Below are 96,212 nucleotides of genomic sequence, written 5' to 3'. Positions count from 1 at the left end.
GGCGACCACCGAGATCTACACCTCTCTATTCGTCGGCAGCGTCAGATGTGTATAAGAGACAGAGCCAGAGGCTCGCCGCCTGCACCAGCAGGTAGAGGCCCGCGATGACCGCGAGCTGGATGCGTGCGGGTTTCGAGATGCGCAGCTCACCCTGGCCGATGCGCACCGAGCCGTACAGGTACGACACGAGGGCGGTGACCAGGAGCGAGAGCAGCAGAACGGCCGAGATGAAGGCGAGCAGGATCGTGTAGAACGGCATCGCGAACATGTAGAAGCCGGTGTCGATGCCGAACTGCGGGTCGACGTCGGACGTCGCCACACCGTTGGCCCAGAGCCAGACGGTCTTCCACTGCCCCGCGGCCGCGAAGCCGGCGAACAGTCCGAAGAAGATGGGCATGCCCCACATCGCCAGGCGACGCAGCGGTTCGATGACCTCCTGGTACCGATCCAGCTGCGAGCTGAGTCGCACGTACACCGGACGCAGGCGATACGCGAGTTGGATGACGACGAACAGCGGAACGGCCATCCCGAGGAAGCCGACCACGAACATCACCGCCGTGGCGATCCACTGCGTCGTGAGGACGCCGGTGAAGCCCACCTGGTCGAACCAGAGGAACTCGGTGTACAGGGAGGCGAACACGAAGAACACCGCGATCAAGGCGGCGATGATCACCAGGGAGATGCCGAGAATGCGTCGTGAGGTTCGAGGCGTGGCCGGGTTCGGAGCTGAAGGCGAGGAGGTCACCCCACCATCCTAGGCATCGCTCACTGTGGGCAGGCTGTCATCCCGGTCACGGCGAGGTCACGGCCGCACATGTGTGTTCAGCTCCCGGCGCGTTCGCAGGTCGGAAGAGCGGCGACGTCTCCGTCGTCCGCGATGACCTCGAGCGCGGCGAGAGACTCGTCGAGCGTCGCGGTGCGGATGACCTGGAGCCCGTCCGGCACATGCCCGACGACCTCGTCGCAGTTGGCCTCGGGAGCGAGGAAGTACTCGGCCCCCGCGTCCCTGGCACCGTAGAGCTTCTGCCGGATGCCGCCGATAGGCCCGACGGTGCCGGCCGCGTCGATCGTGCCGGTACCGGCCACGTCCTTCCCGCCGTTGAGCTCGCCCTCGGTCAGCGTGTCGATGATGCCCAGCGCGAACATCATCCCGGCGCTGGGGCCGCCCACGTTGTCGAGCTGGATCGTGACGTCGATCTCGAAGTCGTAGTCGGTGCGGAGCGTGATGCCGATGAGCCACAGGGTCGCGTCGCCCTCGGTGTGCTTCTCCGGAGTGATCTCGACGGTCTGCTCGGCTCCGGCGCGCAGCACGGTGAGCTGCACGGGGGCTCCCTCGGCAGCCTGGATCGCCTCGCGCAGCTGCGTCGCAGAGGTGACCGGCGTGCCGTCGATCGCGGTGATCACATCGTCGGCTTCGAGGATGCCGGCGGCCGGGGAGTCGGCGACGGCGTCGACGACGACGACCTGAGCACCGGTGTCGTACCCGAGCTCGTTCAGCGCCGCGGCCGTCGCCTCGTGCTGCGAGTCCACCATCAGCGTGGCGTTGCGCTCGTCGCGCTGCTCACTCGTCACCCCCTGCGGGAACACCGTGTCGAGCGGGACGACCGCCTTGGACGAGTCCATCCACGCCAGTGCCAGCTCGAACCAGCTCGGTGTGCGCTCGCGGTTGCCGACGACCTGGACCGTCGTGAGGTCCAGAGTGCCCGCGGTCTCGAAGGTCTCGGCGCCCTCGACGCTGATCAGCGGAACCTGCTCGCCGTCCGCTCCCTCCGCAGTGCCGAGGGTGTCGTACACCGGGCCCGGCCGCTGGATCACGTAGGGCGACGGCAGGAACGTCAGCACGACCAGGGCGATGAGCGCGACGATCAGCGCCCAGACTCCGAGTCCGAGCTTCCCAGACCGCGTTCGATCCACTGCATTCCTCCGTCGTTCGCGAGCGGCGTACACCGATCTGCCCGCATCGGGTTCGCGCGCAGAAACCTGTGACTAGCGTAGAGGCCACGGCAACAGAAGTGCTGAGAGGGCGAGCGACATGGCAGACAACGACCCGACACCCGAAGACTTCCAGGAGTTCCTGCGGAAGATGCTCTCGAATCAGGGCGGCGGGGACATCGACCCCGAAGCGCTCCGGGGCGCCTTCGAGGGGATGGACGGCTTCACACTCGATCCCGCGATGATGCAGACGATCATGTCGCAGCTGCAGGGCGCCTTCGGTGGCGATCCCTGGGAGAACGCGCTGCGCCAGGCCCTGTTCATCGCCAACCGCGACGGGCAGGGTGTGACCGACGGTTCACGCACCTCGCTCGCCGATTCCTTCGCGCTGGCGAATCTGTGGCTCGGCGAGGCGACGACGATCTCGGAGCTCTCCGAGACACCGACAGCGATGACCCGCGGCGAGTGGGTCGAGAAGACGCTGCCGGTGTGGAAGGAGATCGCCGACCCGGTGTCGACGAGCATCGCGGACGCGCTGACCTCCGCGCTGGACACGCAGGTGCCGGAGGAGATGCGCGACGTCGTCCAGGGGGCAGGCAAGCTGATGCGAGGCCTGGGCGGCTCGGTGTTCGCCGCGCAGTTCGGTCAGGTGCTCGGCAACCTCTCGCTCGAGGTGGTCTCCGGAGGCGATGTCGGCATCCCCGTGCTCCCCGCGGGGACGGCGGCCGTCATCCCGCAGAACCTCACCGCGTTCGGCGAAGGTCTCGAGATCCCCGAAGACCAGATCGCGCTCTACCTCGCCACCCGCGAGCTCGCGTACGCGCGGCTCTACCGGCACGCGAAGTGGCTCCACTTGCACGTGATGGCGCAGATCACCGACTTCGCGCGCGGAGTCACCGTCGATGTGGACGCGCTGGAAGACGTGGCCAGCCGCCTCGACCCCTCCGACCCCGAGGAACTGCGCGCGGCGATCGAGGGCGGCGCTCTCCTCCCCGTGCAGAGCGAGGCGCAGCGCGAGGCGCTCACCCGACTCGAGAACCTCATCGCGACGATCGACGGCTGGGTGGACGTGGTGACAGCCGAGGCGACCTCGCGGCTGCCCGACGGTGCCCGCATCGCGGAAGCCGCTCGACGCCGACGCGCCGTCGGCGGTCCTGCGGAAGACGCACTCGGCGCACTGGTCGGGCTCAAGCTGCGCCCCCGACGCATACGCGAAGCCTCCGCGATGTGGCAGGCGGTGACCGACGCCGTCGGCATCAGCGGACGCGACTCGCTGTGGGACTACCCCGACCTGATGCCGACGGCCGAGGACATCGACGACCCGAGCGGACTCGTCGCCCGGCTGCAGGCGGCTGAGCGTGGCGAACAGCCGGTGGCCGACGAGTTCGATGAAGCACTGGCCCGCCTGCTCGACGGCGACGACTTCTCGGCCGACGAGCCCGCAGCGGGAACCACGGATGAAGCGGACGGAGACGGCGACGCGGCCCCGGAGGGCGACCGACCGGTCTGAGGCAGGGTGCGGGCGTCCGAGGATGCCCGCACCTCTCCTCCCCCGCTCGACGAACGTCGGCGAGTTGTCCACGGATGCCCGGTTGCGGCCCCGCGATGCCGCCATCCTCCCCACAATCGGAGAGATGCCGCTCATCCCTCCGCTCCTCACACGTCTGCACCCGAGCTCTCCCCTGCTGTGGCGCGACGAGCACACCCTTCAGCTCGGAGATGACGGCGGCCTGCGCATCGATGCGGAGGACCCCTGGGTGGAACCGCTTCTCAGCCGGTTGCGCTCCGGTTTCCGGCGGGGTTCCTTCGACGTGATCGCGCACGCGGCCGGCGCTCCGCGGGAGGCGGCACGCACACTCCTCGCGCGTCTCGACGACGTGCTCCTCGACGATGTCGCTGCGGCACGCCCTGCCTGGGTCGAGAACATCGGGATCGCCGACGGCCGGAGCGAGTACCGGATGCGCGAGGCGCTCTCCGACGAAGGCATCGAACTCGTGGACATCGGTCACCGGCCCGGCGTGGCCATCGTGCTCGTGAACGGCGTGTCCGCGGCACTGCAGTTCGCCCGCTACCTGCGCGAGGACGTCGCGCACCTACCGGTCGCGTTCGAGCCCGGCCGCGTGACCGTCGGGCCGCTCGTGGTCCCCGGTGTGTCCGCCTGTCTCGCGTGTCGCGACGCCCATGCCCGAGACCTCGACCCGGCCTGGCCACTGCTGCACACGCAGATGATCGGTCGTGATCCGGGCCCGATCCGCGCCGCGCAGGTCGCTGAAGCCGGGCGGCTCGCCGCGCTGCTCCTCGCCGACGACGAAGGTGCGTCCGGGAGGATGGTGCGGATCAGCGCGGACGGTTCCCGCGAGTGGCGTCCGGTGTCGTTTCACGAAGAATGCCGGTGCCGCGGCCCGTGGTCCCCATCTCAGCGAGGAACCGCGACGGAGAGCGCTCCCCCCGACCCGCTGATCTCGACCACGACAGCGCCAGCGTACGGGCGGCGCGCGTGACGCCCACGTAGGCCAGTCGCCGCTCCTCGTCGATCGCCTCGAACGTCGTCGCATACGAGATCGGCAGCGATCCCTCCGCCCATCCGGCGAGGTACACGTGCGGCCACTCCAGCCCCTTGGCGGCATGCAGGGTCGACAGCGTGACGGTGCGCATGGTCGGCTCGTGCTGGTCCTTCGCCCGCGCCATCAGCGCGTCGCTGAAGCTTCGCAGATCCGCCTCGGGCCCCGCCTCCTCCGCGAGCCGGAGGATGGCACGTCGCGCCTCCCATCCGCTGCGCTGCGCTCCCCCTGCCGCCGGCGGCTCCTCTGTGAGACCGAGCTCGCGAAGCACCCGCTCCACCCCGGGGAGGAAGCCCTGCTCGCTGGGAGCCACGGCGGCGGCCCGGAGCGCGAGGATCGCCTGACGAACCTCCGGCATGGCGAAGAAGCGTGTGCCGCCCAGCACCGACGTCGCGATGCCCTCGGCCGCGAGCGCCTGCTGCAGAACCGCGGACTGCGCGTGCGCCCGGTAGAGGACTGCGATCTCCGAGGGGGAGGCACCCGCCTCGATGCGGGCGGAGATGGCCGCAGCGATCCCCGCGGCTTCCTCCCCCTCGGTGTCGTAGGCGGTGATGGTCGGCGCATCCGCGGTGAACTGCTCCCGGGCCGGCACGAGCTCCAACGCGCCGGGGCGGCCGTGCATCAGGGCGTTGGCTGCGGTGAGGATCGGCGGTTGCGAGCGGTAGTTCGTCTCCAGCCTCACAACCGTCGCGTCCGGGTGGCGGCGCTCGAAATCGAGCAGGAACCGCTGCTCGGCCCCCGCGAACGAATAGATGGTCTGGCTGGCATCGCCGACCACGCAGATGTCATGGCGATCGCCCAGCCAGAGCTCGAGCAGCCGGTTCTGCAACGGCGAGACGTCTTGGAACTCGTCGACCGTGAAGTGCCGGTACTGCTCGTGGACGGATGCGGCGACCCGGGGCTCCGCCTCCAGCATGCCCGCGCAGGCGAGGAGCACGTCTTCGAAGTCGAGCTGACGACGATCGTCCTTCAGTGCTTCGTATCCCCGCATCAGTTCGATCAGCTGGCCCGCATCGACACCGCTGATCGGACGCCCGAGTGCCGCGTACTGGTCGATCGACAGCATCGAGACCTTGCGCCACTCGATCTCGGAGGCGATGTCGCGCAGTGTGGCCGTGCTGGGACGGAGGCGTATCGCGTCGGCGGCCTGCCCCAGCATCCGCACCTTGTTGTCGATGATCGAGGGCGCCGGGGAACCGGCCAGCGTGGGCCAGAAGAAGTTCAGCTGAGCGAGTGCTGTCGCGTGGAAGGTGCGGGCAGCCACACCCTCGACTCCGAGAGCACGCAGGCGACCGCGGAGCTCGCCCGCGGCCTTGGCGGTGAACGTGACGGCCATGACACGCGAAGGCGAATAGGCGCCGGTGTCGACGCCGTGCGCGATGCGATGCGTGATCACCCGTGTCTTTCCGGTCCCGGCACCGGCGAGCACGGCGACGGGTCCCCGCAGCACGGATGCCGCTGCCCGCTGCCGCTCATCGAGGGCATCGAGTGCGCTCACGCGTGGTCCTCGTACCATTCGACGATCAGGGCACGGGCGATGGATGCCGGGCCCGGAAGGCCCACAGGCCCGTCTCCGGCGAGTGCGGAGCCGATCTCCGCGCGCGTGAACCAGCGCACCTCGATGATCTCTTCCCCGTCGGGGCGTGCAGCGGACTCGTCGTCGACCACGGCGCGGAAGCCCACCATGAGCGAGCGCGGGAACGGCCAGGCCTGGGACGAGACGTACCGCAGAGCGGACAGTCGCACGCCCGACTCCTCCTCGATCTCGCGATATGCGGTCGATTCGAGGGACTCCCCGGCCTCGGTGAAGCCCGCGAAGCACGAGAACATCCGTCCGCCCCAGTTCGCGTTGGCGCCGAGCAGGAGGCGCTCGCCGTCCCGGCTCTCGACGGCGACGATCACCGCTGGATCCGTGCGCGGGAAATGCTGGCGCCCGCACACGAGGCAGCGCCGCGACCATCCGCCTTGCTGAAGTCGCGTCGCTCCACCGCACGCAGGGCAGAACGGGGCATCGCGCAGCCATCCCGCGAGGGCGATCGCGCCGATCAGGAGCTCGGACTCCTGCCCGTCGAGACGTCCGCCGAGGTCACCGAGGCCGAGCCAGATCTCGTCCGGGGCCGTGTCGAGTGCGTCGTTCTCCGGCGGGGCGGCGGCGAGGAGCAGCACGGTGCCGTCGACATCGCGGCCGAGGAGAGCCCAGGTCGCCTCGACGACCGCATCCGGTGCGACGCGCAGCAGCGCGGAATCGACGACCCGGACACGTCCCTCACGCACGACGATGACGCGGGTCGCCGGGTCGGCGCGCAGACGATCGAGCACATCCGGCTCCTCGCGGAGTTCGGCTGCACGGTCGAGGGACGGGCGCTGAATGGTCATCGACTCCCTCTTTCACGGGCGTGGCGGAGGCGGGACCGCCCCTGAGCCGACCTACCCTGGGGGCATGGGACGCTCTCCTTTCACTCTAGCCGCGGCAGTGACCGCCGCACTGCCCGGGGCGGAGGTCACGGGTGCCCGCGGTCTGAGCGCGGACGGCGACGGTCGATTCGACTCCGCCATCGCCTCGCTGGCGGACGGCCGTGAACTCGCGATCCGCGTCGCGGACGACGACGAGACGGCGCGCGAACTCGCCGCCGAAGCCCTCGCTCTTCGAGCGCTCACCGACGGCGCCCGCGCCATGCTGCCGTTCCGCGTGCCCGCCTACATCGGGGAGACGCGCATCGGCGAGGGTCGCGCGCTCGTCACCGAGCTCCTCCCCGGCTTCCAGATCGAGGCGGCCCTGGTGCCCGCGGGGCGCGGTGCCGCGCCGTCGATGGGAGCCGCGATCGCCGCCGTGCACGGCCTTCCCACCTCGGTCGTCCGGGGCGCAGGACTCGGAACCCGCACCGCCGAAGAGAGCCGCGCCGAGTTGGAGCGCCTGATCGACACCGCGGCGGCCACCGGGCGCGTGCCGGCACGTCTCACGGTGCGTTGGCGCGATGCCGTCGCCGACGACGACCTCTGGCGCTTCGAGTCCACCGTGGTCCTCGGAGGCGTGCAGTCGACCTCGTTCCTGTTCGACGACGATCCGGAGCGCGGGCCCGAAGTGGTCGGCCTCGTCGGTTGGCATGGGCTCGCGGTGGGAGACCCGGCGGTCGACCTCTCCTGGCTCTCCGCAGCTCCCGATGCGTCAGACGACGTCCACGCCGCGTATGCCCGCGCCGTCGACCGTGCCCCCGATCCCGGCCTCGAGGTGCGAGCCCGCCTGCTCGCCGAACTCGAGTTCGCACGCTGGCTCGTGCACGGCGACTCCATGCATCGGCCGGACATCGTCGACGATGCCGCCGCACTGCTCGATGCTCTCGCCGAGGGCCTGCGAACGGACGACCTCAGCATCATCGATGCCCGCGCTGCCGGCGTCGACTCCGCCATGGACGCGCTCGACCGCGTGCCCCGGGATGCCGTCGCCGAGGTCGACACCTCCATGCACACCGATGCCTACAACCCCGAAGAACTGTGGATCGAAGTCCCGGAGGAGGCGGAGTCGTCGCCGCAGGACACGGAGTCACTGGAACCGGTGCGCACCATCGACACCGGACGCACGACCGACCGGGACCAGGACGACAGCGCTCACCGCACCGAGATGCTCAATGTCGAGACCGAGGATCTCTCCGAGGCGCGGAGCATCTTCGCGGGTACCCGTGGTTTCGAGCCCCGCGAACAGACACGTCCTTCCGCATCGGACGCTGCGGCCGAGTACGACGAGTCCGACTCGGACGAAGCTCAGCGTGCGGCGCGGGCGGCGCTCCAGCGCTGGAAGAGCTCTTCCTCCGAGTAGACACGGTCGCCACGGATGATCAGGTCGTCCGCGACGTAGTACAGCGCGACGTCGATGTCCTCCAGAGGCACGTCGAAGCGCCGATGGTACGCCAGACGGTAGAGCGCCAGCTGCAGCATCCGCTCCTCGCGCTCGTCTGCCGTTCGCGGAGCCTTCCCGGTCTTCCAATCCACGATCTCGATGCGTCCACCACGGTCGGCACGTCGGTAGACGGCGTCGAGCTTGCAGATGACGATGTGCGATCCTGCCACCTCCGACGAGGGAAGTCCGGCGCCGAGGGCGAAGTCGATCTCGATCTCGACGGCGATCGGCTGCAGTCCTCCCCATTCGCTGCGCTCGAAGGTCGCCTGCAGAGCGGCGAGATCGGCGGCATCTGCGGTCGCTGCCGCCCCCTCCCGCGTCTCCACCGTCGCCTGCGCGGGTTCCGACGCGATCTCATCCTCGTCGAGCTCCCAGAGGGCCTCATCCGGGCGGCTGCCGACACCGACCAGCTCCGAACGCTGTTCCACCCAGGCGTGGAACAGCGTGCCGAGCCGGGTCTGCCGGTACGGTCGCTCGGGCATGGGTCTGACGATCGAGGAGAGCGTGCCGGAGAAGTCGGTGACGTAGTCCTTGAATCGCGATGCCGGGACGCGCGTCGGGGCGTCCGCGTCGGTTCCGCGCTGCCTCGCCGCACGCTCGGCCAGCAGGCGGGCGAGCTCCACCGACGGTTCCGCCGTCCCTCTGCGGGCGGCGTCATCCACGGCCGCAGCCGCCGCGGACACGACCTCTCGTCGTGCCCCCAACGGGTCGAGGGGCCACCGCAACGTCGAACCGGGGCCGTCATAGGGGTTGTCGTCGGGGTCGACCGCCTCGACCTCGTCGAGCCCCTGCACCTCGATGGCCTCGACCAGATAGGGGCTCGGGGTGCGCGGAGACTTCTGTCCTGCCCAATGCGCACCGCTGAGAAGCAGATCGGTGCGCGCGCGGGTGACCGCGACGTACGCCAGACGCCGCTCCTCCTGCTGCTGATAGGTCCGGTAGGCATCCTTGAAGCGTTTGATCGCGCCGCCCCGGGGATTCGCCTTCGTCGCACCACCGGACAGTGAGGCCTGCGCGAGCTTCTGGCGCTTGACGGGGTCGGCCTCGTCACCCATCGCCTCGACCGGATCCCACTCGAATCGGGGCAGCGCGTCGCGGTCACCGCGCAGAGCAAACGGAACGACTCCGAGGCCGAACCAGCCGGAGGTGTCGGAGACCCGGCTGGGAAGTTCGTCGATCACGAGCCGCACCACGGCGACCGCGTCCCATTCCAGCCCCTTCGACCCATGGATCGTCAGCAGTTGCACGACTCCGGCCTCCGGCGGCTCGGGCCGGGGCATGAGCTCGTCGGTGCTCTCGGCCTTGTCGAGCCACGCGAGCAGACTGCCGATGCTCCCCCGCTCGTCCGCCGCGAGGAAGGCTCGTACCTCATCGGCGAAGGCCCGCAGCTGGGTCGCGGCGACACGGGCCGGGCCTCTGGTCTCGTTGGCCGCCAACTCGATGTCCAGCCGCAGTTCGAGCTCGACCAGCCGGATCAGCTCGGGGATCGGCTGGGAGGACGCTCGGCGCAGTCGCTCGAGCATCTCCCCCGCCGCACGCACCCTCGCCCTGCCGTCGGGCGTGATGGACTCGAGGAGCCGATAGTCGTCGCGCACCGCACGCACCACGTCGACCGCGTCGATGATCGAGACCGCCTCGTCGGCCCCCCGCGAGGAACGCAGCCGCGCGCGCACCTCCTCGGGCAACGGAGCCATGGCGGGGTCGCGCTCGGAGAGTGTGCGCCCGAGGTCGTAGAGCGCCGCCATGTCGGCAACGCCGACACCGAAACGAGGACCCGTGAGAAGGCGGATGAGCGCCGACCCCGCGGTGGGGTCGTGCACCACGCGCAGCGTCGACACGACGTCGACCACCTCCGGCGTCGCCAGCAGACCGCCGAGGCCGAGGATGCGGTGCGGGATGCCACGCGCCGCGAGCGCGGCGGCGAACGTCTGCATGTGGCGTTTCGAACGGAACAGGATGGCACCGGTGTGCGGCTTCGCGCCCGGGGACTCACCGGCGCTGCGGGCGTCGTGCGCGGCACGGCGCTCGGCGAACCATTCCGCCACGGCGGATGCCTCTTCGTCGACCGTGAACGGGTACTCGATGGTCACGGTGCCTTCCCCGGCGCCGGGGCGCGGTTCGAGCGGCGGCACGTCGAGCCCCGGGCGTTGCAGGGGTTCGAGCACGCGGTTCGCGATCCCGAGGATGCCTCGATCATTGCGCCAGCTGGTCATGAGGCTGTAGGTCTGCGCCGCTGCGGTGCTCGAGAACGTGCGGGAGAAGGCGTAGAGGTTGTCGGCGCTCGCACCTCGCCAACCGTAGATCGACTGATGCGGGTCGCCCACGGCCATCACCGCGGAGTCGCGGAACAGCTCGGCGAGGAAGCGGGTCTGGATGACCGACGTGTCTTGGTACTCGTCGAGCAGCACGACACGGTGCTGCTCGCGCAGTTCGGCCCGTACGTCGGGAGCCGATTCGACGATGTCGTAGGCCCCGCCCACCTGGTCGGCGAAGTCGAGCACGCCTCGGCGCTGTTTCTCGGCGATGTAGTCGCGCACGAGGCGGGTCAGCGTCGGCAGACTGAGCAGGTTCACCGCCGCCTTCTCGACGTCGGCGTTGCCCCGATAGGGCTCGAACGCGAGTGCCTGATCGCGGGCGATGTGCTCGGCACGGTCGAGGTCGACGCGGTGGTCGAGGGCATCGCCGGCGAGCCTCTGCACAGCGTCGATGACCGTGCCGAGCGCGAAATCGATGTTCTCCAGCTCGGGGAGGTCGCTGCGGAGCACCACTTCGCGTGCCAGCATCCAGGAGGCGGCCTGGCTGAGCATCGCCACGTCGGGGTCCCGTCCGATGCGCGCCGCGTGCTCACGGACGATGCCGTCGGCGAAGGCGTTGTAGGTCGAGACGCGCGGCCGGATCATCAGGTCTTCCGCAGCACGAGGGGTCACCGGATCCCATCCCGTTCCGCGGTGCGCAGCGAGTTCGTCGAGCACGTGCGCGCGCACCAGCTCACGCTGTCGGCCCGGCACGGCCTCGTCGACCCTCCGAAGTGACCCGTCCGCCACGATCTCGGGCAGATGCGGGAGGAGCCCCCGGCGTCCGTACTCGTCGATGACCGCGAGCCGATGGGCGATCCGTTCCGCGAGCTCTCCTGCGGCTTTGCGCGTGAAGGTGAGGCCGAGGATCTCGTCGCGGCGGACGTGCCCGTTGGCCACGAGCCAGACCACCCGCCCCGACATCGTCTCGGTCTTACCGCTTCCTGCTCCGGCGACGACGAGGGCAGGCTCCGGCGGCGCTTCGATCACCCGCTGCTGTGCGGGTGTCGGCGACGGTTGCCCCAGCGCAGCCGCGATGTCTGTGGCGGAGATGCCCGCACCGCCGCTCCACCCTGCTCCGCTCCGCTCCGGCCCGCTCACGCCCGTCATGAGCTCACCGCCGGCACAGTATGGATGCGGCAGGGGTGCACCCGGCGCTGCGTGTCCGCACAGTGCGACTCGACCTGCGCGGTGAAGCTCGATGCCGACATACCGCGAGCCGCATCCGACACGCGCTTCAGGAACGCCGTTCGCGACTCATCGTCGAGCGTGTGCTGATGGGCGATGCGGTAGTCGCTCTTGGCGAGTGTCTTGGAGACGATCACGAGTCGAGCGCCGGCCAGCGACGACGACGGCGCCCCCTCGATCAGTCCCTGCTGGACCGCCACCTGATAGGCGGCCAGCTGCGCGTGCTCGATCACACCGGAGTCGGATTCGGGATCATTCTTCCCCGTCTTCAGATCGACCACGACCGTCGGGCCGTCAGGACCCCCCGACATCGGCTCCCAGCCGCGGCCTCGAGCTGCCGGATGCTCGCCGGCGCCCGGCGGGTAGGCTTCCACACGGTCGATGTAGCCGTGGATGATCGCCTTATTCGCCTGGTCCTCCCCCACCGCGTGCACCGTCGGCGCGATCTCCTCGTCGGTCGCGGGAGCCACGTCGACGGCGAAGCGGAACTCGACCTCACTGCCGATGACGCGCCCTCCCTCCCGGCGCACGTCGCCCAGGTAGGTGTGCAGCCGATCGACGAGCAGATCGGCACGACGTCGTTCCTTGCGCCCGATCCACTCGGTCTCGAAATCGAGCTCCGGCCAGTGCTCGGCCACGATCTCCCGCATCCGCTCGAGATCTCCTTCGGGTACCCTCTCCATCGCCTCGTGCACGATCGTGCCGATGCCGGCGGTCGGCGGCATCACGGTGTCGCCGCCGAGCGCCGAGACGACCCAGTTGAGGCCGCATTCCTCGTAGGACTCCATCTTCGAGGGCGATACCCGGGCTCCGGTGACGGCGAGATCGCGCAGCGGCGCCTGCGTCGATGGCGGGGTGATCCCGTACCACTCCGCCGGGTCGGCTCCAGGGACGCCTTCGCGAGCGAGGACGGCGAGCTGTGCCGCGGCGGCACGGCGCACGGGCTCGGAGACCGTCGTCGTGAGCATGCGTCGGTGCCGCGCGACGAGTCCGCGCAGGGTGAGCGGGTGCTCCGCCGAGGCATGCCGCTCGGGTGGTTCCGGCGCAGGCAGGAAGCCGAAGAACGGGCTGGGCGTGAGGTCGTCGTCGTCCACCGCCGTGATCAGGAGACGACCGCGTGCACGCGACACAGCGCGCACGAAGAGCCGGAGCTCATCGTGCAGTGCCGCACGTCGGCGGTCGAGGACCCCTGGAGCCTCGATGGAGATCCCCGTGCGGGCGGCCTGGATCGCATCCGGCAGACGCCAGGTCTGCAGCAGACCGCCACGCAGCCGCACGTTGGGCCAGATGCCGTCCTGCACGCCGGCGACCACGACCGCGTCGAACTCCGTGCCGAGGGCGGTGGCGGGGGTCAGCAGCGTGACCTTTCCCGGCCGGTCGGGAGTCGACAGCGAATCCTCCGGAACCTCGCTGTCGAGGATGTCGCGCACGAAGACCTCGGGCCTCTCGTTCGGCGTACGCTCGACGAAGCGCTTCGCGGAGTCGAACAGAGAGACCAGCGCATCGAGCGAACGAGCCGTCTCCGCTCCCGTCGGCAGCAGCGAGATCTCGCGCCAGGCGACCTGCAGCCGCCGGCCGTCGACGGCCCGAGCCTGATCCCAGACCCGCCACAGCAGGTCGTGGATCGTCTCCCCCGCCGCCGCGCCGCGGGAGAGCGCTTCGATCGTCTCGGCGAACCGTTCGGCCGTGCGCGATTCCGGAGCGTCGATCAGCGTGAGGTGCGCAGGATTCGCCATCGCCCGGCGCAGCAGTTCGCGTGCAGGCGTCGATCCTCCCTGCTCGAGTTCGACGTGTCGGAGGCGCGCACGCAGTCGCCGCAGCCCGATCGCGTCCATCCCTCCGAAGGGGGTGCGCAGCGCCTCCTCGAGTGCGGGCGACGTGCGCTCTTCGACCGGGGTGAGTGCCAGACGCACGATGCCGACGATGTCGCGTACGATCCCCTCGCTGCCGAGCGGGCGCTGCACACCGGCCGCTCGTGTCGGGATCTCCCTGGCGGCGAGTTCGGTCTCGAGTGCGGTGACCTGCCGGGTGTCGTGGGCGATGACCGCCATCCGGTCCCAGCGGATGCCGTCGGAGAGGTGCCACTCGCGCATGACGCCGGCGATGCGATCGAGCTCCTCATAGGGGGAAGGAGCAACGAACGTCGCGACTCCGGCTTCGACCTCTTCGGCGGTCACCGGCACCGGAGCGCGCCGGTGCTCGACCCGTCCGGACACGCCGATCGCCTGCGTCACGGTGCGGGTGAGCGCCGTGAGCGCCGGACGCTGGCGGTGCGGCCCGTCGAGTACGTGCACGTCTCCCAGCACGCCGGCGAGCTGGGCGAACAGCTCGGGGCTGGCTCCACGGAACGACCCGGATGAGATGTCGGGATCGCCGAAGGCGTGCACGGCGATCCCGCGGCTGCGCAAGGCCGTCACGACGGCGATCCCACCGCGGGTGAGCTCCTGCGCGTCATCGATGAGCACCACGCGCAAGGGAGCGAGCGGGCCGAGGGTGTTCGCGTCTGCCGTATCCAGGATGGTGCTCGCCTCGCTGAGCAGATCAGCGGCGTCGCGGTGCGCCGAGCGGAGCGCGTCGAGGACCATGCGGTACTCGACGAGGAACTCCGCCGTCGCCACCCACACCTCGTTTCCCGAGGCCCGGAGTTCCGCGGCGTCGACGCCGATCTCGGTGCACTCGGCGAGGAAGGCACGCAGCTCGGAGCGGAACCCCTTCGAGGCGCGCACGGAAGTGCTCAGCGCGTCGGGCCACCGGATGCGCCCGTCTTCCGCATCTCCGGCGAGCAGTTCGGCGATGATGCGGTCCTGATCGGCACCGGTCAGCAGCGCCGGCGGTTCGGCTCCTTCTCGCACCATCGCTCCACGGACGAGCTGGAAGGCGAAGGAACCGAGCGATCTGGCCAACGGTCCCGGCGTCGCCTGACCGATGCGCACGCCGATCCGATCGCGCAGAGCCGTCGCCGCCTGGCGGTTCGGGGTGAGGGCGAGAACCTGTTCGGGGCGCAGCCCCTCGACGTCGAGCAGGTGCACGACACGCTCGATGAGGGTGCGCGTCTTGCCCGTTCCCGGCGCGCCGATGACGACGCCGGATGCCGACGGCTCTGCGGCGATCACAGCGCGCTGAGCGGTATCGGGTGTCATGACCTCCACGCTATCCGGACGTGCGGACATCGCAGCCCGCACCCGCCAGGCACGTCCGGGGTCGCAGTCGTCCGCGCTGTGCGCTCACGGCGAAACCGGTCCCCGCGGCCGATCCTGCCCGGTGCCCGCGGGGTAGAGTTGGCGCAGTCCCCGAACTTCAAGGAGCACGCGTGGAAATCCGCATCGGCATCATCAACACCGGCCGTGAACTGAGCTTCGACACCGGCGCCAGCGCTGAAGAGGTCCGCACCCAGGTCGCCGCGGCGCTCGAGCAGAGCGCGTCGCACGTGAGCTTCGCCGACGTGAAGGGCAACTCCTACATCGTCCCGACCGCGAACCTCGCCTACATCGAGCTGGGCACCGAGGAATCGCGCCGCGTCGGCTTCGTCGCCTGACCGCGCGATGTACATCCTCCTCGCACTCATCGGCGCGTGCGCTCTGGGAATCGCCGCGCACTTCCTGATCCGCGATCGCGAGCTGCGCGGCGTCGCCCTGACCCCGGCGATCGCCACCGCCGTATCGGCGCTCACCTACACGGGCCTGCAGTGGGCCGGTGTGGGCGAGGACAGTATCTGGCTGTGGCTCGCGAGCGTCCTCGGCGCTCCCGTCGTCGCCGCACTGGCGACCGTGGCCATCACCGGGATGCGCAAGCGCTCCGACGCCCAGAGCAGGGCGGCGCTGGGCATCTGACCCGTCGAACTGCGTCGCCTAGGACGCCAGTCCCATCGCGTCCATGCGACGAGCGTGCGCACCCATGAGCTCGGTGTAGACCGGTTCGATGCGCTCCTCGTCGATCTCGAGACGCTCGGGCCGCAGCGCAGAGCGGCAGACGAGGATCGTGTCGCCGACCAGGCGGCGCGCCCACATCGACAGCAGCGAACGCCACTCCTCGTCGCTCTCGATCGTCTCCTGGATGATGGCGACGATCTCGTGTCGAGCGTCGTCCTCGCGGAGGATCTCCGCCACGCGCCGCCCGGTGTCTCCGTAGCTGGACGCCAGCGCGAGATAGAAGTCGTCGAGCATTCCGGCGGTGATGTACACGGCGAGAAGCGTCTCCCGTGGGCGCGCGCCGATGGTCTTTCGACGGAACGCGTCGAGGTTCTCCCGGAACGGGAGCATCAGCTGCGTGGGGTCGTCCCCGTGCTCGGCGATGAGCTCCACGATCCCCCGGTGCTTGGTCAAGGCGGCCCCTGCCGCACGAGACAGCGACTCCTTCTCGGAGAGCGCGGTCGTGGCGCGGATGAGACGCGTCAGCGTCTCGAAGTAGCCCAGTTGCAGATAGGCGGCCTGCCCGAGGAACCGATTGAGTTCGGGGGCGAGTTCGGCGAAGTCGATGCGCGTCGCATCTCCCTGCTCGCCTCTGCCGCGCAGCGCGAGGGTGCGTCGCGGCGCGTCGTCGCGCTGCCAGAACCACTTAACCACGAGGTCGTCCTCCCGAGTCCACCACGACGTTCACAATACTCGTGCCGAACGCTCCTTCCTGGCCGGAGGCGCCCCTCGGGGTAGGCTGGGCGTGTCCCCGCCGTCGGAGCGGGGCCCCGCGCCTGTGGCACAAGAGACGGCGTGGATCCGTTAACGTGGCGATCCCGCAGGCTCGCCGGACAGGCAATCTGAATAAAGTGACAACTTTCGCCGATCTCGGCATCGATCAGGACATCGTCGACGCACTCGCCGCCAAGGGCATCGTCGACGCGTTCCCCATCCAGGAGCAGACCATCCCCCTCGGCCTTCCCGGCCAGGACATCATCGGTCAGGCCAAGACGGGAACAGGCAAGACCTTCGGCTTCGGCATCCCCGTCGTCCAGCGCCTCGGCAAGGACCCGGAGCACGGCGTCAAGGCACTCATCGTGGTGCCGACGCGCGAGCTCGCGGTGCAGGTGTACGAAGACATCGACCTGCTCACCAGCAACCGCTCGACCAGCGTCGTCGCCATCTACGGCGGCAAGGCCTACGAGGGCCAGATCGACCAGCTCAAGGCCGGCGCGCAGATCGTGGTCGGCACACCCGGTCGACTGATCGACCTCGCCGGTCAGCGCCTGCTCGACCTCTCGCACGCCACCGAGGTCGTGCTCGACGAGGCCGACAAGATGCTCGACCTCGGCTTCCTCGCCGACATCGAGAAGATCTTCCAGAAAGTCCCGGCCGTCCGTCACACGCAGCTGTTCTCCGCGACGATGCCCGGCCCGATCGTCGCCCTCGCACGTCGCTTCATGTCGAACCCGATCCACATCCGTGCGAACGACCCCGACGAGGGCCTCACGCAGGCGAACATCAAGCACCTCGTCTACCGTGCGCATTCGATGGACAAGGACGAGGTCATCGCCCGCATCCTGCAGGCCGAGGGTCGCGGAAAGACCGTGATCTTCACCCGCACCAAGCGTGCGGCGCAGCGCCTCGTCGACGAGCTGAGCGACCGCGGCTTCAATGTGGGCGGCGTGCACGGTGACATGGGTCAGGATCAGCGCGAGCGCTCGATGGCCGCCTTCAAGGCGGGCAAGCGCGACGTCCTGGTCGCGACCGACGTGGCCGCCCGAGGCATCGACGTCGATGACGTGACGCACGTCATCAACCACACGATCCCGGATGAGGACAAGACGTACCTGCACCGCGCAGGCCGTACGGGCCGCGCGGGCAAGACCGGCATCGCGGTCACCTTCGTCGACTGGGAAGACCTGCACAAGTGGGCCCTGATCAACCGCGCCCTCGAGTTCGGCCAGCCCGAGCCCATCGAGACCTACTCGTCCAGCCCGCATCTGTACGAGGACCTCAACATCCCCCAGGGCACGAAGGGCCGCCTGGTGTCGGCGCCCAAGACGGAGTCCGTGAAGACCGAGCGCACCCGTCGACCCGAGCGCGCGGCCGACGCCGCCGCCGAGGGGACCGATGAGGGCGGCACCCGCCGCCGTCGTCGCCGTCGCAACAGCACGACTCCGGTCGGTTCGACCTTCACCGAAGGCGCGGCAGAGTCGACGTCCGGCGAGGGGCAGTCCGCACCGGCCGCCGATCGCGGTGCCGAGGGCGCGGGCACGCATGACGGTGCGGGCAAGGAGCACCACGACGGCAAGCCGGCTCCGGCACGTCGTCGCCGTCGTCGTCGTGGCGGTTCCGGCGCCGGCGCGGCTCCCGTCACCGGGGCCTGAGCACGTCACCGAGAGGGCGCATCCACCGGGTTCACTCCGGCGTATGCGCCCTCTCGCATGTGCGGACGCGGAAGCCGAGAGCCGGTTGCGGCGGGTTCACCGTCGGTCGCCGACATCCGGCTCCTGTGCGCGTGCCTCGTCGGCCGTGCGCAGCACGGCTGCCGGTACCTGCGGCGGATACACCCAGGCGACCAGCACGACCGAGATGATCATCAGCAGGAACCACGAGCTCAGCTTGCTCAACGAGACCGGCTGCCAGCCTCCGGCCTGATCCGGGTAGGCCCATGCGCCCGCCCACGTGCCGATGTTTTCCGCGAGATAGATGAACACCGCGACCCCGCCGAAGACGGCCAGGAGCGGCAGACGGATCGTGCGCCGCCACACCCGCGCGTGCATCACTGTGGGCAGCCAGAGCGCCACGACTCCCGCCAGGAGCACCCAGCGGGCATCCCACCACCAGTGGTGGGTGAAGAAGTTGAGGTAGATCGCCGCTGCGAGGACGGCCGTCATCCATCGCCGCGGATACCGCGTGAACCCGAGGTCGAACAGCCGATAGACGCGCACCATGTACGACCCGACCGCCGCATACATGAAACCGCTGAACAGCGGGACACCGCCGATGCGGAGGATCCCGTCCGCGGCATACGCCCACGACCCCACGTCGGTCTTGAAGAGCTCCATGGCGGTGCCGGTGATGTGGAACAGGACGATGACCCACAGCTCACGCCCGCTCTCCAGTCGGAAGACGAGCATCGCCACCTGGATGAGCACAGCGGCGATGGTGAGTGCGTCGTTGCGGGCGAGCACCGCATCGTCGGGGTACCACAGACGCGCGGCGACGATCAGGACCAGCAGCGCCGCCCCGAAGATGCACGCCCACGCCTGCTTGACGACGAACACCGCGAACTCGATCAGGCCGGCGCGGATGCCGTTCGACGGGGCATCGCGGAGGAGGCGATGAGCCCACGCGTCGACGCGTCGCTCGAGGGAAGTCGCTCGCTGCATGCCTCGGACGGTATCGGTCCCGCTCGACAGCTCGCCGGGAGATGACCGCCAGAATGCCGAGGATCAGGGAAAACGCGGGGCGGTGCCCGTGCCGCGTGCTATGAGCCTGGCCACCATCTCGTCAGAGGTGGTGTTCTCGCCGGGACGGTTGGGCTTGCCGTCGCCGTGATAGTCGCTCGAGCCCGTGATGATGAGGTCGTGCTTCGCGGCGATCTCTCGCAGCAGCCGCTTGCCTGCCTCCGTGTTCTCGCGATGCTCGATCTCGAACCCGCCGAGGCCTGCATCGACGAGGCGCTCGATGAACGCCACGGGCATCATGCGGTCGCGCCCCGCCGTCACGGGGTGGGCGATGATCGCCACTCCCCCCGCCTCGGTGATCAGACGCACAGCGGTCAGCGGATCGGGTGCGTAATGCGGCTCGTAGTACCCCTCCCGTGGATGCAGGATGCCGTCGAACGCCTCGCTCCGATCCCGCACGATGCCGCGGGCGACGAGGGCGTCGGCGATGTGCGGACGCCCCACCGTCGCGTCGAGTGCCGTCTGCGCCACCACGTCGTCCCACTGCAGGTCGTAGTCTCGCCCGATGTTGCGGACGATCCGCTCGGCACGGCCGATCCGATCACCGCGGATGCGATCGGTCTCGGCCCGCAGTGCGTCATCCTCCGGATCGAAGAGGTAGCCGAGAACATGCACGCTGCGCCACTCGTGCTTCGCGGAGAGCTCCATCCCCGGGATGAAGGTCATCCCCCGTGCGACGGCGGCGTCTCCCGCCTCGCCCCAACCGGTCGAGCGGTCGTGATCGGTCAGCGCGAGCGTGCGCACCCCGTGCGCGTGCGCCTGCCGGACGACCTCGGCCGGCGACTCCGTGCCATCGGAATGGTTGGAGTGCAGGTGCAGGTCGGCGGGACCGGCGAATCCGTGGGACGAAGAGGCCATCCTCCGAGCGTACCGAGCGGCGACCCGCGCGGACGCGGAGGCGCACGGAAGCGGATGTCGAGGCAGGGACTTCACAGGCGACGCTCCTAGGCTGGTGGGGATGTTTCGTCTCCTGGGGATCCTCTTCACCGTGCTGCTCGCGATCGCGACGGCGGTCGTGGTGTGGCCGCAGTTCTTCCGTCTCGAGCAGACCTACCCGTTCGCGCAGCTCGTGTCCGCGCGCGGCATCGTGCTCGGCGGATTCCTCGTCGTCGCGGTGCTCGCGCTCCTGCTCCTGTTCGCCCGTCCGCTCCGCGGATTCGCCGCCTCTGTCCTGATCGTTGCGCTGCTCGGCGCCGGCGCGACCGCGGCGATCGGTGCCGTTCGCGGTTTCGGGGGATCACCGCTCCCGGAGAAGACCGAGGACAGTGTCCGCGTGCTCACCTGGAACACGGCGGGAGAAGCGGTGTCTGCCGAGGTGATCGCCCAGCAGATCCTCGATCAGGGGGCCGACATCGTCGCCCTTCCCGAGACGACCGAGGCCGTCGGCGAGCGCATCGCTATCATGCTCCGCGAGCAGGGACACCCGATGTGGGTGCACCACGTGCAGTTCCGCCCGGATGTGCAGGACGGGCCGCAGTCGTGGCAGACGACCGTGCTGGTCGCCCCGGACCTCGGGGAGTACTCCGTGATCGAGTCGGCGAAGGATGGCACCAGCAACACCGGCTCGGTGCCCAGCGTCGTGCTCATGCCGATCGACGGCTCCGGCCCCACCATCGTCGCCGTGCACGCGGTCGCGCCGCGCATGGAGGAGATGCAGCAGTGGCGCAGCGACCTGCAGTGGATCGCGGATCAGTGCCCCCAGGGCGACTTCATCCTGGCCGGTGACTTCAACGCGACGATCGACCACATGGCCCCTCTCGGAGTCGAGGGCGGAGATATCGGCTACTGCCGCGATGTCGCGTCCCGCACCGGCAACGGCCTCACGGGTACCTGGCCGAGCTCTCTCCCTGCCCTCGCCGGCGCCCCGATCGATCATGTGATGGCGTCGCAGAACTGGTCTCCGACGGGGTCGGTCGTGCTGGATGATGCCGGTGGCAGCGACCACCGCGCTCTGGTCGTGCAGCTCGAGCCCGCCGGCTGACTCCCGCACCCGCCCGCCAGGTGACAGACTGGAGGGATGAGCACAGGAGAGCGCGACACGATCGCAGAACCCACCGTCGAAGCGTCTGTCGACAACGGCACCACCAACCGCAAGCAGCCCTTCCCCCAGGGCTTCCTCGACACGATCTCGACCGGTTGGGCCGAACGCCCGGAGACGCTTCCCGCGCCGCGCGCCCAGGCGTCGTACGCGGCCACGCGTCGTGCCGCCGTCTCCGCGGCCTTCCCCGGCAAGCACCTCGTGATCCCTGCCGGCTCTCTCAAGCAGCGCAGCAACGACACCGACTACGTCTTCCGCGCGCATTCCGCCTTCGCACACCTCACCGGGTGGGCATCGGATGCCGAGCCCGACTCGGTCCTCGTCTTCGCACCGACCGAGACCGGCCACGACATCACCCTCTTCTTCCGCGAGCGCGCCGACCGCACGACGACGGAGTTCTACGCCGACGCCACGGTCGGAGAGTTCTGGATCGGTCCGCGACCGTCCCTCGCCGGGGTCGCCGCCGATCTCGACATCGCCACCGCCCATCTGGACGACCGGGAAGCCGTCGAGGGCGAGCTGGTGCTCGACGAGGACGAGAACCTCACGCGCTTCGTCTCGGAGCTGCGCCTCATCAAGGACGAGTTCGAGATCGCCGAGATGCGCCGCGCCGTCGAGATCACGGCGAACGGCTTCGACGACATCATCCGCGAGCTTCCGGCCGCGACGGCTCATGCACGCGGCGAGCGCGTCGTGGAAGGCGTCTTCCACCGCCGCGCACGCGAGGACGGCAACGGCGAGGGCTACGACACGATCGCCGCCTCCGGCCCGCACGCCTGCTACCTGCACTGGACGCGCAACGACGGAACCGTGGTTCCCGGTGACCTGATCCTGGTGGATGCGGGTGTGGAGGCCGACAGCCTGTACACCGCCGACATCACGCGCACGCTGCCCGTCTCCGGCACGTTCACCGACGTGCAGCGGCGCGTCTACGAGACGGTGCGCGAGGCCGCCGACGCGGCATTCGCCGCCGCTCGGGTCGGTGTACGCTTCCGCGACGTGCACGGAGCCGCCATGAAGGTCATCGCCGAGCGGACGGCCGAGTGGGGTCTGCTGCCCGTCACCGCCGAAGAGGCTCTGGATGCCGACAAGGGCGGCCAGCACCGTCGGTACATGGTGCACGGCACCTCGCACCACCTCGGCATCGACGTGCACGACTGCGCCCAGGCCCGTCGCGAGATGTACTACGACGGCATCCTCGCCCCGGGCATGGTGTTCACGATCGAACCCGGACTCTACTTCCAGATCGACGACCTCACCGTGCCGGCCGAGCTCCGTGGCATCGGCGTGCGCATCGAGGACGACATCGTGATGACCGACGACGGCCCCGTGAACCTCTCGGCCGGCATCCCCCGCACGGCCGACGAGGTCGAGGCGTGGATGGCGCGACTGCAGAGCTGACACCGACGGATGCATGAGGGCGAGCTCGCACTCGAGACCGAGGTCGCGGCGCACCTGATCGCGCGCCGCTTCCCCGAGCTCGGTGGCGAGACCCTGCGACCGGTCCCCATGACGGGCACGGTGAACAGGATCATCCGGGTGGGCGACGGACTCGTCGCCCGCTTCCCCCTCCTCGGTGCAGCGGCGCACGAGCTCGTCCGCGAGGCCGCAGCACTCGAGGAGTTCGCGGCGTCGAGCCCGTTCCCCGCGCCGCGCTCCTACGGCACGGCCTCCGCGTCGGAGGAGTTCGACTCGGCCTGGGCTGTGCAGACGTGGGTCGAGGGTGACCCGGCGGATCCTGTGCTCTCCTCCACGTCCGAGACGCTCGCGCACGACCTGGTCGCCCTCATCCGGGCGCTGCGCGCCGTCGACGTGCGCGACCGTGTGTTCGACGGCAGGGGCCGGGGCGGAGACCTCGGAGACCACGACGAATGGGTCGCGACGTGCCTGAGGCGGAGTGCGCATCTCTTCGATGCGGCCCGCGCAGGGCGGCTCTGGTCGGTGCTGCGCGAGCTCCCGTCCGCCAGCGCTCCGGTGATGAGCCACCGGGACCTCACGCCGTTCAATCTCCTCGTCGCGGAGCACGAGGGCGATACCCGTCTGGCCGGTGTGCTCGACGGCGGTGACTTCGGTCCCGCGGATCCCGCACTCGACCTGGTCGCCGCCTGGCACCTCTTCGACGCGCCGGGACGACACCTGCTCCGCGAAGGCCTGGCTGTCGACGACCTTGAGTGGCGGCGCGGCGCGGGATGGGCGCTGCAGCAGGCGCTCGGGCTCGGATGGTATTACGCGGAATCGAACCCGCGGATGAGCGCACTGGGCATCTCGACCGTGGGGCGCGTGCTCGCGGATGAGGGGCTGTCGAGGCTCATCGACTGAGGGGGCGTCCGACCGAGGCCCTCACTCCTCCGCGCCGCCGAGGGCGAACTCCGCCACGATCGGGGCGAGTGCGGCCCCGATCTCCGCGGCGGGGCGTTTGCGGCCCTTCACCTCGAAGGTGTGTCCTCCTCCGTCGATCCAGACGACGCGCGCATCCCGACAGGTCGCGATCGCCTCCTCGAACTGCGAGATCGGCTGGATGAAGGGATCGTTCGTCCCCTCCACGAACAGCTGCGGGACCGTGATCCCCGGCAGATGCTCGACCCGTGGCTTCTCCGGACGTCCGGGCGGATGCAACGGGTACCCGAGGTAGACGAGACCGTCGACACGCATGCCCTCGGCGACCGCCATCGACGCCATGCGTCCGCCGTACGATTTGCCCGTCGCCCACAGGGTCGCCGAGGGATCGGACTCGCGTGCGAAGGCCGCGACGGCGTTCCATGTGGCGATCGCATGCGCGGCGGGTCCCGGCATCCGTCGCCCCTGCTCCACATACGGGAAGTTGAAACGGAGGGTCGAGAAGCCCATCGCGCTCAGCGCATCGACGTAGCCGGTGAGGAACGGATGGTCCTTGCCGGTCCCTGCACCGTGGGCCACGATCACCGTCACCCCGTTGTCACCGACTGTCCAGTCGGCGGACACGGCGGTGAGTCCCGTCGGGAGCGCGACCTGGATCTCGACCATCAGACGGAGAGCGGGGAGGCCGCCGTCATGCCCGTTCGCCCTGGATGCCGTCAGTGCCGGGAGCGGCGTCCGGCTCGACCGGGGCCACGGTCGACGGAGCAGCGGTCCCCGCCGATGCGGACCCGGGCTCGGGCGTCGTCTCGGGTTCGGGGTCGGCGACCGGGTCGGCGACCGGCGGTGCGACGGGGTCGGCCGGGCGCGGCGGGATCACGGGATCCCCGGGTGCCGGGGCGGGCTCAGGCGAGGTCGCGCCGGGCGTGATCCGCTCGCCGTAGCGCGGCGGCTCGTCGAGGTTGACCGGCGGTCGCACGGGCGCCACTTTGTTCGCGCCGAGGACCTGCCGGGCCTTGCCCAGCGACGAGGACAGCACGGTGACCTCGTAGTGATCGGCCGCGAACTGCGTGACGCTGGCGAAGTCGCGCCGGCGACGGACGATCGCGTAGGTGACCAGGCTGAGGATCATCCCGACCGCGACACCGATGAGGACGAAGCCGAGGAAGAGCTGGATCGGCACCTCCGGGTTGCCGAGCACGAGGATGGCGGCGAGGAAGAGCCCGATCAACACACCGTTGATCGCCCCGGAGCGCGCGGCGGCGGCGTAGCCGAGCTTGCCGGTCACGCGTTCGACCGTGCGCACGCTCTGACCGACGATGGCGATGTCGCGCGCCGGCACCTCCCCCGCGATCAGCTTCGAGACCGTCTTCTGCGCGCTCTCGTAGTCGCGCATCGACGCGACGATCTCGCCGGTGTCTGTGCCGCTCGCGGGCCGGTTCAGCATGCTCATCCGGCTATTCTTCCACGCGTGCCGTCGGACGGCCCGAGGCACGGCCGACCCGCCGGAGACGCGAGCCGCCGACTACGCTGGAGAAGTGAGCACACAACGGGTTTTCGCCGCGCGCCTTGCCGGGTGCGCCGTCTTCGATCCCGTCGGCGACCGGCTCGGCAAGGTCCGAGATGTCGTCGTCGTGTATCGAAGTACCGCGGCGCCCCGCGTCATCGGTCTGGTCGTGGAGATCCCGGGACGACGCCACGTGTTCCTCTCGATCGGACGCGTCACCTCGATCCGTTCCGGCCAGGTCATCACCACGGGCCTGATCAACGTGCGGCGGTTCTCCCCGCGCGCCGGCGAGGTGCGCGTGCTCGCCGAGATGCTGGGACGACGCGTGAGCTTCGTCGATGGCAGCGGTACCGCGGTCATCGAGGACATCGCGATCGAACCGAACCGCCTCGGCGAATGGGCGATCAGCCAGCTCTTCCTCCGCCGACCGAAGACCAGTGCCTCCCCGTTCGCGAAGGGTCCGACGACGTTCGCGGCATGGAGCGAGGTCGCCGAGCAACGCGCTCCCGGTGAGTCGCAGTCGGCTGAGCAGCTCGTCGCCTCGTACTCCGAGCTGCACGCCGCCGATCTCGCCAACACGCTTCTCGACCTTCCGCAGCAGCGCATGATCGAGGTGGCCGAAGAGCTGTCGGACGACCGCCTTGCCGATGCCCTCGAGGAGATGCCCGAAGACGAACAGGTGCACATCCTCGACCGTCTGGGAGACGAACGCGCCGCCGACATCCTCGACCAGATGGAACCGGACGACGCGGCCGACCTGCTCGCCCAGCTGGCGCCTGACCGCCTGGAGCAGCTCCTGGAGCTCATGGAGCCGGAAGAAGCCGAAGACGTCAGGATGCTGCTGCGCTACGGCCCGGACACCGCAGGCGGTCTGATGACGCCTGAGCCGATCATCCTCTCGGCCGACGCCACAGTCGCCGAGGCGCTCGCGCTGATCCGCCGCCACGAACTGCACCCCGCGCTGGCCGCCGCGGTGTTCGTCACCCTCCCGCCGTTCGAGACTCCGACCGGGCGCCTGCTCGGGCTCGTGCACTTCCAGCGGATGCTGCGCTACCCGCCGCATGAGCGGCTCGGCGCGATCCTCGACGACAGCCTCGAGCCCGTGCCCGTGACCGCTTCCGCCGCCGAGGTGGCACGGCTGCTGGCGAGCTACGACCTCGTCTCGCTCCCCGTGATCGATGCGGCGCATCGCCTCGTCGGAGCGATCAGCATCGACGACGTCCTCGACTACCTCCTTCCGGACGACTGGCGTTCGCATGACAGCGAGGACACCTCCCCCGCTGCGAGCACCGTCCCTGGGTCCACCCCCGCCGCCCCGACGAAGGAGACGCGCTGATGCCCCGCTCTCCGCGCCTCGATGCGCCGGGCCGCACCACGACACGGCCGCGGGCGACGTCTCGCGACCGCTTCGGACGCTTCACGGAGTGGGTGGCTCGCGCGATGGGGACGCCCGCGTTCCTGCTGATCCTCAGCCTGTTCTGTGTGGTCTGGATCGTCTGGAACACGCTGATGCCCGACGAGCTGCGCTTCGACGACGCCGCCCTCGGCTTCACGGCACTGACCCTGATGCTCTCCCTGCAGGCCTCATACGCCGCACCGCTCATCCTGCTCGCGCAGAATCGTCAGGACGACCGCGACCGGGTTCAGATCGAGCAGGACCGCCAGCGTGCGGAGCGCAACCTGGCCGACACCGAGTACCTGGCCCGCGAGATCGTGGCTCTGCGCATGTCGCTCGAAGAGCGCAATTCGCAGGTCGTCACGCGCGACGTGCTGCGCCAGGAGCTCAAAGCCCTTCTCGCCGAGCTCGAAGACGTGCCGGAGAAGCCCCGATCCGGCGCCGCGTCGTGACCGCGGCGGAGCGTGTCCGCGCGGCTGTCGCCGCGGTGACGGATCCCGAGCTCCGTCGACCCATCGGGGATCTCGACATGGTCCGGGACATCTCCGTCGACGGCGGTCGAGCCCGCGTCGGCATCGTCCTCACGATCGTCGGCTGTCCAGCGGCGGCGCGGATCGAGTCGGACGTCCGCGATGCCGCGGCGTCCGTTCCGGGCATCGCGGAGGTGGACGTCGAGGTCGGCGTGATGACGCCGGCAGAACGCAAGGCTCTCACCGAGAAACTCCGCGCCGGGAGGCCCGCACGCCACATGCCGTTCGGGCCCGATTCCCTCACCCGTGTGATCCTCGTCTCCAGCGGCAAGGGGGGTGTGGGCAAGTCCACCGTCACCGCGAACCTTGCCGTCGCACTCGCCGCGCAGGGTCTGTCCATCGGTCTCGTCGACGCCGACGTGCACGGGTTCTCGATCCCCGGGCTCCTCGGCATCCCTGCGGGCACGCAGCCGACACGCATCGACGACCTGATGCTCCCCCCGGTCGCGCACGGCGTGAAGACGATCTCGATCGGAATGTTCCTCCGCGACGGCGAATCGGTGGTGGCGTGGCGTGGGCCGATGCTGCACCGCACGGTCTCGCAGTTCCTCACCGACGTCTTCTTCGGCGACCTCGACGTCCTCCTCATCGACATGCCGCCGGGGACGGGCGACATCGCGATCTCGATCGGCCAGCTCCTCCCCCATGCGGAAGTTCTCGTCGTGACCACCCCGCAGACCGCTGCCGCCGAGGTGGCGATCCGCAGCGGTCTCGTCGCGCGTCAGACGGGTCAGCGCGTGATCGGCGTCATCGAGAACATGGCGGCGTACACACTGCCCGATGGAACGGTCATCGACATGTTCGGCTCGGGCGGAGGCGCCGCCGTATCGGAGGCTCTCTCCGAACCGGGAGTCCCTGTGCCACTGTTGGCCTCGATCCCCCTGAGCCCCGCTCTGCGCGAGGGCGGAGACGCAGGCGAGCCGATCGTCTCCACCGAGAGCGACGATGTCGCGGCGACGACCATCCGCGACCTCGCGAGCACCCTGGCGCGGCGGGGCAGGGGCCTCTCCGGTCGATCGCTGCCGATGTCGCTCACCTGAACGCGTGGGAAGATGGACCGATGCCTCCCCGCTCTCTGACCGTCGATGAGGGTCTGCTGCGACGAATGGCTCGGGACGCAGCGATCTACTCGCTGACCCGACCCGCCGCCCTCGTCATGTGGGTCGCCCTCGCCGCAGCCCTCGTGCTCAGCATCCTCAACCTCGGCACGCCCGTCCGTCCGGGGGAACAGGGCCCTTTCGGAGCAGGATGGATGCCGGTCATCATCGTCGCGCTCGCGGGTTTCGCCGTCGTGATGACCGTATCGGGCGCGCGAACCGCCGTCCGGATCGCGATGCCCGTCGGAACCGTCGTGTGGGTATCGCTGGAAGAGGACAGCCTGCAGATGGGCAGCGGCCGTCGTCGCTCCGACATCGCCTACCGCACCTTCCAGAGGATGCGAGTGGGCAAGGACGCCGTGCTGTTGAAGCTGCGAGACACTTCGGCCGCGACCGCGATCCCTCGTGGCCTGCTCACGGACGACGACATCGCCACCCTCCGCTCGAAGATCTCCTAGGCGCCGAGCGCGCAGAGCCCTGCGCGCTCGATCGGCGAGCGTTCCCGTCAGGTGGCTTCGGCGTCGAAGGGAGGGCGGTTCGACGCACTGAACTCCTGCGGAACGGCTCGGGTCGCGGGAGCCGTGGTCGCCGCGGCCGCAGCTCCGGCGATCGGCTCCGCGATGGTCTGGGCCGCCTGCAGCGGGGTCGCCGGCTGGGGCTCTTCCATGAGCGCATCGCGGATGATCCGGCGCGGGTCGTACTGGCGCGGGTCGAGCTTGCGCCAGTCGACGTCGTCGATCTCCGGCCCCATCTCCTCGCGCACCCTCGACTTGGTCGCGCGCAGATACTCGCCGGCCTTGCGGACCATGCGCGAGAAGCTCTCCGCGGCTCGCGGGAGACGTTCGGGGCCGATGATCAGAACCGCGATGAGGCCGATCAGCAACAGCTTCTCGAAGGTGAGCCCGAACGTCATCTCTACAGGCTACCGCCGCGCCTGCGGTCCCCGCACTCGCCGACCGAATACTCTGGAGAGGATCACAGTCAGGCAGGGAGAAACAGGCCATGAGCGAGCATGACGCGAACGCGCGTTTCCTGCGCGAGTCCATCGTGGAACCCGACGCCATCAGCCGCGCACGCGCGCATGCGGTCGAACTGGGAGCGATGCCGATCAGCGCCGCCGTGGGTTCGCAGATCGCCGTGCTCGCGGCCGCGACCTCGGCACGCTCCATCGTCGAGATCGGCACCGGCGCCGGAGTCTCCGGTCTCTGGCTCCTGCGCGGCGCACCCCAGGCGGTCCTCACCTCGATCGACAACGAACCGGAGCACCTCGCCGCGGCGCGACAGGCCTTCTCCGATGCCAAGGTGCCGTCCACCCGAGCCCGCTTCATCACGGGCCGCGCGATCGACGTTCTCCCCCGCATGAACGAGAACTCCTACGACATCGTGCTGGTCGACGCCGACCCCGAGCATGTCATCGAGTACGTCGAACACGGTCTGCGTCTCGCACGCACCGGCGGACTCGTGCTCGTGCCCCGCGTGCTGGCCGGCGGTCGCGTCGCCGATCCGGTCCAGCGCGACGAGATCACTTCCGCCTACCGGTCCCTCGTGCAGGAGACGCAGGAATCCTCGGCGGTCCTCGCCACGGTCTCCCCCGCCGGCGAAGGTCTGCTGCAGCTGATCAGTCTCGCCGAACGCGGCTGACCGCGCGGCTCGAGACCGTGCGAAAAGGGCGATGGATCCGAGGATCCATCGCCCTTTCGGATCCGCCGACGCGGACCCCAGGTCGATCAGGCCGGTGCCACGACGGCGGCAAGCACGTCGTGAAGCTCCTTGGCCTCGGCGTCGTTCACGGAGACGACCAGGCGGCCGCCGCCTTCGAGTGGAACGCGCACGATGATGAGTCGTCCTTCTTTCACGGCTTCCATAGGTCCGTCTCCGGTCCTCGGCTTCATCGCTGCCATCGTGGCTCCCTTTCCTCCGGTGGTATGGGATGAGTTTATCGGGTGTCACCGGGACCTGGAGGTCACGGAGCAACAATTGGGTCGAGCTTCACCCTCACGGCACCTGCCAGAACGTGCTTCCGAGCGCATACACGTGGTAGATCCAGAACCATTGCCCGAGGAGACATGCGGCCAGCACGCCGACACGCCAGAGCCGCGATCGCGGCACCGCGACCGCTCCCCAGAGCGGGCTCAGGGGGAGAAGCAGGCGGAACGTGCTCGATTGCGGAAAGAACACCGCGAGCAGATACAGCAGGTAGCTCGCACTCCACAGACGGATGTCGGCGCCCAGAGCGCGCACCTGCGGAGAGAAGAGGAGTGCGGCAGCAGCGCCGACGACCGACAGCACCAGCACGATCGGCCCCCACCACTGCGGCATCCCCCAGAGGGCGAACCAGAACTGCGATGCCTGGATCCACCCTTCGAACGGGATGAAACCCTCGACTCCGCCGGTGATCCAGTGCTGGCGCCACGCGAGCTCGGTCGCGAGATACGCACCGGGATCCCCCGTCGCGATGCCGGCGATCACCTGCCAGGCGAAACCGGACAGAGTCGCGAGCGCGCCGAGCGCGAGGATGTGTGCGATCTCGCGCCCGGTGAGCGGATCCTGCCGACGTCGGATCCACCGCAGCAGTCCGTGCAGCCCGAGGAACAGGGCGAAGGCCAGGACACCGGGTCGTGTGAAGGCCATCACGGGGATGAGGATGTACAGCCAGGCATAGGTGCGCCGCGTCGTCGCATCGAGGGCGAGGAACAGCAGCAGCAGGAACAGCGTCTCGGCGTACCCCACCTGGAACATCGCCGCGATCGGTCCCGCCGCGAAGAACACGACGGCCCACGTCGCCGCGGAGTTGCCGATGCGATCACGAAGCAGGCGGTGAAGCGCGAGACAGGCCAGGTAGCCGGCGACGAGCGAGAGCAGGAGCGCACCGGCACCCCAGGACCCGAGCAGTACGCCGATCCCCTTGGCCGCATATGCGAACACCGGCATGAACGCCCAGGCGTTCTCGGCGACGTCACCCGAGTCGGTGAGCGGAAGATCCGTCGGGTAGCCGTTCTCGGCGACCAACCAGTACCATTGCGCGTCCCAGCCGAGGACGAAATCGATGATCCCCGCCTCCGCGCCGAACCGCGAGGACGAGGTCGACAGTGAGGCGGCGATGACCAGGAACACCGTCGTGACGACCCGGGCTCCGAGGTAGACGACGGCCACGCGCAGGGCGACCGGCGCCTTCGCCCAGCGGCGCCTTGCGCTCAGTGCGAGGTGAGCCATGCGCGCAGGCCCCGCTCCACGGCGTCGATCTGCGCGAGGGGTACACGCTCCTCATCGTGGTGGGCGAGGTGCGGGTCGCCGGGCCCGTAGTTCACAGCCGGGATCCCGAGCGCGGAGAATCGTGCGACGTCGGTCCACCCGTACTTCGGGCGCGGCTCGGCGCCGACCGCCGCCACGAACTGCTTCGCGATCTCGGCGTCGAGCCCGGGACGCGCCCCCTCGGCGGCATCCGTGATCTCGACGTCGAAGCCGGCGAGGACTGCGCGGAGGTGAGCCTCGGCATCGGCCGCAGACTTGCTCGGCGCGAACCGGTAGTTGACCTCCACCTCGCAGGCGTCGGGGATGACGTTCCCCGCGACGCCGCCCGCGATGCGCACGGCGCTCAAGCTCTCGCGGTACAGCAGCCCCTCGACCAGCACCTCCTTGGCGCGGTACTCCGCCAGACGCGTGAGGACGGGCGCCGCGCGGTGGATCGCGTTCTCGCCGATCCAGGCACGCGCGCTGTGAGCACGCACGCCGGTGGTGCGCACGATCGCACGGAGCGTTCCGTTGCAACCGCCTTCCACCTCACCGTTGGACGGCTCGCCGAGGATCGCGAAGTCCGCCTCGAACAGGTCGGGACGCACGGCGGCGAGCAGACCGAGACCGTTCTTCGACGCCTCGATCTCCTCGTTGTCGTACCACATCCACGTGATGTCGATCGCGGGGTCGGTCAGCTCGGCCGCGAGCTTCAGCTGCACGGCGGTGCCCGCTTTCATGTCGACGGTGCCGCGACCCCAGAGATGGGGGACTCCGTCGATCTCGATGTCGCGCGTGGGCAGGTTCGCATTGATCGGCACGGTGTCGATGTGACCGGCGATGGCGACGCGCTGTGCCCGGCCGCGGTCGGTGCGGGCGACGATCGTGTTCCCGTGGCGGAAGACCTCCAGATGGTCGAGCGGGGACACTGCGGCCTCGATCGCATCGGCGAGTGTCTTCTCGTCGCCGGAGACGCTCGGGATGTCGCAGATCGCACGGGTGAGGTCGACGGAGGACGCGGTCAGATCGAGCACCATGGGTCCAGCCTACTTACCCCGTCATGAGTGCGGTCGTCGCCCCGGGAGCGCGATAGCGTGGAGGGATGAGCGACGCACGCACCGTATGGGGTATCGGCCTGACCACCATCGCCGGGGACGGCACGGTTCTCGACGCCTGGTACCCCGAGGTGCACACCGGTGCGGTCACGACCGACGAGGTGGCTGTCGCTGCGCTCGAACCCCTCGCGGGGAGCGACGAACGACGCGACGTCACGATCGAGGTGGTGCAGCTGCAGATCGACCTCGACACGGCACCGGCCTCCACCGCCGACGCCTATCTGCGCCTGCATGCCCTGTCGCATCTCGTCGTGCGCCCGAACGAGCTGAACCTCGACGGCGTCTTCGGACACCTTCCGAATGTCGCCTGGACCAACGCCGGGCCCGTCCTCCCCGCTGACGCCGCCCGCCTGCGCCCGCAGCTCCAGCGCGCGGGCATCCAGGTGCAGGGGCTCGACAAGTTCCCCCGCCTGACCGACTATGTGCAGCCGGCGGGCGTCCGCATCGCCGATGCCTCCCGCGTGCGCCTGGGGGCGTACCTCTCCCCCGGCACGACCGTCATGCACGAGGGATTCGTCAACTTCAATGCCGGCACACTGGGCGCATCGATGGTCGAGGGCCGCATCTCGCAGGGTGTGGTCGTCGGAGACGGCAGCGACATCGGCGGAGGGTCCTCCATCATGGGCACCCTCTCGGGTGGCGGAACGCATCGGGTGTCGATCGGCGCCCGCACCCTGCTCGGCGCGAATGCGGGCATCGGCATCTCGCTCGGTGACGACTGTGTCGTCGAAGCGGGGCTCTACGTCACCGCAGGCACCAAGATCGTCCTCGTCGACGGACCCGTGACCGCCGACGGCGGGCGCAAGACCGTCAAGGGTGCGGAGCTCTCCGGTCAGGACGGCCTGCTCTTCCGCCGCAACTCGCTCAGCGGTGCGGTGGAAGCCGTCCGTCGCGCCGGTGTCGGAGTGACCCTGAACGAGGCTCTGCACGCCTGAGAGCAGTCTTCCGGCCCGTCTCCGCGGAGCCGACGACCCGCGCGGGAGGCGACATGCAGCCGACGGCATGCGCGCACTGGTAGACTGACATCGTTGCGCGTACCGCCGGTCCCGCAACATCGTCGTCGTCACGGGGTCTCCGAGGACCGAAGCGAGCGGAACTGCTCCCACCACCAGCATGAGCTGGCCTTTCGAACGGCGAACCGATGCGCAATTCCTGCGCCGTCGCCCACCTCACCCCCTATCTCGCGCCGTTCACTCGTGCGCTGACGGAGTTTCTGCATGTCTACTTTCCTTGAACTCGGCGTTCCTGCCGAGCTCGCCGCCGTTCTCGCCGATTCCGGCAAGACCGAGGCATTCGCCATCCAGCGCGATACCCTTCCCGACTCCCTCGCCGGACGCGACCTCCTGGGCCGTGGACGCACGGGAAGCGGCAAGACCATCGCCTTCGCTCTGCCGCTCGTCGCACGCCTCGCCGCCTCGGGCGGTCAGCGTCGCGCCGGCCTTCCGCGCGGACTCGTCCTCGCGCCCACCCGTGAACTCGCGACCCAGATCGCCGCGACCATCGCGCCGCTCGCGGAGGCCGCAGGCCTGCGCGTCACGACCGTCTTCGGCGGGGTCAGCCAGCGCCCGCAGGAGCAGGCGCTTCGCGGCGGCGTCGACATCGTCGTGGCCTGCCCCGGTCGACTCGAAGACCTCATGAAGCAGCAGGTCGTGCGCCTGAGTGCGATCGAGGTCACCGTGCTCGACGAGGCCGACCACATGGCCGACCTCGGCTTCCTCCCCGGCGTCACCCGCATCCTCACGGCCACGCCGGCCGGTGGGCAGCGCCTGCTGTTCAGCGCCACGCTGGACCGCGGCATCGACACCCTCGCCCGCCGCTTCCTCTCGAACGCGGTCAGCCATGAGGTCGACGAGGAGAGCGTGCCCGTCGGCGAGATGACGCACCGCGTCCTGGTCGTCGACTCGGCCGACAACAAGACGGCCCTCGTGCGTGAGCTCGCCTCGGGCACCGGTCGTCGCATCCTCTTCACCCGCACCAAGCACCAGGCGAAGAAGCTCGCGAAGCAGCTCACCGCCGCGGGGATCCCCGCGGTCGACCTGCACGGCAACCTCTCGCAGAACGCCCGCGAACGCAACCTCGGTGCCTTCTCCGCGGCCCCGGAAGACGGTGGAGTGCGCGTGCTCGTCGCCACCGATGTCGCCGCCCGTGGCGTGCACGTCGACAACGTCGATCTCGTCGTCCACGTCGACCCGCCCGTCGAGCACAAGGCGTACCTGCACCGTTCCGGCCGCACGGCCCGCGCCGGGGCCGCAGGCACCGTCGTCACGGTCGTGCTCCCCGAGCAGCGCCGTGACGTCAAGGACCTCCTGCGCAAGGCCGCCATCTCGGCCCCGCTGGAAGATGTCACGGCCGCTGCCGTCACCGCGCTGGTTCCCGAGCGCGCACCTCACGTGCGTCCGGCGCCCGTGCAGGCTCCGCAGCAGCAGCGACAGTCGTCGAAGCAGCGCCCCGCGGGCGGCGAGAGAAACGGTGCGGCGAACCCGCCGTCGCGTCGCCGTCGTCGTCCCCGCTCCGGCGCATCCGGCAATGGTCAGGGCGGCGGGTACTCCACGCAGAGCAACCAGTCCCGCCAGGGCGGCCGCAGTTCACAGGGCCGCTGACACCGGCCGGCAGCACTCACGCAGAAAAGCGCCCCCTCCGTCTCGACGGAGGGGGCGCTTTCTGGTCCGGAGCTCAGCGCGTCGGGAAGGACCGCTCGGGCGACCCCGTGTACAGCTGCTGGGGGCGGCCGATCTTGGTCTGGGGGTCGAGCTGCAGCTCACGCCACTGCGCGAGCCAACCGGGCAGGCGCCCGATGGCGAACAGCACCGTGAACATACGGGTCGGGAAGCCCATGGCCTTGTAGATGACACCGGTGTAGAAGTCGACGTTCGGGTACAGGCGACGCTCGCGGAAGTAGTCGTCGGCCAGCGCGAGCTCTTCGAGCTCCTTCGCGAGGTCGAGCAGCGGGTCGGTGACACCCAGCGACGAGAGCACCTCGTCGGCCGCGTCCTTGACGAGCTTGGCGCGCGGGTCGTAGTTCTTGTACACCCGGTGCCCGAAGCCCATCAGCTTCACGCCCTCTTCCTTGTTCTTCACCCGCTCGACGAAACGCGAGACACTCTGGCCGGAGTCGCGGATCTGCCCGAGCATCGTCAGCACGGCCTCGTTCGCACCGCCGTGCAGCGGGCCGGAGAGCGCCTGGATGCCGGCCGAGACCGAGGCGAACTGGTTCGCACCGGTGGAACCGACCAGGCGGACGGTCGACGTCGAGGCATTCTGCTCGTGGTCTTCGTGCAGGATGAGGAGCAGCTCGAGAGCCTTCGACATCACCGGGTTGACCTCGTACTCCTCGCTGTGCACACCGAAGTTCAACTTCAGGAAGTTGTCGACGAAGCTCAGCGAGTTGTCCGGGTAGAGGAAGGCCTGGCCCACGCTCTTCTTGTGCGCGTACGCCGCGATCACGGGGAGCTTGGCGAGCATGCGCACCATGTTCAGCTCGACGTGCTCCGGGTTGTGCGGGTCGGTCTGACCTTCGTAGTACGTCGACAGCGCGGCGACCGCCGAAGACAGCACGGACATCGGGTGCGCCGTGTGCGGCAGCGCCGAGAAGAAGCGCTTGAGGTCTTCGTGCAGCAGAGTGTGGCGACGGATCTTCTCGTCGAACTCCGCGAGTTCGGAGGCGGACGGCAGCTCGCCGTAGATGAGCAGCCAGGCCACCTCGAGGTAGCTGGTGGAGCCCGCGAGCTGCTCGATCGGATACCCGCGATACCGCAGGATGCCCTTGTCGCCGTCGATGAACGTGATCTCGGACTTCGTGGAGGCCGTGTTCACGAACCCGTAGTCCAGGCCCGTGTACCCCGTCTGCCGCGTCAGCGTGGAGAAATCGATGCTGTCGTGCCCCGCCGTGCCGCGCAGCACCGGGAATTCGGCGGTCGTGTCGCCGATCGTCAGCTTCGCCGTCTGGTCTGCCGCTGCACTCACGCGGACCTCCTCGTAGTGTCCGAGCCCGCTCGTCGCGGTGCTGTCGGACAAGATCTTGATCAAGCCTGAACTGGCGATCTCACGGCGCTGAAGCGCCAGGTCGGGTCACGACCGAATCGCCTTTACAGCCTAGTAGTCGCGCAGGCCTACTGTGACATCCGCCAAAGGGAAGCCCATTTCAGGGAGAGAACCTATATATCGCCGTCAGAGAGTCGGCGCGCCGCCTCTCTGACGTGCGCGGTCGGCGCCGTGAGCGCCAGCCGGACGTGCTCCCCGGAGTCGGCACCGTAGAAGGGCCCGGGACCGGCGAGGATGCCGAGAGCGGCGAGTCGCTCCATCGACTCCCAGGCATCGCGCCCCTCCGTCACCCAGAGATAGAGTCCTGCCTCGGAGCCGTCGATGCGGAAGCCCGCGGCCTCCAGAGCAGGACGCAGGGCGTCGCGCCTGACGCGGTAGAGCTCCTTCTGCTCCGCCACGTGCTCGTCGTCGCCGAGGGCGACCGCCATCGCGTGCTGCACCGGCGCCGGCGGCATGAGACCGAGGTGCTTGCGCGCCGTGAGAAGCTCGCCGACGATGCGTGCGCATCCGGCCACGAAGGCTGCGCGGTACCCGGCGAGGTTCGATTGCTTGCTCAAGGAGTACACGCTGAGCAGGTTCGCTCGACTCCCGTCCGTCACCCGCGGGTCGAGGATGGAGGGGATCGGCTCGGTCGCCCACTCGCCGTCCCAGCCGAGTTCCGCGTAGCATTCATCGCTCGCGAGCACGGCACCGAGTTCACGGGCACGACGGACGGCGGCGGCGAGTTCGCTCACGGTCCAGGTGCGCCCGTCCGGATTGCCCGGGGTGTTGATCCAGATGAGCTTCGTACCCTCCGGCCACTCCTCCGGATCATCCGCGGGCAGCGGCGTCGCCCCCACGACGCGGGCGCCCACCTCATAGGTCGGGTAGGCCACGCGGGGGTGGACGACGATGTCGCCGTCGCCGAGACCGAGCAGGGTCGGCAGCAGTGCGACGAGCTCCTTCGAGCCGATCGTGGGAAGAACGTTGTCGACACGGAGGTCGGGCACCCCCCGGCGTCGCGCGTACCACTCGACGATGGCTTCGCGCAGGCTCGGCGTTCCGACCGTCTGCGGGTAGGCATGGGCGTCCGTGGCTTCCGCCAGTGCGCGCCGGATGATCTCGGGAGTCGGGTCGACGGGAGAACCGACCGAGAGGTCGATCAGACCGTCCGGATGCCGCGCGGCACGCTCACGGAACGGGATGACGGCATCCCACGGGTAGTCGGCGAGGTCGCGGACGCTCACGGAATGCGCCTACTCGCCCTGCGGCGGGAGAGCGGCGATGATCGGGTGGTCGAACGCGTACACGCCGACCTTGGCTGCGCCTCCGGGCGACCCGATCTCGTCGAAGAACTCGACGTTGGCCTTGTAGTAGTCCTGCCACTCGTCGGGAAGGTCGTCTTCGTAGTAGATGGCTTCGACCGGGCACACCGGCTCGCACGCACCGCAGTCGACGCACTCGTCAGGGTGGATGTAGAGCGAGCGTTCGCCCTCGTAGATGCAGTCAACGGGGCACTCGTCGATGCAGGCGCGATCCTTGACATCGACGCACGGGAGGGCGATCACATACGTCACCCCCTCAGTCTACGACTCGCGGGGCTCGGGTTCCTGCGCGGCTGGCCCCTCGGTGCGAACGGGAAGACGCCGAACGGACGGCCACGCGACGACCAGCAGCACGATTCCGGCGACCAGATAGGTCCAGATCTGTCCGGCGAACGAGGCCGGAACCACGACGGATCCTCCGGGCCCTTCGCCGGAGATCAGCACCAGCATGCCGATCATCCCGAGACCGGCGGCCACGGCCGCGCCCCTGTCGTGGGTCAGAGCGCGGACGGCGATGAGGATGGCCGCGCAGGCGATGGCTGCCACGATCATGCCGATCGGGATCGGGCCCCACATCACACTGTGGCTGATGGTGCCGGCGATGCCGTAGACACCGCCCACCAGGGCGGCAGCGATCCATGACAACACTCTCGACATCCAGCTCACGCGCACCTGTCGATCTTACCGACGAGGCCCCGACGAACAGGCGGAGGGGCGCAGCATCAGCCGGCGAGGCCGAACAGGCGCAGCAGGGCGGCGACCAGCGCGGCCGCCACGACGACCACTAGGAACGACTGCCGCAACCACAGGAGCCCACCGGCGACCAGCAGTGCGGGCACACGTGCATCCACGATGATCGCCTGCCCATCGCCGAGGGTCTGGACGGCCACGAGGGCGGCCAGCAGCGCGACCGTCAGAAGATCCGAGATGCGGGCCGTGCGTGGCGCCTCGAGCACCCGGGGAGGAACGAGGTAGCCGGCGGCCTTCAGCGCCAGACAGATCAACGCTGCGAGGAGGATCGCGCTCCACAGGCTCATGAGCTCACCTCCGACCCCGCACCCGACGATGGGCGGCCCGGCGCGGTCGGACGCCCCATCCAGTTGAACCAGCCGACCGCGATAGCGACGACCGCGGCGACGAGCACGGGCAGGCCGGGCATCAGGAACGGAGTGAGGGCCGCGGCGACGACCGCCGCGGCGATGCCGACCGCGATGGCCTGGCGCTGCTGGAGACGAGGCCAGAGCAGAGCCAGAAAGGCGGCGGCTGCCGCCGCATCCAGCCCCCATGTCCGAGGATCTCCGAGCACATCCCCCACCAGCGCTCCGATGAGGGTGGTGATGTTCCAGCCGACGAAGATGCCGATCCCGGTCACCCAGAAGCCGACCTGTCGCAGCCGTGGGTCGCCCTGCGATATCGCCACCGCCGTCGACTCGTCGATCGTGAAATGGGCGGCCGCCGCCTTACGGACGGGACCTCCCCCGACGATCGGCGACATCCGCATGCCGTAGGCGACGTTGCGGACGCCGAGGAGTGCCGCCGAAGCGACCGCCGATGGCAGGGCCGCAAGCCCCCCGGCCGTGAAGACGCCCACGAAGGCGAACTGCGATCCGCCCGTGAACATCAGCAGACTCAGCACACAGGTCTGCCAGACGTCCAGGCCCGATGCCACGGCGAGCGCACCGAACGAGACACCGTACGCACTGGTCGCGATGACGACCCCGAGCGCTTCGCGCCAGACCTCACGCTCCGCGGTCATCAGGCATCCCGCGCATTGTCGTTCGCTCTACTGAACACATGATCATAATTCTGAACAGTCGAGATCGGATAGTCAAGCGAACGAACGTTTGACATGATGAACACATGGAGGAACTCCGCACACGTATCGCCCGCACCCTGCGCCGGGAGCGAGAGACCGCAGGCCTGTCGGTCTCCGAGCTCGCTCGACGCGCCGGCATCTCCAAGGCGACCGTCTCCCAGCTCGAGAGCGGCGCCGGGAACCCCAGCGTCGAGACGCTGTGGGCTCTCGGCGTCGCGCTGGGCGTGCCCTTCGCCGTGCTGGTCGATCAGCAGGCGAACGCACCGACGCTCATCCGCGCCGACGATCTCGCCGGCGTCCCCTCCTCCGCCGCGGCGTACAGTGCGACACTGCTGTCGGCGAGCCCGCCGGGAGCCCGCCGTGACATCTACCTGATCCAGGCCGAGCCCGGCGATGCCCGCCGTTCCGATCCTCATCACCCCGGGACGATCGAGCACGTGATCCTGATGGCCGGGCAGGCGCGGATCGGCCCGGCGGGTGAACCGGTGCTGCTGAACCCCGGCGACTATCTCACGTACCCCGGCGATGCCCCGCACATCTTCGAGGCGACCGCATCGGGAACCAGCGCCGTGCTCATCTCCGAGCTGCGCTGACCGTCATTCCGGACCGGCGGCCGGAGACGGGTCGGGGATCTCGTGCGGCCGGTATTGCGGCAGCCGCGAGGCCGGGAGGATCGCCAGCGCGCTGACCCCCGCCAGCAGCAGCAGGCCGAGCTTGAGCGTGCCGAGCCGCGATTCCTCGTTCACCACCACCGCCGCGTCGATCTGCGCGGGCGTCGCGTCGGTCGCTTCGAGCGCGACGCGCAGGTCGTCGTTGCTGATGAAGTTGAGATTGTCCATGTCGACCTGGGCGACGAGCGACGGGGGCAGCTCGGGGTGCTCGACCACGGCACGACCGACACTGAGTCCGAGGAGCGACACCAGAAGTGCGCCCGCCAGCGCGGTGCCGACCGCCGATGCGAGGTTCTGGGTGGTGCCGCGCAGCGACCCGACGTCACCGGCGAGCTCGGCGGGGGCTGCGGTCACGAGCACGTTGAACACCAGCGTGACGAGCGCGCCCTGACCGATGCCGAACACGATGAGCCCGACGATGGTCGGGATCGTCTCCCAGTTGTTGTTCACGACGAACGACAACCACACCAGGGCGACCGTGGTGAGGATGAACCCCACGACACCGATCGTGCGTGGAGGGAAGCGCCGGTACAGTCGCACCACCAGGGTGGCCGTCACGAAGACGGTGAGGTTGAACGGCATCATGGCCATGGAGGTGTCGAACGGCGTACGGCCCTGCACGATCTGGATGTAGAGCGGGATCGTGAAGTTCACGCACGCCTCCAGCGCGACCACGATGAACATGGCGTACACGGCGGCCCGCTCCCGCGAAGAGCCGAGGACGCTCAGGTCGATCAGGGGCACCTTCCCCTCCGCCATCCGCTTCCTCGTCCACAGGAAGAACGCCTGGCCGAGCACGAGGCCGACGACGATGAACACGGGAGCGGGCGAGAGGCCGAGGATGTTGAAGGGAGCGTCGGTCGTCGCCGCCACGGCACCCCAGGAGTTCAGGTTGTTGAAACCCAGCGTCAGCAGCACGATCGCCGCTCCGATCAGCAGCGACGCCACGAGGTCGATGCGGATCGAGGCGTCACCGCGATCACCGCGCAGGGTGAAGCTCAGCGCGAAGACCACCACGGCGATCCCCAGAACGATGAAGAACATCGGGCGCCAGCCGACCAGCGTTCCCAGGGTGCCGCCGATGAGGAAGGCACTCACCCCCGAGATCGCGCGGGCCGAACCGATCGCGCCGATGGCGGTCGCCTGCTGCGGTCCGCGGTAGTTCTCGGCGATGAGTGCGACGATCGACGGCACGATGATCGCCGCGGCTGCTCCCGCGACCGCCTGGCCGGCGATCGCCCACCACACGGTGGGAGCGAGGATCATCATGACCGAGGAGCCTGCGAACAGCGCGATCACGATCCGGAAGATGACGACCCAGCCGATCCGCTGGCCGAGTTTCGCTCCGGTCATCACGAGGGCGGCCACCGCGAGGCCGTACATGACGATGGTGGTGCTCGCGACCGTGGGCGGAACACCGAATTCGCTCACCATGCCGCCGAGCGAGATCGGCAGCGCCGCCACGTTGAACGACATCAGCACCTGAGCGAGGAACAGGCTGACCATCGGCAGCCACGAGGTCTTGGTCGGGCTCTGCACCGGCTGGATCATGAGTGCTCCTGCGGTGCGGTCGAGAAAGCGGGTGGGTCTCTGCGCGCCGGGGCGGAGGCGAACAGGTTCAGCCCCAGGACGCGCGACAGATAGCCGATCGCCATCTGCGATCGGATCGAGTTTCCGGCCTCGTCGAGCCGTGGCGAGAAGCCGGCCACCGCGCCCTTCCCGGGGGCGACCGCGACGACGCCTCCGGAGACGCCGGACTTCGCCGGGAGCCCGATCTCGAACAGCCAGTCGCCGGAGCGTTCGTACAGCCCTGTCGACGCGACCACGGCCAGGGTGTCTCGGCACACCTCTTCCGAGACGACCCGCTCACCGCTGACGGGGTTGACTCCCCCGTCGGCGAGCGTCGCCCCCATCACCGCCAGATCGTGAGCCGTCACGGCCAGAGCACACTGACGCGTGTAGACGTCGACCACCTCATCGGGATCCCCCTCGAGCCGACCGTAGCTGCGCAGCAGACGCCCCAGCGCACGATTGCGGTCGTTCGTCTCCGCCTCCGAGGCATAGACGACGCCGTCGAGGCTCAGCGGCCGCCCGGCGAAGGCCGAGAGTCCTTCCCGCACGCGCTCCCACTGCTCGACGGCGGTGCCGCCCGGCATGAGCGCGGTCGTCGCGATGGCACCCGCGTTGACCATCGGGTTCATCGGGTGCCCATCGTTGAGCTCGACCGCCATCACGGAGTTGAACGCGAGTCCGGTGTTGTTCACGCCGACGATGTCGCGCACACGTTCGTGGCCGTGCTCCTGGATCGCCAGTGCGTAGACGAACATCTTCGAGATCGACTGGATGGAGAACGGGTGCAGGGCATCGCCGGCGTCGTGCAGCCCGCCGCCGACCTCGATCACCACCAGCCCGAACAGTTCCGGATCCACCTCCGCAAGCACGGGGATGTAGTCGGCGACGCCGCCCGAGTGCTCGCACGCGTAGCGGGAGTGCGCCTCGCGTACGAGCTCCTCGACGCGATCCCATCCCGGCAGGGTGCCGGTGGACACCTCCTGCGGAACACCGCGCCACGCCGTCGGGTCGAGCACATCTCCTCCTCGGATCCGTGACGCCCCCAGCCGTCAGAGTCACCGTAGCGCTCGACGGCCGCCTTCGGCTAGAGAATCCTCGGCGGGATGACCCGGGGTCAGTACCAGTTCATGGCCTGGGAATGCGACCACGCACTGCACGGCGTTCCGTACACCGATGAGATGTATCCGAGACCCCAGGCGACCTGGGTGGCCGCGTTCGTCTGCCAGTCGGAGCCCGCGGACGACATCTTGCTGCCGGGAAGGGCCTGCGGGATGCCGGTGGCGCCGCTCGGGTTGTACGCCTGGTAGTTCCAACCGGACTCCTTGTTCCACAGCGAGTTCAGGCAGGAGAACTGATCGCCGCCCCATCCGTAGGTGCTCGACATGATCTGCTGCGCGGCTGCCTTGGCGCCCTCCGGGGTGTTGGCTGCGGCCAGAGCAGCTGCGGCCTGCTGTTCCGCCGCGGCCTGCGCAGCGGCCTGCTCCGCCGCGACCCTGGCTGCCTCCTCCTCGGCCTGCTTCTGCTGCGCAGCGGTGAGCGCGCTCCGAAGCTCGTCGGTATCGGAGACGACGTTCGCCGTCTCCTCTTCGACCTCGTCGGCGAGGACCCCCACCAGGAGCACCGGCGTCACGTCGATGTCGTCGAGTTTGTCGATGTCCTTCTGCAGGTCGGTGGTGTCGACGGACGTCACCGCGCCGACGTCGAGCCCGGACGCGACGACCTCGGATTCCAGCGTGGATGCCGCCGTCGCGGCATCCTTCGCCTTCGCCAGCGTGGCGGCCGCATCCTCGGTGATCTGCGCGAGGGGTTCTGCACCGGCCAGCGCGGGGGCGGTGACGGCCACCGCGGGGTTGATGGCTCCGACCGCCGGCGCGGACGCGAGGCCGACGCTGAGGGTGATGCCGACCAGGGTGGCGGAGGCGAGGCCGAGGAGGGTCATGGGGCGGTGGGCGGCGGAACGGGCGGACGCCGCCGCGGAGGCGCGCCGAAGCGCACGGGTTTTCTGAAGCATGGGTTCGACTTTCGGGTGGTCGTACGCCCTTGCAGGAGACTCATCGGGAGCTCGTCCCAGGCGCAAGTCAACCACTCTGAACCACGAACCTGAGCGAAAACCATCCCTCACCTGGGATTTACATGAGAAGAGGGCCTCGTGCACGCCTTCCGGCGGCACGAGGCCCTCTCACTCGGAGCTTCGCCGAGTGTGGTCTCAGACGTTCGCGTCCTGACGCTTCAGACGAGCGGTCTCCCGCGCGCGGGTGTTCGCGTCGAGGTTCACCTTGCGGATGCGGACGACCTCGGGGGTCACCTCGACGCACTCGTCGTCGCGGGCGAACTCGAGGCTCTCCTCCAGCGTCAGCTGGCGCGGAGGCGTCATCGACTCGAAGGTGTCGGAGCTCGCCGCACGCATGTTGGTGAGCTTCTTCTCCTTGGTGATGTTCACGTCCATGTCGTCGGCGCGGGAGTTCTCGCCGATCACCATGCCCTCGTAGACCTCCTGCGTGGGCTGCACGAAGAACGACATGCGCTCCTGCAGGGCGATCATCGCGAACGGGGTGACGACGCCCTGGCGGTCGGCGACGATGGAGCCGTTCTGACGCGTCGTGATGGAACCGGCCCACGGCTCGTACCCGTGCGAGATCGCGTTCGCGATTCCGGTACCACGCGTGGTGGTGAGGAACTCGCTACGGAAGCCGATGAGGCCGCGCGACGGGACGATGAACTCCATGCGCACCCAGCCGGTGCCGTGGTTGGTCATGTTCTCCATGCGACCCTTGCGGTTCGCGAGCAGCTGGGTGATCGCCCCGAGGTGCTCCTCCGGAGTGTCGATCGTGAGGTGCTCGAACGGCTCGTAGGTCTTGCCGTCGATCTTCTTCGTGACCACCTGCGGCTTGCCGACGGTGAGCTCGAAACCTTCGCGACGCATGTTCTCGACGAGGATGGCGAGGGCCAGCTCTCCACGGCCCTGCACCTCCCACGCATCCGGACGCCCGATGTCGACGACCTTGAGCGAGACGTTTCCGATGAGCTCCTTGTCGAGACGGTCCTTGACCATGCGAGCAGTGAGCTTGTGCCCCTTGACCTTGCCCATGAGGGGCGAGGTGTTGGTGCCGATCGTCATCGAGATGGCGGGGTCGTCGACCGTGATGGCCGGCAGCGGGCGCACGTCCTCGGGGTCGGCGATGGTCTCGCCGATCGTGATGTTCTCGAAGCCGGCGATGGCGACGATGTCGCCGGGACCGGCGGACTCGGCGGGGTAGCGCTCGAGCGCGCGGGTCTTCAGGAGCTCGGTGATACGCGCGTTCTGGTGCGTGCCGTCGGAACGGACCCAGGCCACGGTCTGGCCCTTCTTCAGCGTGCCGTTGAAGACGCGCAGCAGCGCCAGACGGCCGAGGAAGGGGCTGGAGTCGAGGTTCGTGACCCAGGCCTGCAGCGGGTGCTCGTCGTCGTACTCCGGAGCGGGAACGTGCTCGAGGATCGCCTCGAACAGCGGCTCGAGGTCGTCGTTGTCCGGCAGCGAACCGTCGGCGGGACGGTTCTGCGATGCCGCACCGGCACGACCGGAGGCGTAGACCACCGGAACGTCGAGGAGCGCGTCGACATCGAGGTCGGGCACATCGTCGACCAGGTCGGAGGCGAGACCCAGCAGCAGGTCGTGCGCCTCTTCCTCTACCTCCGCGATGCGGGCGTCAGGACGGTCGGTCTTGTTGACCAGGAGGATGACGGGGAGCTTCGCCTCGAGCGCCTTGCGCAGCACGAAGCGGGTCTGCGGCAGCGGACCCTCGCTCGCGTCGACCAGCAGCACGACACCGTCGACCATGGACAGGCCGCGCTCGACCTCGCCACCGAAGTCTGCGTGACCGGGGGTGTCGATCACGTTGATCGTGATCTCCTTGCCCTGGGCGTGCTTGCCCTTGTATGTGATCGCCGTGTTCTTGGCGAGGATCGTGATGCCCTTCTCACGTTCCAGGTCGTTCGAATCCATGGCGCGCTCATCGACGTGGGCGTGTTCGCCGAAGGAGCCCGTCTGACGCAGCATGGCGTCGACGAGAGTGGTCTTGCCGTGGTCGACGTGCGCGACGATCGCGACGTTGCGGAGGTCAGAACGGAGGGCGTGCGCCATGCAGGTGTCCTAAAAGATGTGGGGTTTCGCCGGGAAGCCGACGTTCCAGGATAACGCAAGCTCAGGGCTTGTTCCTGAAAAGCAGGTCGTAGCATCGAGATCGTGACCCGACCGCAGGCTCCGTGGGACCTCCCCGACCTCTCCCCCGCTCCCTCCCGCGCACGACTGTGGTGGGAGATCGCCATCGTCCTCGCGCTGGGCCTCGGCCAGTCGGCGGTATACGCGATCGTGCAGCTCGCCTACCGGCTCACCGACGAGACCCCCATCGCCGACCAGGTGGCCGCGCTCAACCCCTCGCGAAGCGACCGGGAGATCTTCGACCTCATCTACCAGGTGCTCGCCATCGGCTTCTCCCTCGTCCCCGTCCTGCTGGTGTGCTTCCTGCTGTGGCATTCGCGTCGCCCGCACCTGGCGCGGCTGGGGCTGGACGGCACGGGGATCGCGAAGGATGTCGGACGTGGGGTGCTCCTCGTCCTGGCCATCGGAATCCCCGGACTCGGCCTCTACCTCGCCGGCCGCGCCCTCGGGCTCACGGTCGCGATCGACCCCGCAGGGGTGGGCGCTTTCTGGTGGACCGTTCCCGTCTTGCTGCTGGCCGCCGCCCGAGCCTCCCTGCAGGAGGAGTTCGTCGTGCTCGGCTATCTCTTCACCCGGCTCCGGCAGCTCGGGTGGAGTCCGTGGGCGATCATCATCTCCACGTCGATCCTCCGCGCGAGCTATCACCTCTACCAGGGATACCCCGCCTTCATCGGGAATCTGGTGATGGGGCTGCTCTTCGGCTGGCTGTACCAGCGCACGGGCCGACTGATGCCGTTCCTCGTGGCGCACTTCGTGATCGACGCCGCCGCGTTCGTCGGGTATCCGTGGGCGGCGGCCACCTGGCCCGAGCTGTTCGGGTTGCCCGGCTGAGTGTTGGACCCCGGGCACGTTCTCCTCCCCTCGGCGGGTATGTCCTAGCCTGGGTGCTTCCAGTGACGGAACACGGAGGGATGTCCTATGAAGATGAATCGGATGACCAAGGCGGGGGCCGCGATCGCGATAGCGGCAGGGCTCACGTTGCTGAGCGTGGCGCCCGCGTCGGCCAGCGTTTTCGGGCCGTACTCGTCGGCAGCGCAGTGCAACGCCGATCGCACCGACTACGTCCGAGGTGGCGGGAAGGCAGCGCCCTGCATCCCGGGAACCGGCGGCTGGTATTTCCAGTCCTACTGAGCGCCATCGCACGGGAGGGCGGGCGCACAGCCCGTCCTCCGTGCGTTGACAGGCTGTGACGCCCACCCTAGGCTCGGGGCACCCACGACGACGTGGGCACGACAATCCGGGGGGATTCGATGAAGAAGAAATTGTCCGCAACAGCCGCAGGTATCGTCCTGGTCGCAGGCATGGTGTTCGGTGGGGCTGCCGGCGCGCAGGCCGCCACGTGGTTCGGCCCGTTCACGGACCTGTCCTACTGCCAGGCCGAACGACGGGTCTTCATGCAAGAGGGCTACAGCGTCGGATCGTGCGTGCATCGCGCCGGTCAGCCGGGCTACTGGTTCTCCTACTCCTGAAAAGGGCTCGACCTCTGGAAGGGGCTCGACGCACATGAAGATGCGCCCCCTGCCCTCACGGAGAGGGCAGGGGGCGCATGTGTCGAGGGGCAGAACTCGTTCAGCCCGCGGCGACGATCAGTACGGCGACAACCGCCCAAAGGACGATCACGCCGAGCGCGAGCAGCGCGCTGGTGTCCCAGGAACGGCGGATCGGCGCGCTCGCACCATGCCCCGCCGCCGCCTGCCAGCGGTCTCGGATGTCGGTGAAGCTGCGCAGCGAGGTCGAGACGCTGGTCTCCTCGTCGCGCATCTTGCTGCGTCTCGGCCGGGCATGCGCCGGTCCGCCCCAGCAGGTGAGCTCCGTGTCGTCGTCGAAGGAGAACTTCAACTGCCACTCGAGATCGATGTCTCGAACCCGGTGCCAGCCGAAATCCGTCCGTCGCAGCATGTTCTGCACCTGCGCCCCGTCATCGCGGATGCGGACCATCGACACGTAGCTGATCTCGTAGACGATCCACAGGCCGAGAAGCACCCAGGGAGCCAGCAGCAGTGTCTGCGTCCATCCGCCCCGCACGACGGCGTCCCCGAGGAGGAAGACCGCGAGCGCGAGGCTCACGACCATGACGACCGTGCCCGAGGACGAGCGGAAAGTCCGCTCGTCCTCGGGAGAGTTCAGCCTCGCCACGATCAGAGGCCGCCCAGAGGGATCGACGCACCGGGGATGGCCTCGAGCAGGCGGCTCGTGTACTCCTGCTTCGGGTTCGCGAAGGTCTCATCGACCGTGCCCTGCTCGACGATCCGGCCGCGCTCCATGACGCAGACCAGGTCGCTCGAGACACGCACGACCGCGAGGTCGTGCGTGATGAACAGGTAGGTGAGCCCGAGCTCGGTCTGCAGATCGGCCAGCAGCTTGAGGATCTGGGCCTGGACGAGCACGTCCAGAGCCGAGACGGCCTCGTCCAGCACCACGATGTCCGGCTTGAGTGCCAGCGCGCGCGCGATCGCGACGCGCTGACGCTGTCCGCCCGACAGCTCACTGGGATAGCGCGTCGCCAGATCCTGCGGCAACGACACCTGATCGAGCAGCTCGCGCACGCGCTCGCGCCTCGACGCACGATCGCCGACACCGTGGATCTCGAGCGGCTCCGCGATCGTGTTCTCGAGGTTGCGCAGCGGATCCAGAGACCCATACGGATCCTGGAACACCGGCTGCATGCGACGACGAAGACCGAACGACTGCGCCCGGGAGAATCCGGACACGTCCATGCCGTCGATCTCGATGGTTCCCGAGGTGGGTTCCTCGAGCTTGAGGACCATCTTCGCGACGGTCGACTTGCCCGAGCCCGACTCGCCGACCAGCGCCAGCGTCTTTCCCCGCGGGATCTCGAACGACACGTCGTCCACAGCACGGAACATCTCACTGCGGAAACCACCCTGGCGGATGCGGTAGTCCTTCGTGAGAGCAGCGACGCGAACGGTCGGCGGGATATCGGCGAGGTCGTCGAGCGTTTCCACGCCGCGGTCCTCGACCACGGCCTGGATGCGCTGCGATGCCACGCTCGGCGCTGCGGCGACCAGGCGCTTCGTGTACGGATGCTGCGGGTTCTGCAGGATCTCCTTGCTCGGACCCGACTCCACGATCGAGCCGTTCTGCATCACGATCAGCCGCTCCGCGCGCTCGGCTGCGAGACCGAGGTCGTGGGTGATCAGCAGCATCGAGGTGCCGCGGTCGCGCGTCAGGCTCGCCATGTGGTCGAGGATCACGCGCTGCACGGTGACATCGAGCGCCGACGTGGGCTCGTCCGCGATCAGGAGCCGCGGGTCCGCAGCCAGTCCGATTCCGATGAGCGCACGCTGGCGCATTCCGCCGGAGAACTGGTGGGGGAACTGACGCAGCCGCTTGGCCGCGTCGGCGAGCCCCGCCTGCTGGAGCACCTCGATCGCGCGGGCGCGCACCGCAGCACGGCCCTGAGCGAGGCCGTTCGCACGAACCGCCTCCTCCACCTGGAAGCCGATGCTCCAGACGGGGTTGAGGTTCGACATCGGGTCCTGCGGCACGTAGCCGATCGCCTTGCCGCGAACCCGCTCCATCTCCCGCTCGGAGAGGGTGGTGAGCTCCTGCCCCTCCAGCGTGATGCTGCCGGAGGTGATCCGCCCCGTGCCCGCGAGGAGCTTGATGATCGATGTCGCGGCCGTCGACTTGCCCGAACCGGACTCGCCGACGATCGCGACCGTCTCTCCCGCCATGACATCGAAGCTGATGCCGTGCAGGACCTGTCGTGTGCCGTTCTGCGTGTCGAACGCGACCGTGAGATCGCGAACGCTCAGCAGCGGAGCTGTCGATTCGTTCATCGGCGTGCCCTCGCCCTCGGGTCGAGGGCGTCTCGGATGAGCTCGCCCAGGAGGATGAACGCGAGCACCGTGATGGTGAGCGCGATCGACGGATAGATCAGGGCCATCGGCGCGACGCGCAGGGAGCGCTGCGCCTGGCTGATGTCGTTGCCCCAGGACATGACGTCGCTGCCGAGCCCGACACCGAGGAAGCTCAGTGTCGCTTCGGCGACGATTCCACCGGCCAGAGCCAGCGTCGCCAGGACGAGCAGCGGCGCGAAGGCGTTCGGGATCACATGCGACATCAGGGTGCCGAAGCGCCCCTTGCCGAGCGCGGCCGATGCCATCACGAAGTCCGCCTGTTTCACTCTGAGCACTTCCGCTCTGACGACGCGCGCGGTCGCAGCCCACGCGAATCCACCGATCGCGAGAGCGAGGGTGAAGACGTTGCGGTACTGCGCGAACACCGTCATCACGACAACCGCCGCGAGGATGTAGGGGATCGAGAAGAAGATGTCGCCGACGCGGGAGAGCACCGCGTCGAGCCATCCACCGTAGTAGCCGGCGAGCGCACCCATGATCAGTCCGAGAGTCGAGCTGATGATGGTCGCCAGAAGACCGACACTGATCGACGTGCGCGAGCCCCACACGATGCGCGACCAGATGTCGCAGCCCTGGAACGTGTACCCGAGAGGGTGGCCCGCAGCCGGTCCGGCATTGGAGTTCGCGAGCTCGCACTGGTTGTTCGGCGGCGTCTGCGTGAAGAGCGTCGGCCACAGAGCCATCAGCAGGATGAGCGCGACGATTCCGAGGGAGATCCAGAATGACGGCCTGCGACGCAGATCCGTCCAGGCGTCCCGCCAGAGGCTCGCGGGCTTGCCTTTGACGTTGATGGCATCCGTCGGCGGCTGTTCGGCCACCACCGGTGCGACGTAGTGGGTGGGACGGTCACTTGACATAGCGGATCCTCGGGTCGAGCAGCCCGTAGAGCAGGTCCACGAGCAGGTTGACGAGAACGTAGATGATGACGAACACCGTCACGAACGACACGATGGTCGGTCCTTCGTGCCTCAACGTCGCCTGGAACAGGGTCTGTCCCACGCCGGGAATGTTGAAGATGTACTCCGTCACGGTCGCTCCGACGAGGAGCACACCGAAGTTCGTCGCCGAGTTGGTGATCACCGGGATCAGGGAGTTGCGCAGCACGTGCACGGGGATCACGCGGTTGCGTGACAGCCCCTTGCCATAGGCGGTGCGGACCCAGTCCTGGTTGAGGGTGTCGAGGACAGATCCACGCATCAGCCGCATGCTCGTCGCATACAGGCTCAGACCCAGCACGATGGCGGGCAGCCACAGGTCGCCCCAATCGTTCTGACCGCCCACCGTCGGACGGAACCAGCCCAGCTTGATCGCGAGGAAGTACTGCGCGAGGAAGGCGACGACGAAGATCGGCATCGAGAGGAACACGAGCGAGATGATCAGCGACACATGGTCGAAGAACTTGCCCTTGCGGAGCGCCGAGAGCGTTCCGATGATGATGGCGAGCGTGAACTCGATCGCGATCGCCATGATGGCCAGGCGTCCGGTGATGGGAAGCGTGCGCGCGAGGACGGTGCTCACGGACTCACCGGAGAACGTCGTTCCCATGTCGCCCTTGAAGACGCCGGTGATGTAGTAGAAGTACTGGACGAGGAACGGGTCGTCCAGGTGGTACTGCGCTCGGATCGTGGCGAGCAGCTGCGGGCTCGGCGGTTTGTCACCGAAGAGCGCCGCGATCGGGTCACCCGGCATCAGGAAGACGAGCGCGTAGATGAGAAGCGTCGCACCGAAGAAGACCGGGATCAGCTGGAGAAGTCGCCGCAGGGTATAGGCGAGCATCCTTGCTCCTTTCGTGGAGTCGGAGTCAGCCGGAGTGCACGACGCGAGGCGGTGACGTCGCCGCCACCGCCTCGCTGCCGTTCACTCCAAGGACCTACTCGGCCTTGGTGATCTCGTAGTAGAGCGGAACAGAGTTCCAGCCGACGGTGACGTTGTCGACGTTGTCGCCGAAACCGCCGATGGAGTTCTGGTACCAGAGCGGGATGACGGGAAGGTCGTTGAACAGGATCTCCTGGACCTTCTCGTACGCCGCGTTGGCGTCGTCAGCGCTCGTCGCCGCTGCACCCTCTGCGAGCAGTGCATCGACCTCCGGGTTCGAGTAGTCACCGTCGTTGGACGATGCGCCCGTGCCGTACAGCGGCTGCAGGAAGTTGTAGACGGCGGGGTAGTCGCCCTGCCATCCGGAACGGTTCGCCGTCTGGATCGTGCGCTTGCCGGCGTCGTCACGAGCGTTGACTGCAGCACGGAGCGTCGCGAGGTCGACGTACGGTGCACCCGACGCCTCGATGCCGAGAGTGTTCTTCAGCGAGTTCGAAACCGCGTCGACCCACACCTGGTGTCCACCGTCGGAGTTGTACGCGATCTGGAACGTGCCGGACCACGGCGCGATGGCGTCAGCCTTCGCCCACAGCTCCTTGGCCTTCTCCGGGTCGTACTTCAGCACGTCGGAGCCGGGAACGCTGTCGCTCCAGCCGTCGATGACCGGCGTGGTGAAGTCGCTCGCGGGGGTACGCGTGTCGGCGAAGATCTTGCTCGTGATCTCCTCACGGTTGATCGCCAGCGAGATCGCCTGACGACGGAGCGTGCCCTCTTCGCCCGAGAAGTGGGCGAGCTGGCCACCGATGGTGAACGACTGGAAGATGGCTGCGGGCTGGTTGGTCGCCCGCTCGCCGAGCTCGTCCTCGAACACCGCGAGGGAAGCCTCGGGGATCTGGTCGATGACGTCGATGTTGCCGCCGAGAAGGTCGGCGTATGCGCCCTCGGGAGCCGTGTAGAACTTCAGCGTGAGGCCGCCGTTCTGCGCGACGCGCTCACCCTTGTAGTCGTCGTTCTTGACCAGGTCGATCTGGACGTCGTGCTGCCAGGCACCGTCCTTGGCGAGCATGTACGGACCGTTGCCGATCGGGTTCTCACCGAAGGCGTCCATGTCCTCGAAAGCCGCGTCGGGGAGCGGGTAGAACGCCGAGTAGCCCAGGCGGGTCACGAAGTCGGATGCGACATCGCTGCTCAGGTCGATCGTGAAGGTCTGGTCGTCGACCTCGGTGAGGCCGGTGAGCTCGGAGTCCGCGTCGGGGTTGAAGCCGACGATGTCGGCGAACCAGGACTGGTTCAGCTGAGCGTTGGAGAGCTGTGCGCCGTAGTTCCACGCGTCGATGAAGTTGTGAGCGACGACGTCTTCACCGTTGGTGAACTTGTGGCCCTCCTTCAGCTTCACGGTGACCTTGTTCGGGGCGTCGACGGTGATCGACTCGGCCATGTCGTTGACGAGGGCGCCGTCGCCGTCGTAGAAGGCGAGGCCGGCGAAGATCGAGTCGAGGATCTTGCCACCACCGACCTCGTTGGTGTTGGTCGGGATCAGCGGGTTCTCCGGCTCATTGCCGTTCGCCGAGATGATGGCCGACGTCGAGCCCTTGGAGCCCTCGTCGCCCGAGTCGTTCCCGCCTGCACAACCGGCCAGCGCCAAGGCGCCGATCACGAGCAGAGCGCTGCCCGCGAGGGCAATCCTGTTTCTTTTCACTTTTCGTCCTCCTGTGGACAGTGCTGAGTCTGCGCGCTCACCATCGAACACGCAGGGATACCTGAGCGTAACCCGCCGCTTCGCTCACAGCCGCCTTCAGCTAACGAACTGTTACTGAGTGGTGACCATCTGTAACACCGGAGAAACACCGCGACACACAAGACGGTGTCGCGCTTCCGCACGGAAGCGCGACACCGTCTGCTCAGACGAGCACGAGGCTCAGGCGAAGGCCTCCACAGGCGGGCAGGCGCACACGAGGTTGCGGTCGCCGTACGCCTGGTCGATGCGGCGCACCGGCGGCCAGTACTTGCCGGCGACGAGCGCGTGAACGGGATAGGCGGCGTCCTCGCGCGAGTAAGCGTGGTTCCACTCCCCCGCGATGAGCGACACCGCGGTGTGCGGCGCGTGCACCAGGGGATTGTCGTCCGCAGGCCAGCGTCCGGCGGCCACGGCCTCCGCCTCGGCCTTGATCATGACCATGGCCTCGATGAAGCGCTCGATCTCGTCGAGGTCCTCCGACTCGGTCGGCTCGACCATGAGGGTGCCCGCGACGGGGAACGACATGGTCGGCGCGTGGAAGCCGTAATCGATGAGGCGCTTGGCCACGTCGTCGACCGTGATGCCGGTCGCCTCCTTGAGCGGACGCAGGTCGAGGATGCACTCATGAGCGACGCGGCCGTTCTCACCGGTGTACAACACCGGGAAGTGGCTGCCGAGACGCTCCGCGATGTAGTTCGCCGAGAGGACGGCAGCGGCGGTGGCGCGACGCAGTCCGTCGGCGCCCATCATGCGCACGTACGCCCACGAGATCGGCAGGATGCCCGCGGAGCCGTAGGGAGCCGCGGAGATCACCCCGCCCTCGAACGTGTAGCCGCCGAAGTGCTCGGCGCTCTGTGCGAGCGGGTGCGAGGGAAGGAACGGCGCGAGGTGCGACTTCGCCGCGACCGGACCGATGCCGGGGCCGCCGCCACCGTGCGGGATCGCGAACGTCTTGTGCAGGTTGAGATGCGAGACGTCGCCGCCCAGGTCACCGAAGCGCGCATAGCCGAGCAGGGCGTTGAGGTTGGCGCCGTCGACGTACACCTGCCCACCGGCGTCATGCACGGCGGCCGTGATCTCCACGACCTGCTCCTCGTACACACCATGCGTGGAGGGGTAGGTGATCATCAGGGCCGACAACTCGTCGGCGTGCTGGGCGATCTTCGCGCGCAGGTCGTCGAGATCGACGTTGCCGAGTTCGTCCGTCGCGACGACGACGACCTTCATGCCGGCGAGCACGGCCGAAGCCGCGTTCGTGCCGTGTGCCGACGACGGGATGAGGCAGACCGTGCGATGCGTGTCGCCGTTCGCGTGGTGGTACCCGCGGATGGCGAGGAGACCCGCCAGCTCGCCCTGCGAACCGGCGTTCGGCTGCAACGAGACCGCGTCGTAGCCGGTGACCTCGGCGAGCCAGCCCTCGAGCTGACCGATGAGCTCGAGGTAGCCCTGCACATCGGCGGCCGGAGCGAACGGGTGGATGCCCGCGAACTCGGGCCACGTGATGGCGGCCATCTCGGTCGCGGCGTTGAGCTTCATGGTGCACGATCCCAGGGGGATCATGCCGCGATCGAGCGCGTAGTCGCGGTCGGAGAGGCTCTTCAGATACCGCATCATGGCGGTCTCCGAGCGATGCGAGTGGAAGACCGGGTGCGTGAGGTACTCGTCCTGACGCCGCAAGTCGTTCGGGAGCGCCCGCAGCTTGTCGTTGCCGAAGAGACCGAACGCCCGCTCGTTCTTGCCGCCGAAGACCATGGCGACCTGGTGCAGCTCGCCGAGAGTCGTGGTCTCGTCGACCGCGATGCCGACCGTGTCGGCGTCGGCGACGTGCAGCAGGATGCCGTAGCCGTCGTGCGCCTGCGCGGCGTACTCGGCCGCCCGACCGGGAACGCGCACCTGCACGGTGTCGAAGAACTCCGCGTGCACGACCTCGGCACCGGAATCGACCAGCCAGTCACGCAACAGGGCGGCCTTCGCCGTCGTCTGGGTCGCGATCTCGCGCAACCCGTCGGGGCCGTGGTACACCGCGTACATCGATGCCATGACGGCCAGCAGCACCTGGGCGGTGCAGATGTTCGACGTCGCCTTCTCGCGACGGATGTGCTGCTCGCGCGTCTGCAGCGAGAGCCGGTACGCGGGCTTGCCGTCGGCATCCACCGACACTCCCACGAGTCGACCGGGCAGCTGACGCTCGAGGCCGGAGCGGACCGCCATGTAGCCGGCGTGCGGCCCGCCGAAGCCCATCGGCACGCCGAAGCGCTGGGTCGTGCCGACCGCCACGTCGGCGCCGAGGGATCCGGGCGAGGCGATCAGGGTGAGTGCGAGCAGATCCGCCGCCGCGACGGCGAGAGCACCGGAGAGGTGCGCGGCGTCGAAGACGGCGGACGGGTCCCAGACCCGTCCGGATGCCCCGGGGTACTGGACGAACACGCCGAACAGGTCGGCGGGCAGCTCCTCGCCAGCGGCGAAATCGACCGTGACGATCTCGATACCCAGCGCCTCCGCACGCGTGTCGAGCATCGCCCTGGTCTGCGGGAGGGCATCGGCGTCGACCGCGAACACGGTCGACGCCGACTTCGAGGCACGACGGGCGAGCAGCATCGCCTCGACGACCGCGGTCGACTCGTCGAGCATCGACGCGTTGGCCGTGGTCAGCCCGGTGAGCTCGGCGACCATCGTCTGGAAGTTGATGAGCGCCTCCAGACGCCCCTGGGAGATCTCCGGCTGGTACGGCGTGTACGCCGTGTACCAGGAGGGGTTCTCCAGCACGTTGCGCTGGATCACCTGCGGCGTGATGGTGCCGTAGTATCCCAAGCCGATCATCGGGCGGTTCACGGTGTTGCGCGACGCGAGCGTCCGGAGCTCGGCGAGAGCCTCGGTCTCGCTCGCCGCCGACGGGATGAGCGAGGGCGCATCCGTGGCCTCGGCAGACGGGCCGGTGTAGATCGACGCCGGCACGGCCTGGCGCATGAGCGCCTCTACCGGGCTCAGCGCAGAGTCGGCTGCGGTGGTGTCGAGACCGAGGGCGGCGAGCATCGTGCGCTGCGCGGCATCCGTGGGTCCGATGTGACGATCGGCGAAAGTGACCACTGGAGAATCAGCCCTCCGTGAGAGCGACGTAGGCGTCGCGGTCGAGCAGACCGTCGAGAGCACCGGCGGCGACGGTGACCTTGAGCAGCCATCCGCCCTCGAACGGCGCCGCGTTGACGAGCGACGGGTCATCCACCGCTGCGTCGTTGATCTCGACGACCGTGCCCGAGACGGGAGCATAGAGCTCGCCGACCGACTTCGTCGATTCGATCTCGCCGACGACCGCTCCTGCGGTGACCTCGGTGCCGACGGCGGGGAGCTCGACGAACACGACGTCGCCCAGCTTCTCGGCGGCGTAGTCGGTGATCCCGATGGTCACGGTGTCGCCGTCAGCGGCGATCCACTCGTGCTCTTCGGTGTAGTGGAGTGCGGCGAGATCGGTCATTTGGTCCTCCGGTAGAAAGGCAGGGCGGTCACGGTCGCGGGGATTCTGGTTCCCCGCACATCAAGGAATACTGCGGTTCCCTCTTCCGCGGAAGACGGGGTCACGTAGGCCATCGCGATCGGATGACCGAGCGTGGGGCTGAGCGCGCCGCTCGTGATCTCACCGAGCACCGACCCGTGTTCGTCGACCACGGCGTAGCCGGCGCGACCGGCGCGCTTGCCCTCGGCGACGAGTCCGACCAGGACCGGCGCTTCCGGTGCTTCGGCCGACTCCGCAGCGGCGGAGAGAGCGGCCTTGCCGATGAACTGCTCCTTCGCGCTCACGACGACCCGGCCAAGGCCCGCCTGCGCCGGCCGGGTGTCGAGGCTCAGCTCGTGTCCGTACAGGGGCATACCCGCCTCGAGCCGCAGGGTGTCGCGCGCGGCGAGTCCGGCGGGGACGAGGCCGTGCGGTGCGCCCGCGGCGAGGAGCGCATCCCAGAGCGACGCGGCGAGGTCGGCGGCGACCAGAAGCTCGAAGCCGTCCTCGCCGGTGTAACCGGTGCGCGCGAGGAGGACGGGCACGCCGTCGAAGTTCGCGGACGCCCAGGCGTAGTACTTCTGCTCGGTCCAGGGAATGCTGACGTCTGTGATGCCCGGCGTCTCGGCGAGGATCGCCTCGGCGTTCGGTCCCTGCACGGCGATGAGTGCATAGTCGTCGGAGACGTCCTGCACCACGACGTCGAAGCCGTCGGTGCGATCGCGAAGAGCAGCGGAGACGGCGTCGCGGTTACCCGCGTTGGAGATGATGAGGAAGTCGTCGCCCTCGAGGCGATAGACGATCACGTCGTCGATGATCCCTCCGGACTCGGCGAGCAGGAGCGAGTACTTCGCCTTCCCGACGGCCAGCGCCGAGAGGCGGCCGGTCAGGGCGTTGTCGAGGAAATCGGCGGACCCGCTGCCCTGGACCGTGAACTCGGCCATGTGCGAGATGTCGAAGATGCCCGCGCTCTGGCGCACGGCGTGGTGTTCGGCGAGGTCGGAGGTGTACCGCACCGGCATCTGCCAGCCGCCGAAGTCGGTGAACGATGCGCCGAGCGCCTCATGGCGTGCGCGCAGCGGGGTGTAGCGGGGGTCGGACATGGAGTTCTCCCGGGCTGTGTCGGGCGGAACGGCGGCACCGTCGTTCCTCGGAACTCCCCCTCTGTCATGGGCCTGAGAGCTTCACCCGTGCACGGAGGCGGGGCTTTCACCGTCGGCGGATCCGCAGAGTCGCCGGATCGCTTTTCAGAGTGGCCGGAACCGCGCGGTACGCGTACCTGAGAGATTGGCGGGGAGGCTTGCTCCTTCGGTGCCCGGCTGCGTTCGCCGGGGCTCTCCCGCGTGGTTCATTCGGCCTGTCTTCAATTGTGGGTCCAGTCTAGCCGGTCGGATCCTCGGTGCCGGATTCTCCGGAAGCGCGTTCGAATCGCGCGAATGGTCCCGTTCCGGGGTCCGACGCGACCATTCACGCGATTCGAAGGCGGAGCGCCGGCCGTCAGCGGGTGATGCCGAGTTCGGCCCGCACCTCGTCGCGCAGGCGGCCGAGGTTGTCGGGCTCTGGTGCTGCACCGAGGAGCGTCTTGGTGTATTCGTGCTGTGGGTTGAGGATGACCTCGTCCGCGGGGCCGCGCTCGACGACGTCGCCCTTGTAGAGCACCATGATCTCATCCGAGAAGTGCCTCGCCGTGGCCAGGTCGTGTGTGATGTACAGCACACCCAGGTTCTCCTCGCGCTGCAGATCTGCGAGAAGGTTCAACACCCCCAGCCGGATCGACACGTCCAGCATCGAGACCGGCTCGTCGGCGACGATGAACCGGGCGCCCGGGGCGAGAGCCCGCGCGATCGCGACACGCTGTCGCTGCCCGCCCGAGAGCTCGTGCGGGCGCCGCTCCGCGAAACTCTCCCCTGGGGTCAGACGCACCCGCTCCAACAGCTCCACCGCGCGCTCCCGCACCTGCGCCCGCGACAGCTCCGGGTGGTGCAGACGGATCGGCCGCTCCAGATGATGAACGATCGTGTGGAACGGGTTCAACGACGCGAACGGGTCCTGGAACACCATCTGCACGTCCGCGCGGTAGCGCTCCAACGCCCGCCCCCGAGCCCCGGACGCCTTCCCGTCCAACAGGATCTCGCCGCTGGTGGGCGTCTCCAGCTTCATCAGCATCCGGGCGATCGTCGACTTCCCCGACCCCGACTCCCCCACCAGGGCGACCGTCTTGCCCGCCTCGATGGTGAACGACACGTCCTTCACCGCATGGAGGATGCTGGTCTTGAATCCCGACCGCAGGTGGAAATCCTTCACCAGATTCCGCGCTTCCAACGTCGCCACCTGCGGCACGGCCGCGGTGGAGCTCGTGATGCTCGTGGTCATCGGACGCCCTCCTGGCTCACACCGGTGCGGACGAAGTCGCCCCGCTCGCCCTTGAGCGACGGGAAGCTCGACAGCAACCGCTTCGTGTACTCGTGCTGCGGAGTCCGGTAGATCTCCTCCGCCGTTCCCTCCTCGACGATCTGCCCCTGCAACATAATCGCGATCCGATCACTGATCTCGATCAGCATCGGCAGATCATGCGTGATGAAGATCACCGCGAATCCGAGCTTCTCCCGCAGCCGCATGATCTCCCGGATGATGCCCCGCTGCACGACCACGTCCAGCGCCGTGGTCGGCTCGTCCATGATCATCACCTGCGGATCGAGGGCCAGAGCCATCGCGATCATCATGCGCTGCCGCATGCCACCCGACAGCTCATGCGGGAAACTCGACAGGCGGTTGGGGTCCACGCCGACGAGCGTCAGCAGTTCCTCCGCCCGCGCGGTCTTCGCCTTCTTGCTCATCCCGGGCCGGTGCGTGTCGAAAATGTCGAAGATCTGTGCCTTGACACTGATCACCGGGTTCAACGAGTTCATCGCCCCCTGGAACACCATCGAGATCTTGTCCCACCGGAACGCGCGCAGACCCTCGCCGTCCAGTCCCACGATGTCGATGTCATGACCATCCCGGTCATGGAACACGATCTCCCCGCCCGTCATCAGAGCCGGAGCCTTGAGCAGACGGTTCATGCCGTAGGCCAGGGTCGTCTTCCCGCAGCCCGACTCCCCCGCCAAACCCAGGATCTCGCCCCGGTTCAACGTCAGCGACACATCCCGCACGGCCTTCACCGGCGGATCCACCTCATACTCGATCGACACGTTCCGCGCCGTCAGGACCGGCTCGCTCATGCGGTGACTCCCTTGGTCTTGGCGGCCTTGCGCACACGCCGCGCGGCTTCGGGCGCATTGCGCAGCTTCGGATTGATGACCTCGTCGATCGCGAAGTTGATGAGCGACAGGCCGGCACCGAGAATCGCGATCATGAGCCCCGGCGGGACGAACCACCACCAGGCACCGCGTCCGAGGGCCTGCCCCGACTGAGCGTCGTTGAGGATCGATCCCCACGTGATCGAGGAGTTGGGGCCGAGACCGAGGTAGGACAGGCCGGCCTCTCCGAGGATCGCGAAGATGATCGCGAAGAGGAACTGGGCCGTGAGCAGCGGCAGGAGATTCGGCATGATCTCGACCAGGATCACGCGGAACGACCGTTCCCCTGCGACCTTCGACGCATAGACGTAGTCACGCGTGCGGAGCGATCGTGTCTGGAGCCGGAGCACATATGCCGCCCCGGCCCAGGAGGTGATGCCGAGCACGAACGCGACGAGCTGCCAACTGCGCTGCGGCACGAACGAGGCGATGACCATCACCAGCGGAAGCCCGGGGATCACGATCATCACGTTCGTGAGGAGTGCGAGACCGTCTTCGCGCCAGCCGCCCAGATATCCGGCCAGAACGCCGAAGAACAACGACAGCACGATCGCGATGCCGCCGGCGGTCACACCGATGAGCAGGGACCCCTGAGCGCCGATCGCCAGTTGCGCGAACATGTCGTTGCCGAGCTTGGTGGTGCCGAGCCAGTGTTCCGCGGAGGGCGGCTGGAGCGCAGGGTTCGCCGTGCTGCGCGGGTCCTGCGAGAAGATCGGCGCGATGATCGCGAACAGCACGATGGCCGCGACCAGGATCACGCCGACGATGAACTTCGGCGAAGTGCTGGGAAGGATGCGACGACGCTTGCGCCCCTGCTGCGTGGCGAGCGAGACCGTGCTGGCCGGGGCGGTGACGGGTGGCTCCTGCGTCAGGAGCGGGTTCTTCGTGTCAGACATTCTGGCGAGCCCTCGGGTCGATGAAGCCATAGACGAGGTCCATGATGAAGTTGGCGGCGAGCACCGTCAGGGTGATGACGAGGAACAGTCCCTGCATCAGCGCGTAGTCGTTGTTGGTCACGGCCTGGAACATCAGCTTGCCGATTCCGGGGTAGGTGAACACCTGCTCCATCACGATCGAGCCGGCGACCACGAAACCGAGCGTGATCGAGAAGCCCGCGATCGAGGGGATCGCCGCATTGCGGGCCGCGTAGGTGGTGAGCACGCGACGGGGCCGGAGACCCTTCGCCTCCGCCGTCAGCACGTAGTCCTCGGCGAGCGTGGAGACCATCATGTTGCGCATGCCGAACATCCACCCGCCGACCGAGCTGATCACGATCGTGATAGCGGGCAGGATCGCGTGCGCGACGGCGTCGGTGAAGAACGCCCAGGTCGGCTCGGGGCCGTCCGGGTAGTCGAAGACGTCGTACCCGCCGAAGATCGGGAACCAGCCGAGACCGACCGCGAACACCGAGACGAGGATCAGCGCCAACCAGAAGTACGGGATCGACTGGAGCACAGTCGTGACGGGGATCAGGTGGTCGACCCAGGTGCCTCGTTTCCATCCGGCCCAGGCGCCGAGCACGACGCCGAGGACGAAGGAGATGACGGTCGCGGTGCCGACCAGGACGAGCGTCCAGGGAAGCGCACCGGCGATGAGCTCCGTCACCGGAGTGGGGAACTTGGTGACCGATACTCCGAGATCGCCCTGGAACATGCGTCCCCAGTAGGACAGATACTGCTCCCAGAGAGAGGAATCGTCGCCGCCGAGCAGCAGCTTGATGTTGCGGATGGCGGTCTCGGAGACCTCACCGCCTGCTCGCTGCATCTTGGCGATCATGATGTCGGCCGGGTTCCCCGGCATGAGCCGGGGAAGAAGGAAGTTGATGGAGATCGCGGCCCAGAGCGTGAACGCGTAGAACCCGATTCTTCGTGCATAGAACTTCATGTCACTGTTTTCCTGACTTCCTTCTTCCCCGACTCCTTTACTACTTGACCGGCTGCAGCTGCGTCAGCACGTAGCCTGCCGCGATCGCACCCCAGGACGGCGGGAAGGCGTAGAGGTCTTCCTCGGTCGGCCAGCCCGTGTAGTCCTTCGTGTTGTAGAAGGTCTGCGTCGCGTTGATCACGAGCGGGATGTAGGGCAGGTCACGGACGATCTCGGTCTGAATCGTCGCGTACAGCTCCTTCTTCGTCGCCTCGTCGTTCGTGCTGATCGCCGACTGGATCGCGGTGTCGACGACCGGGTTGCTGTAACGGCTGAAGTTCCAACGGCCTGCCGGGACCTCCGTGCCGACGGGGCTCGTCGACTCGACGGCGGTGCCGCCGAACCAGTCGCGGTAGATCTGGAACGGGTCGGCGACGGACGTGCCGATCACACCACCCATGATCAGCTGGAAGTCGCCACCCTGACGGGAGTCGGAGAACTCCTGCCACTGCACGGTCGATGCCGTGATCTTGATACCGGCGGCCTCAGCCTGCTCAGCGATCAGCTTCGCGGCGTCGTTGTAGTCGGTCCAGCCGTCGACCGAGGTGAGCGTGAGCTCGAGCGGCACACCGTCCTTCTCGTAGATGCCACTGGAGCCCTTGGTGTAGCCGGCGGCCTCGAGGATCGAACCGGCCTCGGCGGCGTTCGCCTCCTGCGGGCTGACCTCGTTGGCCGGATCGGCGAGCCACTTCTCGTCGCGCGGCAGCAGAGTGAACGCGGGAGAGATGTCGCCCGTCAGCCCGACGAACGCCTTGTCCTTGATGGTGGAGCGGTCGATCGCGACGTTGAGCGCCTGACGCACGGCGACGTCGGTCTGCGGACCGGTGCAGCCGAGGTCGGCGTTCGAGCAGGTGTAGAGAACCGTCGGGTCCTGGGGCGTGTTGATCCAGTCGATCTTGCCGTTGCCGGTCACGTCGTCCGGGTTCGGGATGAACATGCCGGTCCAGTCGAGCTTGCCGGCGGCGAGCAGGTCCTGAGCGGTCTGGTTGTTGTCGACCGCGATGTACTGGACCTTCTTGATGCCGAGCTTGTCGGCATCACGGTAGTTCTCGTTGGCCACCAGCGTGTAGGACTCGCTCGTGGTCTTGTCGACAACGTAGGGGCCGGATCCGACGGGGTCCTCGTTCGTGAAGTTGGCGAAGTCCTTGACGTCTTTCCACACGTGCTCGGGGAGGATGTAGCTCGACCCCATCCGCTGGAATTCCGTGGTGTACTGCGCGGACGAGTAGGTCAGGACGGCGGTCGTGTCGTCGGTGGCCTCGGCGGAGACCAGACCGTTGCCTTCGGGGTTGTTGGCCTCGTAGTTGAACGAGAACGCCACGTCCTTGGCCGTGAGCGGCTCGCCGTCGCTCCACTTGAGGTCGGGCTTGATGGTCACGGTGATGACCGTGCCGTCCTCGTTGTACTCGAACGAGTCACCGATCAGGCCGACCGGCTCGGAGTCCGCGGTCTTGTTGTAGAAGAACAGCGGTTCGTAGATCGGTCCGAGCGCGCCATGGAGCACTGTCGGTGCGAACGGGTTGTAGTTCGCGGCGATCGGGGTCTGGCTGCCGGCCCAGACACGCAGGGCCCGGTCGCCATCGGCGTTGCCGCTGTCGCTGCCGCCGCCACAGGCCGTGAGGCCCAGGGCGAGGACGGATGCTCCGGCAATCGCGGTGAGCGCAATCTTGCGCCTTCCGTTACGGATCATTTCTCTTGTTTCCTCTCGGTGCTGCACTGCAGGAGGGATCGCTCCGGATGGAGCAGAACCCCGGAGGTGGGGTTCCTGGGCCCTGGGAGGCAGCCGGTCGGCTCCTCCCGAAGGGGTTTGTTAGGACAGTAACCTAACAAACCCCGCCCCGCCGAACAAGCTTCCCTGCGCCCACGAGATAACGTTTCGGACTCGACGCGGACCGCCGTCATCTGCGCCCACTAAGTGTCCGAATGACACTAAGATCGGTCTCGGAGGTTAAGGTGTCCATGACTCAAACTAGCGACATCCGGGTCGCCGTCTCGACGGTCATCCTGACGTTGCGTCGCACGGACGACGGACGCGCGGTCCTCGCGCTGCCCCTCGTGCGGCGCACCCGCGAGCCGTACGCCGATCAATGGGCTCTCCCCGGCGGCTGGCTCACCCCGACCGAATCGCCCGTCGACGCCTCGGCACGCACCCTGGCCGAGACCACAGGACTCTCCCCCAGCTACCTCGAGCAGCTCTACGCCTTCGGCGCCGTCGACCGCTCCCCCACCCGGGTCGTGTCGATCGTCTACTGGGCGCTGCTGCGACAGGACGATGTGACAGCGCAGAGCGCGGCGCATCGCGCGTCCGGTCATGCCCCCGAGAACGTGGAGTGGTTCGACATCGACGAGCTGCCGCAGCTGGCCTTCGACCACGCGAAGATCATCGAGTACGCGCTGTGGCGTCTGCGCAACAAGGTCGGCTACAGCCGCGTCGCCCAGGGATTCCTTCCTACGGAGTTCACCCTCGCCGAGCTGCGCGAAGCCTACGAGGCGATTCTCGGCCGCACCCTCGACCCCGCCAATTTCCGGCGTCAGGTGGAGGCCGCGGGCAACCTGCTCCCCACCGACCGGTTCCGCACCGGAAGCCACCGACCTGCACGTCTGTACCGCGACAACACCGACGTCGAGCTGGCCGATCGCGGCCCGCTCGGTCCCGAAGAAACGAGCAACCGATGAGTATCACCTTCGTCCCCGCGCCGGCCGTCCCGCCGCTGGACGCCTCGGTCGACCATGCGATCCAGGCCATCGTCAGCGGCGCGTCGACCGACGCCACATGCACCACCGACCTCGCCGCCGGTCCGTGGGACTTCGACGCGCGACCGGGCTACGGACCCGGCTCTTCCATGGGCGACGTGATCCCGACGGGGGCGCCGCGTCAGGGAGAGCTGCCCACCGAGTACCGCGAGGCGACGGAGGAGGAGCTCGACAGACGGATCCGCGCCGCGAAGGCCACCCTCGGCGACCGCGTCGTGATCCTGGGCCATTTCTACCAGCGCGAGGAGGTCGTGCAGCATGCGGACTACGTCGGCGACTCGTTCCAGCTCGCGACCGCGGCCAAGGGACGGACGGATGCCGAAGCCATCGTGTTCTGCGGCGTGCACTTCATGGCCGAGACCGCCGATCTGCTCTCGCAGCCCGACCAGGCGGTGATCCTGCCCAACCTCGCCGCCGGATGCTCGATGGCGGACATGGCCGACATCGACCAGGTCGAGGACTGCTGGGAACAGCTCGAAGACGTGCTCGGCGACCTCGACGCCGTCGACGCCGACGGCCGCGTGCCGGTGATCCCGGTGACGTACATGAACTCCTCGGCGGCGATCAAGGGCTTCGTCGGACGGCACGGCGGGATCGTCTGCACCTCGTCCAACGCTGAGACCGTGCTCGAGTGGGCTTTCGAGCGTGGGCGCCGCGTGCTGTTCTTCCCCGACCAGCACCTGGGTCGGAACACCGCGAAGGCGATGGGCGTGCCGCTCGAACAGATGCCGATGTGGAACCCACGGCGAGCGCTCGGCGGATCCTCCGCCGCAGAGCTGCTCGACTCGCGCGTGATCCTGTGGCACGGCTTCTGCTCGGTGCACCGGCGCTTCACCGTCGGCCAGATCGACCAGGCCCGTGCCGAGCACCCCGGCGTGCGCGTGATCGTGCACCCCGAGTGCCCGATGGAGGTCGTCGACGCGGCGGATGAGGCCGGTTCGACCGAGTACATCCGCCGAGCGATCGACGCGGCCACCGAGCCGACCACGTTCGCGATCGGCACGGAGATCAACCTCGTCCGCCGGCTCGCCGCCCAGTACCCGCAGCACGAGATCTTCTGCCTCGACCCGGTGGTGTGCCCCTGCTCGACGATGTACCGCATCCACCCCGGATACCTGGCCTGGGTTCTGGAGGAGCTGGTGGCCGGCCGCACGCCGAACCGGATCACGGTCTCCGACGATGTGGCCGACCCCGCGCGCGTGGCGCTGGAGCGGATGCTCGCGGCGAGGCCTCCGGTGGTCGCGGGCGCGCGATGAACGTCATCGTCGTCGGGTCGGGCATCGCGGGACTCACCGCGGCGCTTCACGCGCACGAGGCCGGACACGACGTGACGATCGTCACCAAGCGCGACCTCGGAGACGGCTGCACCGGGCTCGCTCAGGGTGGCGTCGCCGGCATCTACGGTCCGGACGACTCCGCCGCACTGCACGCCGCCGACACCCGAGACGCCGGTGCGGGACTGTCGGACCGGGACGCCGTGCAGGTGCTGGTCACGGACGGGGCGGCGCGGATCGCCGAGCTGATCGCACGCGGTGTCGGCTTCGATCGTGCGGTGGACGGCACCCTGCTGCTCGGGCGTGAAGCCGCCCACCGCCACGCCCGCATCGTGCACGCGGGAGGTGACGCCACGGGCGCGGCGATCTCCGCGGCGCTCGTCGCGTCCGTGCGGCGGACGGACATCCCCCTCATCGAACATGCCTTCCTGGTCGACCTGCTGAGGCAGGAAGGCGCCGTGCGCGGAATCCGGATCCTCCTCGACGGTGAGGTCTCCGAGATCCCCGCCGATGCCGTCATCCTCGCCACCGGCGGCGCCGGCCACCTCTACGCGCACACGACGAACGCGGCGGGGACGACCGGAGACGGCATCGCCGCCGCGATACGGGCGGGCGCTGCGGTCGCCGACCTGGAGTTCGTCCAGTTCCATCCGACGATCCTGGCGAAGGGCCCCGCGTTCCTCATCTCCGAGGCGGTGCGCGGCGAGGGCGCGACACTGATCGACGACGACGCCCGTCGGTTCGTGTTCGACAGCCACCCCGACGGCGAGCTCGCACCGCGCGACGTGGTGGCGCGAGCGATCGCACGCCGCGCCACGGCTCAGGCCGCCCCGGTCAGGCTCGACGCCACGATGCTCGGTACCGAGACCCTCGCGCGGAGGTTCCCCACGATCGATCGGGTGACCAGAGAACGCGGCTTCGACTGGGCCCGCGAACCGATCCCCGTGACGCCGGCCGCGCACTACCTGATGGGTGGCGTGGTCACCGACCTCGACGGCCGCACCACCGTGCCCGGCCTCTTCGCCGCGGGAGAGGTGGCACGCACCGGGGTGCACGGGGCAAATCGTCTGGCGTCGAACTCGCTGCTCGAAGGCGCGGTGTTCGGGGCCCGTGCGGCGGCGGCGTTGTCGAGACCCTGGGCGGATGTCGCGCACGGCTCCCCTCAGGCCCGCCCCCGTGCGGAAGGGAGCCGCGGTGCGATCGCCCCCGCGTTCAGTCGCTCTGCGCTGCAGCGGCTGATGTGGGAGGACGTCGGACTGCTGCGGAACAGAGACGGTCTCTCCCGCGCGCTCGACGTCCTGCAGACCTGGACCGCGGAGAGCCCGGCGCCGACGACCGTGTCGGCGCACGAAGACGCGAATCTGCTGCTGCTCGCGCAGGCGACGGCCACCGCAGCGCTCGCCCGCACGGTATCCGTCGGCGCCCACCATCGTGTCGATGCGGCCGGAACCGCCGCCGATGCCTCTTCTCGCCTCCCCTCATCGATCCTGGAGCCCGTCTGATGCTGACCACCGCCACCATGAACCGCGTCGTCGGCGCGGCCCTCGAAGAAGACGCGCCCTGGGGGGACGTCACCAGTACCACGCTGCTGCCAGCGGATGCCACCGCGACCGCCGATCTCGTCGCCCGGGAACCCGGAGTCTTCAGTGGTGGAGAGGTCTTCGCCGCCGCGTTCCGGCTCACCGACGCGACTCTCGACATCGACCTGCACGTCGGTGACGGCGACGAGTTCGCCGCGGGCGACGTGCTCGCCTCGGTCTCGGGGTCGGCCCGCAGTGTGCTCACCGCAGAGCGCGTTGGCCTGAACTTCACGCAGCGGATGAGCGGTATCGCCACCCTCACCGCCGCGTACGTCGCCGCGATCGAGGGCACTGGTGCTCGCATCGCCGACACCCGCAAGACCACGCCGGGACTGCGGGCGTTCGAACGGCATGCGGTCGAATCGGGCGGCGGACACAACCACCGGTACTCGCTGTCGGATGCCGTGATGGCGAAGGACAACCACCTGGCCGTGCTCACGCGTTCGGGGCTCGACCTCGCGACGGCGCTCCGCGAGGCACTGTCCCGCCTCCCGCACACGACCCACGTCGTCGTCGAGGTCGACCGGCTCGACCAGATCCCCGCCGTCCTCGACGGCGGTGCCCACACCGTGCTGCTCGACAACTTCTCGCTCGACGACCTGCGCGCGGGGGTGGCCCTCATCTCCGGCCGTGCCACGGTCGAGGCCTCGGGAGGCGTGAACCTCGACACGGTCGGCGACATCGCCCGCACCGGAGTGGACGTGATCTCGGTGGGGGCGCTGACACACTCCGCGCGCGCCCTCGATCTGGGCCTGGATCTGCGGATCGACTGACCGCGATGTCGCCCTCGGACCTGCCCCGCACCGGCATGCTCTACCTCGATCACGCCGCGACCTCCCCGGTACGACCGGAGGTGCTCGAAGCGATGCGGCCGTTCCTCTCCGGCGTGTTCGGAAACCCGTCGAGCCATCACACGGCCGGCGAGGCCGCGGCGGGCGCGCTCGACGATGCCCGTGCACGGGTGGCGCGCGTGCTGGGGATGCGGACGGGCGACGTCGTGTTCACCGCCGGCGGCACCGAAGCGAACAACCTCGCGGTGAAGGGCATCATGCTCGCGGCTCTCGAGACGGGGCGGCGGCATCTGGTGACCTCGCCGATCGAGCACGAGTCGATCCTCGGATCCGCCGACTATCTACGACGCTTCCACGCCATCGAGGTCTCCCTCCTGCCCGTGGACTCGCGCGGACGGATCGACCCGGATGACCTGGCTGCGGCGATCAGGGACGACTCCGCTCTGATCTCGATCGGCCACGCCAACAACGAGATCGGCACCGTCCAGGATGTGTCGGCGCTCGCCGCCGTCGCCCGTGCCGCCCGCGTCCCCCTGCATCTGGATGCCGTGCAGTCGGCGGGATGGCTCCCTCTGGGTGATCTCGGCGCAGACGCGGTGTCGATCGCCGGCCACAAGCTCGGGGCTCCGAAAGGCATCGGTGCCCTGGCCGTCCGTGGGCGCGTGCCGGTGGAGCCGCTGCTGCACGGCGGCGGCCAGGAGCGCGGGAGACGCTCAGGCACCGAGAACGTCGCGGGCGCCGTCGCACTCGCGACGGCGCTGGAACTCGCCGAGACGGAACGCGTAACGGTTGCGGCGCAGGTCGGATCGGCGACCGCGCGGTTCATCACCCAGGTGCTCACGAGCATCCCCGATGCCACGCTCACCGGGGATTCCCGAGGCCGTCTGCCCGGAACGGCGAGCTTCACGTTCGCCGGCACCAGCGGGGAGTCGATTCTGCTCGAGCTGGAGCGCCGCGGGGTCATCTCGTCGAGCGGATCGGCATGCGCGGCGGGCAGCGACGAGCCGTCGCACGTGCTGCTCGCCTGCGGTGTGGCCCCCGAAGTGGCGCAGACCGCCGTACGTTTCACGTTCGATCGCGCGGCTCTGCCCCCGGATGCTCCCGAACGGCTGGCTGTGCTCGTCGCCGAGTCGGTGCGCGCGGCCCGCGGCTGAGCCACGGTCATAGACTCAGCAGGTGACTGCCTCCGCCCCGATCGTGACGCTGATCGTCCCCGGACGCGACATCGCGGCCTTCGCCCCCGCCGCTCTCGACTCGCTGCGCGCGCAGACCGAGTCACGATGGCGGGCGATCCTCATCGACGACGGCTCGACGGATGACACAGGAGCGATCTTCGACGCCGCCGCAGCCGAAGACCCCCGCTTCACGACGATCCGCCACGGGGCCTCCCGCGGTCTCGGCGCCGCGCGCAATGTCGGTCTGGAGCTCGTCGACACCCCGTACCTCGGTTTCCTCGACGGCGACGACGAACTGCTGCCGAACGCCCTCGCCCGCATGACGGAGACACTGGGCCGGACCGGAAGCGACTTCGTCGCCAGCGCCTACGTACGCTCGCGGGTCCGCGGTGACGGCTACGTCGCCGGCCGCGTGCAGCCCTGGGTCGCTGCGGCCACGTCTCCGGAGCGACTCGGCACGACCCTCGCCGCGCACCCCCTGGCGGTCTCGAACATCGTCGCCTGGTCGAAGGTGAGCCGCACCTCGTTCTGGCACGACCTGCGCTTCCCCGAGGGGGTCGCCTACGAAGACCAGGTGGTCGCGCAGCTCATGTACACCCGGGCACGCGCATTCGATGTGATCCCCGATGTGGTCGTGCGCTGGCGGCTCCGCGCCGATGGCACCTCAATCACTCAGGGCAAGGCACAGCTGCCGGTGCTGCGCGACTACCTCGCGGCCCTCCGCGGCGGCCTCCACGTGCTGCACGAGGCCGGTGCCCACGCCTCGGTGACCGCTCGCATCGAACTCATCCTCGCGATGGACGTCGCCTCGCTCCTCGAGAGCGCCGAGAGCCATGCCGACCCGACCTACGCCGCCGAGGTCGACGCCTTCATCTCGGAGCTGCGGGCCCTCCCCGAGTTCGCCGACGCCGCGCCCGACCCCGCCATCGCCGCCGCGCTCGCGTGGTGATCCCCGCCCTCCGAACCCTGACGGTGAACACATGAACGACTACCTCTCCTCCCTGTTCTCACTCGACGGTCGCACCGCCGTCGTCACCGGCGGCAGCTCCGGGATCGGCCGGGGGATCGCCACCGCACTCGCTCGCGCCGGAGCGTCGACGGTCATCGTCGCGCGCGGTGAGGATCGCATCCGCGAGACGGTCGACGAGCTGCGCGCGCTCGGATGCCGCGCCCACGGCGTGATCGGCGACCTCAGCACGAGGGACGGGATCCACGCGGTCGGCGAAGCCGCGGCCGCACCGTTCGGCGCGCCCGACATCCTCGTCAACTCCGCCGGCATCAACATCCGCCCGCCGTTCGCGGAGATCACCGAAGACGACTGGGACGCGACGATGACGGTCAACGCCCTCGCGCCGTTCCTGCTCGGTCAGCGCTTTGCGCAGGGCATGGCCGCACGCGGGTACGGTCGACTCATTCACATCAGTTCCCAGCAGGCCCACCGCGCCTTCGTGGGCAGCGGCATCTACGGCGCGTCGAAAGGCGCGGTGGAATCGCTCATGCGCTCCGAGGCCGAGGCCTGGGGTGGCACCGGCGTCACCAGCAACACGCTCGTCCCCGGCTTCGTGCTCACCCCGTTGAACGCCCGGCTGCAGCAGGACCCGGCGAAGGTCGCGGAGCTCGCCGCGCGCACGATGATCGGGCGCAACGGTCTGCCGAGCGACTTCGCGGGAGCGGCGGTGTTCCTTGCCGGAGCCGGCTCGGCCTACGTCACCGGCCAGTCGCTGTTCGTCGACGGCGGCCTCTCGGTGCACTGACGCGCGGTGCCACGACGCCTCCTCAGGGCTCAGGGCTCAGGGCGCAGGGCGCAGGGCTCAGGGCTCAGGGCTCAGGGCTCAGGCGGGTAGACCCGTTCGTCCGGTCGAGGCTCGGCGAGCAGCGGCACCGCAGCGGTGATGGTCGCGACCGCATCGGCCCCCGCGGAATCGGCGGGCGCCTTGTCCGCGCGGCGATCGGCGAGGGGTGCCACGGCGCCCCCGGTCACTTCCTCCTCGACGGCGGCCTCGGTCTCGAGCACGCGCGACGCCGCCACCTGCTCGGCCGCGAGCTCGGCATACAGACCGCCGCGGGCGAGCAGTTCGACGTGCGAACCCGACTCGACGATGCGCCCGGCCTCCAGAACGTGGATCACGTCCGCGCCCATCACCGTCGAGAGCCGGTGGGCGATGGAGAGGGTCGTGCGCCCCTTCGCGGCCTCGTCGAGCGCCTCCTGCACCACGCGCTCCGAGACCGTGTCGAGTGCCGAGGTCGCTTCGTCGAGGAGCAGCACCGGGGGGTCTTTCAGCAGCACCCTGGCGATCGCGATGCGCTGTTTCTCGCCACCGGAGAGCCGGTAGCCGCGCTCCCCCACCACGGTGTCGTAGCCCTGCTCGAAGCCGGCGATGATGTGGTGGATGTTCGCGGCGGTGCAGGCGGCGATCAGTTCTTCCTCGGTCGCATCGGGCTTGGCATAGCGCAGGTTCTCACGGATCGTGGCATGGAAAAGGTACGTCTCCTGCGACACGATGCCGACGTTGTCGATGATCGACTCCTGAGTGAGCGCGCGCACGTCGGCACCGGCGAACATCACGGCTCCGCCCTTCGCCTCGTACAGGCGCGGAGCCAGATACAGGATCGTGGTCTTGCCGGCGCCCGAGGGGCCCACGAACGCGACGTGCTGGCCGGGTTCCGCCACGAAGGACACTCCGTCGAGCGTCGGGCGGGCGTCGGAGGACGCGTCCGGGTAGCGGAACACCACCTCGGCGAACTCCAGGCGTCCTCGCGGCCCGGGTGCTTCGTCGACCGTGATCGCGTCGGGCGCATCCTGGATCTCCGGGACGAGGTCGAGGTATTCGAAGATGCGCGCGAACAGCGCCGACGACGTCTGCAGATCGAGCGACACCCGCATCAGCCCCATCAACGGCATGAGCAGCCGCGCCTGCACCGTGGTGAACGCGACGACGGTTCCTGCGGTGATCGCCCCCGTGCCGCCGGCGATCAGGTATCCGGAGACGAGATAGATCACGGCGGGCACGCTGGCCATCAGCACCTGCACGACGGCGAAGAAACCCTGGCCGCTCATCGCCCGGCGCACCTGGAGGACCACCTGGTTGCGGTTCTCCGCCTGGTAGCGCTCCGACTCGGTGCGCTGGCGGTTGAAGGCCTTCGACAGCAGCATGCCCGAGACGCTCAGCGTCTCCTGCGTGATCGAGGTGAGCTCGGACAGCGATTCCTGCGTCTCTCCGGCGATACGTGCCCGCACCTGTCCCACCTTGCGCTGGACGACGATCAGGAACGGCATCATGATCACGGCGATGAGCGTGAGACGCCAGTCGATCAGGATCATCGCGACGAGCGAGGCGATCACCGTGACGACGTTGCCCAGAATGCTGGTGACGGTGTTCGTCAGCACGCCGGAGACGCCACCCACGTCGTTCTGCAGGCGTGACTGGATGACGCCCGTCTTGGTGCGGGTGAAGAAGCCGAGTTCCATCGCCTGCAGGTGCTCGAACAGCTTCACACGCAGGTCGCCGGTGACGCTGTTGCCGACCGTTGCCGTGAGCCAGGTCTGGGCCACTCCGAGAGCGGCGGAGAGCAGGAAGAGACCGATCATGGCGGCGACGAGCCAGGCCAGCAGTTCGAGGTGCGGCCCTCCCCCGGCGACGGGGAACAGCGCATCGTCGAAGATCCGCTGCACGATCAGCGGCGGCACGACGGCTATCGCGGCGCCGACCACCACCAGGATGCCGGTGGAGAAGATACGCCAGCGATACGCGCGGAACAGCGAGACGACCCGCGCACCGAGGCCGTTGATCCGGGGGGCCTCGGCATTCAGCTTCCGCTGCGCGCTCTCGTCGACCCCGCGGAAGCCACCACCCCGCGGGCCACCGCCCATGCCGCCGCCCATGCTCATGGCGCCAGCGTACTCACGTGCGGGGACACCGAGGCCCGCGCCTCCGCCGTCGGCGGATATCTGTGAATTCGGAATGAAATGTCCGCGGCTGCCGTTACGCTGAGTGACTCTTGCGAACTCTCGCGATACTCCGTTTCTTCTTCGCCCTGGAGGCCGCCCATGTCTGCCGTCGATACCGGCTCCATCTCGACGACCCCCGCAGCGGCAGGGGGCGAGATCTCCCGCAAGGACATGCGGGTGATCTGGCTGCTACTGGTCGCCGCCTTCGTCGCCATCCTCAACGAGACCACGATGGGGATCGCGATCCCTCATCTGAACACCGACCTGGGCATTCCGCCCGAGCTCGGCCAGTGGCTCACGAGCGCCTTCATGCTCACCATGGCCGTGGTCATCCCGACCACCGGGTTCATCCTGCAGCGGTTCACGACGCGTCAGGTCTTCATCGCCGCGATGATCGCGTTCTCGCTCGGCACGCTCGTGGCGCTCGTCGCCCCCGGCTTCGCCGTGCTGCTCGTCGGCCGTGTGATCCAGGCGGCCGGTACCGGCATCATGATGCCGCTGCTCATGACGACGATCATGAACGTCGTGCCGCCGCAGTCCCGCGGTCGCATGATGGGCCGTGTCGGCCTCGTGATCTCGCTCGCTCCCGCCATCGGCCCGACCCTCGCGGGTGCGGTGCTCGAACTCGCCAGCTGGCGCGCGCTGTTCGGAATCATCCTCCCGATCTCCCTCATCGCCCTGTTCATGGGCGTCAAGTGGATGACGAACCTGGGTGAGACACGCGCCGTGCCGCTCGACGTGCTGTCGATCCCGCTCGCGGCGCTCGGCTTCGGCGGCATCGTGTTCGGACTCAGCCAGTTCGGCGGCGAGGGCGGATCGGGCGAGACCGCCGGCATCATCTCGCTGGTGGTCGGCGCGGTGTCGCTCGGCCTGTTCGTCTGGCGTCAGCTCGTGTTGCAGCGCGTCGACGACGCGCTGCTCGATCTGCGCGTGTTCCGCTCCAGCAACTTCACGCTGTCGGTGATCATCATGTCGATCCTGGCGCTGTCGATGTTCGGCACGCTGACGCTGCTTCCGCAGTATCTGCAGAACGTCGCCGGTCTCAACCCGCTGCAGTCCGGCCTGATCCTGCTTCCGGGCTCGCTGCTCATGGGGCTGCTCGGGCCCGTCATGGGCCGTGTCTACGATGCGCGCGGCACGCGTCCGCTGCTCATCCCCGGCACGATCCTGGTCTCGGCGTCGCTCTTCTTCTACTCGACGGTGGGCGAGCACACCGTGTGGTGGGTTCTCATCATCGTGCAGGCGGCGATGTCGGTCGGCCTGGCGATGTCTTTCACGCCGCTGTTCTCCGCCTCGCTCGGGTCGCTCCAGCGATCGCTGTACTCGCACGGTTCTGCGGTGCTGAACACGCTGCAGCAGGTCGGCGGCGCGGCCGGTGTCGCGCTGCTGCTGGTGACGTACTCTTCGATCCTGCACGCGGGCGAGCAGGAGGGGCTGTCGACCGCGGTCGCCGGCGCTCCCGGCGCCCGCATGGCGTTCCTCATCGCGGCGATCATCTCGCTCGCGGCGGTGGCGCTCAGCCCGTTCGTCCGCAAGCCCGCCGACGATGCCGGCGAGGGTTTCCACGGCGGTCACTGACCCTCCGTAGACGGCCTGCGATGGCGTCTGCCGCTTACTCGCTCTTCGGGGCGGGGAACTGGCAGACGCCATTGCTGCAATAGCCGGCAGCATCGCCCTCGAGCAGATTCAGAGAGTCCAGGAGCGGCTGCAGCCCGACGGGCGCTTCCTGCTGCACGGAGTCCTGCTGCGTTTTCTTCATCCCTCGATCGTACGCCCGCCCGGAGGCGGTGGCGCCGAACCTGCCCGGGAGGCGTCGACAGCGGGCGGACAGCTGTTCTCCCCTACGGTTGATCCATGCTCACACGACTCCTCGCCCGCATCTTCTGGGCGTTCAGCAGATGGACGCTCGTGAGCGAGGCCGCGCCGACGCGCCCGACCGTGCTCGTGGGCGCGCCCCACACGTCGAACTGGGATTTCGTCCTGATGCTCGCCATCGCCTGGAAGCTCGATATCGACGTGCACTGGCTGGGGAAGAAGAGCCTCTTCCACGGCTGGAGAGGACCGGTCATGCGTCGCCTCGGCGGCATCCCCGTCGACCGCGCCGATCCGGCACGCGTGGTGAAAGACGTCGTGAGCCAAGTCCACGACGGCACGGTCTTCGGCCTGGTGGTCACCCCGGATGGCACCCGCGGCGGCAACGAGTACTGGAAATCGGGCTTCTACCGGATCGCCCGAGAAACAGGCATGCCGGTGACGCTCGGGTTCGTCGATCGGACGACCATGACCACGGGACTCGGGCCGACGATCGACCTGACCGGCGATGTCGCGTCGGACATGGACCGGATCCGCGCGTTCTACGCCGACAAGGCCGGCGTGCGCCCGGAACGACGCACCGAACCACGGCTGCGTGAAGAGGATGCGGCTACGACCGAGACCGACGACGCGTAAGCAACCGAGCCGTGCACGCAGGAGGTCATTCCTCGTGCTCGGCGTGCGAGCGGGCGTACTCGAGGTCGTCGTCGCTCAGCGATTCCACCATCCCGACCACGGCGCCGGTGATGACGCGGATCTCCTCGCGCACCTCCTCTTCCAGGTGCGGGGTCTTGCTGTCGAGCACCGCCCGGCGCCCGTCTTCCGAGAGTTCGGACCACCAGTCGCGGATCGGCGGGAGCGTCATCGTGCCTTCTTTCGTTCTGCGGGTGCACGCGTCTGGACAGCACCGGAGTGCGGAATCCACACTGAGACCATGACATCAGAACCATCTGGTCGTGGGGACGGTCTCGACGACCGTGCCGACGGACGCGACGAGACCGCGAATGAACGCGCGGATCGCAACTGGGACGAGCTGTTGCAGGAGTTGCGCGTCATGCAGACCGGTACGCAGATCCTCACCGGATTCCTCCTCGCCGTCGCCTTCCAGCCGCGTTTCACCGACATGGACGAGCTCCAGCGAGATCTGTACGTCGTCCTCGTCGCTCTCGCTGCGGTGGCGACCATCCTCGCACTCGCGCCGGTGGGGATGCATCGTGCACTTTTCGGCCGCCGTCGCAAGCCCGACCTCGTCCGCATCGCCGCCCGGATCGTCCGTATCGACCTGGTCGTCATCGGTGCCCTGACCATCGGCGTGACGACCCTGATCGTCGATTTCACGGTGGACCGTACGGCGGGGATCGTCGCTCTCGTCGCAGCGGTCGTCCTGGTGGTATCCCTGTGGGTGGCGCTGCCCCGCGTCATGCGTGGCCGTCCTCTCGTCCGCGGAGCCGCCGACGAGTGACGGCGACTCCGCGGACGCGAGAGGGCTCAGCGACCCGCCGGACTCCGGTTCTCCGCACTGACCATCCACGCGAACTGCTCGAGCCGCTCGATGATGGCGTGCAGGAGGTCGGCCGAGGTCGGGTCCTCTTCGTCGACGGCGTCGTGCACGTCGCGCACCGTTCCCACCGCGGCCTCGAGGCGCTCGGTGATCAGGTCGATGGTCTCCGTCGTCGACACCTCCCCCGCAGGGAACTCGGGAAGCGACGTCGTCTTCGCGATGGTCGCGCTGCGCCCGTCGGGGACGGCGTGCAGCGCACGCATGCGCTCCGCGATCGTGTCGCTGAAGGCCCGTGCATCGTCGATGATCTCGTCGAGCTGACGATGCGTGTCGCGGAAGTTGCGTCCGACGACGTTCCAGTGCGCCTGCTTTCCTTGGATCGCGAGATCAAGCAGGTCGACGAGCACCGCCTGCAGGTTGTTCGCGAGCGTCGTCGAGGCGGTGAACCCCTTCTCCGCGTTCTGCTGCCTGGTCGTCTTCGCCGCGCCCTTCGTCGAGCCGCCGGTCTTCGTGGTCTTGCTTTCAGCCATGGTGTGACCTCCTACCGGTGACGCTAGCCGGGGCGGCGACGCGCGGCGAGGGGGTTGACACCGTGGGGAGGCGACCCGGAATGTGGCTCGGGTGAATGACGCAGACAACGTGAAAGCAGACTCCGTGAACGAAGACGCCGTGAACGAAGATCCGAGCAGAACCCGGCCGGCGATCGTGATCTCCCCGATCGGCGACGCGGATGCCGGCGAGGTGCTGACCGTGCAGCGCGCCGCCTTCGTCTCGGAGGCCGCGATCTACGGGAGCGTCGACATGCCGCCGCTGACGCAGACGCTCTCCGAGCTGGAGGCGGAGCTGCGGTCCGAGTCCGGGCTGACGGCGCGCATCGACGGGCGCCTCGTCGGTGCCATCCGCTACGTCGAGAAGGACGGTCTGCTCCTGATCGGCAGGATCGCGATCGCCCCCGATATGCAGGGCGAGGGAATCGGGAGGCTGCTGCTCGAGAGCGCCGAGAAGGCCTCGGGCGCAGACGTCGCCGAGCTGTTCACCGGAAGCCTGAGCGAGGCGAACATCCGCCTGTACGAGTCGTGCGGCTATGAGGAGCATGAGCGGGTGCCCGACGGCGACGGCACCGCGCAGGTGTTTCTGCGCAAGAACCTGCGAGCAGGGTAAGAGCCTCCTCCGAATCCGCGCAAGGGGGTTGAGACGATCTCCGAGGTCCGGCATCGTGGCCCGGACATGCCGCGACCGTGGCATGCCCCAACCGGAAGGAGAGTCTCGTGCTCACCCTCACCGACAACGCCTCCGCCATCGTGACGACCCTTGTCAGCCGTCAGACCGACGCACCGGATGCCGGGCTCCGCATCCACTCCACCGAGGCCCAGGGACCCGAGGGCGGTGCACGCCTCGCCGTGCTCGTCGCCGCGGACCCCGAGCCGCAGGACCAGGTCGTGGAGGTCGCCGGCACCCGGCTGTTCCTCGATGAGTCGGCGGCCGCTGCACTCGACGACAAGATCCTCGATGCCGGCGTCGACGACGAAGGCTCCGTGTCCTTCGCCGTCACCCCTCAGGTCGCCTGACCGAAGGATTCCGGATGCCGCGGCCGATGGGGTCGCGGCATCCGTCTGCCTGCACCGCGTAACCTGGAAGAAGCTCGCACACCCGTGCGAACTCTGGAAAGGCCACCGTGAAGATCTCTCTGCTCCGCCGCTTCGTCGTCCTCGCGGAGGAACTGCATTTCCCGCGTGCGGCGGAAAAGCTCGGCATCCCGCTGGCTTCCCTCTACACGTCGATCGACAAGCTCGAAGCCGAGGTCGGTCATCCGATCGTCCATCGCGAAGGCCCGACCCGGCTCACCCCTGTCGGCGAACTCCTCCTCGTCGAAGCGAAGGCAGAGGTCGCCGCGGCTCCGGAGCCGGTGCGCAATGCACCCGCCCCGGCCGGAGGAAAGGCCAAAGCATCGAAGGGCAAGGGCCGCACGCCCGCCGTGAAGGGGCAGCCGAAGCCGTACAAGAAGCGTCAGGGTCGATAGCGGGTCAAGTCGCTCGGCGAGGGCCTCTGGGCGAGGTGCTCAGTCCCAGTCGAGGTACTCCTCGATGACCACGGCGGTCTCGATCGGGTGCGTCATCGGGAACATGTGATCGGCCCCGTCGATGCTCTTCACGCTCGCGCGCTCCGGCGCCGTCGACTGCAGCTGCTCTCCGTTTGCGAACGGAGCGTCGATGTCCTTCGTGCCCTGGATGATGAGGATCGGCATCACCGGCGCGAGCGGAATGTCATTCTCTTCGACAGCCAGCAGGGCCAGGCCGTTCACGCGATCGGCGTGGGCCAGAGCGAAGGCCCGTGCGACGGTACCGCCGAAGCCATGGCCGCCGATCCAGGTGTCGCCCAGACCGACGTGATCGATCACGGCGAGTACGTCTTCGACCCGATCCTCCAGCGAGACCTCTTCATGCTTGACCTCGGCGCGATGACCGATGCGCAGCACGTGGAAGCCCGCCTCCTCGGCGAGGTAGTGCGCGACGACGCCGAGAACATCCGCCGCCAGATCGCGCTCCTGGATCAGGACGAGCTTGACGGGACCGTCGCCCTCGTCGACGAAGGGGATCGCGCGGCCGTCGGGCTCGAAGATCTGGGTGTCGGTCATCGGCGTCAATCTCCTCGTGCCGTCAGGGTCAGGAACTCCGGCGGAACGTCCACGGTGGACGCCAGCGACCGAACCGCGGCCGAAGCCGCCATGTTCCAGCGTATCCCGACCCGGCGGTCAGCAAGACGTTCCGGCAGCGGATCAGCAGAGTCGGCCGCTACCAGGCCCGCCCGCGAAGATCGATCGTGCCCTCGGGCCACCTGCGCGGTGGGGAGCCGAGCGGGAGTGTCAGAATCGGTGGCCCCGGAGGCTGCGTGGTGGGCTGACCGGCGCGATCGATCGAGTGCTCCGCTGCAGAGACGCGGTGCCATCCGCAGGATTCGTAGAAGGCGACGACCTCTTCACGGCATCCGAGGTACCCGAACGCGATGCCCCCGGCCTCCGTCATCGATGCGGCTGCGCACTCCATGAGCTGGGCGCCGACCCGCTCTCCTCGTGCCTGCGGGGCGATCAGAACCCCACCGACTCCGGCGATCACGACCTCGGCTGCACCGACGCTGATGGTGCGCCGCGCCCAGCCGACGTGTCCCACCACGGCATCATCGAGTCGGGCGATGACATGGAGGTCGTGCGGCGCGTAACCGTAGGGCTGATCAGGATTCCACACCCCGAGTTCCGCGGAGTACTCGGCGTGGAAAAGCTCCCGCAGCCCTGCCAGGTCGTTCGTGGTCAGCCGATCGTGCGGGACGCTGTCGATGACGACGCTCGTCATGCCTCGACGACCTGCCCGGCCTCCACCCGCCACTGCCGGTCGGTCTGCACGGTCGCGAGCATCCGCCGGTCATGGGTGACCAGTAGCAGGGTTCCCTCGTAGGACTCGAGCGCCTGTTCGAGCTGCTCGATCGCGGGCAGGTCGAGGTGGTTCGTCGGCTCGTCGAGCACGAGCAGGTTGACGCCCCGCGCCTGCAGCAACGCCAGTCCGGCGCGGGTGCGCTCCCCCGGCGACAGTTCGTCGACAGCGCGCATCACGTGATCGACCTTGAGTCCGAACTTCGCGAGGAGAGTACGGACCTCGCCGGACGCCATCTCCGGCACGAGCCCCTCGAAGGCGACCGCGAGCGGCTGCGTGCCGACGAGCTGGGCGCGGGCCTGGTCGATCTCCCCGATCTGCACACTCGCACCGAGACTCGCCGTGCCCTCGTCCGGAAGCTGCCGCCCGAGCAGCCCGCGCAGCAGCGTCGACTTCCCCGCGCCATTGGGGCCGGTGATGCCGATCCGCTCCCCCGCGTTCACCTGGAGCGACACGGGCCCGAGCTGAAAGCTTCCCTGCCGGAACACGGCCGAGCTCAGTGTCGACACGACGGAGCTGGAACGCGGCGCCGAGCCGATGGTGAACTCGAGCTGCCACTCCTTGCGCGGCTCTTCGACCTCTTCGAGCCGGGCGATCCTGCTCTCCATCTGACGCACCTTCTGCGCCTGCTTCTCACTCGACTCGGCCGACGCCTTGCGTTTGATCTTGTCGTTGTCCGGAGCCTTCTTCATCGCGTTGCGCACACCCTGGCTCGACCACTCGCGCTGGGTCCGGGCACGAGCGACGAGGTCGGCCTTCTTGTCGGCGAACTCGTCGTACTTCTCACGCTGGTGCCGCCGGACCGTGGCCCGCTCCTCCAGGTACGCGTCGTAGCCACCGCCGAACACCCGGTTGCTGTTCTGCGCGAGATCGAGTTCCAGCACGCGGGTCACGCAGCGCGCGAGGAACTCGCGGTCGTGGCTGACCACGACGACACCGCCGCGGAGTCCGCGCACGAAGGCCTCCAGCCGCTCGATCCCGTCGAGGTCGAGGTCGTTGGTCGGCTCATCCAGCAGCGCGATGTCGAAGCGCGAGAGCAGCAGCGCGGCGAGGCCCACGCGAGCCGCCTGCCCACCGGACAACGAGGTCATCATCGCGTCGGCCGGATCGCCCCCGAGGTCGAGCCCGAGGTCGGCGAGCACCACCGGAAGTCGCTCGTCGAGGTCGGCGGCACCGCTCGCCAGCCAGCGGTCCAGCGCGACGGAGTAGATGTCGGCCGGGTCTGTGCCGGGAGCGGCGAGGCTGGGGTCACCGAGCGCAGCGGCGGCGGCATCCATCTCTCTGGTCGCAGCCGTGCAGCCCGTGCGACGGCCGATGTAGTCGGCGACACTCTCTCCGACGATGCGCTCGTGCTCCTGCGGCAGCCAGCCGACGAAGGCATCCGCCGGTGAGAGCCGGATCGTGCCGGCCTGGGGCTCGTCGACACCGGCGAGCAGCTTCAGGAGGGTCGACTTCCCCGCCCCGTTCGCCCCGACGAGGCCGACGACGTCACCCGCCGTGACGGTCAGGTCGAGGGAATCGAACAGGGTGCGGTGGCCGTACCCGCCGGCCAGCCCTTGGGCCACGAGTGTTGCGGTCATCCGTCAATCCTTTCACCCATGCGGGTGGTGCACAGACGCGGGTTCTCAGCGGGTGCTCATGCGCGACCTCTCGAGTCGACGTGTCAGCACGAGGGCGATCGTCAGCGGCACGGCCGCGACGACGCCGAAGGAGATGTCGATGAGCTGCCAGCCGAGCGGCAAGCCTCTGATCGCGCCGGCGATGAGTGCCAGTGGCACGATGCCCGCACACATGATCAGACCCCAGATGGTGACCCAGACGTTGCGGACGGGATCGATGAGCGGCCCGACGAAGGCGACCGCGATGGCCAGGTGGGCGAATGCCAGCCAGTCCGTGCCGTAGGCGAGGAACGGATAGTCGGTGCCCGTGACGTCGAGCCCCTCAGCGACCCGTTGCACCCAGAATGCGAGATCTGGGAAGACCGCGCTGAGTCCTGTGTTGTTCAGGACGTCGCGTCCGAGCATCAACTCCTCGCGGAGCGGGAAGGCGGTGACCCCGCTCACCACGAGCCCGACGATGACGATGAGCAGGCAGATGCGGGTGACCCGCGCGAGGTGCCTTAACCGAGACGTCGGTACCACCCTCTTCGAATCACGCACCCGTCGACGACTCCGACGCTCGAGTGTTGAAGCGAAGCTGCAGCATGTCGCAGTTATCCTTCTCCTCGGACCAAGTCCGTGAAGGCCTCATAGAGGTAGTACTCATCGCCACTCTCAATACCTCGTCTACGAAGCCAATCTGCGAGCGCCCGCCATTCCACGGCGACCTCGGCACTCGGTGGTGCTGCAGAATAGATGCTGCTCAGAATCGCCTCTGTGCCCCCTGCGAGTCTTACCTGGTCCCTTGCGTTAGCCTGGATGGCTTCGCGAAGACGAACCACGTCCTCAAGTTCAAGGCTTGCGCTGCACAGCTCGATCAGCCGCAGGTTCTCCTCCGCATTCCGAAAGCTAGCGGAACTCTCTACCCGCGCGAGTAAAGAATCGATAAACGGCCGACGCTGAACGGATTGCCTAACCGCTCGGCCCACCTGTTCCACGCTCAATTCAGACACAATCTGCTGATACTTCGCGGCGAGGTTCTCGTCGCGAGGAGGCCCGGAAACGAAGAAACGCTCATCAATCAGCGTCTCTACGTCACACCGCTCTAGCAGCGCATCAAGCCGAGACCTTCCCGTGCCAGGCAGCACAGACCACAGAACCGACTCGGCTCCGTATGCACCGACAGCACGGATTAGTTCAGAATCCCCCAGCGAGGCGGACGTTTCCCAAGCCTGCAGCACCGCCCCCAAGCTCTCTTCAAATAGGGCGGGTGCTTCCCTGGAAATCGCAGCAACTGAGTTCCGTGCTCTTCGCGCAGTGCGGTTACTCCCGTCCGGGGGCCGCAGACTGTGCTTGATCAGCACCTTCGTCAGATTGGCTTTGACGCTGTTCCGCGCTGGCCGGAGAAACCTCAGCAGGAAGTACTCGGCGTCACTCGGCCACGATTCGCCCTCGATCTCCGCCTCAAGCGTGGCCAGCAGACGCTTTCCCGCGAGCGGCCTCTGCGAAAAAACAGCGCGATGCGCCGCGATTAGGTGAGCCCTCACAGCCTCCGCGTCAGGCACGAACAACTCAACTTCGTCGACATAGCCCGGGTGGGCGCAGAGATTCCGGTCTTCGTTCAGACGTTCGAGTTCCACTCGCTCTCGCGGCAAAAGCATGCTGAGACGCTGCTCGGCAACATCGAGAATTGTTCTTTCATACTCCTGGACCTTGCTCACGCTCTGGTTTGCCAAGGCTTTGTCGAGGCCGCTGACAACCTCGCGGGCCTCACCATCGCCGGACTCAGCGAGGTGGCGAATTTTTGCCGTGAGGTCCGCAATCACTGCGATCCACAGTGAAACCAAAGCCGCTCGATGAGCACCGCCCTCATAGCACTTGACGATCTCGGCGAACAATGCCCGAGTTCGTGGTTCAACGATGTCGTGCTGAATCTGCTCTAGGTCTCTCAGCGACACTGCCGAGCTCCTTTCCTATCGTGCCCACCAACTGAGCACGCAAAACGACTTTCAAAAGGCCCCTACGTCACTTCAGCTATTCCAGGGACTTCGACTAATGGGAGTCAACTGCTAAGCCGGAACTCCACTACTTTGCGTCCCGTCCACCCCAACGACACGCCTCACGGCGATGCTACCCATCCAAGCTCATTGGCGTAGGACTTGAGTTTGGTCAGAATGTACTGGGCGATAGCGGAACGGTTCGCCGACACCAAGTACTCCCCCGACCGCCAGTGAAACTCAACACATGTGACGTGCTCGTCCGCACCGAGGCTAACGTCAGGAATGAGAGGAATCCCATCAGCCTTCTTCTCGACGACGACGTCCCCCAACGAGGACTGGGCTTGGGCCAGGAAGTCCCCGAAAGCACGATTCAGCTTTTTGTCTTGGCCCGAACCAAACCCAACGTCTGCAGCCAACTGACGAAAAGCTACGGCGGCATCGGCGGCGGGGTTACCCCGAATCTCTGAAGTTGCCGATGCCGTGCCATGGAGCAGTCGCCCAAGGTCTGACCGTTCAAAGTAGGTTGAGATCTCACTAGGTGGCTTAGGCGCGATACCGAGGTCTTTGAATACCGCCTTCGCCTCATCCGTTCCGAACCGGTTCACCACAGGAACAGAGAGCGACGGGCCTACGAACGTTACGCGCGCATCTAGACGAACGATGGTCTGCACGAGCAAGCCCATACGTGCGGCCCACCACTTGCCGATAACGCTGCCGGGCGTGGCGGCAACCAGCTTGTCCGCATCCACCAGTCCGTACCGGTAACCGCTAGACAGTTCGCTGAGAACGCCAGCTTTGCCGCTGGCACTCGCGAAGACCACTACGAGGCGAACCGGCTTGCGAGTGGATGCTAGGAGTTTGTCAAGCAAGTCAACGAAGTCGTTACTGATCTCGTCTAGGAAGTCACCCACCGTCGGGAAGGCATCCTTGTCGTACGCTTCCGGATCGACGCCCAGCGCCTCAAGGTGATCGACTGAGTTGACTAGCTTGAGGGTAGCGAGAGCTAACCCGCCCCACGTTCCGCGGGCGGGTCCAGCCACCTCTGCAGGGATAGTGACTGGTGACTTTCCCGCCCTCTGCACGTACGCCGCTGACATCTCTTCGGCGTTCACGCGAGATGTTTCAGGCCAAACGACTAGCGTGCGCGCACCAAGACCCGCCTCTCCCTGGCCAGCCTCACGCACGAACGACTTGATCTGGGACAGTTCCTTGTCGGTGGGAGGATCGCTTTCGCGGTCATCGACGTTAACGACCAGAACCTTCTTGTCGTTCGCGGCTAGGTGATAATCGTGCACCATCGACGCGACGGCCTGTCGCAGACGCGCGGCGGAGACCTCTCCACCCGCAAGTCTCGCGGTCGGGCCATACTCGCCGGGAATCCAACCCGACAAGTTGCTCACCAGTGTCGTCTTCCCAGTACCGGACTCCGCGTAGACCGGCAGAAACAAGCCGCGCCCGCGACTGCCAATGTGTAAAGCTGCTCGGCGGAAGATCGCCAGGGTCTCGTCGCTGGGCTCGACGAGGAGCCGGGCAACGTCGCTTCCCACAGCTGCCACAAGCGACTCGTACCTCGACGGCAGCTTGAGTTGTCTCAGCAGGTGCGTCGGAGAGACGCCTTGTGCTCCTCGTTTGGCCATCGTGTATCGCTCATCGTTCGTCGTCATTGACATCGCCCCTAGTATCCGACGTAGCCGCGCTACTTCGATCCGCCAGATGTGTTTCCGATACGGAACTCCACCACGTCGCCATCCTGCATGACGTAGTCCTTGCCTTCGAGGCGGGCCTTGCCCTTGGCGCGGGCCTCGACGACGGATCCGGTCTCGACCAGGTCTTCGAACGAGACGATCTCGGCCTTGATGAAGCCCTTCTCGAAGTCGGTGTGGATGACACCGGCCGCCTGAGGCGCCTTCGACCCCTTGGGGATCGTCCAGGCGCGAGCTTCCTTCGGACCGGCCGTGAGGTACGTCTGCAGGCCGAGCGTGTCGAACCCGATGCGGGCGAGCTGGTCGAGTCCGGACTCGTCCTGGCCGGTCGAAGCCAGCAGTTCCGCCGCATCCTCCGGGTCGAGGTCGATCAGTTCCGACTCGATCTTCGCGTCGAGGAAGATGGCCTTCGCCGGGGCGACGAGAGCGGCGAGCTCCGCCTTGCGCGCGTCGTCGGTCAGCACGGCCTCGTCGACGTTGAAGACGAAGATGACGGGCTTCGCGGTGAGCAGACCCAGCTCGCGGATGGGCGTCAGGTCGATGCCGGCGACCGAGAGCAGCACGCCGCGCTCCAGCGCATCCTTCGCCGCATTCGCAGTCTCGAGCACGACAGGCTCGATCTTCTTGCCGCGGACTTCCTTCTCGTACCGGGCGATCGCCTTGTCGACGGTCTCCAGATCGGCGAGCATGAGCTCGGCGTTGATCGTCTCCATGTCGGATGCCGGGTTGACCGTGCCGTCGACGTGCACGACGTCGTCGTCGGCGAAGCCGCGAACGACCTGCGCGATGGCGTCGGCCTCACGGATGTTGGCCAGGAACTTGTTGCCCAGGCCCTCCCCCTCGCTCGCACCGCGCACGATGCCGGCGATGTCGACGAACGACACGGCGGCGGGGAGGATCCGCTCGCTGCCGAAGATCTCCGCGAGCTTCTCCAGACGCGGATCGGGCAGGTTCACCACGCCGACGTTGGGCTCGATCGTCGCGAACGGATAGTTCGCCGCGAGCACGTCGTTCTTGGTGAGTGCGTTGAAGAGGGTGGACTTGCCGACGTTGGGCAGGCCGACGATTCCTATGGATAAGTTAGGCATGGCATGAAGAGCTTATCGGGCGCTCCTTCCCGCGTGGTCACTCGTGCAGTTCGCCGCAAGCTCAGTAGCATTCGAATATGCGCACACGAATCGGCCTCGCGGCTATTTTCACCCTCGTCGCCCTGACCGGCTGTACCGCGACCGGACCCATCAATTCTCCGGCACCGGTCGAGTCGGCCACCAACGGCTCCGCCGCGACCGCGACCCCCACCTCTTCCCCGACGTCAGCTCCGGTTGCTGAGGCGGAGTTCACCGACTCACTACTCGTCGATCTCTGCATCGAAAAGACCACGCAAGACCACGGCGGCTCGCCGGAGTTCAAGAAGGACCAAGCGACGGTGGAAGCAATCGAAGCCGACCCGCCGTGGCTCGTCATCGTACCCGCCACATCCGCAGTTGGCGATACCATCTCGTACTGCACCATTGGCGGCTCGCCCGCGGCCCCCGTATTCGCACTCCACGGCGCTGCTGACCCATCGATGGAGGCCGAGATACGGAGTTGGGCGACGTCCTAGACCACTGGCGGGGCCCGCCATGTGCTGCCCCGCGATAGAAGTGGACTTACTTAGACGTTGCAGTCACCGACGATGCCGATAGTGAGAGCCACGGGGCACGAGTCTACCTGGCCGGTGCCCGGCGATCCTGCGGGAGCTGTGGGTCAGTCGCGGACGGCGCGGTACGCACGGGTCACGTACGGAAGGTCGATGGTCGCATCGCCATGCAGGTCGAGCTCATCGAAGAGGGCGTCGAGCTCCCGGCGGATGCGCTCCTTCTCCTCGTCAGGGGCGGTGATGATGTGGCTCCGTGATGCCGCCATCCGGTGCAGCACGTCGCGGGTGACGGGGCGGACCCATTCCCAGCGTTCCTGCTCGAGCGGCCCGAACGGCGCGGCGACGACCGGATCTCCCTCGGCGAGCATGATCTCGGCGTGACTGCCGTGCATGATCTCGGTGAGCCTGCGGACCCACTCGACACGATCGTCGCGGATGTTCCAGATGAGGCCGAGCACTCCCCCGCTGCGTACGGTGCGCCCGATCTCCGCGGAGCCGGCGACCGGATCCACCCAGTGCCAGGCTTGCCCCAGCACGACGGCGTCGACGCTCGCGTCCGGAAGCGGCAGCTGCTCCGCGGACCCGACGAAGGTGGGCACCCCCGGAACCGCAGCGCGGAGCGTGGCAAGCATCTCCGGGTCGGGGTCGACCGCGACGACCTCGGCGTCGGGAGCCTGCGAGAGGACGCGCGTGAGCTTGCCCGTTCCCGCGCCGACATCGGCGACGCGACGGGAATCCGCGGGCATCCGTTCGAGCATCCACGCCACCGCCTCGAACGGATAGTCGGGCCGTCCGGCCTCGTAATCCCCGGCCTGCGCTCCGAACGACGTCGCCATGTCCTCAGCCATGTCGCCAGCATACGGCGAGTCTCCGACCCCTCTGCGAGCCGCCGGGGGAAAGTGGGGATGTGCCACTGGATTTCACTGCGATCGACTTCGAAACCGCGAACTCCAGTCCGGCCTCTGCCTGCTCCGTCGGTCTCGTCCGCGTGCGCGGCGGTGAAGTCGTCGCGACCACGGGATGGCTGATCCAACCACCGCCAGGGCACGACGAGTTCCAGGAGTGGAACGTCCGCATCCACGGCATCCAGCCCGAGGATGTGCTGTCGGCCGCCACGTGGGTCGATCAATTCGATCGCCTGTGCGCGTTCGCCGGGGCCGACGTGCTCGTGGCGCACAATGCGGGCTTCGACCTCAACGTCCTGCGTCGCGCCTCCGAGGCGACCGGGCAGCTCTGCCCGCCCTACCGCTCGCTGTGCAGCCTGCAGGTCGCCCGCAAGACGTACACACTCGATTCGTATCGCCTGCCGATCGCCGCCGCCGCTGCCGGATTCGAGGAGTTCGCGCACCACGACGCCCTCGCCGATGCCCGCGCCTGCGCGCAGATCGTCATCGATGCGGCCGCGAGGGCCGGCGCGGCCGACGTGTTCGCACTCGCCGATGCCCTGAGCCTGCGTGTGACCGCTCCCGTCGCACCCGTCGCGCCCGTTCTGGAGCGCGCCGTCGCCTGAACCGCCGGGCCTGAACCGCAGAGCCTGAACCGCCGCACCGCCGCACCGCGGCCGGCGCGTCACACGGCATCCGTGCGCGGCGACCCGGGAATGTCGGATGCCGGCCGCATCATGAACACATGGATGCTCTGGCTGTCGTTCTCCTCCTCGTCGCCCTCGCGGCGGGTGTCGCCGTGGGCTGGTTCCTCCGTGCCGGTCGCGGGGCAGCTGACCTCGCGCGTGCCCAGGCCGAGCTGGCGGCCGCGCGTGACGATCGCGACCGGCAGTACGACCTGTACCGCGACGCCGTCGAGCATGCGCGGAACGAGCAGCGTGCGGAGGCGCAGCGGGTGCAGCAGCAGAACGCGGTGCTGACGGCCCTGGCTCCGGTCCGCGAGAGTCTGCAGCAGATGCAGACCAAGGTCACGGCCATCGAGCGGGAGCGGCACGCCCAGTTCGGCACTCTCGAAGAGCAGCTGCGTCGCGCCCAGGAGTCCGACGAGGCGCTGCGGGCGACGACGGAATCGCTGGCCGGCGCTCTGCGTTCCACCGCCACGCGCGGTGTCTGGGGAGAGACCCAGCTGCGCCGCGTGGTGGAGGCTGCCGGGCTCACCCGTCACATCGACTTCGACCTGCAGGCGACGATCTCCTCCGACCGTGGTCAGGGGCGGCCCGACATGGTCATCCGCCTCGCCGGCGGCAGCTCGATCGCGGTCGACGCCAAGGTGCCTCTCGACGCCTACCTCGAGGCCTCCGCTCTCCCCGGGGGCGATGCGCGAGAGCCGCAACGCCGCACGCTGATGCAGAAGCACGTCAAGGCGGTCCGTGCGCACATCGACGCCCTGGCGAAGAAGGCCTACTGGGCCGGGCTCGATGCCAGTCCCGAGTTCGTGATCTGCTTCCTGCCGAGCGAGTCGCTGCTGGCCGCCGCCATCGATGAGGACCCGACCCTGCTCGACTATGCGTTCAGCCGCCGGGTGGCGCTCGCCTCCCCCGTCAACCTCTGGGCGGTGCTGAAGACCGTCGCCTTCACCTGGACGCAGCAGGAGGTGTCGACCGAGGCGCGCACGCTGCTCGCCCTCGGCACACAGCTGTACGACCGGCTGGGTACGCTCGCCGGGCATGCCGACGACCTGCGTCGGGCGCTGGAGCGCACCGTCGACAGCTACAACCGATTCGCCGGCTCACTCGAGACGCGCGTGCTCGTCACCGCCCGCCAGTTCCCAGGCGTCGATGCCTCTGCGCTCGCGACCGCATCTGCCACCACGGTGGGCGCAGCCAGAAGATTCACCGCACCTGAGCTCCTCACGACGGATGACACCGCCTCCGGCGATCATGCGTCGCAGACCGGCGGGATCGCCGCTCTCGAGGCCACGCGTGGCGAGACGGTCCGTGCGGACGTCGGCGACGTGCGGCATCGACTCGACGAGGGATGATGCGGGCGGATCAGCGACCGGGGACGGCCCTCAGGCGATGCCGGGAACGCCGCTGAGCAGCAGGATGACGAGACCGCTGGTCGCGAGGAACGCGCCGATCATCCACCAGGCGCTGATCTCGTGTCCCTCGTCTCGACGCACACGGAAGAGCACGTCGGCCCGGCGAGCCGGATCGACCACCGAAGCGGCCGGTGTGGCGACGGGCGGTGTCGGAACGGATTCCGCATCGGCGCTCACCCGCAGGATGCGGCCCGTGTTGGTCGTGATGATCTTCGTCGGGGCGGCCTTCGAGCCGCTCGTGTGCTGCGTTGTCATCTGTTCGCCCTCCTGTGCCTGCGGTGCCTGGCGGCTCCGTCGACGGCGACAAACCCAGTGACAATTGTGACACGGCGCCCCGGAGAACCGTGGATCGTGCCCCTGCCGGGCGATACCGGCTCGATAACGATGCCACCGGTTCCCCGGCCGACGATCACGTGAAGGCAGGCTCCCGAACGATCAGAGCCACTTCGAGACGAGGTGCTCCGATGCGATGCGCCGAAGGGTTCCGGATGCCCCGCGGAGCACGACGCTCTCGGTGTAGACGTAGCCGCGTTCGCGACGGACGCCGGCGACGAGCTGCCCGTCGGTGACACCGGTCGCGACGAAGATCGTGTTGTTCCCCTGCACCAGGTCATCCGCCTCGTAGACCTTGTCCATGTCGAGTCCGGCGTCGATGCCGCGCTGACGCTCGTCATCGTCGCGGGGCCAGAGGCGACCCTGGATGTGCCCGCCGAGAGCCTTGATCGCACACGCCGTGACGATGCCCTCCGGACTGCCGCCGACCCCGACGCACATGTCGGTGCGCGCATCGTGACGGGCGGCGTTGATGCCACCGGCGACATCACCGTCGCTCATCAGACGGGTGCCGGCGCCGGCGTCGCGGATCTCCTGGATCAGCTGCTCGTGACGCGGGCGGTTCAGCACCGAGACGACGATCTCGTCGACCGGCTTGTCGAGCGCACCCGCGAGCTTGCGGATGTTCTCACCGATCGGCAGACGGATATCGACGACCCCGACACCTGCCGGGCCCGTGACGAGCTTGTCCATGTAGAAGACGGTCGAGGCGTCGAGCATCGTGCCACGATCCGAGACGGCGATCACGGAGAGGGCGTTCTGCCGACCGGCGGCCGTGAGAGAGGTTCCGTCGATGGGGTCGACCGCGATGTCGCACAGAGGTCCGCGGCCCGTGCCCACCACCTCGCCGTTGAAGAGCATCGGGGCGTTGTCCTTCTCCCCCTCGCCGATGACGACGCGGCCCTGGAAGTCGACCGTGCCGAGGAAGGCGCGCATGGCATCGACAGCCGCACCGTCCGCCGCCTCCTTGGCACCGCGGCCGATGAACGGCACCGCGCGGATCGCCGCGGCCTCCGTCGCACGCACCAGCTCCATCGCGAGGTTACGGTCGGGACGAAGAGGGCTCAGATCCGCTGTCAGACTCACCATGCGGTCAGCCTAGCCACCGACGGGTCCGAATCCGGCCCCTTTCGGCCCGTATCCCGCGAAGGATTCGCGATTCTTAACAAGGAAGCAGAAGCGGTCTTGCGCACTGGAGGTCATGACTGCGGTAGAGGCCCACACGCCCCGATAGAGTGGCAGCTGTCCCGGCTTCCCCTATCGCAGGAGTTCTCATGCCCGTCGCCACCCCGGATCAGTACGCCGAAATGCTCGACCGCGCGAAGGCCGGCGGCTTCGCGTACCCCGCATTCAACGTCTCCAGCTCGCAGACGATCAACTCCGTCCTCCAGGGGCTGACCGAAGCCGGCTCCGACGGCATCATCCAGGTCACCACGGGTGGAGCCGACTACTTCGCCGGCCACACGGTGAAGGCCCGCGCCACGGGCGCCCTCGCGTTCGCCCGCTTCGCCACCGAGGTCGCGAAGAACTACCCGATCACCGTCGCACTGCACACGGATCACTGCCCGAAGGATGCGCTCGCGGGCTTCGTCGAGCCGCTCATCGCCGCGTCCGAAGAAGAGGTCAAGGCCGGTCGCAACCCGATCTTCCAGTCCCACATGTGGGACGGCTCGGCAGTTCCCCTCGCGGAGAACATCGAGATCGCGAAGGACCTGCTCCCCCGCATGAAGAACATCAACGCCATCCTCGAGGTCGAGATCGGCGTCGTCGGCGGCGAAGAGGACGGCGTGCAGCACGAAGGCTCGAACGAAGCCCTCTACACGACCTTCGCCGATGTCGACCAGGCCGTCCAGGCGCTGGGCCTCGGCGAGCAGGGCCGCTACATCGCCGCCCTCACCTTCGGCAACGTGCACGGCGTGTACAAGCCCGGTGGAGTGAAGCTGCGCCCGGAGCTCCTCGGCGAGATCCAGGCCGAGGTCGCCGCCAAGTACAACACCGGCGCCAAGCCGCTCGACCTGGTGTTCCACGGCGGATCGGGTTCCACCGATGAGGAGATCGCCCTCGCGGTCGCCAACGGCGTGATCAAGATGAACATCGACACCGACACGCAGTACGCCTACACGCGTGCGATCGCCGACTACATGTTCAAGAACTACGACGGCGTCCTCAAGGTCGACGGCGAGGTCGGGAACAAGAAGCAGTACGACCCGCGCGCCTGGGGAAAGATCGCCGAGTCGGCGATGGCTGCCCGCGTGGTCGAGTCGACCCGTCAGCTCGGCTCGTACGGCCAGTCCCAGAGCTGATCGGTCGCGAGACGAGAGAAGGGGCCCGGCATTCCTGCCGGGCCCCTTCTTCGTAGCCGAGGGGCGTCGTGCGTCGACGCCGACGGGATGAGGTCAGGGAGCCGTCATCTGCTCGAGGTGGGCGACGAACGCCGGATCGCTCATCATCGGCACCGCGATGCAGATCGACACCACGCCCATCGTGATGATTGCGCCGACGATCGGGAGCCACCAGGTGATCCGTCCTCGACGCAGGCGACGGATCGAGAGCGCGGCGGTGACAGACCATCCGACCGCGAGCACGATCGCGGCGATCGTCCCCCAGGTCTTCCCCTGCGCGAAGTTCGTGAACTCCCCTTCGATGCCGAGGACCTTCATCGTCTGGTTCATGACCGTGGGCAGGTCGAGGTAGGACAGACCGGTGACGACGATGTTGATCAGCCCGTAGGCGAGCATCGCGATCGTCGCAAAACGATCGAGAGGGTGCGATCGCTTCGTCGCGGGATCACTCGTCGAAGGACCTGCCTGTGGAGCAGGCGGCAGGGGCGTCGTGGGCGGTGCGATCACCACGTCTTCGAGCGGCGGCAGACCGGCCGCTCGTCGCTGCTCCTCGGGAGTCGCGATTTCGCCGTACCGGGGCCGTTCTTCACTCATCTCGCCATGCTAACGGCCCCACCTCTGGCCGGTTCACAGCCGATCGCCGCGGGACCGCGCGCTGGAAACGATAGCGGCCCCGGAGAAGTGGGGACTTCTCGGGGCCGCGGACGTGGAGCACTGGGGACGCTCCTCATCCAGATTGATCGCCAGCGCTGGGGACGCTGAAGGCGATCAGTAGCGTTCATGTATGCCGCTACTCTCCCCATAGTAGGAAAACGCATGCCGCAATACCAGGGGTCGTACTTCAGATAGTGAACTCCGCTCCGGAGCTCCCCTCGTCCAGCGCATCCGCCCCCAACTGCAGCGAGAGCTTCCGCGCGGTCTGCTGTAGAGCCGAGACGAGCGTGCGATCCACGACGGCCCGATCCGCCGGCAGCGATATCGCCAGGGACGCGGTGATCCCCGGCGCGATGACCGGCACGGCGACGCAGGTGGCGCCGATGGCGTATTCCTCCCGATCGATCGCCCAGCCCGGCGAGCGGTCCAGCTGAGTGAGCAGCGCCCTGCGGTCGGTGATCGTCCGCGGGGTGAGTTCCGGCAGACGGTGCCTCGAGAGGTAGTCCAGGCGATCGGCTTCCGGCAGGGCTGCGAGGATCTGCTTCCCCAACGCCGTCGCGTGGGCGCTCGACTGTAGCCCCACCCATAGTTCGATGCGGGGGTTGCGGACCGCGTCGACGATATCGACCAGGTGCATCTCCCCGTCGTCGAAGCGTGAGAGATAAGCCGTGGCACCCACGTCTTCCGTCACCTCGCGGAGCGCCGCGCGCACGCGGGCGAGGAACACGCCCCGCGAGCTGATCTGCTCCTGGAAAGACGGAAACCGGGTGCCGAGCACGACCCCGTCGGGTTCCGACGCGAGATACCCCTCGTGCACGAGCGTGCGCACCAGGTTGTAGGTGGTGCCCGGGGTCAGACCGGTGATCGCCGCGAGCATCTTGGGCGGAAGAGGACGAGGAGAGTTGGCCACGATGTCGACCAGCCGCAGAGCGCGTTGCACCGACCCGATGAGGGTGGGCTCCGCCTCCGCGGCGTTCACCGCTACGCGCCTCCTCCTGATGCACGACCGCCGAGTGCCCGCGCGTCGCGCTGTCCCGCAGCGTCCTGACGCAGTTCCTTGGGCAAGGAGAACATGAGGTCCTCCTCTGCCGTCTTCACCTCTTCGACGTCGCGGTAACCGGCGTCGCCGATCGCGTCGAGCACCTCGCGCACCAGGACCTCGGGCACCGAGGCGCCGCTGGTCACGCCGACGGTCTCGACGCCGTCGAGCCACTCCTGCTGGATCTCCTCGGCGTAGTCGACGCGATAAGCGGCCTTCGCCCCGTACTCGAGCGCGACCTCGACGAGGCGCACACTGTTGGACGAGTTCGACGAGCCCACGACGATCACGAGATCCGCACCGGCGGCGACCTTCTTGATCGCCACCTGGCGGTTCTGCGTGGCGTAGCAGATGTCGTCGGACGGCGGGTTCTGCAACTCGGGGAAACGAGTGCGCAGGCGGTTGACGGTCTCCATCGTCTCGTCGACCGAGAGCGTGGTCTGCGAGAGCCAGACGACCTTGTTCGGATCCTTCACGACGACCGTGTCGGCCTCTTCCGGAGAGTTCACGACCGTCACATGCTCGGGAGCCTCACCGGCCGTTCCCTCGACCTCTTCGTGGCCGTCGTGGCCGATGAGCAGGATCTCGAAGTCGTCCCGGGCGAAACGCACGGCCTCGCGATGCACCTTCGTGACCAGCGGGCACGTCGCGTCGATCGCGTGGAGTCCGCGATCGGCGGCCGCGTTCACGACCGCCGGCGAGACGCCGTGAGCGCTGAAGACCACGTGAGCGCCCTCGGGGACCTCGTCGACCTCTTCGACGAAGATCGCGCCCTTCTCCTCGAGCTCCGTCACGACATGGATGTTGTGGACGATCTGCTTGCGCACGTAGACCGGAGCGCCATAGCGCTCGAGGGCCTTCTCGACGGCGACCACAGCGCGGTCGACGCCGGCGCAATAGCCGCGCGGTGCGGCGAGCAGAACGCGCTTGTGTCCGGCCACCGGGTTATCCTGAAGCCGCCCGGCCGCCGCACGCACTCGTGGAAGGCGGGGCACGGGGAGATGAACGGCAGTCGAAGTCACCCTTGAATTCTACCGTCGCACAGCTGTGCGCGGCCGGGGAGGTTCAGGGGCACGGAACGGGAGCGGATGACAGTCTTCGAAGCGACGACGGGCCAGGGCGAGACCCCTCCGGCCGATTCCGTCGCACCCCGCGACTCGACCGCTGACGCCCCCACCTCGGTCACGCGTCTGAATGCGACCATCCGCGACTTCATCGCCCGGTGGAACACCGTCTGGGTCGAGGGCGAGATCACCTCCTGGAACGTCCGCGCCGGCAACGTGTTCGCGCGATTGAAGGACACCCGCTCCGATGCGCAGATCTCCATCCGGGTGTGGTCGAGCGTGCGCGGACGCATCCCGTCCGACATCGGCGTCGGTGATCACGTCGTCGCCGCAGTGAAGGCCGATTACTTCGTCAAGGCCGG

General features: G+C 68.2%; 91 protein-coding genes, 1 pseudogene and 2 riboswitches (1 of these 94 only partly in view). Of the genes and pseudogenes, 37 read left to right on the top strand and 55 right to left on the bottom strand.

Annotation, left to right across the window (positions count from 1 at the left end):
* Positions 1-61: 61 nt before the first annotated feature.
* Positions 62-691, bottom strand: a pseudogene (locus L687_RS43340) (UPF0182 family protein); the annotation flags it as partial.
* Between the two features lie 131 nt (positions 692-822).
* Complete coding sequence (locus L687_RS30745; RefSeq protein WP_021199640.1) at positions 823-1,914, bottom strand: YlbL family protein; 1,092 nt, start codon at positions 1,912-1,914, stop codon at positions 823-825.
* A 118-nt stretch (positions 1,915-2,032) separates the two neighbouring features.
* Between L687_RS30745 and L687_RS30740 the strand changes: the two genes are divergently transcribed.
* Positions 2,033-3,442: a zinc-dependent metalloprotease gene (locus tag L687_RS30740; protein ID WP_021199639.1), complete on the top strand. Its 1,410-nt coding sequence runs from the start codon at positions 2,033-2,035 to the stop codon at positions 3,440-3,442.
* A gap of 827 nt (positions 3,443-4,269) precedes the next feature.
* Here the strand turns inward: L687_RS30740 and L687_RS30730 are convergent.
* Positions 4,270-6,009: an ATP-dependent helicase gene (locus L687_RS30730; RefSeq protein WP_031207240.1), complete on the bottom strand. Its 1,740-nt coding sequence runs from the start codon at positions 6,007-6,009 to the stop codon at positions 4,270-4,272.
* Positions 5,988-6,869: an NAD(+) diphosphatase gene (nudC, locus tag L687_RS30725; RefSeq protein WP_021199636.1), complete on the bottom strand. Its 882-nt coding sequence runs from the start codon at positions 6,867-6,869 to the stop codon at positions 5,988-5,990. The genes L687_RS30730 and nudC overlap by 22 nt, the downstream gene beginning before the upstream one ends.
* Positions 6,870-6,933: 64 nt before the next feature.
* On the opposite strand from nudC, the gene L687_RS30720 reads away from it, so the two are divergent.
* The gene (locus tag L687_RS30720) at positions 6,934-8,307 is read left to right on the top strand and encodes a hypothetical protein (RefSeq protein ID WP_040569699.1); all 1,374 of its coding nucleotides are present in this window, start codon (positions 6,934-6,936) and stop codon (positions 8,305-8,307) included.
* Here L687_RS30720 and L687_RS30715 read toward each other — a convergent pair.
* Positions 8,253-11,792, bottom strand: coding sequence for a UvrD-helicase domain-containing protein (locus L687_RS30715; RefSeq protein WP_021199634.1), 3,540 nt, complete (start codon positions 11,790-11,792; stop codon positions 8,253-8,255). The genes L687_RS30720 and L687_RS30715 overlap by 55 nt on opposite strands.
* Positions 11,789-15,010 carry an ATP-dependent helicase gene (locus L687_RS30710; RefSeq protein WP_021199633.1) on the bottom strand — a complete coding sequence of 1,074 codons (3,222 nt, stop codon included), beginning with the start codon at positions 15,008-15,010 and terminating at the stop codon, positions 11,789-11,791. The genes L687_RS30715 and L687_RS30710 overlap by 4 nt, the downstream gene beginning before the upstream one ends.
* Before the next feature lie 170 nt (positions 15,011-15,180).
* On the opposite strand from L687_RS30710, the gene L687_RS30705 reads away from it, so the two are divergent.
* Together L687_RS30705 and L687_RS30700 are read left to right on the top strand one after the other, a co-directional pair.
* A complete protein-coding gene (locus L687_RS30705; RefSeq protein WP_017828623.1) occupies positions 15,181-15,405 on the top strand; it encodes a DUF3107 domain-containing protein in 225 nt (74 codons plus the stop codon).
* Between the two features lie 7 nt (positions 15,406-15,412).
* On the top strand, positions 15,413-15,700 hold the full coding sequence (locus L687_RS30700; RefSeq protein WP_021199632.1) for a hypothetical protein: 288 nt from the start codon (positions 15,413-15,415) through the stop codon (positions 15,698-15,700).
* 18 nt (positions 15,701-15,718) lie between these two features.
* Here the strand turns inward: L687_RS30700 and L687_RS30695 are convergent, their stop codons facing one another.
* Positions 15,719-16,432 (bottom strand): ferritin-like fold-containing protein, encoded by a 714-nt coding sequence (locus L687_RS30695; RefSeq protein ID WP_021199631.1) that lies wholly within the window; start codon positions 16,430-16,432, stop codon positions 15,719-15,721.
* A gap of 197 nt (positions 16,433-16,629) precedes the next feature.
* Here L687_RS30695 and L687_RS30690 point away from each other — a divergent pair, with 197 nt between their 5' ends.
* Entirely contained in the window at positions 16,630-18,150 is a 1,521-nt protein-coding gene (locus L687_RS30690; RefSeq protein ID WP_021199630.1) for a DEAD/DEAH box helicase, read from the top strand.
* 96 nt (positions 18,151-18,246) lie between these two features.
* Here the strand turns inward: L687_RS30690 and L687_RS30685 are convergent, their stop codons facing one another.
* Together L687_RS30685 and L687_RS30680 are read right to left on the bottom strand one after the other, a co-directional pair.
* On the bottom strand, positions 18,247-19,155 hold the full coding sequence (locus L687_RS30685; protein WP_021199629.1) for a DUF817 domain-containing protein: 909 nt from the start codon (positions 19,153-19,155) through the stop codon (positions 18,247-18,249).
* 63 nt (positions 19,156-19,218) lie between these two features.
* Positions 19,219-20,091, bottom strand: coding sequence for a PHP domain-containing protein (locus L687_RS30680; RefSeq protein ID WP_021199628.1), 873 nt, complete (start codon positions 20,089-20,091; stop codon positions 19,219-19,221).
* Between the two features lie 100 nt (positions 20,092-20,191).
* On the opposite strand from L687_RS30680, the gene L687_RS30675 reads away from it, so the two are divergent.
* The 3 genes from L687_RS30675 to L687_RS30665 are packed head-to-tail and all read left to right on the top strand — an operon-like array spanning position 20,192 to position 23,590.
* On the top strand, positions 20,192-21,214 hold the full coding sequence (locus L687_RS30675; RefSeq protein WP_021199627.1) for an endonuclease/exonuclease/phosphatase family protein: 1,023 nt from the start codon (positions 20,192-20,194) through the stop codon (positions 21,212-21,214).
* Between the two features lie 36 nt (positions 21,215-21,250).
* On the top strand, positions 21,251-22,672 hold the full coding sequence (locus tag L687_RS30670) for an aminopeptidase P family protein (RefSeq protein ID WP_021199626.1): 1,422 nt from the start codon (positions 21,251-21,253) through the stop codon (positions 22,670-22,672).
* Between the two features lie 9 nt (positions 22,673-22,681).
* Complete coding sequence (locus L687_RS30665) at positions 22,682-23,590, top strand: phosphotransferase (RefSeq protein WP_021199625.1); 909 nt, start codon at positions 22,682-22,684, stop codon at positions 23,588-23,590.
* A 21-nt stretch (positions 23,591-23,611) separates the two neighbouring features.
* Here the strand turns inward: L687_RS30665 and L687_RS30660 are convergent, their stop codons facing one another.
* Together L687_RS30660 and L687_RS30655 are read right to left on the bottom strand one after the other, a co-directional pair.
* The gene (locus L687_RS30660) at positions 23,612-24,274 is read right to left on the bottom strand and encodes an alpha/beta hydrolase family protein (RefSeq protein ID WP_021199624.1); all 663 of its coding nucleotides are present in this window, start codon (positions 24,272-24,274) and stop codon (positions 23,612-23,614) included.
* Positions 24,275-24,299: 25 nt separating this feature from the next.
* Positions 24,300-25,058 carry a general stress protein gene (locus L687_RS30655; protein ID WP_031207235.1) on the bottom strand — a complete coding sequence of 253 codons (759 nt, stop codon included), beginning with the start codon at positions 25,056-25,058 and terminating at the stop codon, positions 24,300-24,302.
* Positions 25,059-25,143: 85 nt separating this feature from the next.
* Here L687_RS30655 and L687_RS30650 point away from each other — a divergent pair, with 85 nt between their 5' ends.
* Genes L687_RS30650 through L687_RS30635 form a run of 4 tightly spaced genes read left to right on the top strand, consistent with a single transcriptional unit; the run spans position 25,144 to position 28,593 of the window.
* Positions 25,144-26,448, top strand: coding sequence for a magnesium transporter MgtE N-terminal domain-containing protein (locus tag L687_RS30650; RefSeq protein ID WP_029266737.1), 1,305 nt, complete (start codon positions 25,144-25,146; stop codon positions 26,446-26,448).
* Complete coding sequence (locus tag L687_RS30645) at positions 26,448-26,960, top strand: DUF1003 domain-containing protein (RefSeq protein WP_021199621.1); 513 nt, start codon at positions 26,448-26,450, stop codon at positions 26,958-26,960. The genes L687_RS30650 and L687_RS30645 overlap by 1 nt, the downstream gene beginning before the upstream one ends.
* The gene (locus L687_RS30640) at positions 26,957-28,078 is read left to right on the top strand and encodes an Mrp/NBP35 family ATP-binding protein (RefSeq protein ID WP_021199620.1); all 1,122 of its coding nucleotides are present in this window, start codon (positions 26,957-26,959) and stop codon (positions 28,076-28,078) included. Before L687_RS30645 ends, L687_RS30640 begins: the two co-directional genes overlap by 4 nt.
* Positions 28,079-28,098: 20 nt before the next feature.
* Positions 28,099-28,593, top strand: a complete 495-nt coding sequence (locus tag L687_RS30635) for a hypothetical protein (protein ID WP_021199619.1) — start codon at positions 28,099-28,101, stop codon at positions 28,591-28,593.
* Positions 28,594-28,640: 47 nt separating this feature from the next.
* On the opposite strand, the gene L687_RS30630 is transcribed toward L687_RS30635, so the two are convergent.
* Entirely contained in the window at positions 28,641-29,048 is a 408-nt protein-coding gene (locus L687_RS30630) for a twin-arginine translocase TatA/TatE family subunit (RefSeq protein ID WP_021199618.1), read from the bottom strand.
* 89 nt (positions 29,049-29,137) lie between these two features.
* On the opposite strand from L687_RS30630, the gene L687_RS30625 reads away from it, so the two are divergent.
* Entirely contained in the window at positions 29,138-29,776 is a 639-nt protein-coding gene (locus tag L687_RS30625; protein ID WP_021199617.1) for an O-methyltransferase, read from the top strand.
* Between the two features lie 86 nt (positions 29,777-29,862).
* Here the strand turns inward: L687_RS30625 and L687_RS42155 are convergent, their stop codons facing one another.
* The 3 genes from L687_RS42155 to dapE all read right to left on the bottom strand — a co-directional run bounded on the left by L687_RS42155 (position 29,863) and on the right by dapE (position 32,403).
* Positions 29,863-30,036 carry a DUF3117 domain-containing protein gene (locus L687_RS42155; RefSeq protein WP_017203323.1) on the bottom strand — a complete coding sequence of 58 codons (174 nt, stop codon included), beginning with the start codon at positions 30,034-30,036 and terminating at the stop codon, positions 29,863-29,865.
* Between the two features lie 94 nt (positions 30,037-30,130).
* Positions 30,131-31,348 (bottom strand): hypothetical protein, encoded by a 1,218-nt coding sequence (locus L687_RS30620; RefSeq protein ID WP_021199616.1) that lies wholly within the window; start codon positions 31,346-31,348, stop codon positions 30,131-30,133.
* Positions 31,330-32,403: a succinyl-diaminopimelate desuccinylase gene (dapE, locus tag L687_RS30615; protein WP_021199615.1), complete on the bottom strand. Its 1,074-nt coding sequence runs from the start codon at positions 32,401-32,403 to the stop codon at positions 31,330-31,332. Before dapE ends, L687_RS30620 begins: the two co-directional genes overlap by 19 nt.
* A 65-nt stretch (positions 32,404-32,468) precedes the next feature.
* Between dapE and dapD the strand changes: the two genes are divergently transcribed.
* Entirely contained in the window at positions 32,469-33,416 is a 948-nt protein-coding gene (gene dapD, locus L687_RS30610) for a 2,3,4,5-tetrahydropyridine-2,6-dicarboxylate N-succinyltransferase (protein ID WP_021199614.1), read from the top strand.
* 282 nt (positions 33,417-33,698) lie between these two features.
* Entirely contained in the window at positions 33,699-35,081 is a 1,383-nt protein-coding gene (locus tag L687_RS30605; protein ID WP_021199613.1) for a DEAD/DEAH box helicase, read from the top strand.
* Between the two features lie 73 nt (positions 35,082-35,154).
* Here L687_RS30605 and L687_RS30600 read toward each other — a convergent pair whose 3' ends face one another.
* From L687_RS30600 to L687_RS30575, 6 genes are all read right to left on the bottom strand, one after another.
* A complete protein-coding gene (locus L687_RS30600; RefSeq protein WP_046398932.1) occupies positions 35,155-36,444 on the bottom strand; it encodes a citrate synthase in 1,290 nt (429 codons plus the stop codon).
* 191 nt (positions 36,445-36,635) lie between these two features.
* The gene (dapC, locus tag L687_RS30595; protein ID WP_021199611.1) at positions 36,636-37,748 is read right to left on the bottom strand and encodes a succinyldiaminopimelate transaminase; all 1,113 of its coding nucleotides are present in this window, start codon (positions 37,746-37,748) and stop codon (positions 36,636-36,638) included.
* Positions 37,749-37,757: 9 nt separating this feature from the next.
* Positions 37,758-38,078, bottom strand: a complete 321-nt coding sequence (gene fdxA, locus L687_RS30590) for a ferredoxin (RefSeq protein WP_021199610.1) — start codon at positions 38,076-38,078, stop codon at positions 37,758-37,760.
* 9 nt (positions 38,079-38,087) lie between these two features.
* Positions 38,088-38,498, bottom strand: coding sequence for a hypothetical protein (locus L687_RS30585; protein WP_052514691.1), 411 nt, complete (start codon positions 38,496-38,498; stop codon positions 38,088-38,090).
* Positions 38,499-38,548: 50 nt separating this feature from the next.
* Positions 38,549-38,863: an AzlD domain-containing protein gene (locus L687_RS30580; protein ID WP_021199608.1), complete on the bottom strand. Its 315-nt coding sequence runs from the start codon at positions 38,861-38,863 to the stop codon at positions 38,549-38,551.
* Entirely contained in the window at positions 38,860-39,582 is a 723-nt protein-coding gene (locus L687_RS30575) for an AzlC family ABC transporter permease (RefSeq protein ID WP_021199607.1), read from the bottom strand. Before L687_RS30575 ends, L687_RS30580 begins: the two co-directional genes overlap by 4 nt.
* 104 nt (positions 39,583-39,686) lie before the next feature.
* Between L687_RS30575 and L687_RS30570 the strand changes: the two genes are divergently transcribed.
* A complete protein-coding gene (locus L687_RS30570; protein ID WP_021199606.1) occupies positions 39,687-40,235 on the top strand; it encodes a helix-turn-helix domain-containing protein in 549 nt (182 codons plus the stop codon).
* A 3-nt stretch (positions 40,236-40,238) separates the two neighbouring features.
* Here L687_RS30570 and L687_RS30565 read toward each other — a convergent pair whose 3' ends face one another.
* From L687_RS30565 to typA, 4 genes are all read right to left on the bottom strand, one after another.
* Positions 40,239-41,864, bottom strand: a complete 1,626-nt coding sequence (locus L687_RS30565; protein ID WP_021199605.1) for an MFS transporter — start codon at positions 41,862-41,864, stop codon at positions 40,239-40,241.
* Positions 41,861-42,901, bottom strand: a complete 1,041-nt coding sequence (gene glsA / locus L687_RS30560) for a glutaminase A (RefSeq protein ID WP_021199604.1) — start codon at positions 42,899-42,901, stop codon at positions 41,861-41,863. The genes L687_RS30565 and glsA overlap by 4 nt, the downstream gene beginning before the upstream one ends.
* 98 nt (positions 42,902-42,999) lie before the next feature.
* The gene (locus L687_RS30555; protein WP_021199603.1) at positions 43,000-43,896 is read right to left on the bottom strand and encodes a hypothetical protein; all 897 of its coding nucleotides are present in this window, start codon (positions 43,894-43,896) and stop codon (positions 43,000-43,002) included.
* Positions 43,897-44,091: 195 nt separating this feature from the next.
* Complete coding sequence (gene typA, locus L687_RS30550; RefSeq protein ID WP_021199602.1) at positions 44,092-46,005, bottom strand: translational GTPase TypA; 1,914 nt, start codon at positions 46,003-46,005, stop codon at positions 44,092-44,094.
* A gap of 102 nt (positions 46,006-46,107) precedes the next feature.
* Here typA and L687_RS30545 point away from each other — a divergent pair, with 102 nt between their 5' ends.
* The 3 genes from L687_RS30545 (at position 46,108) to L687_RS30535 (ending at position 47,552) form a co-directional block, all read left to right on the top strand.
* Entirely contained in the window at positions 46,108-46,914 is an 807-nt protein-coding gene (locus L687_RS30545; RefSeq protein ID WP_021199601.1) for a CPBP family intramembrane glutamic endopeptidase, read from the top strand.
* Between the two features lie 87 nt (positions 46,915-47,001).
* Complete coding sequence (locus tag L687_RS30540; RefSeq protein ID WP_021199600.1) at positions 47,002-47,214, top strand: hypothetical protein; 213 nt, start codon at positions 47,002-47,004, stop codon at positions 47,212-47,214.
* 119 nt (positions 47,215-47,333) lie between these two features.
* A complete protein-coding gene (locus L687_RS30535; protein WP_021199599.1) occupies positions 47,334-47,552 on the top strand; it encodes a DUF3693 domain-containing protein in 219 nt (72 codons plus the stop codon).
* 100 nt (positions 47,553-47,652) lie between these two features.
* Here the strand turns inward: L687_RS30535 and L687_RS30530 are convergent, their stop codons facing one another.
* From L687_RS30530 to L687_RS30470, 13 genes are all read right to left on the bottom strand, one after another.
* Positions 47,653-48,219, bottom strand: a complete 567-nt coding sequence (locus L687_RS30530) for a hypothetical protein (RefSeq protein WP_021199598.1) — start codon at positions 48,217-48,219, stop codon at positions 47,653-47,655.
* A gap of 2 nt (positions 48,220-48,221) precedes the next feature.
* Positions 48,222-49,886, bottom strand: coding sequence for a dipeptide ABC transporter ATP-binding protein (locus tag L687_RS30525; RefSeq protein ID WP_021199597.1), 1,665 nt, complete (start codon positions 49,884-49,886; stop codon positions 48,222-48,224).
* Positions 49,883-50,824 carry an ABC transporter permease gene (locus L687_RS30520; protein WP_021199596.1) on the bottom strand — a complete coding sequence of 314 codons (942 nt, stop codon included), beginning with the start codon at positions 50,822-50,824 and terminating at the stop codon, positions 49,883-49,885. The genes L687_RS30525 and L687_RS30520 overlap by 4 nt, the downstream gene beginning before the upstream one ends.
* The gene (locus L687_RS30515; protein ID WP_021199595.1) at positions 50,814-51,743 is read right to left on the bottom strand and encodes an ABC transporter permease; all 930 of its coding nucleotides are present in this window, start codon (positions 51,741-51,743) and stop codon (positions 50,814-50,816) included. The genes L687_RS30520 and L687_RS30515 overlap by 11 nt, the downstream gene beginning before the upstream one ends.
* A 94-nt stretch (positions 51,744-51,837) precedes the next feature.
* Positions 51,838-53,481 carry a peptide ABC transporter substrate-binding protein gene (locus tag L687_RS30510; protein ID WP_031207229.1) on the bottom strand — a complete coding sequence of 548 codons (1,644 nt, stop codon included), beginning with the start codon at positions 53,479-53,481 and terminating at the stop codon, positions 51,838-51,840.
* Positions 53,482-53,700: 219 nt separating this feature from the next.
* On the bottom strand, positions 53,701-56,553 hold the full coding sequence (gcvP, locus tag L687_RS30505; RefSeq protein WP_235045224.1) for an aminomethyl-transferring glycine dehydrogenase: 2,853 nt from the start codon (positions 56,551-56,553) through the stop codon (positions 53,701-53,703).
* 61 nt (positions 56,554-56,614) lie between these two features.
* Positions 56,615-56,992: a glycine cleavage system protein GcvH gene (gene gcvH / locus L687_RS30500; protein ID WP_021199592.1), complete on the bottom strand. Its 378-nt coding sequence runs from the start codon at positions 56,990-56,992 to the stop codon at positions 56,615-56,617.
* Entirely contained in the window at positions 56,989-58,113 is a 1,125-nt protein-coding gene (gene gcvT / locus L687_RS30495) for a glycine cleavage system aminomethyltransferase GcvT (protein WP_021199591.1), read from the bottom strand. Before gcvT ends, gcvH begins: the two co-directional genes overlap by 4 nt.
* 54 nt (positions 58,114-58,167) lie before the next feature.
* Positions 58,168-58,266, bottom strand: a riboswitch (glycine riboswitch).
* Position 58,267: 1 nt separating this feature from the next.
* Positions 58,268-58,362: riboswitch (glycine riboswitch) on the bottom strand.
* 145 nt (positions 58,363-58,507) lie between these two features.
* On the bottom strand, positions 58,508-59,383 hold the full coding sequence (locus L687_RS30490) for an ABC transporter ATP-binding protein (protein WP_021199590.1): 876 nt from the start codon (positions 59,381-59,383) through the stop codon (positions 58,508-58,510).
* Positions 59,380-60,231 (bottom strand): ABC transporter ATP-binding protein, encoded by an 852-nt coding sequence (locus L687_RS30485; RefSeq protein ID WP_021199589.1) that lies wholly within the window; start codon positions 60,229-60,231, stop codon positions 59,380-59,382. The genes L687_RS30490 and L687_RS30485 overlap by 4 nt, the downstream gene beginning before the upstream one ends.
* Positions 60,228-61,205 carry an ABC transporter permease gene (locus L687_RS30480; protein WP_021199588.1) on the bottom strand — a complete coding sequence of 326 codons (978 nt, stop codon included), beginning with the start codon at positions 61,203-61,205 and terminating at the stop codon, positions 60,228-60,230. The genes L687_RS30485 and L687_RS30480 overlap by 4 nt, the downstream gene beginning before the upstream one ends.
* Positions 61,198-62,193 (bottom strand): ABC transporter permease, encoded by a 996-nt coding sequence (locus L687_RS30475; RefSeq protein WP_021199587.1) that lies wholly within the window; start codon positions 62,191-62,193, stop codon positions 61,198-61,200. The genes L687_RS30480 and L687_RS30475 overlap by 8 nt, the downstream gene beginning before the upstream one ends.
* Positions 62,194-62,233: 40 nt before the next feature.
* A complete protein-coding gene (locus L687_RS30470) occupies positions 62,234-63,922 on the bottom strand; it encodes an ABC transporter substrate-binding protein (RefSeq protein ID WP_021199586.1) in 1,689 nt (562 codons plus the stop codon).
* A 269-nt stretch (positions 63,923-64,191) separates the two neighbouring features.
* Here L687_RS30470 and L687_RS30465 point away from each other — a divergent pair, with 269 nt between their 5' ends.
* From L687_RS30465 to L687_RS30435, 7 genes are read left to right on the top strand one after another with little or no spacing between them, the layout of a single operon-like run.
* Entirely contained in the window at positions 64,192-64,908 is a 717-nt protein-coding gene (locus L687_RS30465) for an NUDIX hydrolase (protein ID WP_021199585.1), read from the top strand.
* Positions 64,905-66,242, top strand: a complete 1,338-nt coding sequence (nadA, locus tag L687_RS30460) for a quinolinate synthase NadA (RefSeq protein ID WP_021199584.1) — start codon at positions 64,905-64,907, stop codon at positions 66,240-66,242. The genes L687_RS30465 and nadA overlap by 4 nt, the downstream gene beginning before the upstream one ends.
* Positions 66,239-67,762: an L-aspartate oxidase gene (nadB, locus tag L687_RS30455; RefSeq protein ID WP_021199583.1), complete on the top strand. Its 1,524-nt coding sequence runs from the start codon at positions 66,239-66,241 to the stop codon at positions 67,760-67,762. The genes nadA and nadB overlap by 4 nt, the downstream gene beginning before the upstream one ends.
* Entirely contained in the window at positions 67,762-68,613 is an 852-nt protein-coding gene (gene nadC / locus L687_RS30450; protein WP_021199582.1) for a carboxylating nicotinate-nucleotide diphosphorylase, read from the top strand. The genes nadB and nadC overlap by 1 nt, the downstream gene beginning before the upstream one ends.
* Before the next feature lie 35 nt (positions 68,614-68,648).
* Complete coding sequence (locus L687_RS30445) at positions 68,649-69,785, top strand: cysteine desulfurase family protein (RefSeq protein ID WP_031207225.1); 1,137 nt, start codon at positions 68,649-68,651, stop codon at positions 69,783-69,785.
* 22 nt (positions 69,786-69,807) lie between these two features.
* Positions 69,808-70,755, top strand: coding sequence for a glycosyltransferase family 2 protein (locus L687_RS30440; protein WP_021199580.1), 948 nt, complete (start codon positions 69,808-69,810; stop codon positions 70,753-70,755).
* 31 nt (positions 70,756-70,786) lie between these two features.
* The gene (locus tag L687_RS30435) at positions 70,787-71,560 is read left to right on the top strand and encodes an SDR family NAD(P)-dependent oxidoreductase (RefSeq protein ID WP_021199579.1); all 774 of its coding nucleotides are present in this window, start codon (positions 70,787-70,789) and stop codon (positions 71,558-71,560) included.
* A 71-nt stretch (positions 71,561-71,631) separates the two neighbouring features.
* Here the strand turns inward: L687_RS30435 and L687_RS30430 are convergent, their stop codons facing one another.
* Positions 71,632-73,689 carry an ABC transporter ATP-binding protein gene (locus L687_RS30430; RefSeq protein WP_021199578.1) on the bottom strand — a complete coding sequence of 686 codons (2,058 nt, stop codon included), beginning with the start codon at positions 73,687-73,689 and terminating at the stop codon, positions 71,632-71,634.
* A 165-nt stretch (positions 73,690-73,854) separates the two neighbouring features.
* On the opposite strand from L687_RS30430, the gene L687_RS30425 reads away from it, so the two are divergent.
* Positions 73,855-75,333, top strand: a complete 1,479-nt coding sequence (locus L687_RS30425) for an MDR family MFS transporter (RefSeq protein WP_021199577.1) — start codon at positions 73,855-73,857, stop codon at positions 75,331-75,333.
* Positions 75,334-75,367: 34 nt separating this feature from the next.
* Here L687_RS30425 and L687_RS42785 read toward each other — a convergent pair whose 3' ends face one another.
* Entirely contained in the window at positions 75,368-75,514 is a 147-nt protein-coding gene (locus tag L687_RS42785; RefSeq protein ID WP_021199576.1) for a hypothetical protein, read from the bottom strand.
* A gap of 95 nt (positions 75,515-75,609) precedes the next feature.
* On the opposite strand from L687_RS42785, the gene L687_RS30420 reads away from it, so the two are divergent.
* Positions 75,610-76,203 carry a 1-acyl-sn-glycerol-3-phosphate acyltransferase gene (locus L687_RS30420; protein ID WP_021199575.1) on the top strand — a complete coding sequence of 198 codons (594 nt, stop codon included), beginning with the start codon at positions 75,610-75,612 and terminating at the stop codon, positions 76,201-76,203.
* A 25-nt stretch (positions 76,204-76,228) separates the two neighbouring features.
* Here the strand turns inward: L687_RS30420 and L687_RS30415 are convergent, their stop codons facing one another.
* Positions 76,229-76,432 carry a hypothetical protein gene (locus tag L687_RS30415; RefSeq protein WP_021199574.1) on the bottom strand — a complete coding sequence of 68 codons (204 nt, stop codon included), beginning with the start codon at positions 76,430-76,432 and terminating at the stop codon, positions 76,229-76,231.
* A gap of 69 nt (positions 76,433-76,501) precedes the next feature.
* Here L687_RS30415 and L687_RS30410 point away from each other — a divergent pair, with 69 nt between their 5' ends.
* Entirely contained in the window at positions 76,502-77,029 is a 528-nt protein-coding gene (locus L687_RS30410) for a DUF6328 family protein (protein ID WP_021199573.1), read from the top strand.
* A gap of 26 nt (positions 77,030-77,055) precedes the next feature.
* Here the strand turns inward: L687_RS30410 and L687_RS30405 are convergent, their stop codons facing one another.
* Positions 77,056-77,598 (bottom strand): Dps family protein, encoded by a 543-nt coding sequence (locus L687_RS30405; protein WP_021199572.1) that lies wholly within the window; start codon positions 77,596-77,598, stop codon positions 77,056-77,058.
* Positions 77,599-77,737: 139 nt separating this feature from the next.
* On the opposite strand from L687_RS30405, the gene L687_RS30400 reads away from it, so the two are divergent.
* From L687_RS30400 to L687_RS30390, 3 genes are all read left to right on the top strand, one after another.
* Positions 77,738-78,229 carry a GNAT family N-acetyltransferase gene (locus L687_RS30400; RefSeq protein ID WP_084487307.1) on the top strand — a complete coding sequence of 164 codons (492 nt, stop codon included), beginning with the start codon at positions 77,738-77,740 and terminating at the stop codon, positions 78,227-78,229.
* 107 nt (positions 78,230-78,336) lie between these two features.
* The gene (locus tag L687_RS30395; protein ID WP_017828684.1) at positions 78,337-78,636 is read left to right on the top strand and encodes a hypothetical protein; all 300 of its coding nucleotides are present in this window, start codon (positions 78,337-78,339) and stop codon (positions 78,634-78,636) included.
* Positions 78,637-78,743: 107 nt separating this feature from the next.
* A complete protein-coding gene (locus L687_RS30390) occupies positions 78,744-79,088 on the top strand; it encodes a helix-turn-helix domain-containing protein (RefSeq protein ID WP_021199570.1) in 345 nt (114 codons plus the stop codon).
* Positions 79,089-79,127: 39 nt separating this feature from the next.
* Here L687_RS30390 and L687_RS30385 read toward each other — a convergent pair whose 3' ends face one another.
* The 7 genes from L687_RS30385 to ychF form a co-directional block, all read right to left on the bottom strand.
* The gene (locus L687_RS30385) at positions 79,128-79,703 is read right to left on the bottom strand and encodes an alpha/beta fold hydrolase (RefSeq protein ID WP_021199569.1); all 576 of its coding nucleotides are present in this window, start codon (positions 79,701-79,703) and stop codon (positions 79,128-79,130) included.
* Positions 79,704-79,860: 157 nt separating this feature from the next.
* The gene (locus L687_RS30380) at positions 79,861-80,415 is read right to left on the bottom strand and encodes a GNAT family N-acetyltransferase (RefSeq protein WP_021199568.1); all 555 of its coding nucleotides are present in this window, start codon (positions 80,413-80,415) and stop codon (positions 79,861-79,863) included.
* On the bottom strand, positions 80,412-82,073 hold the full coding sequence (locus L687_RS30375) for an ABC-F family ATP-binding cassette domain-containing protein (protein WP_021199567.1): 1,662 nt from the start codon (positions 82,071-82,073) through the stop codon (positions 80,412-80,414). The genes L687_RS30380 and L687_RS30375 overlap by 4 nt, the downstream gene beginning before the upstream one ends.
* A gap of 45 nt (positions 82,074-82,118) precedes the next feature.
* Positions 82,119-82,634 (bottom strand): hypothetical protein, encoded by a 516-nt coding sequence (locus tag L687_RS30370; protein ID WP_021199566.1) that lies wholly within the window; start codon positions 82,632-82,634, stop codon positions 82,119-82,121.
* A 71-nt stretch (positions 82,635-82,705) separates the two neighbouring features.
* Complete coding sequence (locus L687_RS30365) at positions 82,706-84,049, bottom strand: hypothetical protein (protein ID WP_021199565.1); 1,344 nt, start codon at positions 84,047-84,049, stop codon at positions 82,706-82,708.
* Positions 84,050-84,210: 161 nt separating this feature from the next.
* Complete coding sequence (locus tag L687_RS30360; protein WP_021199564.1) at positions 84,211-85,761, bottom strand: hypothetical protein; 1,551 nt, start codon at positions 85,759-85,761, stop codon at positions 84,211-84,213.
* A gap of 26 nt (positions 85,762-85,787) precedes the next feature.
* On the bottom strand, positions 85,788-86,882 hold the full coding sequence (ychF, locus tag L687_RS30355) for a redox-regulated ATPase YchF (RefSeq protein WP_021199563.1): 1,095 nt from the start codon (positions 86,880-86,882) through the stop codon (positions 85,788-85,790).
* Positions 86,883-86,959: 77 nt separating this feature from the next.
* Here ychF and L687_RS30350 point away from each other — a divergent pair, with 77 nt between their 5' ends.
* On the top strand, positions 86,960-87,397 hold the full coding sequence (locus L687_RS30350) for a hypothetical protein (protein WP_021199562.1): 438 nt from the start codon (positions 86,960-86,962) through the stop codon (positions 87,395-87,397).
* Positions 87,398-87,540: 143 nt separating this feature from the next.
* Here the strand turns inward: L687_RS30350 and L687_RS30345 are convergent, their stop codons facing one another.
* Positions 87,541-88,281 (bottom strand): class I SAM-dependent methyltransferase, encoded by a 741-nt coding sequence (locus tag L687_RS30345; RefSeq protein WP_031207220.1) that lies wholly within the window; start codon positions 88,279-88,281, stop codon positions 87,541-87,543.
* Between the two features lie 59 nt (positions 88,282-88,340).
* Between L687_RS30345 and L687_RS30340 the strand changes: the two genes are divergently transcribed.
* Together L687_RS30340 and L687_RS30335 are read left to right on the top strand one after the other, a co-directional pair.
* Positions 88,341-88,943: an exonuclease domain-containing protein gene (locus L687_RS30340; protein ID WP_021199560.1), complete on the top strand. Its 603-nt coding sequence runs from the start codon at positions 88,341-88,343 to the stop codon at positions 88,941-88,943.
* Between the two features lie 119 nt (positions 88,944-89,062).
* The gene (locus L687_RS30335; protein WP_021199559.1) at positions 89,063-90,358 is read left to right on the top strand and encodes a DNA recombination protein RmuC; all 1,296 of its coding nucleotides are present in this window, start codon (positions 89,063-89,065) and stop codon (positions 90,356-90,358) included.
* 30 nt (positions 90,359-90,388) lie between these two features.
* Here L687_RS30335 and L687_RS30330 read toward each other — a convergent pair whose 3' ends face one another.
* Both L687_RS30330 and glpX read right to left on the bottom strand, forming a co-directional pair.
* A complete protein-coding gene (locus L687_RS30330; protein ID WP_021199558.1) occupies positions 90,389-90,673 on the bottom strand; it encodes a hypothetical protein in 285 nt (94 codons plus the stop codon).
* Positions 90,674-90,853: 180 nt separating this feature from the next.
* Positions 90,854-91,840 (bottom strand): class II fructose-bisphosphatase, encoded by a 987-nt coding sequence (gene glpX / locus L687_RS30325; protein WP_017828697.1) that lies wholly within the window; start codon positions 91,838-91,840, stop codon positions 90,854-90,856.
* 185 nt (positions 91,841-92,025) lie between these two features.
* On the opposite strand from glpX, the gene fbaA reads away from it, so the two are divergent.
* On the top strand, positions 92,026-93,054 hold the full coding sequence (gene fbaA, locus L687_RS30320; protein WP_021199556.1) for a class II fructose-bisphosphate aldolase: 1,029 nt from the start codon (positions 92,026-92,028) through the stop codon (positions 93,052-93,054).
* A gap of 93 nt (positions 93,055-93,147) precedes the next feature.
* Here the strand turns inward: fbaA and L687_RS30315 are convergent, their stop codons facing one another.
* From L687_RS30315 to L687_RS30305, 3 genes are all read right to left on the bottom strand, one after another.
* The gene (locus L687_RS30315; protein ID WP_021199555.1) at positions 93,148-93,687 is read right to left on the bottom strand and encodes a DUF6264 family protein; all 540 of its coding nucleotides are present in this window, start codon (positions 93,685-93,687) and stop codon (positions 93,148-93,150) included.
* 247 nt (positions 93,688-93,934) lie between these two features.
* Positions 93,935-94,726: an IclR family transcriptional regulator gene (locus L687_RS30310; protein ID WP_021199554.1), complete on the bottom strand. Its 792-nt coding sequence runs from the start codon at positions 94,724-94,726 to the stop codon at positions 93,935-93,937.
* Between the two features lie 2 nt (positions 94,727-94,728).
* Positions 94,729-95,808 carry a 4-hydroxy-3-methylbut-2-enyl diphosphate reductase gene (locus L687_RS30305; protein WP_172889151.1) on the bottom strand — a complete coding sequence of 360 codons (1,080 nt, stop codon included), beginning with the start codon at positions 95,806-95,808 and terminating at the stop codon, positions 94,729-94,731.
* Positions 95,809-95,874: 66 nt separating this feature from the next.
* On the opposite strand from L687_RS30305, the gene xseA reads away from it, so the two are divergent.
* Positions 95,875-96,212 carry the 5' portion of an exodeoxyribonuclease VII large subunit gene (xseA, locus tag L687_RS30300; RefSeq protein ID WP_021199552.1) on the top strand. Its footprint extends 940 nt past the window's final position, so only the first 338 of its 1,278 coding nucleotides appear in the window; it begins with the start codon at positions 95,875-95,877; its stop codon lies off the right edge, out of view.

It is taken from the genome of Microbacterium maritypicum MF109, assembly GCF_000455825.1.
GTDB lineage: Bacteria > Actinomycetota > Actinomycetes > Actinomycetales > Microbacteriaceae > Microbacterium > Microbacterium maritypicum_A.
This window is presented reverse-complemented; position numbering and strand designations above follow the sequence as displayed.

Excerpts from the sequence above, each read along its gene's own strand:
- L687_RS30740 (WP_021199639.1), top strand. The coding sequence starts at position 2,033 with ATGGCAGACAACGACCCGACACCCGAAGACTTCCAGGAGTTCCTGCGG.
- L687_RS30730 (WP_031207240.1), bottom strand. The coding sequence starts at position 6,009 with ATGGTACGAGGACCACGCGTGAGCGCACTCGATGCCCTCGATGAGCGG.
- nudC (WP_021199636.1), bottom strand. The coding sequence starts at position 6,869 with ATGACCATTCAGCGCCCGTCCCTCGACCGTGCAGCCGAACTCCGCGAG.
- L687_RS30720 (WP_040569699.1), top strand. The coding sequence starts at position 6,934 with ATGGGACGCTCTCCTTTCACTCTAGCCGCGGCAGTGACCGCCGCACTG.
- L687_RS30715 (WP_021199634.1), bottom strand. The coding sequence starts at position 11,792 with ATGACGGGCGTGAGCGGGCCGGAGCGGAGCGGAGCAGGGTGGAGCGGC.
- L687_RS30710 (WP_021199633.1), bottom strand. The coding sequence starts at position 15,010 with ATGACACCCGATACCGCTCAGCGCGCTGTGATCGCCGCAGAGCCGTCG.
- L687_RS30700 (WP_021199632.1), top strand. The coding sequence starts at position 15,413 with ATGTACATCCTCCTCGCACTCATCGGCGCGTGCGCTCTGGGAATCGCC.
- L687_RS30685 (WP_021199629.1), bottom strand. The coding sequence starts at position 19,155 with ATGCAGCGAGCGACTTCCCTCGAGCGACGCGTCGACGCGTGGGCTCAT.
- L687_RS30680 (WP_021199628.1), bottom strand. The coding sequence starts at position 20,091 with ATGGCCTCTTCGTCCCACGGATTCGCCGGTCCCGCCGACCTGCACCTG.
- L687_RS30675 (WP_021199627.1), top strand. The coding sequence starts at position 20,192 with ATGTTTCGTCTCCTGGGGATCCTCTTCACCGTGCTGCTCGCGATCGCG.
- L687_RS30670 (WP_021199626.1), top strand. The coding sequence starts at position 21,251 with ATGAGCACAGGAGAGCGCGACACGATCGCAGAACCCACCGTCGAAGCG.
- L687_RS30665 (WP_021199625.1), top strand. The coding sequence starts at position 22,682 with ATGCATGAGGGCGAGCTCGCACTCGAGACCGAGGTCGCGGCGCACCTG.
- L687_RS30660 (WP_021199624.1), bottom strand. The coding sequence starts at position 24,274 with ATGGTCGAGATCCAGGTCGCGCTCCCGACGGGACTCACCGCCGTGTCC.
- L687_RS30655 (WP_031207235.1), bottom strand. The coding sequence starts at position 25,058 with ATGAGCATGCTGAACCGGCCCGCGAGCGGCACAGACACCGGCGAGATC.
- L687_RS30645 (WP_021199621.1), top strand. The coding sequence starts at position 26,448 with ATGCCCCGCTCTCCGCGCCTCGATGCGCCGGGCCGCACCACGACACGG.
- L687_RS30635 (WP_021199619.1), top strand. The coding sequence starts at position 28,099 with ATGCCTCCCCGCTCTCTGACCGTCGATGAGGGTCTGCTGCGACGAATG.
- L687_RS30630 (WP_021199618.1), bottom strand. The coding sequence starts at position 29,048 with ATGACGTTCGGGCTCACCTTCGAGAAGCTGTTGCTGATCGGCCTCATC.
- L687_RS30625 (WP_021199617.1), top strand. The coding sequence starts at position 29,138 with ATGAGCGAGCATGACGCGAACGCGCGTTTCCTGCGCGAGTCCATCGTG.
- L687_RS42155 (WP_017203323.1), bottom strand. The coding sequence starts at position 30,036 with ATGGCAGCGATGAAGCCGAGGACCGGAGACGGACCTATGGAAGCCGTG.
- L687_RS30620 (WP_021199616.1), bottom strand. The coding sequence starts at position 31,348 with ATGGCTCACCTCGCACTGAGCGCAAGGCGCCGCTGGGCGAAGGCGCCG.
- dapE (WP_021199615.1), bottom strand. The coding sequence starts at position 32,403 with ATGGTGCTCGATCTGACCGCGTCCTCCGTCGACCTCACCCGTGCGATC.
- dapD (WP_021199614.1), top strand. The coding sequence starts at position 32,469 with ATGAGCGACGCACGCACCGTATGGGGTATCGGCCTGACCACCATCGCC.
- L687_RS30605 (WP_021199613.1), top strand. The coding sequence starts at position 33,699 with ATGTCTACTTTCCTTGAACTCGGCGTTCCTGCCGAGCTCGCCGCCGTT.
- L687_RS30580 (WP_021199608.1), bottom strand. The coding sequence starts at position 38,863 with ATGAGCCTGTGGAGCGCGATCCTCCTCGCAGCGTTGATCTGTCTGGCG.
- L687_RS30575 (WP_021199607.1), bottom strand. The coding sequence starts at position 39,582 with ATGACCGCGGAGCGTGAGGTCTGGCGCGAAGCGCTCGGGGTCGTCATC.
- L687_RS30570 (WP_021199606.1), top strand. The coding sequence starts at position 39,687 with ATGGAGGAACTCCGCACACGTATCGCCCGCACCCTGCGCCGGGAGCGA.
- L687_RS30565 (WP_021199605.1), bottom strand. The coding sequence starts at position 41,864 with ATGATCCAGCCGGTGCAGAGCCCGACCAAGACCTCGTGGCTGCCGATG.
- L687_RS30555 (WP_021199603.1), bottom strand. The coding sequence starts at position 43,896 with ATGCTTCAGAAAACCCGTGCGCTTCGGCGCGCCTCCGCGGCGGCGTCC.
- typA (WP_021199602.1), bottom strand. The coding sequence starts at position 46,005 with ATGGCGCACGCCCTCCGTTCTGACCTCCGCAACGTCGCGATCGTCGCG.
- L687_RS30540 (WP_021199600.1), top strand. The coding sequence starts at position 47,002 with ATGAAGATGAATCGGATGACCAAGGCGGGGGCCGCGATCGCGATAGCG.
- L687_RS30535 (WP_021199599.1), top strand. The coding sequence starts at position 47,334 with ATGAAGAAGAAATTGTCCGCAACAGCCGCAGGTATCGTCCTGGTCGCA.
- L687_RS30525 (WP_021199597.1), bottom strand. The coding sequence starts at position 49,886 with ATGAACGAATCGACAGCTCCGCTGCTGAGCGTTCGCGATCTCACGGTC.
- L687_RS30520 (WP_021199596.1), bottom strand. The coding sequence starts at position 50,824 with ATGTCAAGTGACCGTCCCACCCACTACGTCGCACCGGTGGTGGCCGAA.
- L687_RS30515 (WP_021199595.1), bottom strand. The coding sequence starts at position 51,743 with ATGCTCGCCTATACCCTGCGGCGACTTCTCCAGCTGATCCCGGTCTTC.
- gcvP (WP_235045224.1), bottom strand. The coding sequence starts at position 56,553 with ATGCTCGCCGCCCTCGGTCTCGACACCACCGCAGCCGACTCTGCGCTG.
- gcvH (WP_021199592.1), bottom strand. The coding sequence starts at position 56,992 with ATGACCGATCTCGCCGCACTCCACTACACCGAAGAGCACGAGTGGATC.
- gcvT (WP_021199591.1), bottom strand. The coding sequence starts at position 58,113 with ATGTCCGACCCCCGCTACACCCCGCTGCGCGCACGCCATGAGGCGCTC.
- L687_RS30490 (WP_021199590.1), bottom strand. The coding sequence starts at position 59,383 with ATGACCACGAGCATCACGAGCTCCACCGCGGCCGTGCCGCAGGTGGCG.
- L687_RS30485 (WP_021199589.1), bottom strand. The coding sequence starts at position 60,231 with ATGAGCGAGCCGGTCCTGACGGCGCGGAACGTGTCGATCGAGTATGAG.
- L687_RS30480 (WP_021199588.1), bottom strand. The coding sequence starts at position 61,205 with ATGTCTGACACGAAGAACCCGCTCCTGACGCAGGAGCCACCCGTCACC.
- L687_RS30475 (WP_021199587.1), bottom strand. The coding sequence starts at position 62,193 with ATGAAGTTCTATGCACGAAGAATCGGGTTCTACGCGTTCACGCTCTGG.
- L687_RS30470 (WP_021199586.1), bottom strand. The coding sequence starts at position 63,922 with ATGATCCGTAACGGAAGGCGCAAGATTGCGCTCACCGCGATTGCCGGA.
- L687_RS30465 (WP_021199585.1), top strand. The coding sequence starts at position 64,192 with ATGACTCAAACTAGCGACATCCGGGTCGCCGTCTCGACGGTCATCCTG.
- nadA (WP_021199584.1), top strand. The coding sequence starts at position 64,905 with ATGAGTATCACCTTCGTCCCCGCGCCGGCCGTCCCGCCGCTGGACGCC.
- nadB (WP_021199583.1), top strand. The coding sequence starts at position 66,239 with ATGAACGTCATCGTCGTCGGGTCGGGCATCGCGGGACTCACCGCGGCG.
- nadC (WP_021199582.1), top strand. The coding sequence starts at position 67,762 with ATGCTGACCACCGCCACCATGAACCGCGTCGTCGGCGCGGCCCTCGAA.
- L687_RS30445 (WP_031207225.1), top strand. The coding sequence starts at position 68,649 with ATGCTCTACCTCGATCACGCCGCGACCTCCCCGGTACGACCGGAGGTG.
- L687_RS30435 (WP_021199579.1), top strand. The coding sequence starts at position 70,787 with ATGAACGACTACCTCTCCTCCCTGTTCTCACTCGACGGTCGCACCGCC.
- L687_RS30430 (WP_021199578.1), bottom strand. The coding sequence starts at position 73,689 with ATGGGCGGCGGCATGGGCGGTGGCCCGCGGGGTGGTGGCTTCCGCGGG.
- L687_RS30425 (WP_021199577.1), top strand. The coding sequence starts at position 73,855 with ATGTCTGCCGTCGATACCGGCTCCATCTCGACGACCCCCGCAGCGGCA.
- L687_RS42785 (WP_021199576.1), bottom strand. The coding sequence starts at position 75,514 with ATGAAGAAAACGCAGCAGGACTCCGTGCAGCAGGAAGCGCCCGTCGGG.
- L687_RS30420 (WP_021199575.1), top strand. The coding sequence starts at position 75,610 with ATGCTCACACGACTCCTCGCCCGCATCTTCTGGGCGTTCAGCAGATGG.
- L687_RS30415 (WP_021199574.1), bottom strand. The coding sequence starts at position 76,432 with ATGACGCTCCCGCCGATCCGCGACTGGTGGTCCGAACTCTCGGAAGAC.
- L687_RS30410 (WP_021199573.1), top strand. The coding sequence starts at position 76,502 with ATGACATCAGAACCATCTGGTCGTGGGGACGGTCTCGACGACCGTGCC.
- L687_RS30405 (WP_021199572.1), bottom strand. The coding sequence starts at position 77,598 with ATGGCTGAAAGCAAGACCACGAAGACCGGCGGCTCGACGAAGGGCGCG.
- L687_RS30385 (WP_021199569.1), bottom strand. The coding sequence starts at position 79,703 with ATGACCGACACCCAGATCTTCGAGCCCGACGGCCGCGCGATCCCCTTC.
- L687_RS30380 (WP_021199568.1), bottom strand. The coding sequence starts at position 80,415 with ATGACGAGCGTCGTCATCGACAGCGTCCCGCACGATCGGCTGACCACG.
- L687_RS30375 (WP_021199567.1), bottom strand. The coding sequence starts at position 82,073 with ATGACCGCAACACTCGTGGCCCAAGGGCTGGCCGGCGGGTACGGCCAC.
- L687_RS30360 (WP_021199564.1), bottom strand. The coding sequence starts at position 85,761 with ATGTCAATGACGACGAACGATGAGCGATACACGATGGCCAAACGAGGA.
- ychF (WP_021199563.1), bottom strand. The coding sequence starts at position 86,882 with ATGCCTAACTTATCCATAGGAATCGTCGGCCTGCCCAACGTCGGCAAG.
- L687_RS30350 (WP_021199562.1), top strand. The coding sequence starts at position 86,960 with ATGCGCACACGAATCGGCCTCGCGGCTATTTTCACCCTCGTCGCCCTG.
- L687_RS30345 (WP_031207220.1), bottom strand. The coding sequence starts at position 88,281 with ATGGCTGAGGACATGGCGACGTCGTTCGGAGCGCAGGCCGGGGATTAC.
- L687_RS30335 (WP_021199559.1), top strand. The coding sequence starts at position 89,063 with ATGGATGCTCTGGCTGTCGTTCTCCTCCTCGTCGCCCTCGCGGCGGGT.
- L687_RS30330 (WP_021199558.1), bottom strand. The coding sequence starts at position 90,673 with ATGACAACGCAGCACACGAGCGGCTCGAAGGCCGCCCCGACGAAGATC.
- glpX (WP_017828697.1), bottom strand. The coding sequence starts at position 91,840 with ATGGTGAGTCTGACAGCGGATCTGAGCCCTCTTCGTCCCGACCGTAAC.
- fbaA (WP_021199556.1), top strand. The coding sequence starts at position 92,026 with ATGCCCGTCGCCACCCCGGATCAGTACGCCGAAATGCTCGACCGCGCG.
- L687_RS30315 (WP_021199555.1), bottom strand. The coding sequence starts at position 93,687 with ATGAGTGAAGAACGGCCCCGGTACGGCGAAATCGCGACTCCCGAGGAG.